The 109,093-nt window shown below is 70.4% G+C and carries 116 protein-coding genes and 2 tRNA genes (2 of these 118 only partly in view); 49 read left to right on the forward strand and 69 right to left on the reverse strand.

Features of this window, described 5'->3' with window-relative positions; genetic code table 11:
- From WFJ36_RS11350 to WFJ36_RS11380, 7 genes are all read right to left on the reverse strand, one after another.
- A protein-coding gene (locus WFJ36_RS11350) for an Lrp/AsnC family transcriptional regulator (RefSeq protein WP_025105602.1) crosses the window boundary here: on the reverse strand, nt 1–298 show its 5' portion. It extends 182 nt beyond the left edge of the window; only the first 298 of its 480 coding nucleotides appear in the window; its start codon is at nt 296–298; the stop codon falls past the left edge of the window.
- A gap of 1 nt (nt 299) precedes the next feature.
- Entirely contained in the window at nt 300–1,691 is a 1,392-nt protein-coding gene (locus WFJ36_RS11355; RefSeq protein WP_292790072.1) for an amino acid permease, read from the reverse strand.
- Nucleotides 1,688–2,779, reverse strand: coding sequence for a histidinol-phosphate transaminase (gene hisC / locus WFJ36_RS11360; RefSeq protein ID WP_071330035.1), 1,092 nt, complete (start codon nt 2,777–2,779; stop codon nt 1,688–1,690). Before hisC ends, WFJ36_RS11355 begins: the two co-directional genes overlap by 4 nt.
- A 165-nt stretch (nt 2,780–2,944) precedes the next feature.
- Nucleotides 2,945–4,747 carry a thioredoxin domain-containing protein gene (locus WFJ36_RS11365; protein ID WP_292790076.1) on the reverse strand — a complete coding sequence of 601 codons (1,803 nt, stop codon included), beginning with the start codon at nt 4,745–4,747 and terminating at the stop codon, nt 2,945–2,947.
- Between the two features lie 119 nt (nt 4,748–4,866).
- A complete protein-coding gene (gene msuE / locus WFJ36_RS11370) occupies nt 4,867–5,436 on the reverse strand; it encodes an FMN reductase (RefSeq protein ID WP_071330033.1) in 570 nt (189 codons plus the stop codon).
- Between the two features lie 149 nt (nt 5,437–5,585).
- The gene (locus WFJ36_RS11375; protein WP_071330032.1) at nt 5,586–6,422 is read right to left on the reverse strand and encodes an aldo/keto reductase; all 837 of its coding nucleotides are present in this window, start codon (nt 6,420–6,422) and stop codon (nt 5,586–5,588) included.
- 55 nt (nt 6,423–6,477) lie between these two features.
- Complete coding sequence (locus WFJ36_RS11380) at nt 6,478–7,725, reverse strand: heparan-alpha-glucosaminide N-acetyltransferase domain-containing protein (protein ID WP_292790079.1); 1,248 nt, start codon at nt 7,723–7,725, stop codon at nt 6,478–6,480.
- A 66-nt stretch (nt 7,726–7,791) separates the two neighbouring features.
- Here WFJ36_RS11380 and hrpA point away from each other — a divergent pair, with 66 nt between their 5' ends.
- Together hrpA and WFJ36_RS11390 are read left to right on the forward strand one after the other, a co-directional pair.
- Nucleotides 7,792–11,733 carry an ATP-dependent RNA helicase HrpA gene (gene hrpA, locus WFJ36_RS11385; RefSeq protein WP_292790081.1) on the forward strand — a complete coding sequence of 1,314 codons (3,942 nt, stop codon included), beginning with the start codon at nt 7,792–7,794 and terminating at the stop codon, nt 11,731–11,733.
- Nucleotides 11,734–11,756: 23 nt separating this feature from the next.
- A complete protein-coding gene (locus tag WFJ36_RS11390; RefSeq protein ID WP_071330029.1) occupies nt 11,757–12,701 on the forward strand; it encodes a quinone oxidoreductase family protein in 945 nt (314 codons plus the stop codon).
- Nucleotides 12,702–12,758: 57 nt separating this feature from the next.
- Here WFJ36_RS11390 and WFJ36_RS11395 read toward each other — a convergent pair whose 3' ends face one another.
- The 9 genes from WFJ36_RS11395 to WFJ36_RS11435 form a co-directional block, all read right to left on the reverse strand.
- Complete coding sequence (locus WFJ36_RS11395; RefSeq protein ID WP_143049341.1) at nt 12,759–13,325, reverse strand: hypothetical protein; 567 nt, start codon at nt 13,323–13,325, stop codon at nt 12,759–12,761.
- 40 nt (nt 13,326–13,365) lie between these two features.
- Nucleotides 13,366–13,974, reverse strand: coding sequence for an alkylhydroperoxidase domain protein (locus WFJ36_RS11400; RefSeq protein ID WP_071330027.1), 609 nt, complete (start codon nt 13,972–13,974; stop codon nt 13,366–13,368).
- On the reverse strand, nt 13,971–14,615 hold the full coding sequence (locus WFJ36_RS11405) for a CMD domain protein (protein ID WP_336643313.1): 645 nt from the start codon (nt 14,613–14,615) through the stop codon (nt 13,971–13,973). The genes WFJ36_RS11400 and WFJ36_RS11405 overlap by 4 nt, the downstream gene beginning before the upstream one ends.
- Nucleotides 14,612–15,682, reverse strand: coding sequence for a putative FMN-dependent luciferase-like monooxygenase (locus tag WFJ36_RS11410; protein ID WP_336643314.1), 1,071 nt, complete (start codon nt 15,680–15,682; stop codon nt 14,612–14,614). The genes WFJ36_RS11405 and WFJ36_RS11410 overlap by 4 nt, the downstream gene beginning before the upstream one ends.
- Nucleotides 15,679–17,325 (reverse strand): ABC transporter ATP-binding protein, encoded by a 1,647-nt coding sequence (locus tag WFJ36_RS11415; RefSeq protein WP_336643315.1) that lies wholly within the window; start codon nt 17,323–17,325, stop codon nt 15,679–15,681. The genes WFJ36_RS11410 and WFJ36_RS11415 overlap by 4 nt, the downstream gene beginning before the upstream one ends.
- Entirely contained in the window at nt 17,322–18,215 is an 894-nt protein-coding gene (locus WFJ36_RS11420) for an ABC transporter permease (protein WP_071330023.1), read from the reverse strand. Before WFJ36_RS11420 ends, WFJ36_RS11415 begins: the two co-directional genes overlap by 4 nt.
- Nucleotides 18,212–19,192 carry an ABC transporter permease gene (locus tag WFJ36_RS11425; protein ID WP_071330022.1) on the reverse strand — a complete coding sequence of 327 codons (981 nt, stop codon included), beginning with the start codon at nt 19,190–19,192 and terminating at the stop codon, nt 18,212–18,214. Before WFJ36_RS11425 ends, WFJ36_RS11420 begins: the two co-directional genes overlap by 4 nt.
- A 16-nt stretch (nt 19,193–19,208) precedes the next feature.
- Nucleotides 19,209–20,843 carry a TIGR04028 family ABC transporter substrate-binding protein gene (locus tag WFJ36_RS11430; protein ID WP_336643316.1) on the reverse strand — a complete coding sequence of 545 codons (1,635 nt, stop codon included), beginning with the start codon at nt 20,841–20,843 and terminating at the stop codon, nt 19,209–19,211.
- 403 nt (nt 20,844–21,246) lie between these two features.
- Complete coding sequence (locus WFJ36_RS11435) at nt 21,247–21,840, reverse strand: hypothetical protein (RefSeq protein WP_143049340.1); 594 nt, start codon at nt 21,838–21,840, stop codon at nt 21,247–21,249.
- 162 nt (nt 21,841–22,002) lie between these two features.
- Between WFJ36_RS11435 and WFJ36_RS11440 the strand changes: the two genes are divergently transcribed.
- The gene (locus WFJ36_RS11440) at nt 22,003–22,884 is read left to right on the forward strand and encodes a DUF2599 domain-containing protein (RefSeq protein WP_336643317.1); all 882 of its coding nucleotides are present in this window, start codon (nt 22,003–22,005) and stop codon (nt 22,882–22,884) included.
- A 12-nt stretch (nt 22,885–22,896) separates the two neighbouring features.
- On the opposite strand, the gene WFJ36_RS17150 is transcribed toward WFJ36_RS11440, so the two are convergent.
- The gene (locus WFJ36_RS17150) at nt 22,897–23,400 is read right to left on the reverse strand and encodes a helix-turn-helix domain-containing protein (protein WP_396654699.1); all 504 of its coding nucleotides are present in this window, start codon (nt 23,398–23,400) and stop codon (nt 22,897–22,899) included.
- Nucleotides 23,316–23,675: a hypothetical protein gene (locus WFJ36_RS11445; protein WP_177173816.1), complete on the reverse strand. Its 360-nt coding sequence runs from the start codon at nt 23,673–23,675 to the stop codon at nt 23,316–23,318. Before WFJ36_RS11445 ends, WFJ36_RS17150 begins: the two co-directional genes overlap by 85 nt.
- Nucleotides 23,676–23,784: 109 nt before the next feature.
- Between WFJ36_RS11445 and WFJ36_RS11450 the strand changes: the two genes are divergently transcribed.
- Nucleotides 23,785–24,780: a Gfo/Idh/MocA family protein gene (locus WFJ36_RS11450; RefSeq protein WP_071328783.1), complete on the forward strand. Its 996-nt coding sequence runs from the start codon at nt 23,785–23,787 to the stop codon at nt 24,778–24,780.
- Nucleotides 24,773–25,753 carry an NYN domain-containing protein gene (locus tag WFJ36_RS11455; RefSeq protein ID WP_071328784.1) on the forward strand — a complete coding sequence of 327 codons (981 nt, stop codon included), beginning with the start codon at nt 24,773–24,775 and terminating at the stop codon, nt 25,751–25,753. Before WFJ36_RS11450 ends, WFJ36_RS11455 begins: the two co-directional genes overlap by 8 nt.
- Before the next feature lie 24 nt (nt 25,754–25,777).
- Here the strand turns inward: WFJ36_RS11455 and WFJ36_RS11460 are convergent, their stop codons facing one another.
- The 7 genes from WFJ36_RS11460 to WFJ36_RS11490 form a co-directional block, all read right to left on the reverse strand.
- Nucleotides 25,778–26,785 (reverse strand): sugar phosphate isomerase/epimerase family protein, encoded by a 1,008-nt coding sequence (locus WFJ36_RS11460; RefSeq protein WP_071328785.1) that lies wholly within the window; start codon nt 26,783–26,785, stop codon nt 25,778–25,780.
- A 44-nt stretch (nt 26,786–26,829) separates the two neighbouring features.
- Nucleotides 26,830–27,681, reverse strand: coding sequence for a sugar phosphate isomerase/epimerase family protein (locus WFJ36_RS11465; protein WP_071328786.1), 852 nt, complete (start codon nt 27,679–27,681; stop codon nt 26,830–26,832).
- Between the two features lie 78 nt (nt 27,682–27,759).
- On the reverse strand, nt 27,760–28,956 hold the full coding sequence (locus tag WFJ36_RS11470; RefSeq protein ID WP_371259839.1) for a substrate-binding domain-containing protein: 1,197 nt from the start codon (nt 28,954–28,956) through the stop codon (nt 27,760–27,762).
- Between the two features lie 14 nt (nt 28,957–28,970).
- Entirely contained in the window at nt 28,971–30,020 is a 1,050-nt protein-coding gene (locus WFJ36_RS11475) for an ABC transporter permease (protein ID WP_256209421.1), read from the reverse strand.
- Nucleotides 30,017–31,153, reverse strand: coding sequence for an ABC transporter permease (locus tag WFJ36_RS11480; RefSeq protein ID WP_025105580.1), 1,137 nt, complete (start codon nt 31,151–31,153; stop codon nt 30,017–30,019). The genes WFJ36_RS11475 and WFJ36_RS11480 overlap by 4 nt, the downstream gene beginning before the upstream one ends.
- A complete protein-coding gene (locus tag WFJ36_RS11485) occupies nt 31,150–32,670 on the reverse strand; it encodes a sugar ABC transporter ATP-binding protein (protein ID WP_071328787.1) in 1,521 nt (506 codons plus the stop codon). Before WFJ36_RS11485 ends, WFJ36_RS11480 begins: the two co-directional genes overlap by 4 nt.
- Nucleotides 32,667–33,776, reverse strand: coding sequence for a Gfo/Idh/MocA family protein (locus tag WFJ36_RS11490; protein ID WP_071328788.1), 1,110 nt, complete (start codon nt 33,774–33,776; stop codon nt 32,667–32,669). Before WFJ36_RS11490 ends, WFJ36_RS11485 begins: the two co-directional genes overlap by 4 nt.
- Nucleotides 33,777–33,891: 115 nt before the next feature.
- On the opposite strand from WFJ36_RS11490, the gene WFJ36_RS11495 reads away from it, so the two are divergent.
- Entirely contained in the window at nt 33,892–35,109 is a 1,218-nt protein-coding gene (locus tag WFJ36_RS11495) for an ROK family transcriptional regulator (protein WP_292790112.1), read from the forward strand.
- Here WFJ36_RS11495 and WFJ36_RS11500 read toward each other — a convergent pair.
- Nucleotides 35,061–36,197: a Gfo/Idh/MocA family protein gene (locus WFJ36_RS11500; RefSeq protein WP_025105576.1), complete on the reverse strand. Its 1,137-nt coding sequence runs from the start codon at nt 36,195–36,197 to the stop codon at nt 35,061–35,063. The genes WFJ36_RS11495 and WFJ36_RS11500 overlap by 49 nt on opposite strands.
- The gene (locus WFJ36_RS11505) at nt 36,197–37,003 is read right to left on the reverse strand and encodes a sugar phosphate isomerase/epimerase family protein (protein ID WP_292790114.1); all 807 of its coding nucleotides are present in this window, start codon (nt 37,001–37,003) and stop codon (nt 36,197–36,199) included. Before WFJ36_RS11505 ends, WFJ36_RS11500 begins: the two co-directional genes overlap by 1 nt.
- A gap of 106 nt (nt 37,004–37,109) precedes the next feature.
- On the opposite strand from WFJ36_RS11505, the gene WFJ36_RS11510 reads away from it, so the two are divergent.
- The 3 genes from WFJ36_RS11510 to WFJ36_RS11520 are packed head-to-tail and all read left to right on the forward strand — an operon-like array spanning nt 37,110 to nt 39,463.
- Entirely contained in the window at nt 37,110–37,751 is a 642-nt protein-coding gene (locus tag WFJ36_RS11510; protein WP_292790116.1) for a TetR/AcrR family transcriptional regulator, read from the forward strand.
- Between the two features lie 9 nt (nt 37,752–37,760).
- Complete coding sequence (locus WFJ36_RS11515) at nt 37,761–38,393, forward strand: DUF4166 domain-containing protein (RefSeq protein ID WP_292790118.1); 633 nt, start codon at nt 37,761–37,763, stop codon at nt 38,391–38,393.
- Nucleotides 38,390–39,463, forward strand: coding sequence for an epimerase (locus WFJ36_RS11520; protein ID WP_292790120.1), 1,074 nt, complete (start codon nt 38,390–38,392; stop codon nt 39,461–39,463). Before WFJ36_RS11515 ends, WFJ36_RS11520 begins: the two co-directional genes overlap by 4 nt.
- Here WFJ36_RS11520 and WFJ36_RS11525 read toward each other — a convergent pair.
- From WFJ36_RS11525 to WFJ36_RS11540, 4 genes are read right to left on the reverse strand one after another with little or no spacing between them, the layout of a single operon-like run.
- Entirely contained in the window at nt 39,397–40,341 is a 945-nt protein-coding gene (locus WFJ36_RS11525; RefSeq protein ID WP_071328794.1) for a DUF1214 domain-containing protein, read from the reverse strand. The two genes, WFJ36_RS11520 and WFJ36_RS11525, sit on opposite strands and share 67 nt — an antisense overlap.
- A gap of 33 nt (nt 40,342–40,374) precedes the next feature.
- Entirely contained in the window at nt 40,375–40,761 is a 387-nt protein-coding gene (locus WFJ36_RS11530) for a PLDc N-terminal domain-containing protein (protein WP_071328795.1), read from the reverse strand.
- 39 nt (nt 40,762–40,800) lie between these two features.
- Entirely contained in the window at nt 40,801–41,730 is a 930-nt protein-coding gene (locus WFJ36_RS11535) for an aldo/keto reductase (RefSeq protein ID WP_336643318.1), read from the reverse strand.
- A 55-nt stretch (nt 41,731–41,785) separates the two neighbouring features.
- Entirely contained in the window at nt 41,786–42,004 is a 219-nt protein-coding gene (locus WFJ36_RS11540) for a helix-turn-helix domain-containing protein (protein ID WP_256209422.1), read from the reverse strand.
- A 94-nt stretch (nt 42,005–42,098) separates the two neighbouring features.
- On the opposite strand from WFJ36_RS11540, the gene WFJ36_RS11545 reads away from it, so the two are divergent.
- Genes WFJ36_RS11545 through WFJ36_RS11555 form a run of 3 tightly spaced genes read left to right on the forward strand, consistent with a single transcriptional unit; the run spans nt 42,099 to nt 43,531 of the window.
- Nucleotides 42,099–42,470, forward strand: coding sequence for a helix-turn-helix domain-containing protein (locus WFJ36_RS11545; RefSeq protein ID WP_240743011.1), 372 nt, complete (start codon nt 42,099–42,101; stop codon nt 42,468–42,470).
- Between the two features lie 24 nt (nt 42,471–42,494).
- Complete coding sequence (locus WFJ36_RS11550) at nt 42,495–42,890, forward strand: ImmA/IrrE family metallo-endopeptidase (protein ID WP_071328799.1); 396 nt, start codon at nt 42,495–42,497, stop codon at nt 42,888–42,890.
- A gap of 38 nt (nt 42,891–42,928) precedes the next feature.
- Nucleotides 42,929–43,531: a GNAT family N-acetyltransferase gene (locus WFJ36_RS11555; RefSeq protein ID WP_071329112.1), complete on the forward strand. Its 603-nt coding sequence runs from the start codon at nt 42,929–42,931 to the stop codon at nt 43,529–43,531.
- A gap of 24 nt (nt 43,532–43,555) precedes the next feature.
- On the opposite strand, the gene WFJ36_RS11560 is transcribed toward WFJ36_RS11555, so the two are convergent.
- On the reverse strand, nt 43,556–43,762 hold the full coding sequence (locus WFJ36_RS11560) for a hypothetical protein (protein WP_025105563.1): 207 nt from the start codon (nt 43,760–43,762) through the stop codon (nt 43,556–43,558).
- 88 nt (nt 43,763–43,850) lie between these two features.
- Between WFJ36_RS11560 and WFJ36_RS11565 the strand changes: the two genes are divergently transcribed.
- Nucleotides 43,851–44,462 (forward strand): flavodoxin family protein, encoded by a 612-nt coding sequence (locus WFJ36_RS11565; protein ID WP_071328800.1) that lies wholly within the window; start codon nt 43,851–43,853, stop codon nt 44,460–44,462.
- Nucleotides 44,463–44,471: 9 nt separating this feature from the next.
- Here the strand turns inward: WFJ36_RS11565 and WFJ36_RS11570 are convergent, their stop codons facing one another.
- The 4 genes from WFJ36_RS11570 to galU form a co-directional block, all read right to left on the reverse strand.
- Nucleotides 44,472–44,783 carry a DUF7882 family protein gene (locus WFJ36_RS11570; protein ID WP_071328801.1) on the reverse strand — a complete coding sequence of 104 codons (312 nt, stop codon included), beginning with the start codon at nt 44,781–44,783 and terminating at the stop codon, nt 44,472–44,474.
- 148 nt (nt 44,784–44,931) lie between these two features.
- A complete protein-coding gene (locus WFJ36_RS11575; RefSeq protein ID WP_071328802.1) occupies nt 44,932–45,783 on the reverse strand; it encodes a hypothetical protein in 852 nt (283 codons plus the stop codon).
- An 82-nt stretch (nt 45,784–45,865) separates the two neighbouring features.
- Complete coding sequence (locus WFJ36_RS11580) at nt 45,866–46,477, reverse strand: GNAT family N-acetyltransferase (protein WP_060921801.1); 612 nt, start codon at nt 46,475–46,477, stop codon at nt 45,866–45,868.
- A 45-nt stretch (nt 46,478–46,522) separates the two neighbouring features.
- Nucleotides 46,523–47,410, reverse strand: a complete 888-nt coding sequence (gene galU / locus WFJ36_RS11585; RefSeq protein WP_071328803.1) for a UTP--glucose-1-phosphate uridylyltransferase GalU — start codon at nt 47,408–47,410, stop codon at nt 46,523–46,525.
- A gap of 40 nt (nt 47,411–47,450) precedes the next feature.
- On the opposite strand from galU, the gene WFJ36_RS11590 reads away from it, so the two are divergent.
- Genes WFJ36_RS11590 through mscL form a run of 3 tightly spaced genes read left to right on the forward strand, consistent with a single transcriptional unit; the run spans nt 47,451 to nt 48,791 of the window.
- Nucleotides 47,451–48,047: a 5-formyltetrahydrofolate cyclo-ligase gene (locus tag WFJ36_RS11590; RefSeq protein ID WP_071328804.1), complete on the forward strand. Its 597-nt coding sequence runs from the start codon at nt 47,451–47,453 to the stop codon at nt 48,045–48,047.
- A 15-nt stretch (nt 48,048–48,062) separates the two neighbouring features.
- Nucleotides 48,063–48,335 (forward strand): FmdB family zinc ribbon protein, encoded by a 273-nt coding sequence (locus WFJ36_RS11595; protein ID WP_025105556.1) that lies wholly within the window; start codon nt 48,063–48,065, stop codon nt 48,333–48,335.
- Nucleotides 48,336–48,359: 24 nt separating this feature from the next.
- Nucleotides 48,360–48,791, forward strand: coding sequence for a large conductance mechanosensitive channel protein MscL (gene mscL, locus WFJ36_RS11600; RefSeq protein ID WP_062636366.1), 432 nt, complete (start codon nt 48,360–48,362; stop codon nt 48,789–48,791).
- 69 nt (nt 48,792–48,860) lie between these two features.
- On the opposite strand, the gene WFJ36_RS11605 is transcribed toward mscL, so the two are convergent.
- Both WFJ36_RS11605 and WFJ36_RS11610 read right to left on the reverse strand, forming a co-directional pair.
- A complete protein-coding gene (locus WFJ36_RS11605) occupies nt 48,861–49,058 on the reverse strand; it encodes a hypothetical protein (RefSeq protein ID WP_071328805.1) in 198 nt (65 codons plus the stop codon).
- Nucleotides 49,051–52,731 (reverse strand): AAA family ATPase, encoded by a 3,681-nt coding sequence (locus WFJ36_RS11610; protein ID WP_256209423.1) that lies wholly within the window; start codon nt 52,729–52,731, stop codon nt 49,051–49,053. Before WFJ36_RS11610 ends, WFJ36_RS11605 begins: the two co-directional genes overlap by 8 nt.
- Nucleotides 52,732–52,958: 227 nt before the next feature.
- On the opposite strand from WFJ36_RS11610, the gene WFJ36_RS11615 reads away from it, so the two are divergent.
- A complete protein-coding gene (locus WFJ36_RS11615; protein WP_292788558.1) occupies nt 52,959–53,471 on the forward strand; it encodes a methylated-DNA--[protein]-cysteine S-methyltransferase in 513 nt (170 codons plus the stop codon).
- 62 nt (nt 53,472–53,533) lie between these two features.
- Here WFJ36_RS11615 and WFJ36_RS11620 read toward each other — a convergent pair whose 3' ends face one another.
- Nucleotides 53,534–55,171 (reverse strand): solute symporter family protein, encoded by a 1,638-nt coding sequence (locus WFJ36_RS11620; RefSeq protein WP_071328808.1) that lies wholly within the window; start codon nt 55,169–55,171, stop codon nt 53,534–53,536.
- Nucleotides 55,168–55,533, reverse strand: a complete 366-nt coding sequence (locus WFJ36_RS11625) for a DUF485 domain-containing protein (protein WP_396654698.1) — start codon at nt 55,531–55,533, stop codon at nt 55,168–55,170. Before WFJ36_RS11625 ends, WFJ36_RS11620 begins: the two co-directional genes overlap by 4 nt.
- A 91-nt stretch (nt 55,534–55,624) precedes the next feature.
- Between WFJ36_RS11625 and WFJ36_RS11630 the strand changes: the two genes are divergently transcribed.
- Together WFJ36_RS11630 and WFJ36_RS11635 are read left to right on the forward strand one after the other, a co-directional pair.
- Nucleotides 55,625–56,482, forward strand: a complete 858-nt coding sequence (locus tag WFJ36_RS11630; RefSeq protein WP_292788555.1) for a LuxR C-terminal-related transcriptional regulator — start codon at nt 55,625–55,627, stop codon at nt 56,480–56,482.
- 89 nt (nt 56,483–56,571) lie between these two features.
- The gene (locus WFJ36_RS11635; RefSeq protein ID WP_071328811.1) at nt 56,572–56,934 is read left to right on the forward strand and encodes a histone-like nucleoid-structuring protein Lsr2; all 363 of its coding nucleotides are present in this window, start codon (nt 56,572–56,574) and stop codon (nt 56,932–56,934) included.
- A 17-nt stretch (nt 56,935–56,951) separates the two neighbouring features.
- Here the strand turns inward: WFJ36_RS11635 and WFJ36_RS11640 are convergent, their stop codons facing one another.
- Nucleotides 56,952–57,584 carry a MarR family winged helix-turn-helix transcriptional regulator gene (locus tag WFJ36_RS11640; RefSeq protein ID WP_292788553.1) on the reverse strand — a complete coding sequence of 211 codons (633 nt, stop codon included), beginning with the start codon at nt 57,582–57,584 and terminating at the stop codon, nt 56,952–56,954.
- 75 nt (nt 57,585–57,659) lie between these two features.
- Between WFJ36_RS11640 and idi the strand changes: the two genes are divergently transcribed.
- Genes idi through WFJ36_RS11680 form a run of 8 tightly spaced genes read left to right on the forward strand, consistent with a single transcriptional unit; the run spans nt 57,660 to nt 65,558 of the window.
- Nucleotides 57,660–58,181, forward strand: a complete 522-nt coding sequence (idi, locus tag WFJ36_RS11645) for an isopentenyl-diphosphate Delta-isomerase (protein ID WP_292788551.1) — start codon at nt 57,660–57,662, stop codon at nt 58,179–58,181.
- Between the two features lie 3 nt (nt 58,182–58,184).
- Complete coding sequence (locus WFJ36_RS11650; RefSeq protein ID WP_336643319.1) at nt 58,185–59,267, forward strand: polyprenyl synthetase family protein; 1,083 nt, start codon at nt 58,185–58,187, stop codon at nt 59,265–59,267.
- Nucleotides 59,264–60,172 carry a phytoene/squalene synthase family protein gene (locus WFJ36_RS11655; protein WP_292788548.1) on the forward strand — a complete coding sequence of 303 codons (909 nt, stop codon included), beginning with the start codon at nt 59,264–59,266 and terminating at the stop codon, nt 60,170–60,172. The genes WFJ36_RS11650 and WFJ36_RS11655 overlap by 4 nt, the downstream gene beginning before the upstream one ends.
- Nucleotides 60,169–61,761 (forward strand): phytoene desaturase family protein, encoded by a 1,593-nt coding sequence (gene crtI, locus WFJ36_RS11660; RefSeq protein WP_292788546.1) that lies wholly within the window; start codon nt 60,169–60,171, stop codon nt 61,759–61,761. The genes WFJ36_RS11655 and crtI overlap by 4 nt, the downstream gene beginning before the upstream one ends.
- Complete coding sequence (locus tag WFJ36_RS11665; protein WP_071328816.1) at nt 61,761–62,108, forward strand: lycopene cyclase domain-containing protein; 348 nt, start codon at nt 61,761–61,763, stop codon at nt 62,106–62,108. Before crtI ends, WFJ36_RS11665 begins: the two co-directional genes overlap by 1 nt.
- Entirely contained in the window at nt 62,105–62,440 is a 336-nt protein-coding gene (locus WFJ36_RS11670; protein ID WP_071328817.1) for a lycopene cyclase domain-containing protein, read from the forward strand. Before WFJ36_RS11665 ends, WFJ36_RS11670 begins: the two co-directional genes overlap by 4 nt.
- Nucleotides 62,437–63,330, forward strand: a complete 894-nt coding sequence (locus tag WFJ36_RS11675) for a prenyltransferase (protein ID WP_292788544.1) — start codon at nt 62,437–62,439, stop codon at nt 63,328–63,330. Before WFJ36_RS11670 ends, WFJ36_RS11675 begins: the two co-directional genes overlap by 4 nt.
- Nucleotides 63,331–63,371: 41 nt before the next feature.
- Nucleotides 63,372–65,558, forward strand: a complete 2,187-nt coding sequence (locus WFJ36_RS11680) for an MMPL family transporter (RefSeq protein ID WP_292788542.1) — start codon at nt 63,372–63,374, stop codon at nt 65,556–65,558.
- A gap of 18 nt (nt 65,559–65,576) precedes the next feature.
- On the opposite strand, the gene WFJ36_RS11685 is transcribed toward WFJ36_RS11680, so the two are convergent.
- The 4 genes from WFJ36_RS11685 to WFJ36_RS11700 all read right to left on the reverse strand — a co-directional run bounded on the left by WFJ36_RS11685 (nt 65,577) and on the right by WFJ36_RS11700 (nt 68,273).
- A tRNA-Arg gene (locus WFJ36_RS11685) sits at nt 65,577–65,650 on the reverse strand.
- A 48-nt stretch (nt 65,651–65,698) separates the two neighbouring features.
- On the reverse strand, nt 65,699–66,196 hold the full coding sequence (locus tag WFJ36_RS11690) for an HNH endonuclease (protein ID WP_060921795.1): 498 nt from the start codon (nt 66,194–66,196) through the stop codon (nt 65,699–65,701).
- Nucleotides 66,197–66,503: 307 nt separating this feature from the next.
- Nucleotides 66,504–67,229 (reverse strand): M23 family metallopeptidase, encoded by a 726-nt coding sequence (locus WFJ36_RS11695; protein ID WP_256209424.1) that lies wholly within the window; start codon nt 67,227–67,229, stop codon nt 66,504–66,506.
- Between the two features lie 342 nt (nt 67,230–67,571).
- On the reverse strand, nt 67,572–68,273 hold the full coding sequence (locus WFJ36_RS11700; protein WP_025105536.1) for a metal-dependent transcriptional regulator: 702 nt from the start codon (nt 68,271–68,273) through the stop codon (nt 67,572–67,574).
- Between the two features lie 101 nt (nt 68,274–68,374).
- On the opposite strand from WFJ36_RS11700, the gene serC reads away from it, so the two are divergent.
- Nucleotides 68,375–69,487: a phosphoserine transaminase gene (gene serC / locus WFJ36_RS11705; protein WP_071328820.1), complete on the forward strand. Its 1,113-nt coding sequence runs from the start codon at nt 68,375–68,377 to the stop codon at nt 69,485–69,487.
- Between the two features lie 9 nt (nt 69,488–69,496).
- Here the strand turns inward: serC and WFJ36_RS11710 are convergent, their stop codons facing one another.
- Entirely contained in the window at nt 69,497–70,150 is a 654-nt protein-coding gene (locus WFJ36_RS11710; RefSeq protein ID WP_336643320.1) for a DUF3027 domain-containing protein, read from the reverse strand.
- Nucleotides 70,134–70,514, reverse strand: coding sequence for a cold-shock protein (locus WFJ36_RS11715; RefSeq protein WP_025105533.1), 381 nt, complete (start codon nt 70,512–70,514; stop codon nt 70,134–70,136). Before WFJ36_RS11715 ends, WFJ36_RS11710 begins: the two co-directional genes overlap by 17 nt.
- Nucleotides 70,515–70,627: 113 nt before the next feature.
- Between WFJ36_RS11715 and WFJ36_RS11720 the strand changes: the two genes are divergently transcribed.
- From WFJ36_RS11720 to WFJ36_RS11730, 3 genes are read left to right on the forward strand one after another with little or no spacing between them, the layout of a single operon-like run.
- Nucleotides 70,628–70,903 carry a multidrug ABC transporter ATPase gene (locus WFJ36_RS11720; protein ID WP_071328822.1) on the forward strand — a complete coding sequence of 92 codons (276 nt, stop codon included), beginning with the start codon at nt 70,628–70,630 and terminating at the stop codon, nt 70,901–70,903.
- 10 nt (nt 70,904–70,913) lie between these two features.
- Complete coding sequence (locus WFJ36_RS11725; RefSeq protein ID WP_336643321.1) at nt 70,914–72,617, forward strand: helicase-associated domain-containing protein; 1,704 nt, start codon at nt 70,914–70,916, stop codon at nt 72,615–72,617.
- A gap of 36 nt (nt 72,618–72,653) precedes the next feature.
- The gene (locus WFJ36_RS11730) at nt 72,654–74,294 is read left to right on the forward strand and encodes a DNA repair helicase XPB (RefSeq protein WP_071328824.1); all 1,641 of its coding nucleotides are present in this window, start codon (nt 72,654–72,656) and stop codon (nt 74,292–74,294) included.
- Between the two features lie 15 nt (nt 74,295–74,309).
- On the opposite strand, the gene WFJ36_RS11735 is transcribed toward WFJ36_RS11730, so the two are convergent.
- The gene (locus WFJ36_RS11735) at nt 74,310–75,317 is read right to left on the reverse strand and encodes a CPBP family intramembrane glutamic endopeptidase (RefSeq protein ID WP_336643322.1); all 1,008 of its coding nucleotides are present in this window, start codon (nt 75,315–75,317) and stop codon (nt 74,310–74,312) included.
- 118 nt (nt 75,318–75,435) lie between these two features.
- Between WFJ36_RS11735 and WFJ36_RS11740 the strand changes: the two genes are divergently transcribed.
- From WFJ36_RS11740 to WFJ36_RS11750, 3 genes are all read left to right on the forward strand, one after another.
- Nucleotides 75,436–76,128, forward strand: a complete 693-nt coding sequence (locus tag WFJ36_RS11740; RefSeq protein WP_025105529.1) for a response regulator transcription factor — start codon at nt 75,436–75,438, stop codon at nt 76,126–76,128.
- A gap of 61 nt (nt 76,129–76,189) precedes the next feature.
- A complete protein-coding gene (locus WFJ36_RS11745; RefSeq protein WP_071328826.1) occupies nt 76,190–77,878 on the forward strand; it encodes a sensor histidine kinase in 1,689 nt (562 codons plus the stop codon).
- Between the two features lie 121 nt (nt 77,879–77,999).
- Nucleotides 78,000–78,287, forward strand: a complete 288-nt coding sequence (locus WFJ36_RS11750) for a WXG100 family type VII secretion target (protein WP_336643323.1) — start codon at nt 78,000–78,002, stop codon at nt 78,285–78,287.
- 68 nt (nt 78,288–78,355) lie between these two features.
- Here WFJ36_RS11750 and groL read toward each other — a convergent pair whose 3' ends face one another.
- From groL to WFJ36_RS11770, 4 genes are all read right to left on the reverse strand, one after another.
- Nucleotides 78,356–79,975: a chaperonin GroEL gene (gene groL / locus WFJ36_RS11755; RefSeq protein ID WP_071328827.1), complete on the reverse strand. Its 1,620-nt coding sequence runs from the start codon at nt 79,973–79,975 to the stop codon at nt 78,356–78,358.
- A 124-nt stretch (nt 79,976–80,099) separates the two neighbouring features.
- The gene (locus tag WFJ36_RS11760; protein WP_256209425.1) at nt 80,100–80,666 is read right to left on the reverse strand and encodes a LytR C-terminal domain-containing protein; all 567 of its coding nucleotides are present in this window, start codon (nt 80,664–80,666) and stop codon (nt 80,100–80,102) included.
- A 66-nt stretch (nt 80,667–80,732) separates the two neighbouring features.
- On the reverse strand, nt 80,733–80,993 hold the full coding sequence (locus tag WFJ36_RS11765; protein ID WP_071328829.1) for a DUF3263 domain-containing protein: 261 nt from the start codon (nt 80,991–80,993) through the stop codon (nt 80,733–80,735).
- 9 nt (nt 80,994–81,002) lie between these two features.
- Nucleotides 81,003–81,995, reverse strand: coding sequence for a DUF2332 domain-containing protein (locus WFJ36_RS11770; RefSeq protein ID WP_336643324.1), 993 nt, complete (start codon nt 81,993–81,995; stop codon nt 81,003–81,005).
- A 71-nt stretch (nt 81,996–82,066) separates the two neighbouring features.
- Here WFJ36_RS11770 and msrB point away from each other — a divergent pair, with 71 nt between their 5' ends.
- The gene (gene msrB, locus WFJ36_RS11775; RefSeq protein ID WP_136051543.1) at nt 82,067–82,471 is read left to right on the forward strand and encodes a peptide-methionine (R)-S-oxide reductase MsrB; all 405 of its coding nucleotides are present in this window, start codon (nt 82,067–82,069) and stop codon (nt 82,469–82,471) included.
- Nucleotides 82,468–83,151, forward strand: coding sequence for a nitroreductase family protein (locus WFJ36_RS11780; RefSeq protein WP_442927857.1), 684 nt, complete (start codon nt 82,468–82,470; stop codon nt 83,149–83,151). The genes msrB and WFJ36_RS11780 overlap by 4 nt, the downstream gene beginning before the upstream one ends.
- Here WFJ36_RS11780 and WFJ36_RS11785 read toward each other — a convergent pair.
- Nucleotides 83,148–84,062 (reverse strand): DMT family transporter, encoded by a 915-nt coding sequence (locus tag WFJ36_RS11785; RefSeq protein ID WP_071329115.1) that lies wholly within the window; start codon nt 84,060–84,062, stop codon nt 83,148–83,150. The genes WFJ36_RS11780 and WFJ36_RS11785 overlap by 4 nt on opposite strands.
- A gap of 164 nt (nt 84,063–84,226) precedes the next feature.
- Here WFJ36_RS11785 and WFJ36_RS11790 point away from each other — a divergent pair, with 164 nt between their 5' ends.
- From WFJ36_RS11790 to WFJ36_RS11805, 4 genes are read left to right on the forward strand one after another with little or no spacing between them, the layout of a single operon-like run.
- Complete coding sequence (locus WFJ36_RS11790; protein WP_336643325.1) at nt 84,227–85,138, forward strand: ABC transporter ATP-binding protein; 912 nt, start codon at nt 84,227–84,229, stop codon at nt 85,136–85,138.
- The gene (locus tag WFJ36_RS11795) at nt 85,135–85,959 is read left to right on the forward strand and encodes an ABC transporter permease (RefSeq protein ID WP_336643326.1); all 825 of its coding nucleotides are present in this window, start codon (nt 85,135–85,137) and stop codon (nt 85,957–85,959) included. The genes WFJ36_RS11790 and WFJ36_RS11795 overlap by 4 nt, the downstream gene beginning before the upstream one ends.
- An 8-nt stretch (nt 85,960–85,967) precedes the next feature.
- Complete coding sequence (locus WFJ36_RS11800) at nt 85,968–87,236, forward strand: sensor histidine kinase (protein WP_336643327.1); 1,269 nt, start codon at nt 85,968–85,970, stop codon at nt 87,234–87,236.
- Nucleotides 87,233–87,901 carry a response regulator transcription factor gene (locus WFJ36_RS11805; protein WP_336643328.1) on the forward strand — a complete coding sequence of 223 codons (669 nt, stop codon included), beginning with the start codon at nt 87,233–87,235 and terminating at the stop codon, nt 87,899–87,901. The genes WFJ36_RS11800 and WFJ36_RS11805 overlap by 4 nt, the downstream gene beginning before the upstream one ends.
- Nucleotides 87,902–87,908: 7 nt before the next feature.
- Here WFJ36_RS11805 and WFJ36_RS11810 read toward each other — a convergent pair whose 3' ends face one another.
- Both WFJ36_RS11810 and WFJ36_RS11815 read right to left on the reverse strand, forming a co-directional pair.
- Entirely contained in the window at nt 87,909–88,862 is a 954-nt protein-coding gene (locus tag WFJ36_RS11810) for an aldo/keto reductase (protein WP_071329119.1), read from the reverse strand.
- Between the two features lie 146 nt (nt 88,863–89,008).
- Complete coding sequence (locus WFJ36_RS11815; protein WP_071328833.1) at nt 89,009–89,314, reverse strand: hypothetical protein; 306 nt, start codon at nt 89,312–89,314, stop codon at nt 89,009–89,011.
- A gap of 280 nt (nt 89,315–89,594) precedes the next feature.
- On the opposite strand from WFJ36_RS11815, the gene WFJ36_RS11820 reads away from it, so the two are divergent.
- From WFJ36_RS11820 to WFJ36_RS11830, 3 genes are all read left to right on the forward strand, one after another.
- Nucleotides 89,595–90,299 (forward strand): hypothetical protein, encoded by a 705-nt coding sequence (locus WFJ36_RS11820; protein ID WP_336643329.1) that lies wholly within the window; start codon nt 89,595–89,597, stop codon nt 90,297–90,299.
- A 305-nt stretch (nt 90,300–90,604) separates the two neighbouring features.
- A complete protein-coding gene (locus WFJ36_RS11825) occupies nt 90,605–91,711 on the forward strand; it encodes a hypothetical protein (RefSeq protein ID WP_336643330.1) in 1,107 nt (368 codons plus the stop codon).
- Between the two features lie 2 nt (nt 91,712–91,713).
- Nucleotides 91,714–92,232, forward strand: coding sequence for a hypothetical protein (locus WFJ36_RS11830; protein WP_292788508.1), 519 nt, complete (start codon nt 91,714–91,716; stop codon nt 92,230–92,232).
- Between the two features lie 69 nt (nt 92,233–92,301).
- On the opposite strand, the gene WFJ36_RS11835 is transcribed toward WFJ36_RS11830, so the two are convergent.
- The 4 genes from WFJ36_RS11835 to WFJ36_RS11850 all read right to left on the reverse strand — a co-directional run bounded on the left by WFJ36_RS11835 (nt 92,302) and on the right by WFJ36_RS11850 (nt 94,687).
- On the reverse strand, nt 92,302–92,808 hold the full coding sequence (locus WFJ36_RS11835; protein WP_336643331.1) for a holin: 507 nt from the start codon (nt 92,806–92,808) through the stop codon (nt 92,302–92,304).
- Nucleotides 92,805–93,437, reverse strand: a complete 633-nt coding sequence (locus WFJ36_RS11840; RefSeq protein ID WP_336643332.1) for a hypothetical protein — start codon at nt 93,435–93,437, stop codon at nt 92,805–92,807. Before WFJ36_RS11840 ends, WFJ36_RS11835 begins: the two co-directional genes overlap by 4 nt.
- A 122-nt stretch (nt 93,438–93,559) precedes the next feature.
- The gene (locus WFJ36_RS11845; protein ID WP_336643333.1) at nt 93,560–94,012 is read right to left on the reverse strand and encodes a hypothetical protein; all 453 of its coding nucleotides are present in this window, start codon (nt 94,010–94,012) and stop codon (nt 93,560–93,562) included.
- Between the two features lie 135 nt (nt 94,013–94,147).
- Nucleotides 94,148–94,687 (reverse strand): DNA cytosine methyltransferase, encoded by a 540-nt coding sequence (locus WFJ36_RS11850; protein WP_292788564.1) that lies wholly within the window; start codon nt 94,685–94,687, stop codon nt 94,148–94,150.
- Nucleotides 94,688–94,745: 58 nt separating this feature from the next.
- Here WFJ36_RS11850 and WFJ36_RS11855 point away from each other — a divergent pair, with 58 nt between their 5' ends.
- Entirely contained in the window at nt 94,746–95,750 is a 1,005-nt protein-coding gene (locus WFJ36_RS11855) for a tyrosine-type recombinase/integrase (RefSeq protein ID WP_336643334.1), read from the forward strand.
- 54 nt (nt 95,751–95,804) lie between these two features.
- On the opposite strand, the gene WFJ36_RS11860 is transcribed toward WFJ36_RS11855, so the two are convergent.
- Together WFJ36_RS11860 and WFJ36_RS11865 are read right to left on the reverse strand one after the other, a co-directional pair.
- A tRNA-Thr gene (locus tag WFJ36_RS11860) sits at nt 95,805–95,880 on the reverse strand.
- Between the two features lie 42 nt (nt 95,881–95,922).
- Nucleotides 95,923–96,873, reverse strand: a complete 951-nt coding sequence (locus tag WFJ36_RS11865) for a DsbA family protein (protein WP_336643335.1) — start codon at nt 96,871–96,873, stop codon at nt 95,923–95,925.
- Nucleotides 96,874–97,101: 228 nt separating this feature from the next.
- On the opposite strand from WFJ36_RS11865, the gene WFJ36_RS11870 reads away from it, so the two are divergent.
- A complete protein-coding gene (locus WFJ36_RS11870) occupies nt 97,102–98,205 on the forward strand; it encodes an ABC transporter ATP-binding protein (protein WP_060921924.1) in 1,104 nt (367 codons plus the stop codon).
- 78 nt (nt 98,206–98,283) lie between these two features.
- Nucleotides 98,284–99,585 (forward strand): DUF4032 domain-containing protein, encoded by a 1,302-nt coding sequence (locus WFJ36_RS11875; RefSeq protein ID WP_336643336.1) that lies wholly within the window; start codon nt 98,284–98,286, stop codon nt 99,583–99,585.
- A 36-nt stretch (nt 99,586–99,621) separates the two neighbouring features.
- Here WFJ36_RS11875 and WFJ36_RS11880 read toward each other — a convergent pair whose 3' ends face one another.
- The 5 genes from WFJ36_RS11880 to WFJ36_RS11900 form a co-directional block, all read right to left on the reverse strand.
- Nucleotides 99,622–100,263, reverse strand: coding sequence for an NAD(P)-dependent oxidoreductase (locus WFJ36_RS11880; RefSeq protein ID WP_071328836.1), 642 nt, complete (start codon nt 100,261–100,263; stop codon nt 99,622–99,624).
- Nucleotides 100,264–100,278: 15 nt separating this feature from the next.
- On the reverse strand, nt 100,279–101,283 hold the full coding sequence (gene rlmB / locus WFJ36_RS11885; RefSeq protein ID WP_071328837.1) for a 23S rRNA (guanosine(2251)-2'-O)-methyltransferase RlmB: 1,005 nt from the start codon (nt 101,281–101,283) through the stop codon (nt 100,279–100,281).
- Complete coding sequence (cysS, locus tag WFJ36_RS11890; RefSeq protein WP_336643337.1) at nt 101,276–102,682, reverse strand: cysteine--tRNA ligase; 1,407 nt, start codon at nt 102,680–102,682, stop codon at nt 101,276–101,278. Before cysS ends, rlmB begins: the two co-directional genes overlap by 8 nt.
- Nucleotides 102,683–102,691: 9 nt before the next feature.
- Nucleotides 102,692–103,939 (reverse strand): 2-C-methyl-D-erythritol 4-phosphate cytidylyltransferase, encoded by a 1,248-nt coding sequence (gene ispD, locus WFJ36_RS11895; RefSeq protein WP_336643338.1) that lies wholly within the window; start codon nt 103,937–103,939, stop codon nt 102,692–102,694.
- Between the two features lie 68 nt (nt 103,940–104,007).
- The gene (locus WFJ36_RS11900) at nt 104,008–104,490 is read right to left on the reverse strand and encodes a CarD family transcriptional regulator (RefSeq protein WP_045255828.1); all 483 of its coding nucleotides are present in this window, start codon (nt 104,488–104,490) and stop codon (nt 104,008–104,010) included.
- A 134-nt stretch (nt 104,491–104,624) separates the two neighbouring features.
- Between WFJ36_RS11900 and WFJ36_RS11905 the strand changes: the two genes are divergently transcribed.
- On the forward strand, nt 104,625–105,095 hold the full coding sequence (locus WFJ36_RS11905) for a DNA modification methylase (protein ID WP_071328840.1): 471 nt from the start codon (nt 104,625–104,627) through the stop codon (nt 105,093–105,095).
- A gap of 54 nt (nt 105,096–105,149) precedes the next feature.
- Here WFJ36_RS11905 and WFJ36_RS11910 read toward each other — a convergent pair whose 3' ends face one another.
- Nucleotides 105,150–105,833 carry a response regulator transcription factor gene (locus tag WFJ36_RS11910; RefSeq protein WP_071328841.1) on the reverse strand — a complete coding sequence of 228 codons (684 nt, stop codon included), beginning with the start codon at nt 105,831–105,833 and terminating at the stop codon, nt 105,150–105,152.
- Complete coding sequence (locus WFJ36_RS11915; protein WP_071329120.1) at nt 105,830–107,053, reverse strand: sensor histidine kinase; 1,224 nt, start codon at nt 107,051–107,053, stop codon at nt 105,830–105,832. Before WFJ36_RS11915 ends, WFJ36_RS11910 begins: the two co-directional genes overlap by 4 nt.
- A gap of 214 nt (nt 107,054–107,267) precedes the next feature.
- On the opposite strand from WFJ36_RS11915, the gene phoU reads away from it, so the two are divergent.
- Nucleotides 107,268–107,966 carry a phosphate signaling complex protein PhoU gene (phoU, locus tag WFJ36_RS11920; RefSeq protein WP_025104304.1) on the forward strand — a complete coding sequence of 233 codons (699 nt, stop codon included), beginning with the start codon at nt 107,268–107,270 and terminating at the stop codon, nt 107,964–107,966.
- An 80-nt stretch (nt 107,967–108,046) separates the two neighbouring features.
- Here phoU and WFJ36_RS11925 read toward each other — a convergent pair whose 3' ends face one another.
- On the reverse strand, nt 108,047–108,796 hold the full coding sequence (locus WFJ36_RS11925) for a phosphoglyceromutase (protein WP_292788374.1): 750 nt from the start codon (nt 108,794–108,796) through the stop codon (nt 108,047–108,049).
- Between the two features lie 59 nt (nt 108,797–108,855).
- Between WFJ36_RS11925 and WFJ36_RS11930 the strand changes: the two genes are divergently transcribed.
- On the forward strand, nt 108,856–109,093 hold the 5' end (the start) of the coding sequence (locus WFJ36_RS11930; RefSeq protein ID WP_336643339.1) for a class I SAM-dependent methyltransferase. The gene runs 584 nt beyond the window's last position; 238 of the gene's 822 nt are visible here — the first part of the coding sequence; its start codon is at nt 108,856–108,858; its stop codon lies off the right edge, out of view.

Genomic DNA, 109,093 nt, shown 5'->3' on the forward strand with positions numbered 1-109,093 from the left:
TCACGGTGTGCATGTCGACGATCTCCGGCACCGCGTCCGCGAGGGCGGTGGCGACGTCGTCGTGTCCGACCTTCTGATCGATCTCGACGAGGCAGAACGCCACGACGCCGTACCCGAAGCCGGCGGGGTCGATGCGCGGCACGATCGCCTCGATCACCCCGCCCTCGTGCAAGCGCGCGAGACGGCTGGTGGCCGTCCCCCGCGCGATGCCCAGCCGGCGTGCGCACTCGAGCAGGGGCAGCTGCGGCGACTCCGTCAGCAGCCGGATCAGCGCGGCGTCGAGGCGATCGATCCGCACGTCACTCCTTGACGATCCCGGGGCGGGACACACCCCGCGTCAGGCGGGCGACGACCAGCAGCACGGCGGTGAGCCCGAGCGTGAGCAGCAGCTGGATGCGCGCGGCCGGGTCGATCATCGCCAGCGCGATCACGGCCGTGAGCAGCACCAGGCAGAGCCACGAGACCCAGGGGAAGCCCCAGAGCCGCATCGGCATCGCCTCGCCGGCGCGGTCGGCCCGCCGGCGCAGCACGATCTGCGAGATCGCCGTCGCCGTCCAGATCACCAGCAGGGTCGACCCCACGACGTTCAGCAGCGCCGGGAGCACGACATCCGGGAACGCCCAGTTCAACCCGACGGTGACGAAGCCGAACGCCACCGAGGCGAGGACGGCGACGAACGGCACGCCCTTGAGGCTCGTCCGGGTGACGGACAGCGGCGCCAGCCCGCGTTCGCCCAGCGAGTACGCCATCCGGGAGGCGCCGTAGATGTTGGCGTTCATGGCCGAGAGCAGCGCGATCACCACGATGAGGTCCATCACGAGGCCGACGCCCGGCACGTTCAGGGTGTCCAGGACCGCCGAGAACGGACCGGCCTGCACGGCGGGGTCGTCCCACGGGAGCACCGCGACGATGACGAAGATCGAGCCGACGTAGAAGACGAGGATGCGCACCAGCACCTCGCGCACGATCCGGCGGATGTTGCGGGAGGGGTCGTCCGACTCGGCGGCCGCGATCGCGACGACCTCGGTGCCGCCGAACGCGAAGACGACGATGAGGAGCGCCGCCGCGATGCCGGTGATGCCGTGCGGCGCGAAGCCGCCCTCATCCACCAGATTCGAGATGCCGGTCGCCGGCACGCCGGGGATGAGCCCGACGATCGCGCATACGCCGACGACGAGGAAGGCGATGATCGCGGCGACCTTGATCGCCGCGAACCAGAACTCGAAACGGCCGTAGTTGCGCACGCCGAAGAGGTTCACCGCGGTGAGGGCCACGACGAACACGAGCACCCACACCCACGCGGGGATCCCGGGTACCCAGTTCGCCACGATCCCGGCCGCGCCGGTCGCCTCGGCGGCGATCACGACGACGAGCTGAATCCAGTACAGCCAGCCCACCGCGCTGCCGGCGCTGCGCCCCATGGCCTTCTGGGCGTAGGAGCTGAAGGCGCCGGAGCTCGGACGGGCCGCGACCATCTCGGCGAGCATCGCCATCACGAGCACGACGATGCCGCCCGCGACGAGGTACGAGATGAGCACGGCGGGTCCGGCGATGCTGATCGCCTGCCCGGAGCCGACGAACAGCCCCGCGCCGATCGCGCCGCCGAGCCCCATCATGGAGATCTGGCGGCGGGTGAGGCCCGGGTGCAAGCCCTTCGTGGTCGTCGTGGTGACGGGGACCTCGGTGGTCACGCGCCCACCTCCATCAGGTCGGAATCGTGGTCGGAATCGCCGGAGGCCGCGAGGGCCGCTTCCACCCGATCGATGTCGGCGGCGGAGCCGGACGAGATACGGACGCCCTCACCGGGGAAGGCGCGGGCGACCACGCCCCCGGCGTGCAGGACGGCGTCGAGCTCGGCGGTGTGCTCCCCCGCGGGAACCCAGACGAAGTTGGCCTGCGAGCGGACGGCGGGCCAGCCGGCGGCGGTGAGCACGGTGTACAGCCGGTCGCGCTGCGCCACGACCTCGTCGATGCGGACGGCGAGCTCGTCCTCCGCGGCGAGCGAGGCGAGGGCCGCGGCCTGGGCGAGGTCGGTGACCCCGAACGGCACGGCCACCTTGCGCTGCGCCTCGGCGATCGTGGCGGGGGCGATCGCATAGCCGATACGGAGACCGGCGAGGCCGTAGGCCTTGGAGAACGTGTGCAGCACCGCGACGTGCGGGTGGCGACGGAACAGCTCGATGCCGGCGCCGCGGCTGTCCGTGCGGTCGAAGTGCACGTAGGCCTCGTCGATGACGACGAGGACGTCGTGCGGCACCGCGGCGACGAAGCGCTCCAGGGCCTCGGCGTCGACGACCGTGCCGGTCGGGTTGTTGGGGTTGCACACGAAGACGAGGCGCGTGCGCGGGGTGATCGCGGCGAGCATCGCGTCGAGGTCGTGTCCGTGATCGGCATCCAGCGGCACGGCGACGGGCGTCGCCCCGGCGATCCGGACGAGCGAGGGGTAGGCCTCGAAGGACCGCCACGCGAAGACGACCTCGTCCCCCTCGCCGGCGACCGCGTGGATGAGCTGGGCGGCGATCTCCACCGACCCCGCGCCGACGGTCACCTGCGCCGGGTTCACCGCATACCGGGCGGCGAGCGCCTCCCGGACCGCGGAGGCACTCATGTCCGGGTAGCGGTGGATGCCGGCCACCCGGTCCTGCACGGCGCGCACGACGGAGGGCAGCGGCGGATGCGGGGACTCGTTCGAGGAGAGCTTGGAGGCACCGGCCGGGGCGGAGCGCCCCTGTCGGTAGGCGGGCACGGCGTCGAGACCGGCGCGGGCGGAGAGAGTCATCGTCAGAGCATCCTTGCTGTGATCCGAGAGGGGTCGCGTCACCCTAGAACGGATGGCGGGCGCTGGGCAAACCGTGCACTCGAAGCTGCGCATCGCGCGCACTCGACAGGCTGAAGGACGCCGCACGGTAGGCAGAATGCACAGCGCTGCGCCGGAGAAGGGCGCTCACCGTGCGCGCGAGACCGCGGCCGGATCGCTCACCGGCAGGCGGCACACGAAGGCGCGGCAGTCGTAGGCGCGCTCGGCGGTCGCCTCCTTGCCCTCGAACAGCTCGAACCCCGCGGCGGCGAACGCCGCGGCCTGCGCCGGCGTGACGACGGCGACGACATCGGCATCGGCTCCGCGGGCCGCGGCGGCGAGCACGCCACCGGGGTCCTCCGTCACCACGACGAGCTGCCGCGGCGCCGTGGCGAGTCCTGCGGCGACCCGCAGCAGACTGCCGTGGGCGAAGGGCTGGGCGAGTGCCCGGGAGGCAAGGGCCTGCACCCGCTCGGCCGCCGCCGCGCGATAGCGGTCCCCCGCTCCGAGCCGCCAGGCACTGAGCGCGGCCTGCGCGACCGCCGCCGTGTCCGAGGGGAGGTCGCCGTCGGTGTGGTCGGGCGAGGCGGCGATGCCCTGCGTACGGAGCAGCGGGTCCTCCCCCGCGGCGCCGTCCAGCACCCCGTCGAGGAGGTCGCGCCCCGTGACCGCCGGAGCGACGTCACCCGTCGCCGCCGCGAGGGCGAACAGGCCGTCGGCGAGGAGAGCGAGGTCGGCGGCGGTGGCGACCGCGGCGGAGGGTCGGCCGTCCAGGGAGGCCCGTACGAGCGCGCCGTCGGCCCCGCGGTTGGTGCCGAGCACGGCCGCGGCCGCCTCTGCGGCATCGGCGATCCACGCGTCCTCGCCGAGCGCCGCCCCCGCCCGGGCGAGTGCCGCGATCGCGAGGCCGTTCCAGCCCGTGATGACCTTGCCGTCTACCGCGGGCGGCTCCAGCGCCGCGCGCTCCGCGACGGGACGGAGGTAGTAGCCCCCCTCGCTGCGGGCCCCGTCGATCCACGATTCGGAATCCTGCGCAGCGCCGAAGCCGCCGCCCTTCCGCCGCAGCGTGCCGAGCAGGAAGCGGGCTATGCCGCGCGCGGTCTCCTCGTCGCCGGCGTCGAGCGCGACCTCGAGCAGCTGGGCGTTGTCGGTCAGCATGCGCTCGTAGTGCGGCACCGTCCAGTCACGCCGGGTCGCATAGCGGAAGAACCCGCCGTCGGCGTCACGCAGATCCGAGTCCACCATCGCCGCGAGGGCGCGCTCGGCCGCAGCCGCCGCCTCCGGTGCGGCCGCGCGGACGAGGGGCTCCTGGAGGAACCGCAGGGTCGTGGCCACCGGGAACTTCGGAGCTCCGCCGAAGCCGCCGAACTCCGCGTCCTCCCTGGCGGCGAGACCGCGGGCGGCCTCCGCGAGGGCGGCGGCGTCCGGGAGGCTCGACGCCGCGGTCTCCGCCGCCTCGGCGAGCGCCGCGGTCACCGCGTCGGCGGATTCCTCGGCCTGCGCCCGTCGCGTCGTCCACGCCTCGCGCACCGCGGCCAGCACATCGCGGAACGCGGGCATCGGCGGTCGCGCCTCCGGCGGCCAGTACGTCCCCGCGTAGAAGGCGCGTCCGGCGGGCGTGGTGAACACCGTGAGCGGCCAGCCGAGGTTCTGGGTGAACGCGGACGCGGCGGCCATGTACGCCCCGTCGACGTGCGGATGCTCCTCGCGGTCGACCTTCACCGCGACGAACCCCTCGTTGATGCGGGCGGCGGTCTCCGGGTCGGCGAACGACTCGCGCGCCATCACATGGCACCAGTGACAGGTGGAGTAGCCGATCGAAATCAGCATCGGCACGTCCCGGCGGCGAGCCTCCGCGAAGGCCTCCTCCCCCCAGGGGTACCAGTCGACGGGGTTGTCCGCGTGCGCCCGCAGATAGGGGCTGAGAGTGTCGGCGAGCCGGTTCGTCATGCTCCCACGCTACGCCGGGGAGGCCTGCTGGGGGTCGGACCCGGATCAGCCGACGAGCAGCTCCGCGGGGCGAGACAGGCTCAACCGTCGAGCAGCTCCGCGAGACCGGGAGACCCGGATCAGCCGACGAGCAGCTCCGCGGGGCGAGACGCGGTGTAGCCGACGAGCGGAAGGGCGCGCTCGGCTGCGAGCGCGATCCGCGCCCGCAGCACGTCGGTGGCCACCTCGTAGCCGTCGAAGTCGGTCGTGCTCGCGTACACGCCGAGCGGGAGGGTGAGCGCCTGGAAGAACGCGAACAGGGGACGGAGCTGGTGCTCGATCATGAGGGCGTGCCGCTCGCCGCCGCCGGTCGCGGCGAGGAGCACCGGCGTGCCGACGAGGGCGTACTGGTCCACGAAGTCGAACAGGTGCTTGAACAGCCCCGTGAACGAGGCGCGGTACACCGGGCTGCCCGCGATGAGCAGGTCGGCGGTCTCGATCGCCTTCAGCTGCGCCTCCGCCTCCGGCGGGAGCTGGTCACGGGTGAGAGCACCCGCGAGCGAGGGGCCGATCTGCGTGAGCTCGATCAGCTGCGCCTCGACGGGGGCGCGCTCGGCGACCGCGGCGGTGATCGCACGGAGGAGGGCGGTGGTCTTGCTCGGCTCGTGCAGGGAGCCCGAGACGGCGACGACGCGGAGCGGAGCTGTCATGCGCTCGACGGTACCCACGCGGACGCCCCGTGTCGCGCGAAGCGACACGGGGCGTCATGTGCGGTGTCCGTGCTGTGGAGCGCGGCTCCGGTCAGTGCCTGCTCGGTGACGGCGTCAGTGCCGGGCCCGCGGCCGGTATGAGGGCGGGATCAGTTGACCTCGTCCGGGTGCGAGCCCACGCGGCCGGAACCGTCGAGCGGGTCGAGCGCGTCGATCGCGGCGATCTCGGCGTCGGTCAGCTCGAAGCCGAACACATCGAGGTTCTCGCGCAGGCGCTCGGGGCGCACCGACTTCGGGAAGACGATGATGCCCTTCTGCAGGTGCCAGCGCAGGACGGCCTGTGCGGGCGTCACGCCGTGAGCGGCGGCCGCCTCCGCGATCGCCGGGGTGCCGAAGAGGTCGTACTTGCCCTGGCCGAGCGGACCCCAGGCCTCGATGCGGACGCCGTTGGCCTCGGCCCAGGCGACCTCCTCGCGGCGCTGGTACGCCGGGTGCAGCTCGATCTGGTTCACGGCCGGGACGACGCCGGTCTCCTTCACCGTGCGCTCCAGGTGCGGCACGAGGAAGTTCGAGACGCCGATGCTGCGCGTCAGGCCCGCGTCGCGCAGCTCGATGAGCTTCGCGAACGCGTGGACGTAGTCGTCCTTCGCCGGGGTGGGCCAGTGCACGAGGTAGAGGTCGACCTGCTCCAGGCCGAGCTTCTCCAGGCTCTCGCCGATGGCGGCGCGGGGCTCGTCGTCGTGGTGGCGGTCGTTCCACAGCTTCGTGGTGACGAAGAGCTCCTCGCGGGGGATGCCGGAGGACGCGATGGCCGCGCCGACACCCTCCTCGTTGCCGTAGATCGCGGCGGTGTCGATGTGGCGGTACCCGATCTCCAGGGCTTCGCTCACCGCCTTCTCGGTCTCCGCCGGCGGCACCTTGAAGACGCCGTAGCCCAGCTGGGGGATGGAGTTGCCGTCGTTCAGTTCGAGTGCAGGAATGGTCATCCCCCCAGCCTAGGACCTGTGATGACAGGTGCGGCCGTGCGGATGACGAAAAGCGTCAGCGGCGAGGGACGGCCGCCATCGCGACGGCGCCCTTCCCGACAAGTCGCTCCAGGGGGCCACGGCCGACGAACATCGCCCACAGCGTCGTGACCATCAGGAGCGCCAGGGCCGTGAGCGCCCAGAAGGCGTTGTCCGCGATGAAGCCGCCGGGGCCGGCGACGACGACGACGGAGACGACGTGCAGGCTGTATGCCGTGAGCGGCATGGATCCCAGAGCTCCGAGGGGCAGCAGCAGCCAGCGCAGCGGACGGCTCAGCAGCAGGCACAGGGCGACCACCGCGAGGGCGAAGCCGCCGGAGCCCAGGATCTCGGCGGTGCCACCGCTATGCGGGTCGACGGCGAAGACCGCGCGGACCATGGAGCCGAGCGGGTCCGTCGCGGCGAGCGCTTCGGGGTAGCTCTCCCAGCCCGACGGCGGCATCGCGTCGTCCGGGATGAACGACGACGACAGGCTCTCGACAGGGAGGCTGTCCAGGCTCTCGTCGGGAAGGATCTCGATGCTCTCGCTCCCGGAGTATCCGCTCGTCGAGGAGCTGAGTGATCCGGTCCCGCCCAGTCCCGCGCCCGCGCCGAGAGCGCCGAGGCCGTAGCCGATCGCGGCGAGGACCACGCCGACGACGAGGGCGACGACGGCCGTGCGCAGCTCCTGCACCCGGAGCCGGCCCAGAGCCATGCCGCCGAGCACGAGCGCCAGCCACACGGTGATCGGATAGGTGCCGTAGAGCGCGAACCCGATGCCCGCGCCGAACGGCTGCAGCGCCACCGCGCTGAGCAGAGCGAGCAGCGCCGGACCGGCGAGGGCGAGGACGGCGGCGCCGAGGAGCAGCTGCCACGGTCGCCACCGCAGGACCGGGATGACGGCGACGTACAGCAGGCCGTAGAGGGTGAGGATCACGGCGATCGGCGTGTTGAGGAGCTCCAGGGCGAGACCGATCACGAAGATCACCGCGCCGCGGCCGACGAGGTTGAGGCGGATGCTCGGGACGCGCTCCCGCTCCGGCAGCACGTCGCGTCCTGTCATGAGGGCGATGGAGACGCCGGCGAGCAGCGCGAACAGGATCGACGAGCGACCGTGCACGAGGTCGGTCCACGTCGTCGGGTCGCCCCACTCGAACGCCTCCGTCACGCCGACGTGGGCACCGGCCATGCCGAGGATCGCCAGACCCCGGGCGACGTCGAGACCGAGGATGCGCGGCGGCCGCCCGAAATCACGGAACCAGCGCACGGGGCGGAGAGCAGTCATCACCCGATGATCGTATGCGGCGATCGCGGCGACCCCGGCGCGCATCCCGGCATACGATGGAGGGCTATGTCCTCCCCCGTGATCTCCTACCCTCCGGAGCTGCCCGTCAGCGCGGCCAGGGACGAGATCGCCGACGCCATCCGCGACCACCAGGTCGTCATCGTCGCCGGCGCGACCGGATCGGGGAAGACCACCCAGCTCCCGAAGATCGCGCTGGAGCTGGGCCGGGAGCGCATCGCCCATACCCAGCCCCGACGGCTGGCCGCCCGCACGATCGCGGAGCGCGTGGCCGAGGAGCTGCGGGTCGAGCTCGGCACCCTCGTCGGCTACAAGGTGCGCTTCACCGACAAGGTCTCCGACGAGACCCGGATCGCGCTGATGACCGACGGGATCCTCCTCAACGAGATCCACCGGGACCGGCTGCTGACGCGCTACGACACGATCATCATCGACGAGGCCCACGAGCGCTCCCTCAACGTCGACTTCCTGCTGGGCTACCTCGCCCGCATCCTCCCGGAGCGCCCGGACCTGAAGGTGATCATCACCTCCGCCACGATCGACCCGGAGAGCTTCGCCCGCCACTTCGCCGCTGCCGACGGCACCCCCGCGCCCGTCATCGAGGTGTCGGGGCGCACATATCCCGTCGAGATCCGCTATCGCCCGCTCGTCGACGAGGACGCGGAGCAGGACGCCGCCGGCGAGCCGGAGGACGAGGTGAGCGCGATCGTCGCGGCGCTCCGCGAGCTGGACCGGGAGGCACCAGGCGACGTGCTCGTGTTCCTGCCGGGCGAGGCGGAGATCCGGGATGCGGCCGACGCCGTGCGCGCCGCCTACGCCAAGGACCGTTCGCCCACCGAGGTCCTCCCCCTGTTCGGTCGGCTCTCCGCCGCGGAGCAGCACCGGGTGTTCGAGCGCAGCACCGTGGCCGGGGTCCGTCGCCGGGTCGTGCTCGCGACGAACGTGGCCGAGACGAGCCTCACGGTGCCCGGCATCAAGTACGTCATCGACGCGGGCACCGCCCGCATCTCCCGGTACAGCAACCGCTCGAAGGTGCAGCGGCTGCCCATCGAGGCCATCTCCCAGGCCTCGGCGAACCAGCGCTCCGGTCGTGCCGGCCGTACGAGTGACGGCATCGCCATCCGCCTGTACTCCGAGGAGGACTTCGCGCGGCGTCCCGAGTTCACCGAACCCGAGATCCTGCGCACCTCGCTCGCCTCCGTCATCCTGCAGATGCTCGCGCTGGGCTTCGGGGACATCACCGCGTTCCCCTTCCTCACCCCGCCCGACTCCCGGGGCGTGAAGGCGGCGTTCGACCTGCTCACCGAACTCGGCGCCCTCCGCCCGGCGCACGGCCCGGACGACGGCCCCCGGCTCACCCGCATCGGGCGCGACATCGCCCGGATGCCGATGGACCCGCGGTTCGCGCGGATGCTCATCGAGGCGGGCCCTTCGACAGGCCCAGGGACCCAGGGGTCGGTGCTGCGGGACGTGCTCGCGATCGTGGCGGGGCTGTCCATCCAGGACGTGCGGGAGCGACCGGAGGAGCGGCGAGAGGAGGCCGACCGGCTGCACGCGCGCTTCGTGGATCCGACGAGCGACTTCCTCACCCTCCTGAACCTCTGGAACCACCTCCGAGAGCAGCAGCGCGCGCTCGGCTCCAGCGCGTTCCGCCGGCTGTGCCGCAGCGAGCACCTCAACTACGTGCGGGTCCGCGAGTGGTTCGACGTGCATCGCCAGCTGCGGACGCTCGTCAAGACCCCCGACCGCGGGGCGGAGCCGAGCGGTGCCGCCGATCCGGATGCCATCCACCGCGCGCTGCTGTCCGGCCTGCTGTCGCAGATCGGCGTCCTCGACGAGCGCACCGCCCCCGCGGGGAAGGCCCACTCCCCCGCGGGGGACGCCCGCCGCCGGATCACCGAGTACCGGGGCGCGCGGGGCATCCGGTTCTCGATCTTCCCGGGCTCGGGGTTGCGCAAGAAGAGCCCCCGGGCGGTCATGGCCGCCGAGATCGTGGAGACCTCCCGCACCTTCGCCCGCACCGTCGCCGCCATCGACCCCGCCTGGGCCGAGCCCCTCGCCGGCGACCTCGCCAAGCGCCAGGTCACCGAGCCGCACTGGTCCAAGGACGCCGGAGCCGCCGTGGCGTTCGAGAAGGTCACGCTGTTCGGGGTCGAGATCATCCCGCGCCGGCGCGTGCAGTTCGCCCGCATCGACCGGGCCGCCTCGCGCGAGCTCTTCGTGCGTCATGCGCTCGTCGAGGGCGAATGGGATCCGTCCCGCATCGACAAGCGGGTCAGTGCGTTCTGGCGCAGCAACGCCGAGCTCCGCCGCCGCTTGGAGAAGCTCGAGGAGCGCGAGCGGCGCCGCGACATCCTGGCCGGCGACGAGGCCGTCTTCCGCTTCTACGACGAGCGCATCCCCGCCGACGTGTTCGACGTGCGGTCGTTCGAGAAGTGGTGGCGCGAGGCGCTGAGGACGACGCCGAAGCTGCTCGTGATGCGCGAGAGCGACCTCATCGACGACGAGGACCGCGCCGACCAGCGCGAGTTCCCGACCCGGTGGACGCAGGGCGATCAGGTGCTCGGCCTCGCGTACCGGTTCGAGCCGGGTGCCCCCGACGACGGCGTGAGCGTCGTGGTCCCGCTGCCGCTGCTCGCCCAGATCGAGGACCGCGGCTTCGACTGGCAGGTGCCTGGGCTCCGCGCCGAGCTCGTCACCGGACTGCTGCGTGCGCTGCCCAAGGCCATCCGGCGCCACGTCGTCCCCGCCGCCGACTGGGCGGAGAAGTTCGGGGCGGCGCTGGCCGACGAGGGTCCGGAGGTGCACGGCGGTCTCCCCCCGCGCACTCTCAAGGAGGCGCTCGCGCGGCTCGTGCAGCCGCTCGCGAACCAGGTGGTCACGGCCGCCGACTTCGACGACGAACGGGTGCCGGCGCATCTGCGCATGAACTTCCGCGCCGTGGACGAGCGGGGACGGGTGGTCGGGTCCGGGCGCGATCTCCGGGCGCTGCAGGCCGAGCTCTCCGACCGTGCGCGCAGCAGCGTCGCCCGCTCCATCGCCCGACCCGGGCGCGCGGAGGCACCGGGGCCCCGCGGGGCGGAGCGCGTGGCCGCCGCTCCCGTCGAGCAGACCGGGCTGACGGCGTGGACGTTCGGCGACCTCCCGGCGGTCATCGACACGAAGGTCGCGGGCGGGGTCGTCCGCGGGTACCCGGCGATCGTCGATGCCGGCACGAGCGTGTCGGTGCGGGTCGAGGCGACTCCCGACGCCGCGGCCGCCGCCACGCGCGACGGCGTGCTCCGTCTCGTCCTGCTCGCGGTGCCGTCGCCGTCGTCGTACGTGCAGCAGCACCTCACCAGCCAGGAGAAGCTCGCACTCGCCGCCTCGCCGTACCCGTCGGCGGCCGCGCTCATCGAGGACTGCCGGGCCGCCGTCGCCGGTCGTGTGATCGACGCGTCGACCGGTGGCGCCGACGGCCGGGACCGTGGCGTCGTGCGCACCGAGGCCGACTTCGCCCGGGTCCGCGACGCCGTCTCCGCCGTGCTCGTCGACGAGCTCTTCGCCTGCGTCTCCCTGGTCGCCCGCATCCTCACGAAGGCGCGGGAGGTGGAGCGCGGCATCAAGTCGCAGAACGCGCTGGCGCTGCTCGGCCCGCTGAACGACATCCGCACTCAGCTCTCCGGCCTGCTGCACCCCGGCTTCGTCGCGGCAGCGGGAGTCGACCGGCTCGCCCACTTCCCCCGGTACCTCGACGGCATCATCGACCGGCTGAAGACCCTCGCGAACGAGCCGGGCAAGGACCGCGCGCGGATGACGGAGTTCGAGCGGATGGCGGCGCTGTTCGCGGACGCCGGGGGCACCATCCCCCTCGCGCCCGACGCTCCCCCCGCGATCGTCGAGGTGCGCTGGCTCCTGGAGGAGTACCGGGTCAGCGTCTTCGCCCAGCGTCTCGGCACCGCGCAGCCGGTGTCGCCGCAGCGGATCACCAAGGCGCTCGCGGGGAAGTGACCCCCGCCGGGTAGCCTGAGGGCATGGCCCGCGCGATCGTCTACACCGAGTTCGGATCCCCCGCTGTCCTCCACCTCATGGAGGTGCCTGACCCCGTGCCCGTCCGCGGCGAGGCGCTGGTGCGCATCGAGGCGGCCGGCGCCAACCCCATCGACGCCAAGCTCCGCGGCGGCAAGCGCCCGTCCGCGCCGATCACCGAGCCGCGTCCGGTCGGGTTCGACGGCGCGGGAGTCATCGAGGTGCTGGGCGAGGGCGCGGACGGGTTCGAGGTCGGCGACCGCGTCGCGATCCGCGACACGCTCGGGACCTACGCCTCCGCCCTCGCGGTCGAGGCCGACAAGCTCGTGAAGCTGCCGGACGCCGTCACCGCGGCCGAGGGCGCGGCGATCGGCATCCCCGCCGGCACCGCCTATCAGTCCCTCCGCTCGCTCGCCGTGACGGCCGACGACGTGCTCCTCGTGCATGCGGGCTCGGGTGCGGTCGGCCAGGCCGCCGTGCAGTTCGCCGTCGCCTGGGGCGCGACCGTGATCGCCACCGCGAGCCCCGCCCGGCACGATCAGCTCCGCGAGCTCGGCGCGATCCCCGTGGCCTACGGCGACGGCCTGCTCGACCGCGTCCGCGCGGCGGCCCCCTCCCCCGTGACCGTCGTCCTGGACTGCGCAGGCACCGACGAGGCGATCGAGACCTCCCTCGCCCTGGTCGCCGACCGCGACCGCATCGCGACCATCGTCCGCGGTCCCGACGCCGCCGACTTCGGCATCCGGGCGTTCTCCGGCGGCTCCCCCGAGCCGCTCACGCCGCAGGAGCTGGAGTGGCGCGCAGAAGCGCTGCAGAAGACCGTGGACCTCCTGGCCGCGGGCGACTTCACCATCGAGCTCGGCCCGGAGCTGCCCCTCGCCGAGGCGGCCCGGGCCCATGAGCTCATGGAGACCGGCGCCGCCTCGGGGAAGATCATCCTCGTCCCCTGAGGGATCAGGGTGGCACCGGAGCGGAGTTGCTGCGGCGACGGGATCCGACCCGATCGCCTACCCTCCGGGGCAGTCGCACTCACTGCCGCTGTAGCACTGGCACACCGAGTCGGGGTAGTCGGCCTTGGTGGCGGTGAGTCTGACGTCTAGTTCTTCGAGCGGGACGACGTCCTCGATGCCGTCCAGTTCTGGGATGTCCGGGCAGTCCGCGGGGCCGGTCTCCACGACCTCTTCGCCTCGCGGAAAGGTCAGGGTGAAGCACACCGCCCCCTGGCGTTGCTCGTACCACCAGCCACCGCCCGTCTGCGCGCCACCGAATGCGAGGAGTGTCAGGGTGGTGCCCTCGCCCCTCTTGTCGAGGTCGAGGAGCTTGAGGGGGTTGCCGTCGAGCTCGTCGGTTCCGTCCCGGAGGTCGGAGGCGAGGGAGAGTTCGGCGATGGTCACTTCCGGGTCCGTGACGATCTTGCCGCGGTGCTCCCACATGTCTTCCTGCGCGTCTTCGATGGAATCCGCGAGGCTCACCCGCACGAGGCTCTCGATGCTCGGCGCGCACCCGACGAGCATGACGGCCGCAGCGACGAAGCCGACGACAGGGAGGCTTCGGCGCCGCAGACGGCTTGTCATGATGCGACGGTAGCGCATCCGGCGACGGCCTCCCTGTCGGTCAGGCGGGAGCGGTGGGGCGGCCGAGCGAGAGCATCAGCCGGTTCGCCCAGTTGAAGAAGGCCGCGCCGTGCACGACGTCTGCGATCTCGAGATCGTCCAGTCCGGCCGCACGGAGGCGCGCGATGTGCGCGGGACCGAACGCGCGGGGCGTGTCGGTCAGCGCGACCGCGGCGGCGACGATCGCGTTCCAGCGCTCCCCGAGGTCAGCGTCCACGCCCTCGGCGAGGAGCGCGTCGACGGCTTCCGGCCGCTTGCCGTGGTGCGCCGCGAACCGGGAGTGCACGGAGGCGCAGAAGACGCAGCCGTTGCGGCGGGAGGCGGCCGTCGCGGCGAGCTCCCGCTCCGCGCGGGGCAGCCCCTCCGCAGTGTTGTAGAAGATGTCCTTGTCGACGAGGGTGCGCGCGCGAAGCACCTCGGGGTCGCGCGCGAGCAGCCGGAAGTACTCGTTCTTCGCGCGGGCGGCGTCGACGAGGCCGTCGAGGTGCCGCGGAGTGAGATCCTCCTCCGCCAGCGGCGCGAGGTGCGGCGTCCAGCCGACCTCGGCGCGGGTGAAGGCGTCAGGATAGGGGGCATCGTCGTGGCGGAGCACGGTGTCGGCGGCGGTCATGCGGCCTCCTCGTCGGTGTCGGTGTCGTCGGTGTCGGTGTCGGTAGCGGTGGCGGTGAGTCCGGCCTTCTGGAGCACGCGGAGGCCGGTGACGACCCGCTGCTGGAAGGCGAGGAACGACACGAGCTGCGACAGCGTGACGATGCCGTCCGTCGACCAGCCGGCGTCGTGCAGGCGGCCGAGGTCGGTGCCTGATGCCTCGCGGGGGCGGAACACCAGCAGGTGCGTGTGCGCGAGAGCCGCCGCGAGGCGCTCCCCCAGGGCAGCCGATGCCGCCGCGTCCGGCACGTACCGCGCGCCGTCGGTGCTCTCGGCCTCCAGCCCGCGTTCGGTGTAGGCGCCGAACGGTCCGGTGGTCGCGGCGGCCTCGGCCTCTCGGGCGACGATCGCGGCGCGCTCCGGGTCGATCTCGCGGGCCTTCCCGGCGTAGAACTCCGCCGTGGGGTCGTCCTCACCGGCGAGAGCGGTCGCGAACGCCGCGATGAGCGCGCGCTCGGCGAGCGAGACGTGCTCCGCGGAGACCGGGTGGAACAGCGCGTCGAAGCTCGCCTGGAGCTGCTCCCTGGTCACGGGGCGGCGACGACGCAGCGCATCCAGCTCCGGCGTCACCCCCGTCAGCTGGTCGACGATGTCGGCGGTCATGCGTTCTCCTTCACGGTGGGGGTGTTCTCGGCAGTGCGGGTGCTCTCGGGATCCGGCGGGGACAGCGCGTAGCCGAGGGCCGGGGCGACCTCCGTCGCGAACAGCTCGATCGACCGCAGGACGTGGGCGTGCGGTGCGTCGACCGAGTGCACCTGGAACGCCACCTCGGTCGCGCGGTGCAGCGTCGTGTCCGCGGCGAGCGAGGCGGCGACCTCCTCGGGCGTGCCGAGATGCGTATCGAGAGCGACGATGAGGTCGTCGAGGTCGTCTCCGGGGATGGTCTGGCCCTGCCGACGGAAGCCCTCGGCCGCCCGCCGCAACCCGACCTCGGCGAACCGGAGCGCCTCGGCGCGGTCGTCCGCCACGAACACGGTGCGGGAGGCGGTGATGCGCGGGGTCGCCTCGGCGGGCAGCGCGTCGAGGTAGGCGTCGATGATGGGATCCTGCAGCGCGGACAGCGGGGCGTGCAGCCGGTCGTGGGGGCGGGGCTGCGTGCGGGACAGCAGCAGTCCGTGACCGTGGACGCCCGCCCGATGACCGCCGGGTGCCGAGAACGTCGCCTGCCAGATGCGCGCGGCCAGCGACCCCGCGTCCGGATACAGCGTGTTCCCCGCACCGATGTCCCGGCCGGCGAGAGCGTCGAGCAGGAGACTGAGCTTGCGGTCGTAGGTGGGCCCCTTGTCGCGCACGTCCTCCCCGAAGGGCGCGAAGGACGACGGGGTGCCGCCGCTGCCGAGCCCGAGGTCGATCCGCCCGTCCGCGAGCAGGTCGGCCACCACGGCGTCCTCGGCCACGCGGACCGGGTCTTCGAGGGGCAGGGTGATGATCCCGGTGCCGAGGCGGATCCGGGAGGTGCGAGCCGCCGCGTGCGCGAGGAAGACGAGCGGCGAGGGCAGCCCGCCTTCCGCCGCCCGGAAATGGTGCTGCGCCACCCACGCCCTCCCCACGCCGTGCTCCTCGGCGTGCTGGATCTGCGTCAGGGCGAGGCGGTAGCGGTCGGCCGGGGACGCGTCGTCGAGGAGCCGCGTGAAGAACGCGACGGTGGGACGAGGGGTGGTGGCGCTCATGCGAGGATCTCCGTTCGGCCGGGGACCGCGGCCAGCAGCTCCCGGGTGTTCTCGTGCTGCGGGTCGTGGAACAGCTCTTCGGTCGACCCGTCCTCCACCACGCGACCGCGGTGCATGACGGAGACGGTGTGGCTGATGCGACGCACCACGGCGAGGTCGTGCGATATGAAGAGGTAGGTGAGTCCGAGCTCGGCCTGGAGCGCGGAGAGCAGTTCGAGGATGCGCGCCTGCACCGTCACGTCGAGCGCCGACACCGCCTCGTCGAGCACGAGGATCTCGGGGTCGACGGCGAGCGCCCGTGCGATCGCGACCCGCTGCCGCTGCCCGCCGGAGAGCTCACTCGGCGTACGGCGGGCCGCATCCGCCGGCAGCGCCACGCGTTCGAGCAGGGCGACCGCGCGATCCCGACGCTCGGACCGGCCGCCGATGCGGAAGTTGTGCAGCGGCTCGGCCACGATGTCGGCGATCTGCTGCCGCGGATCGAGCGAGGCGAAGGGGTTCTGGTACACGAGCTGGATCCGTCGGCGCAGCGCACGCAGTCGCGCCCCCTCGACGGCCGTCGCGTCCTCCCCCGCGAGCTCCACGGTCCCGGCGTCCGGACGGAGGAAGCGCGTGACCAGGCGCGCGGTCGTGGACTTGCCCGATCCGGACTCGCCGACCAGCGCATGGGTCGTGCCGCGGCGCACCCGGAAGGAGACGTCGTCGACCGCCCGGAAGCGCTCACGACCCGCGACCCGAAACTCCTTCACGAGGCCCGCGGCCACGATCTCGTACGGCCTCTCGGCGGCCACCGCCGCGGCATCCCGGAGGAACGGCGGCGCGTCCGGACGCCGGAAGCCGGTCGTGAAGCCGGGCGCGTCCGCGAGCAGCTGCCGCGTGTACGGGTCTTCCGGCTCCGCGAGCACCTGCGCGCTCGGCCCCTGCTCCACGATCCGACCGTCCTTCAGCACCGCGATCCGCGCCGCCCGGTCCGCGGCGACGCCGAGGTCGTGCGTCACGAGCAGGATGCTCGTGCCGTCCTCGCGCTGCAGCTCGTCCAGCAGGTCCAGCACGCGGCGCTGCACCGTGGCGTCGAGGGCGCTGGTGGGCTCGTCCGCGATGAGCAGTCGAGGCCGGAGGGCGATCGCGGCCGCGATGAGGACCCGCTGCCGCATGCCGCCGGAGAGCTCGTGCGGATACTGTCGGGCGCGCAGATCGGGGTCGTCCAGCCCGACGCGGTCGAGCAGCTCGAGCACGCGGGCGTTCCGGGAACGACGGTCGCGATGCCCGTGCAGGCGCAGCACCTCGGCGACCTGCACGCCGACGGGGCGCACCGGGTCGAGCGACGTCGTCGGATCCTGCGGCACCAGCCCGATCTCCGACCCGCGGATGCCGCGGAACGCCCGATCCGACCATCCGGAGATGTCGAGGTCGCCGAGGCGGACGCGGCCGCCCTCGACCCGTCCGCCCTGCGGCAGCAGGCCGAGGAGGGTGTGCGCCGTGGTGGACTTGCCGGAGCCCGACTCGCCGACCAGGGCGAGCGTCTCCCCCTCGGCGATGGCGAAGGAGACGCCGTGCACGACCTCGCGACCGGCGTACGAGACCCGCAGGTCCGTCGCGGCGAGGACGGGTGAGGCTGGTGACGGAGGGGTCGCCAGTGTCATCGGGGGCTCCTTCCGAGCCGGTGGCTGATGCGGTTGGCGCTGAGCACGACGGCGACCACGACGAGGCCGGGCAGCGCCGTGAGCCACCAGGCGGTCGCGATGTAGTTGCGTCCCTCGGCGATCAGCAGCCCCCACTCGGGGGTGGGCGGCGGGGCTCCGTAGCCGAGGAAGCCGAGGGTGGAGATGGCGAGGATCGCCGTGCCGAACTGCAAGGCGGCGAGCGCGACGATCGGGGTGAGGGCGTTCGGGAGCACATGCCGGCGCAGCACGGCGACGAAGGTGCCGCCGCTGCCGTACGCCGCCTCGACGTACTCGGTGCGGCGCACCCGCGCCACCTCGGCGCGCATGAGCCGGGCGAAGGCGGCGACGCTGCCGAGTCCCACGGCGATCGCCGCGTTCACCGTTCCGAATCCGAGCAGGATGATGACGGAGAGCGACAGCAGCAGCCCGGGGATGGCCAGCAGCACGTCGACGATCCGCATCAGCACGTCGTCCACGATGCCGCCGGTCGCGCCGGCGACGGCCCCGAGGAGCGTGCCGAGCGCGAGGCCGACGGTCACGGCGATGAGCGCCCCTGACAGGGAGTGCACCGCGCCGTGCACGACCCGGCCGAACAGGTCGCGGCCCAGCGCGTCGGTCCCGAACCAGTGCGCGGCGCTCGGGGGCAGGAGCTTGTCGGCGGGTACGCCGGTCAGCGGGTCGCCCGGCGCGAAGACGCCGGGGATCACCGCCCACAGCACCGCCACGGCGACGACCGCGAACGCGAGGTACAGTCCCCAGGCACGCGACCGCCGTCGCGGACGGGATGCGGAGACGGGCGCCGGGGCGGACGGCGCGGTCGGGGCACCCGACGTCTCGACCGACGTCTCGGCGATCACGGGAGCGGTCATGCGGGCACCTCCTGGGCGGCGGGAAGGACGGGGCGGGAACGGGCGGCGCGCGCCGATCGCCGCTGCCGCGGGTCGATCAGGGGCGTGGCGAGGTCGACGGCGAAGCTGATCACCACGAACCCCAGCGCCGACAGCATCACCACTCCCTGCAGCACCGGGATGTCCTGGTTCGCGACGGCCTGCTCCGTGAGGCGTCCGATGCCGGTGCGGCCGAACACCGTCTCGGTGACCACGGCGCCTCCGACGAGCTCTCCGAACAGCACCCCCGCGATGGTGAGCGTCGGGACGGCGGCGTTGCGTGCGACCGAGCGCGTGAGCACCCACGCCGGCGGCGCCCCCTTCGCGCGAACCACGGTCACGAACGGCTGCGCCTGCACCCGGTCGATCGACCGGACCAGCACCTGGGCGAGCGGCGCCGAGATCGGCACGGCGAGCGTGAGGACGGGCAGGATCAGCCCGCTGACAGGATCAGCCCCCACGATCGGCACCCAGCCGAGTCCGAACGAGAACACCTGGATGAGCAGGATCCCGAGCCAGAACACCGGGACCGCGACGAACAGTCCCGGCACCTGGCGCAGGCCGTCCCGCAGCCACGCGAAGGGGGCGAGCGCGGAGAGCGCCGCGATCAGCACCGCGAGCACGACAGCGACCAGGAGTCCGAGCGCCGCGAGCAACAGCGTGGCGGGCAGCGCCTCGGCCAGCATCGTCCGCACCGGGGTGCCGTACTGGGTCGAGTAGCCGAAGTCGCCCGCCAGGAAGCCGAGACCCGCGTGCAGGTACTGCTCCCCCCACGGCACGTCGGCGCCGTAGGTCGCGCGGATGTCGTCGAGCTGCTCCGGCGAGAGCCCCAGGCTCGGGTCGGAGAACTTGATGAGGATGGCGTCTCCCGGCAGCAGCTGCAGCAGGAAGAACGTGGCCGTGAAGGCCGCGATCAGCACGATCGCGGCCTGCCCGGCCCGTCGGAGGACGAAGGTCATGGGGTCACCGTGATCCTCAGTGCTCCGCGAGCCACACGCCGGAGAACGTGGGCCGGCCGACCGACTCGAAGGCGACGCCGTGCACATACGTGGCCGCACCGTAGACCTGCGGCTCCTCGAAGAGCGGGATCACGTACGCCTGCTCCGCGATGTAGTCCTGCACGGCCTGCGAGGCGGCCACCCGCTTCTCGGCGTCCGGCTCAGAGGCGACGGCGAGCAGCAGCTCGTCGAGCGTCGCGTCCTGAGAGATGAGCACGTCGCGGTTCTTCGTGAAGTACTGGCTCTTGATCACGTCGAGGTCGGCACGCCCGACCATCGAGTGGTAGAACCCCGTCTTCAGCGGATCACGCGTGTCCTCCGCGTAGCTGCCCGCATCGCCGGGCTTGACGGTGAGCTCCACACCGACCGCCGCGAGCTGCTGCGCCACGAGCTCCAGGGTCTGCTTCGACAGCGGCTGCGGCTTGGCCTCGTAGACCGTGATCGACAGCCGCTCGCCGTCCTTCTCCCTGATGCCGTCGGCGCCGGGCTCCCAGCCCGCCTCGTCGAGCAGCGCCTCCGCCTTCTCCGGGTCGTGGGCGTAGTGCGCGGACTCGTCCTTGTAGCCCGCGGCCTGGGAGGACAGCACCGACGTGGCCACCGGGTAGTTCTCGGTGAACAGGGTGTCGACGACCTCCTGCGCGTCGACCGCGGCGATGATCGCCTGGCGCACGCGGATGTCGGACAGCAGCGGGTTCTCCGGGCGGAGGGCGATCGAGTTGTTCACGCCGCGGGTCTGCGGGGCGTAGAGCGTGAATCCGGCGCCCTCGACGCGGTCCTCGTCGAACGCCTGGACGTAGCGGACGTAGTCGGCCTGACCCGCGAGCAGCGACCCGATGCGGACGGAGTCCTCGGGCGTGACCAGCACGTGCACGGCGTCGAGGTAGGGACGACCGTCGTTCTCGGCGCTGTCCGGGCCCCAGGCGTAGTCGTCGCGGGCGGTGAGGGTGTACTCGGTGCCGAGCTTCTCGTCCGTGACCGTGAAGGGACCGGAGCCGATGATGTCCTCCGCGTTGCCCGCGCCGAAGTCCTCGATCGTGCCGTCCAGGGTCTCCGGAGACAGCAGTCCCGAGTTGATGGTCGACGTCGCCTGCAGGAATCCGGGCGACGGCGCGCTGAAGCGGAACGTCACGGTGTCCTCGTCGACCACCTCGCTGCCGGCGTAGTTGTTGATGGCCTCGGAGACGGTGAGCCCGCGCTCGGCGTCGCCCAGCCCGTAGGTGTCGAAGTTCTTCGCCACGGCGGCGGTGTCCACGGGTGTGCCGTCCGAGAACGTCACGTCCGGGTTGAGGTCGAAGGTGTACTCCGTGGCGTCGTCGTTCACGGTCCAGTCCACGGCGATCCACGGCTCGATCTCGAGCGTCTCCGGGTTCTGCCAGGTGAGCCGGGCGGCGATGTTGTTGACGATGCCGCCGTTCGGGTAGAAGCCGGCCTGCGGCGGATACAGGTTCGTGTAGGCCTGGTGCTCGAGATACGTCAGGGTGCCGCCGGTGACGGGGTCGCCGCCGGCCGCCGGTGAGACCGCGGGAGCGGGCGTGGACGCGCAGGCGGCGAGGCTCCCCGCGAGCACGAGCGGGAGCGCCACGGCGGCAGCGCGGATCAGACGACGGTTCATGCGGAGGCCTCCTGGCTTCGGGTGGGACGAGGTTTCTTCACGGTAGGAATCGGGGCTGCGACGGCGCGACTCGCGCGACACCACAGGTCACGCGTCGACATACGAGGAAATGCTGTCGAGCGCGCAGGGAGGCCTCGATCGGGATGCCCTGTTCTAGCGCCACCGACTCATGCGGGTCATTTCACTCTCGGAGCCGCGATTCTCCATCACTGCTGCGTCTGCAGTCCGGACCCGCTGCGCCCGCTGGCACCGATGCCTCACGGTCGTGGTGGTGCCACCGAGCGCATCGACGAGTAGAGGTAAAACCCAGAGCCGCCCCGACGACGGTGTCGGGGCGGCTCTTCAATCGCAGTGCGATCTCAGCAGCAGCATGAACGCTGAGGTGCGCGCATGCCACGAGGCATCATCGAATGCTGGAAACGTTCACCTGCTTTCCGGTGACCGTGAAACCAATCTGAATCCACGCCTTGGTTCCGTTGCGAAGAGGCATGCACACAGTACCCGGGTTGAACGGGTTCGTCGGCAGAGGATCGATCCAGCAGAGCTTCGCGTAGTAGTTTCCTGTCCAGAAGTCCTTGCGGGCACCCCAGGTTCCCTTGGTTGTGCCGAGAGTGAACCGATAGTTGATGCTGGGTGTGGCCGCGTGCCAGCACGGCTGTGAGGTGCTCGTGCAGTTTGGCGATGCCGCTCTCGTGCTGATGCTTCCCTGGGGCGGAAGCGAGCCGAAGACCTCCTCATTCAGCTCCGCCTCTGACATGGGAACCACCGACGTGACGTCCCCCGTGTAGGGATCGACGCTGACTCGCTTCAGGTCGTCGCTGGCGAGAAGATCCGCCTCCGCGTTGGTCAACTGCGAGAGGGATCCAACCTCGACCGGGGGCGGTGTCTCTTCGCTGTAGCTTGTCGCACTGTGCGCCGCTGTCCCCCCGGTAGCGACCATGATCACTGACGCAGATACGCCGATGATGGACTGAATCAACCGCTTCACTTTGACCACTCGTAGCTCCTGTTTATCTGTATCGGTACGAGCAGAATCGTGCCGTGCTTCGAAGCCGCACGGAACCGACTGGGGACGTATCGGTCCCGGATTTGAGGTTTCAATCTGGACCAGACACCCGAGACTGAGAAGACATGAACACACGACCTGGAGGGTTGAATAGTGCGTCTCAGATCAATAATCGCCGCATCTCTGGTAGTAGGCATCGCCGTCACGACACCGCATGCCGCTAGCGCCGAGAACGAGGCGGACACGATAGAAGAACTGCGAGCCGCAGCGCCCGAGATCGCAGAGATGATCGCACCATCCACCGTCTCATCGACATCGGTGGGTGATGTTGACGCGACGGTGAAAGGTGACACGATCTCGATCTCGTCCGATAGCGGAACGATTAGTTTGACCGCGGAAGAGACCGGTGCATCGAGCGAGGTCGAGGCTGTGCTTCTCGACGATGCATCCGCACTCTTCGCGATCCGGATCGATGATGCAACGGCGCCACGCACCTACGATTTCGCGCTGGACCTGCCGAGTGACGCCACCGCAGAGCTCCTTGAGGGTGGAGCTATGGCCTATCTCAACAGCAAGGGCGAGTATCTCGGTGGCGTTGCGGAGCCGTGGGCAAAGGATGCGATCGGCCAAGAGATCCCCACGTGGTTCACCTACGCTGACGGGGTGCTCACTCAGCATGTGGACATTGACGCGGTCGAGGATGTCGTCTATCCGCTCGTCGCTGACCCGTACCTGGGTAAGTGGCTTGTCGAGTCCGCGTACGTCACGAACCAGGGTGGCTCGAAGTACGTCGTCCGCGCTGTCCCGACCGCCTTCGGTCGCCAGAACAATGCGTTGGGCACCTACAAGTTCCATACCGCCGACCTGAAGGCCAGACTTGGCACGAATGCGAACAAGGTGACCTCAACGATTCTCAATCAGTTCCATTGTCACGTCGCAGCCAATGGCTCTGGCGGAGGAGCGACCTACGACATGGAGTCGTGGCGCCCAGATGTGTTCTGGTGGGTTCAGGTGGCGCAAGGATGCAACCCCTGATGCCGAGTTAGCTCACTGATCGAGCGTGCCCCGGGGGTCTACCCGGGGCACGCTCCGTCGCTCACACCCGATGTGCACGACCACAGGGACCCAAGAGCGTGTATCTGGCTGTCGCACTCTCGCTTGATATTGACGAGGCAGCAATCCCGTAGCGGCCTTGAACCGGTTTCTGAAAGTGTTCGAATCGTTAAATCCCACCGTTTCGGAAACATGCCGAAGTGGCAGATCCGGTCGCTCGCGAATGATCTTCAATGCGGCACCAATACGCACGTGAGAGATCGTCGACGAAACTCCGATTCTGCCACACGTTCGGAATGCTCTGGAAAGGTGCCTTCTCGAAACATGGAGCTTCTTCGCCAAGTTAATCGGGCAGAGTCGCGGATCGGCGAACTTCAGGTTGATTATTCCTATTGCCCGGGAGCGAAGCCTGATCACACCTGAGGGGTACTTTCCCAGGCGAAGATCGCCGCTGCAAGCATGATGAGGAGTGCGCCTCCAACAAACCACGCACCCCATACGACTCGTTTGCTCGGCTGGCGGACTGCGGCCACAATACCGAGCCCGACCGTCAAGAAAGCCCCGGCAGTGGCGATTCGGTAGGCCATCTCACCGGTTTGCCAAGTGGCCAACTCAGCAGGAGTCGGATCGTATGCCTCAATTTCGCCACCCATGGAGCCGAAATTGATGGCAGTGATGACAATCGGGATGAGAGTCAGGAGCAGGCTAACCGCAAAGGCGAGGAGCCACCATGACCATCTGAAAGTTCTGGTTGTCGGCATGGGTTCAATCACTCCTTCACCCTACGAATTGGTCGAGTCAGCCGCACGAGACTTTCGTCCTGGGAAGCTGACAAAGTTCTGTGAGAGAGCGATCGCCCGCCGCACCCCCTACGCTGAGACCATGACAGGTCTTCGGTGGGGAATCCTCGCGACCGGCGGCATCGCCGGCGCCTTCGCATCCGATCTGCGCACGGCCGGCCTCGACCTCGTCGCGGTGGGCTCGCGCTCGCAGGAGTCGGCCGACGCCTTCGCCGCACGCTTCGACATCGCGCACGCGCATCCGTCGTACGAGGCGCTGGTCTCCGATCCCGACGTCGACATCGTCTACGTCTCCACGCCGCACCCGATGCACCACGAGAACGCCCGGCTCGCCCTGGAGCACGGCAAGCACGTGCTCGTGGAGAAGGCGTTCACCCTGAACCGCACGCAGGCCGAAGACCTCCAGCAGCTCGCCGCCGAGCGCGGGCTGCTCGTGATGGAGGCGATGTGGACGCGCTACCTGCCGCACATGGTCCGCATCCGCGAGCTCCTCGCCGACGGCGCCCTGGGTGAGATCCGCGCCGTGAGCGCCGACCACACGCAGCAGCTGCCCACCGACCCCGCCCACCGTCTGAATGCGCTCGAGCTCGGCGGCGGCGCGCTGCTCGACCTCGGCATCTACCCGATCTCCTTCGTCTGGGACGTCCTCGGGGCACCGACCACCATCCGCGCGGTGGGGCGTCTGGTCGAGACCGGAGCCGATTCCGAGGTCGCCACCGTCATGATCCACGAGAGTGGAGCGGTCTCCACGACTCTCTCCTCCTCGCGCGGCGCCGGCCCCAACGCCGCGAGCATCGTCGGCACCGAGGCCCGCATCGACATCGATCGGGTCTGGTACACGCCCACCACCTTCCGTGTCGTGCGGCCGGACGGCACCGTGCAGGAGGAGTACGTCTCGGAGGTCGAGGGCCGCGGCATGCAGTACCAGGCGCTCGCGGCCGAGCGTCTGGTCCGCGACGGTCTCCTCGAGGGCGACATCCTCCCCATCGCGGAGAGCGTCGCCATCATGGGCGCCCTCGACGAGATCCGCGCGCAGATCGGCGTCCGGTACCCCGGTGAGGAGGACGACCGTGGCTGAGACGACCGACGCCCGCGTGGCGGTGTACCTGGACTTCGACAACATCGTCATCTCCTGGTACGACCGCGTCCACGGCCGCAACTCCTACGGCAAGGATCGCCAGCGCATCACGGAGCACCCGAACGACCCCGAGGTCGCCGAGCGACTGAACCGGGCGATGATCGAGGTCGGCGCCATCATCGACTACGCGGCGTCCTTCGGCACGCTCGTGCTCACGAGGGCCTACGCGGACTGGTCGTCGCCGGTCAACGCCGAGTACCGCTCGCAGCTCGTGGCGCGCGCGGTGGATCTCGTGCAGCTCTTCCCGGCCGCGGCGTACGCGAAGAACGGCGCGGACATCCGGCTGGCGGTCGACGCGGTCGAGGACATGTTCCGCCTGCCGGACCTGACCCACGTCGTCATCGTGGCGGGCGACAGCGACTACGTCCCGCTCGCGCAGCGCTGCAAGCGCCTCGGCCGCTACGTGATCGGCGTGGGCGTCGCCGGGTCCACGGCGAAGTCTCTCGCCGCCGCCTGCGACGAGTTCGAGTCGTACGACTCGCTCCCCGGCGTGGCGCGTCCGACGAAGACCACACAGCCCGCCGCCACCCCCGCGGTCGAGGTTCCGGCGGAGCCGTCCGCCCCGGCCACCTCGGACGCGGGTGCCGCGAAGCCCAAGACCGCGTCGAAGTCGCGCGCGAAGGCCAAGAGCAAGCCCACCGCCGAGGAGCCCAAGGTCGAGGAGAAGATCGACGACCAGGGCGAAGCCACGCGGCTGCTGGAGCGCGCGCTGCGTCTCGGCCACGACAAGGCGGACGCCGACGAATGGCTGCACAGCTCCGCGGTCAAGACGCACATGCGCCGCATGGACCCGTCCTTCAGCGAGAAGGCCCTCGGCTACCGGTCGTTCTCCGACTTCCTCAAGTCGCGCGACGACATCGCCGAGCTCGAGGAGACTGGGCACGAGCGCCTGGTCCGCCTGCGGGAGCCCTGAGCACAGCGGTCGTCCTCCCTGCCGTCACTGGTGGCGGAACGCGGCGTCGAAGGCAGCTTCGGGCTGCGGCCACAGCAGGGAGCGCACGAAGGCCAGAGCCTCGGGCGCTCCGTGCAGGCGGTCCATGCCGGCGTCCTCCCACTCGATCGAGATCGGCCCCTCGTAGCCGACCGCGTCCAGCGCACGGAAGGCGTCCTCCCACGGCACGTCGCCGTGGCCGGTGGAGACGAAGTCCCAGCCGCGCCGGGGGTCGCCCCACGGCAGGTGCGAGCCGAGCACCCCGGCCCGGCCGTTCCGCGGGCGCAGACGGGTGTCCTTGCAGTCGACGTGGTAGATCCGGTCGGCGAAGTCGACGATGAAGCCGACCGGGTCGATGTTCTGCCACATCATGTGCGAGGGGTCCCAGTTGAAGCCGAACGCGTCACGGTGGTCGATCGCATCGAGGGTGCGGACGCTCGACCAGTAGTCGTACGCGATCTCCCCCGGATGCACCTCGTGGGCGAAGCGCACTCCCTCCCCGTCGAACACGTCGAGGATCGGATTCCACCGGTCAGCGAAGTCCTGGAAGCCCTGGGCGATCACCGTCTCCGGCACCGGCGGGAACATCGCGACATAGGGCCAGATCGACGACCCGGTGAAGCCGACGACGGTGTCGACGCCGAGCTTCCTGGCCACCCTGGCCGCCCGCTTCATGTCCTCCGCGGCCCGCTGCCGCACGCCCTCAGCCTCGCCGTCGCCCCAGATATTCGGGCGCAGGATGCCCTCGTGCCGGAAGTCGATCGGGTCGTCGCACACCGCCTGCCCTGCCAGGTGGTTGGAGATCGCGAACACCCGCAGGCCGTGCCGGTCGAGGATCTCGCGCCGGGAGGCGACGTAGGCGTCGTCCTCGTCCGCCCGACGGAGGTCGAGGTGGTCGCCGGACGCGGCGATCTCCAGACCGTCGTAGCCCCACTCCGCGGCGAGGCGGGCCACCTCCTCGAACGGGAGGTCGGCCCACTGGCCGGTGAACAGGGTGACCGGGTGACTGCTCATGGATACTCCTTCGTCTCGCGGGGCTTCGTGTCGCGAGCGGGGGTTCAGGCCCCGAGGGCGCGCAGGTGGGCGATGCTGCGGGCGGCGAGGTCGTCCTGGCTCGCGGCGAGCGGTCTCCACACGGAGGCGGCGACGGCGATCGTCGCGTTCTCGCCCGTGAAGCTCTCCAGTCCCAGGGCGCCGCGGTAGCCGGCATCGTCGAGCGCGCGGAGCATCTCCGGCCAGTCGGTGTGGTCGTCGCCCACGGCACCGCGGTCGCTGCCGCACACCTGCACGTGCGCGATGGCGGCGCCGGCCGCGCGGACCGCGTCGGCCGGCCGCTTCTCCTCGATGTTGAGGTGGTAGGTGTCGAGGGCCAGCCCCACCCCGGCACCGAGCAGCGGCGCCAGCGCATCCAGACTCTGCGCCACGGTGTTCAGCACGCTGGTCTCGTAGCGGTTGAGCGGCTCGACGGCCAGCGTCACGCCGATCGCCGCGGCCTCCCGGGCGAGCGGAGCGAGGTTCTCCCGGAGCTCGCCGACGACCTTCGCCCGTTCCGCCTCGTCCATGCGCCAGGTGACGCCGGTCGGCGCGTAGAAGGGTCCGGCGACGATCGAGGCCCCGAGCACGGCCGCGGCGTCCAGGCACGCACGGAGGTAGTCCTGCGTCGCGGCGACGTCTCCGGCGCGCGCGAGCAGCGAGCGACCAGGACCCATCGCGCCGACCACGACCGCGCCCATGCCGAGGCCGTCCAGCACGGTGCGGGCCCGGAGCGGATCCCAGTCGCCGACGCTCTCCAGCGGCAGCTCCAGGGCGTCGTAGCCCATCCGCGCCGCCGTGCGGGCGAGCGGCTCCAGGGTGTCGTCCGTCAGCGGAGACGTCCAGACCCAGGTGTTGACGGCGATCGTGCGGGGCATCGTTGTCCTTGTGATCGTACGGGTGCTCCCACCCTCCCACTCGGCGCGGGCCGAGCGGAAGGGCGGGAGCACACGGGGTTACGGGATCTGACGCTCCTGCCAGACCGTCGGGTAGCCGGGGAGGTCCTCGCCGCCGAACTTGGCGTAGTGGCCGTCGGGCATCCCCTCGTTCGCCGCGAGGTAGTCGTCCAGCTCGGCCTCGGTGATCGGCTTCTGCGGGAGCACCCACTCCTTCGGCACCTCTTCACCCGCGAAGATCATCTGCGCCGCGAGCAGCGGGGTGCGCCACTGGAAGTTCGAGTACACCGGAGCGAGGCCGGTGAGACCCGTGTCCTTCCACTTGCGGAGGAAGCTCATCTCGTCCTCGCCGGTCATCACCGGGTAGTCGGCTCCGGCATCCTCGAAGGCCTCGATGGCGGCGACGGCACCGTCACCGGCGTCCATCCAGATGCCCTGCACGTCGCCCTTGGCGAGCTCGTCGCTGATGATGCTCTTGATCTCGGCGGGGTCGGCACCGGTGAAGTGGTCGACGGCCTCGATCCCGGCCTCCTCGAACAGCTTCTCGGCGCCGGCCCAGCGGTGCTCCAGCACGTCGACGCCGGGGAGGATCCGGAGAGCCACGACCTTGTCGCCCTCCTCCAGGTTGTCGATGAGGAACTCCGCGGTGTCGATGCCCCAGGCGAAGCCGCCGATCGGGTGGATGAACGTGACGGGGCAGTCGGTGTTCACGCCGCGGTCGAACACGACCACCGGCTTGCCCGTCTCGCACGCCCGCTCGACCGCGGGGGTCATCGCCGCCGTGCTGTTCGGCGAGATGAGGAAGACGTCGCAGTTCCCCTCGGAGATGAAGTAGTCGATGTCGGCGATCTGGGTGTCGTCGGAGTCCTGCGCGTCGCGGGTCTCCATCTCGCTGATCGCGCCCGACTCCTGCAGCACCTTCAGCTGCTCGTTCATCGTGATCCAGCCCGTCTGCCGCCACGGGTTCGAGATCGAGGCGTTCGCGAAGCAGGCCTTCTTGGCGCCGGTGCTGGCGAACTCCGACGTGTCGACCATCTCGGCGTTGATGTGCTGCAGGTAGGGCTGGTCGGCGGGGCCCTGGGGGTCGACGCCGCGCTCCTCGTCCTGCTTGTCGAAGAGCTCCTGGTCGAACCACTCGGTGGTCTCGGCCGACTCCTCGGGGTTCTCCGACTCCGCCGGCGCCACGGACGGGTCGGTCGTGCACCCGGCGAGCGCGATGAGGCCGAAGAGGGCCACCCCTGCGGTGGCGATCTTCATCGATCGTCGCATTGCTAATCTCCTCTGGTTGTAGGGCTTGATGCGGTGGTGCGGTTCTCGGCGTTCTCGGTCCCCGCGGTCGGGACGTCCGTCGGCTGGGGACCGCGCCGGCGGCGGGCTCGGAAGGCGACCCCCGCATAGGCGACGGCCGCGATGATGATGACGCCCTGCACGGCGTCGCGGAGCGTGGAGGGCACGCCCGCGATGTTCAGGAGCAGGAACAGCGCTTCCAGCGCGAACGCTCCGGCCACGGCGCCGACGATCCACCCTCGTCCTCCGCCGAGCACGACGCCGCCGAGCACCACCGCGGTGATCGCGGTGAACTCGTAGCCGCGGCCGACGGACGGGTGCACCCCCGCGTACCCGACGAGCAGGACGGCGGAGAGGGTGGCGGAGAGGGAGGACAGCACGAACGCGCGGGTCGTGACCCAGGCCCGGCGGGCACCGGCGTAGTCCACCGCGCGGGCGTTGTCGCCGATCGCGATGAGGGTCTTGCCCAGCGGGCGCGTGGTGATGACGATGCCGAGGGCGAGCCAGGCGGCGAGCAAAAGGACGGCCCAGGGCAGGAACTCCAGCACGGGGAGGTCGCGGATCCCGCCGCGACCGATCTCCCGGAAGCTGTCGGCCGGGTTCCCCGTGGCCGCGCCGCCCGTCCACCACATCACGCCGCCGAGCAGGGCGAGCATCATGCCCAGCGTCACGATGAACGACGGCACCTTGAGCAGCGTCGTGAGGACGCCGTTCACGAGCCCGACGACCACACCGAACACGATCATGAGCAGCAGGACAGGGAGGGTGCGGGCGTCGTCCTGGCCGACGAGGTTGCCGGCGATGATGACCTGCGCCGTGATGAGCGATCCCTGGGAGAGGTCGAACTCCCCCGCGATGATCACGAAGTACTGCCCGATCGCGACGATCGCGATGGGGGCGACGCGCTGCAGGTACCGCATGAACTGCCCGGGCTCGGCGAAGCTCGGGTTGAGCACGGCGACCGCGACGAGCAGGATCACGAGCAGCAGGAAGACCGCCCCGCGGGGGCTGACGAGCGTGCGCAGCGCGTTCATGAGCGTCCTCCTTCCCGCACGGAGGCGGTATCCCCGGCGCTGTCGACGGCGGCGACCTCGGTGGTCGGATCCGCGAGCTCGGCGGCCGCGACCGCCATGTCGGCTTCGGCCGCCTTCGCGGCGTCGTCTCCCCCGGTGCGCGTGCCGCCGGCGCCGAAGCGGGGACGACGCCGCACGATGGCCCGGCGGCTGTAGACGGCGACCGCGGCGACGATGACGATGCCGCGTACCACGTCCTTGAGGAAGGGATTCACCTGCAGCACGCTCATGACGTTGTCGACGACGGCGAGGATGGCGACGCCGCCGATGGTGCCCCAGATCGAGCCGCGTCCGCCGAGGAGCAGGGTGCCGCCGAGCACGACCGCGGCGATGGAGAGCAGCGCGTAGCCACCCTGCTGACCGACCGTCGGGCTGCCGACGCCGAGACGGCTGGCGAGCAGGAGTCCGGCGAGGCCCGCGAACACGGAGCACAGCACGTGCGCCCAGATCAGCGGGAGGCGGGTGCGCACACCGCTGAGCCGCGCGATCTCGGGGTCGCCGCCGACTGCGTAGAGATGGGCGCCGGTACGGGTGCGGTTCAGCAGCACCCAGACCAGCACGGCGAGCGCGATCATGATGAGCGTGGACACCGGGATCGGTCCGACGCCGGTCGCGCCGATGAGCTGGAACGCCCACGGGACCTCGCCCGCCGAGCCTTCGAAGTTCGTGTTGAGGATGCCCTGGAGGATCAGCCCGACGCCGAGCGTCGCGATGAAGCCGTTGACCTTGAGCACGGTCACGATGAGCCCGTTCACGAGCCCGATCCCCGCGCACACGAGGAGCGTCACGATCACCGCGAGCGGGATGTTCCCCGCGTTCCCGGCCATCATCGTCGCCGCGAGCAGGCTCGACAGGCTGATGACGTAGGTGACCGACAGGTCGAGCGAGGCCCCGAGCACCACGAGCGTCTGCCCGATGGCCACGAGGCCGAGCACGCTCATCCCGGTCAGGATGTCGCGGATGTTCCCCGGGCTGAGGAAGTTGCGACCGACCGTGGCGACGAGGATCGCGCCGACCACGAGCGCGAGCAGCAGGATGCCGAGCACGATGACGGTCGAGTCGATGCGGAGACGGGCTCCGGTGCGGCGGCTCATCGCGCACCCCCGTTCGTCGAAGGACCGCGGTCGGCGCCGGTGGCCGCCGCGAGGATCTCGTGCTCGGCCGCACCGGCCGGCAGCTCGGCGACGAGTTCGCCGTCGTGCATGACGAGGATGCGGTCGCTCATGCCGATGACCTCCGGGAGCTCGCTCGAGACCATGAGCACGGCCTTCCCCTGTGCCGCCAGCTCGCGCATGAGCTGGTAGACGGCGTACTTGGCCCCCACGTCGATGCCCCGGGTCGGCTCGTCGAAGAGCACGATCTGCGGCTGGGTGAGCAACCACTTCGCCAGCACCACCTTCTGCTGGTTGCCGCCGGACAGGAAGCGCACCTCCTGGTCGAGACCGCGCGAGGACACCTCCAGTGTGCGGAGCACCCCCGGCACCTCCCGGCGCGACGCGGCGGTGCGTCCCGCGAACACGTTCCGCACCACGAGCAGGGCGTTGTCGAGGATCGACTGCCCCAGCGCGAGCCCCTGCGCCTTGCGGTCCTCGGAGACGAGGGCGAGTCCGGCGCGCACAGCCGCGCGTGGTCCGCCGATCCGCACCGGCTTCCCGTCGATCCGCACGGCGCCGCGGGTGAAGGCCTGGATGCCGAACACGCCCTCCACCAGCTCGGTGCGCCCCGACCCCTGGAGCCCGGCCACCCCGACGATCTCCCCCGCACGGAGCGTCAGCGACACCCCGTCCACGTAGGCGTTCCCGCAGCCGTCGAGTTCGAGTCGGGGCGCGCCGACTGCGGTGCCGGCCACCGGGTCAGGGAAATACGACTGGATCGACCGCCCCACCATCCGGCGCACGAGCTCGTCGGTGGTCAGCGCCGCGGTCTCGTCCGTGGAGACGAGGGCGCCGTCCTTCAGGATCGTGATGCGGTCGCAGAGGTCGAAGATCTCCTTCAGCCGGTGCGACACGTAGATGACGGCAACCCCTCGGGACGTGAGCCGGCGGATGATCGCGTACAGCAGCTCCACCTCGCGGTCGCTGAGGGCGGCGGTCGGCTCGTCCATCGAGATCACCTGCGCGTCGAACGACAGCGCCTTCACGATCTCGACGATCTGCTGCTCGGCCACCGTCAGCGAGCCCACCCGGGACTGCGGATCGATGAAGGAGACGCCGAGGTCGCTCAGCAGCTCCCCGGTACGCACGTTCATGGCCCGGACGTCGATGAGCCCCGCGCGCCGCGGCTCCCGGCCGAGATAGACGTTCTGCGCGACCGTGCGCTCCGGGAGCAGGGTGAACTCTTGGAACACCGTGACGATGCCGGCGTCCATCGCCTGCCGCGGGTGCGCGTGGCGCACTTCCGCGCCACGGTACGTGATCGTCCCCTCGTCGGCCGGCTGCACGCCCGCGATGATCTTCATGAGGGTGGACTTGCCCGCGCCGTTCTCGCCGACGAGGCCGTGCACCTCCCCGGGCCGCACGTCGAAGTCGATGCCCTTCAGCACCTCGACGCCGAAGAACGCCTTGCGGATCCCCGCCACCTGCAGCACGGGCTGCGTGGTCGTCACGGTCATGCCGGCACCTCCGTCCAGCGGCCCTGGTGGGCGGCGGAATCGAGCACCGCCGCGGTCAGCACGGCGGCGCGGTGGCCGTCGGCGAACGTCGGCAGTCCGTCAGGGACCTCGCCCGCGATCGCGGCGTAGACGTCGGCGACGAAGCCGTTGAAGGCGTCCTGATACCCCATGGCATGCCCGGCCGGGACGCGCTGCAACCGGGCGGACTCCGGGTCGGCCGTGGCGGGGTCGCGCAGCAGCAGCCGCGACTCCTCGCGCATGCCGACCCAGAGCTCCTCCGGCCGTTCCTGCTCGAACCGCAGACTCTGCCGCGTGCCGTGCAGCTCCAGGGTGAGGGCGTTCTTCCGGCCGGCCGCCATCTGGGAGATGAGCAGCGTGCCGAGGGCCCCCGCCGTGGTCTCGACGAGCACGGCGACGATGTCCTCCGTGTCGACGGCCTGCCCGGCCCGCTCGGCGAAGACCCGGCGGGTGCGGGCGCTCAGCGCGCGGATGCGGTCTCCCGTGACGAACTCGAGCAGGTCGCACAGGTGCGAGCCGATGTCGGCGAACGCCCGGGAGGCGCCGCCGGACGAGGATCGCACGCGCCAGTCGTCGTCGGTGGGCCGCAGCATCCAGTCCTGCAGGTAGGAGCAGTCGAGCGTGAGGAGGTCGCCGGCCTCGCCGCGGGCGACGCGGGCCCGGGCCTCGCGCACCATCGGGTGGTAGCGGTAGACGAAGGGGACGGCGGCGACGAGGCCGGTCTCCTCGGCGGCCCGGGCGAGCATCGCGGCGTCCGCGGCGGTGGTCGCGAGCGGTTTCTCGCACACGACGTGCTTGCCGGCACGCAGCGCCCGCAGGGCGAGGTCGGCATGCGTCGCGTTCGGGGTGCAGATGTGGACGACGTCGATGTCATCCGCGGCGAGCAGGTCATCCGCGTCGTGCGCGGCGCGTTCGGCTCCGAGCATCTGCGCGGCGTCCCTGGCTCCCTGGGCGGATCGGGTGGCGACGGCGCGCAGCGCGCCGCCCGCGTCTCGGGCGGCCGTGCGGTGCACGCGGGCCATGAAGCCCCCGCCGAGGATCCCGGTTCGGATCGTCCCGAGACCGGTGTCAGTGACATCCGTTGTCATGCCGGTGAGTCTGACACAGCCGTACCTACTTTTGCTAGCACCTCGTCAAAAGTTGTTTGTAACGAAACCGAAGTCGCACAACCGACTGCGAGAAGTGCTGTGCTTTACTGACGCCATGGTTGACGTGCTGAGACCGCTCGCGGCGCCCTCCCCCGGGACCGGCGAGATCTTCCAGATCCTCCGTGACGGACACGCGCGCACCAAGGCGGAGCTCGCCGCCCTCACCGGCCTCGCCCGCTCCACCGTCGCCTCCCGGGTCGACGCGCTGCTGGCCGCCGACCTCCTCCGCCCCGCCGGTGAAGCGGTGTCGACCGGCGGCCGCCCTCCCGCCCGCGTGGCGTTCAACCCGCGCGCCGGACTCGTCCTCGCCGTCGACCTCGGAGCCACGCACGCGACCGTTGCCGTAGCCGACCTCGCCGGCGTGATCCTCGTCGCGCGCACCCGCACCATCGACATCGGCGACGGCCCCGAGGCCCTGCTCGACGCGATCCTCGCGGAGGGGACGGCCCTGCTCGCCGCGACCGCCGACGGCCTTCCCCTCGTGGGCGTGGGCATCGGCGTGCCCGGCCCCGTCGAGCACTCCACGGGGCGCCCGACGAACCCGCCGATCATGCCGGGCTGGGACCGCTTCGACGTCCCCGGCTACGTGCAGCGCACGTTCGACGTCCCCGTCCTCGTCGACAACGACGTGAACATCCTCGCGCTCGGCGAGCAGGCCACGAGCTGGCCACGGGTGGACGACCTCGTGTTCGTGAAGGTCTCGACCGGCATCGGCGCCGGCATCATCGCCGGCGGTCAGCTCCAGCGCGGTGCCCAGGGGTCGGCGGGCGACATGGGTCATGTCCAGGTGCCGATGAGCGCCGGCTCGGGGCGGGAGCCGGGCGACGAACGGGATCTCGAGGCCCTCGCGAGCGGTTCGGCCCTCGCCGTGGCGCTGCGCGCCGAAGGCCACGACGTGCACAGCGCCTCCGACGTCGTCGACCTCGTCCGCGCCGGCAATGCGGCGGCCATCGAGGCCACCCGCCAGGCGGGTCGCGATGTCGGCGAGGTGCTCGCGACGGTCGTGAACCTGCTCAACCCGTCGATCATCGTGCTCGGCGGCAGCATCGCCCGCGCGGGCGAGCACCTGCTCGCCGGTGTCCGCGAGGTCGTCTACCGCCGCTCGATCCCGCTCGCCACCCAGCACCTCGCGATCGTGCAGTCGCAGGCGGGCGACCGCGCGGCGGTGCTGGGGGCGGCGATCATGGTCGCCCGCGAGGTGCTCTCCCCCGCGAACGTGGACCGCTACGTCGCCGCGAAGGGATCGAAGTCGGCGGGCAGCGCGCCCACCTGATCCAGCGTGCTCGCGACCTCCACGAACGTGCGCCGCGCTGCGGCTTCCTCGATCGAGAGGAGCGTGTCGAGCACGTGGTACCCGAAGTCGCCGGTGGCGACGTGCGGTCGGTCCTCCGCGATCGCGCGCACCATGTCGAGCAGCCCGAGCCCGCGCCCCGCGAGCACCCCCTCCGGCGCGACATCGACGACCTCCTGCACCACCGGCTCCGGCGGCACGAAGTGCCGGGACAGCGGCCGGGTGATCGTGATCGGCCCGCCGAACGTGTTCGGGTCGGGGATGACGAGGGTGCCCTCGGTTCCCGTGATCTCCACGATGCCCTGCCGCACCAGCGGCGAGTCCGTGCTGTAGAGGCTCTGCGCCTGACCGCCGCCTTCGAAGTCCATCAGGACGCTGAGCGTGGACGGGATCTCGACCGGGAACTCCTCCCCGGCGCGGTCGCCGACCTGCACGCGGCGGGTCGGCGACCCCTGCAGCCCGAGGGCGGCCACGGCGGCCACCGGCCCGAAGACGTGGACCAGGGTCGAGACGTAGTACGGCCCCATGTCGAGGAGCGGCCCCGCCCCCTTCGCGTAGAGGAATGCGGGGTTCGGGTGGAAGATCTCCGGCCCCTGCCACTGGAAGGTCGTCTGGCCGAACAGCGGACGGCCGATGTCGCCGCGCGCGATCGCGCGCTTCGCGGTCTGCACACCGGGGCCGAGGACGGTGTCGGGCGCGACGCCGACACGGAGTCCGGCCGCTGCGGCCGTCTCCAGCAGGCGTCGCGCCTCCTCGCGGTCCACGCCGAGCGGCTTCTCGGTCCACACGTGCTTCCCGGCGGCGACGATCGCCTCCGAGACGGCGACGTGCGCGGCGGGGATCGTGAGGTTCACGACGATGTCGATGTCGGGATCGTCGAGCACGACCTCGACGCCCCCGGCCCGCGGTACGCCGTACGCCGCGGCCTGCGCGCGCGCCCGCTCCTCGACGAGGTCGCCGATCGCCCGCACCTCCACGTCCGGGAAGCGCGTGAGGTTCTGCAGGTACTGGTCGCTGATGTTGCCCGCGCCGATGAGGCCGACGCCGACGACTCCGCCCCCGCGCACCATCAGTGCGCCGCCTCGGCGTCGAGGAAGACCCGGCTGCGCTCGATGGCGTCGAACAGATCGCCGTCGTAATGGTCGAACTCCACGATGGCGAGCTCGAGCGCGGACGCGGCGGCGATGGCCTCCCGGAGCGGCACGGCCCCGTCGCCCGCGGGCACCTGATCCGCCGGCGGGTAGGCATCGAGCAGCGCGGGGTCGAGCGTGCCGTCCTTCGCGTGCACCGCGATCACGCGCTCGCCCAGGCGCTCCACGAGGGCCACCGGATCGACGCCGCCGCGGGCGACCCAGTACAGGTCGACCTCCAGCACGACGCGCTCGTCGAGGTGCTCCGCGAGGAACTCCAACCCGGTCACCCCGTCGAACACGGCCTCCAGCTCGTGCGCGTGGTTGTGATAGCCGACCCGCACACCCGCCTCGGTGCCGATCTCCGCCGCTTCGTTGAGCAGCCGCGCGGTCTCGACGATCTGGTCGACCGATTCCCAGCGCGCCGGCTCGGTGTAGGGATCGATCACCGTGTCCATCCCGAGCGTCTTCGCGGCCGCGAAGACCTCGGCGGGCGGCGGGACGGGAGCCGTGGTGCCGGAGCCGTCAGGGCGCACGAAGGTCGGCGTGGCCAGGAACGCGTGCCCGGAGGGGGCGGTCAGTCCCGCGGCCGACACCGCGGCGGCCATGGCCTCCGCGCGCCGCACGAAGTCGTAGGGCTCGACCGCGGTGAACCCACGCGCCGCCACCGCGGCGAGCGTGCCCTCGAGGTCGGCCTCCAGCTGCTCGCGGATCGTGAACAGCTGCAGAGAGGTCTGGATCGTCATCGGTCGTGCTCCTCGGTCGTCGGTGACAGGAGGGCGTCGCGCGCCCTGCAGGCACGCTAGCACCGAATACCTCCAAGTGGAAGTTTCTAGTCGGTAGACTCGGGATATGCCCGCCGCATCCTCCGACGACTCCGGACGCCCGCGTCCCCGCGGGGCGTACGCCAAGGGCATCGCCCGCCGCCAGGAGATCCTGGACCGCGCGATCGAGGTCTTCGCGGCCCGCGGCGCCGACCGCACGAGCCTGCGGGCGATCGCGAAGGAGGTGGGGGTGACGCATGCCGCCCTCACCCACTACTTCGGGTCGCTGGAGGAGCTGCTCGTCGCGGTGTACGTGGAGAGCAACGCCCCGGGACGCAAGACCGAGCCGGAACCCGCGAACCCCGTCGAGGGGATGATCCGGTCGGCCAGGGCCAACCGCGAGGTCCCCGGTCTGGTGCAGCTGTACTCCATGCTTGTCGCCAGCGCGCTCGAGGAGGGCCATCCCGCCGCCCGCGCCTTCGCGACCGAGCGCTTCGCCCGCCTGCGGGCCGACATCGCCGAGACGGTCCGCGAGCAGCAGACGGACGGGCGCATCCGGGCCGACGTCGATCCTCTCGCGGTCGCCGCCCTCGTCGTCGCCGCTTCGGACGGCCTGCAGACCCAGTGGCTCCTGGATGACACGGCTCCGCAGCACGAGGCCCTCGCCCTCCTCGACCGTCTGCTCCGCCCGGCGGACGGCGCGGGTCGGGACAGCGTCCCCGAGGGCTAGGCTCGAACCGTGACGCCCGTGCCGCAGTCCCCGTACGCGAGGGCCCTCGGCGAGCGCCTCGCCGAGCTTCATCCCCGGCTCCGGACCTACTTCCAGGCGGTCCCGGACGGGATGGTCGGCGTCGGCGAAGGCACGTTCCAGCGCGTCGGCACGCCGCGCCGCGTGCTCTGGCCGCTCCTCCGCCGCCTCGAGCGGCGCGGGGTGATCGCCGCCCGCTGGGAGCGCGACGTGCCCTTCCGCATCGAGAACCGGACCATCGCCTCCCGCGCGATCGCCGAGCGCACCTTCCGGTTCGCGAGCGGGCCATGGGTGATGCGCGACGCCGTCGCGCCGACGCGGCACGGCCGCATCGTCGACGAGCTCGGCGAGCCCGGGCTGGTCGTGGCCTGCTTCACCGTGGAGCCCCGCGCGGGCGCCCTGCACCTGACCAGTCTCGCGGTGGGCATCCGCCTCGGGCGCTTCCGGCTCCGCATCCCGCGGATCGTGGCTCCCGTGGTCCGGCTCGTCGAGCGCTGGGACGACGAGGCCGGTCGCCAGCGGGTGCGCCTGACGGTCGACGCCCCGCTCCTCGGCCGCCTCTACGAGTACCGGGGCGATTTCGATTACGCCCTCGAACCCGATCGGAAGGACGACAGCGCATGAGCACGGACCGGGTGGTCATCGGCGGGGCCACAGGATTCATGGGGCGCTTCCTCACGGCCCGTCTCCAGGACGCCGGCCGCGAGGTCGTCACGATCTCCCGTTCGGGAAGCGACCTCACCTGGAGCGATCAGGACGGCATCGACGCCGCCGTCGACGGGGCCTCGCTCGTGATCGGCCTCGCGGGCAAGAGCGTGAACTGCCGCTACACGCCGCGCAACCGTGCCGAGATCTTCCGCTCCCGCCTGGACACGACCGCGGTCCTGAGCCGCGCCATCTCCCGCGCGGCCACCCCGCCGCCGCTGTGGATCAACTCCTCGACGGCCACGATCTACCGGCACGCGGAAGACCGGCCGATGACGGAGTCCTCCGGCGAGATCGGCACGGGCTTCTCGGTCGAGGTCGCCAAGGCGTGGGAGCGTGCCCTCTTCGCCGAGGCGCTCCCCGGCACCCGCCGCGTGGCCCTCCGCACCGCCATCGTCCTCGGCGACGGCGGGGTGCTGGAACCGCTGCGCACCCTCGCACGTCTGGGCCTCGGCGGCCCCCAGTACGACGGGTTCTGGCCGGTCGGTCCCGCGCGCCGCGCCGCCGGCACCGCGCACCTTCCCGGCGCCCGTCGCGGGCGACAGCGCTTCAGCTGGATCCACATCGAGGATGTGGCGCGCATCATCGAGTTCCTCGAAGAGTCCCCCGCTCTGGACGGGCCGGTCAACGCCGCCTCACCGCACCCCGTCGACAACGCCGCCTTCATGGCCACCGTGCGCCGCGTGCTGGGGGCGCAGGTCGGCCCGCCGATGCCGCGCTGGATGCTCGAGCTTGGCGCCATCGGCATCCGCACCGAGACCGAGCTCGTGCTCAAGAGCCGCTGGGTCCTCCCCGAGAAGCTCACCGCCGCCGGCTTCACCTTCCGCTACCCGGACCTCGAGGAGGCCGTCCGCGCCTCCTTCGCCGCCGCCGACGCGAACGCCCGGACGCACGCGGCGCGACCCGGCGGGCGCAGAGCTCGTCAGTCCGATTCCCGGAGCGTCGGGAACGTCCAGGTCCCGTCGAAGACCTCGGGGCGGGGTCGATAGAGGCGGACGAGGTAGTTCCAGCCCTCCGTGATCGGCAGCACGTTCGGCACGCCCTCCGGATGGTCGCCGAAGCGGACGGTGATCGTGCCGTCGTCGTTGCGGACGCCGGTGATGTCGTTGATCGTGTAGGCCTCGCGATCGTTCGGCTCGAAGAAGCCGTCGGCGTTGTACACCGAGATCGACCAGAAGCCGTCGACCGGCACCTCGCCGACCGTGAGCTCGTACCGGCCCACCGGCAGACGCGGATCGACGCCGATGTAACTCGCCTCGGATGACGGCAGCCCGCCCCAGCCCGCCGCCGTGCCGATGAGGTGCCGCACCGGGTCGACCTCGTCCTCGCTGCCGAACATGCGGTCGAAGCCGCGCAGGTTCCGCGCCAGCGCGAGCAGCGCCTGGCGGGTCTCGTCGAGGCTGACGGTGTCGTAGTCCGGCATCGCGAACGGCGTGGCCGACCCGCTGCGCAGCGCGATGCGGTCCTGCAGGGCCCCCACCTCCGCCACGTCCGCCGGGTCCGCCGGGTCCACGAGGATGCGCACGGCCAGCACGACGTACGGCGTCCCGAACTGCGCCACCGTCAGCGTGTGCTCGCCCGCCTCGTGGAAGATCGCATCGACGTAGTGGTTCTCGTCGACGACCATCGCCGAGAGGTAGCGGTCGCCGTGCTCCGGGATGGTGAACGTCGCGCCCTCCCTGATGTCGAGGACCGCGAAGCTGTACAGGGTGTCCCGGTTCAGCCGGATCACGGTCTGCCGGTCGATCGCGGCCGGAGCTCTGTTATGCAGGAACCGATCCACACCCCCGGCCTCCTTCTGGAGGTCGCGCATCATGCGGTGGGTCTCGGCGAGGGCGAAGTTGTCGACGTTCACGAGGATGCTCATGACGGCATCCTGGCAGGCCGGACCGCTCGGCGGCTAGGACGAAGGAAGAGCGTCGTCTCCCCGTTCCCGACGCCGCTTCTCGATCTCCTCGCGGAGCCGCCACTCCTCGATCTCGCGGTCGAGGTCCGCGATCTGCTGCTCGGTGGAGCGGACGTCGACCGGCGGCGCGGGGCGTGCGACCGTGGCCGTCGGGGCGGTCGGGCGCTCGGCGCGCCGCATCCGCGGAAGCCGGACACCACCCTCCCCGTACTCGCGGCCGATCGCGAACCACAGCGCGCTGCCGATCAGCGGCAGGAGGATCACGATGATGATCCAGACCATCTTCGGCAGATACTTCACCTGGGAGTCGTCGCGCGTGATGATGTCGATCAGCGCACCGATCATCAGCGCGATGACCAGAAGCGAGAACAGGAACGGCATGGGTTCAGGGTAGACGACGCGGAGACCGGAACCGCGACCTCACGGCAGCAGGTGTCCGGCGGCGCGGAAGAGCTCGTACCACTCGGCCCGGGTGAGCACGAGGTCCACCCCGGCTGCCGCCTCCTGCACGCGGTGCGGCGTCGTGGTGCCGAGCACGACCTGCATCCCGGCGGGGTGCCGGGTGATCCAGGCGGTGGCGATCGAGGTCGGTGTCACTCCATGGATTCCGGCCAGACGCTCGATCACCGCGTTGAGCTCGGGGTAGTCCGGGTGTCCGAGGAAGACGCCGCCGCCGAAACCGCTCTGGTAGGGCGACCAGGCCTGCATGGTGATGCCGTGGATCCGGCAGTAGTCCACGATGCCACCGCCGTCGCGCCCGATGCTCTGATCGTGCCCGGCCATGTTCGCGGCCACCGGCTGCGCGATGATCGGCGCGTGCGTGAGGGACAGCTGCAGCTGGTTCGCGACCAGGGGCTGCCGCACCGCGGTCTTCAACAGCTCGATCTGCGAGGGCGTGTGGTTCGACACCCCGAACGCCCGGACCTTGCCGGAGGACTCGAGGTGGTCGAAGGCACGAGCCACCTCGTCCGGCTCGACGAGCGCATCCGGCCGGTGCAGCAGGAGCACATCGATGTGGTCGGTGCGGAGGGCTGCGAGCGAGCCTTCCACCTGTCCGACGATGTGGTCGTAGGAGAAGTCGAACATGCCCTGCGCCGGCACGATGCCGCACTTGGTCTGCAGCACGATCTCGTCCCGCTCCGCGCCGCCGAGCTGCAGGGCATCCGCGAAGCGCGCCTCGCAGTGGTGCATCTGGCCGCCGTAGATGTCCGCGTGGTCGAAGAAGTCGATCCCGGCGTCGCGTGCGGTCGTGTACAGCGCGCGGATCTGCTCGTCATCGAGGCTGTCTATGCGCATCATCCCGGCGATCAGGGCCGGAGCGGTCGTCGATCCGAAGGAAACGGTCTTCATGCGCCCACGCTACTTCATCGCGTCCCGGCCGCCCGTGGCACGAACGGGCCTCTCCTCAGGGCGCGCAGGGGAGCAAGCGCGTGACGGGGACGCCGAGGACCATCGCGATCCCCGCGACATCCTCCATCGTGAAATCCGCACGCTCCTCGAGGAGGTCGGCCAGGGTGGCAGGGGCGATCCCGGCCTGCTCGGCGAGCTCCATGAACGACACTCCGGCGTGCAATCGCGCCGCCTCCACCGCTGATGCCATCAGATGACGCAATTCTGTCCCCATGCGCCTACGGTACCGCCACGCACGGACACCCACACTCCCACAACCCGCCAATATGACGGCATCCTGCTCTCGGTGCGCTGCTAAGGTGAGCCGGATGAAGACACCAGCCGAGCAGTTCAACGAGGCGATCGGTCGTCAGATGCGGGCGGAGATCGCGGCGGCACGCAGCAGCATCGCTGCCATGGCGCGCGACGTGGGCATCGCCCGGAGCGCGCTCGACAACTACGTGACGGGCAAGCGCGCCATTCCCGTCCCCGTGGTCTACGCGGTGTGCGCCACGCTCGGGGTCGAGCCACACGTCCTCGTCGCCCGGGCCGAGGAGCGCCTGGCCGCCGACGGCATGTCGGCGATCATCACCCCCTTCCGGCGCCGCACCGATGTCGCCACCCCGCGCGACAATACCCGCGAGGTCGCCTTCGAATCCGGATCCACCCGCGAGACGGACACCGACGACCTCTACGAGTAGACGACATCGACCGGACGGAGGCCCATGCAGCAGCTCCTCCGCCTGGCCGACGAACTCGATCTCCGTGTGATCGAACGCACAGGTCCCACCCCCGGGGGCTTCCAACCCGTCACCCGGACCATCCGGCTCGCTCCCGGGATGAGCAGGCGTACCGCCCGCAGCGTGCTCGCCCACGAGCTCGGCCACGCCCATCTCGGCCATCAGCCCACATGGCAAGCCACCTTCCGCGCGCGACAGGAGCGACAGGCCGATGAGTGGGCCGCGCGATGTCTGATCACGCCGGCGGCGTACGCAGCGGCGGAGCAGCTCCGCGGCACCCACCTGGCCAGCCTGGCGTTCGAGCTCGACGTGACGATCGAGATCGTCCTCGCGTTCCAGCGTGTGCTCCTCCGGAAGCACCCGTCCGAGCCCGCCGCCTGATGATCGGCGACGGCGGGCGACGCTGGTTGAATGACACCATGGCCTTCCTCGTCGCCCCCGCCCCCGTCACTCTCACCGGCGAGCTCGTCGAGCTCCGCCCTCTCGACCGGTCGCACGTCGACGGCCTCGTCGAAGCGGTCACCGAGGGCGACCTGTGGAGGACGGCCTGGTACACGTCGGTTCCGGCGCCCGACGGCGTCGCGGCTGAGGTCGACCGCCGCCTGGGCCTCGTCGCCACCGGCGAGATGGTGCCCTTCACGGCCTTCGACGTCGCGGGACGCGTGCTGGGACTGACGTCGTACTACGACATCGTCGCCGACGTCCCCCGGCTGCACATCGGATACACCTGGAACCGCCCGTCCGCCCATGGCACGGGCACCAACGCGGAATCGAAGCTGCTGCTCCTCCGCCACGCCTTCGAAACGCTGGGGGTCTTCCGAGTCGGACTGACGACCCAGTGGGTGAACTTCCAGTCCCGCGCCGCGATCGAACGGCTGGGAGCGAAGCAGGACGGCGTGATGCGAGCCATGAGCCGCTACCGCAACGGCGCACTCCGCGACAGCGTGGAGTACTCCATCATCGAGCCGGAATGGCCCGCGGTGCGGGCGAACCTCGAAGCGAGGCTCGCCCGGCGACGGTGAGCGCGGGGAGCCACCCCGCGGCGGTCACTCGGTCGGGCTGCCGGTCCAGTTCTTGGAGCGACGCGTGGCGGAACCGCGCTGACGCATCGCGAACCCGAGAGCCAGCGAGACGAGCAGGATGCCGCCGACGAAGGTGAGCGCGGCGAGCGTGTCCGGCATCTCGTGGGCGATCCCCAGCAGCCAGAAGCCTCCGAGGAACATGATCATGAAGAAGAGGAAGCTGAGGATCACGGGATCTCCTGTCGTCGGTGCTCTACCAGGATAGCCCGGACCCGGAAAGGCCCTGTGCCGCCGCCCGGATGTCTGGTGGAGTCGGACCATGGACACCTCCCTCACCGCCCTCGCGATCTCCTGCACCCTCAAGCCCTCCCCCGCATCGTCGAGCTCCGATCTGCTCGCACGTCAGCTGCTCGATGCCCTCGCCGAGCACGGGGTGACGGGTGACCTCGTCCGCGCCGTCGACCTCGACATCCGCCCCGGCGTCGAGAAGGACATGGGCGACGGCGACCAGTGGCCGACCCTGCGTCAGCGCGTCCTCGACGCCGACATCCTCGTGTTCGTCACGCCGACGTGGATGGGGCAGCACTCCAGCGTCGCCCAGCGCGTGCTGGAGCGCCTGGACGCCGAGCTCAGCGAGACGGACGAGCAGGGCCGCCCGATCCTCTTCGACAAGGTCGCGATCGCCGGTGTCCTCGGGAACGAGGACGGCGCGCACCACATCTCCGCGATCCTCTTCCAGGCGCTGAACGACATCGGCTACACGATCCCCGCGCAGACCTCGGTGTACTGGAACGGCGAGGCCATGCAGACCGTGGACTACAAGGACCTCGACGAGACCCCGGAGGCCGTGAGCTCCGCGATCACGACGGCGTCCCGCAACGCCGCGCACCTCGCCCGGCAGCTCGCCCGGCAGGCGTACCCCGCCGAGTAGCGGCTGCGCTCAGTCGGCTGGGCCGTCGACGACCTCGTCCACGAGGCTGATGCCTCCCGACGAGCTCGCCTCCACCATGAGGGCCTGGACCCACTTCACGTTCAGCTCCGGCGTCTCCGGCTCCGCGAAGGTGAAGCGCAGCGGGATCGACGGGTGCAGCCAGATCGTCGAGCGCCCGGGGACGTCGCCGTCCGGGTGCCTCCAGGACAGCGTGAAGCTCTCGTTCCGGCGGAGCTTGGTCGCGATCGCGACCTTCAGATGGGCCAGGGCGCGGTCCTCGATCTGGATCTCGCTGCCGGAGCCGTACTGCATGGTTCCCATCCCACGACTCTACGGGCGGACACGGCGCCGACGCGAGCAGCGACACTCGCGGTCGTCGTCGGCGCGCCGGCACGGACGAGGTGTCGGCATCGCTCTCGCTGAGCGGCACCGAGGCGTCAGCGGTGCAGACCCGCGCTCACCGCGACGGTCATCCGGCGGCCCGACGCTGGAGGAGCTGGCGGACGTGCGCCTCGATCTCGGCGTCGTCGACGAAGCCCATGCGGGCGTACGGGGATTCCGGTGCTGCCGGGAGGCTGACGGGCGCGGCCGGCGCCATCTCCTCGGCGCGGGCACGGAGCGCGGCGACCCGAGCGGCCTTGCGGCGCTCCTCCTGCGCATCGATCTCGGCGCGAGCCGCCTGGGCGCGCGATCCCGTGACCGACACCATCGGCTCCGGCAGCGGACGCGGGGTCCAGGTGGCGGGGCCCTGGTCATGCAGAGCCGGAGCGACCCTCTCCGCGACGGTCTCGACGGCCGCGGGCTGCGGACGCCGTGCAGCGCGCACAGCGACCGCGGCCATCCGCTGCAGGACGATGGTGGCGATGAGGGCTGCCACCCCACCGCTCCAGAGGAGCACCGCTCCCCCGGTGGCCAGGAGCTGCCAGATGCCGAGCCCGACGGCTGCGAGGCCGAGGCCGAGCGCGACGGTCGCCGTCAGCCGCACCCGTCGGCGGGCGCGAGCCCGACGGATCACGGGATCGGCGCGGGTGGCGGCGAGTTCCTGGCGGAGCGCCTCGAGCTCCGCGGCTTCCCGCTGGGCCTGCAGCCGCTTCGCGAGCTTCTGCTGGGCGACGACGGTCCGGGCGTTGAGCTCCATGTGCACCTCGCTGGGCGTCTCGCTCGTCTCGGCGAGGATCCGCAGCGCCTGATTGAGCCGCACGGCGTTCCGCTCGGCCGCGTTGTACTGGAAACGACCGCGCCAGGAGGGCAGCAGGTACAGCATCCACAGGAGCACGGCGACGAGCACGATCACTCCCCCGCTCAGCACCGGCCCGTCCATAGGTCAACGGTAACGGCGGCGGACCGGCCGCGCCGTGCAGTCGGGGCGCGTGTCGCGGCGTGTCCTTCCGCAACGGGCGACGTCAGAGGCTGATGCGGTCCGCCGGCGGGATCGTCGCCGCGTGCGGCGGCACCTGCCCGTGGATCCACCGGGCGAGGACGCCCTGGGGAACCTCCTCCTGCGTGAGGGCGAAGGCGTAGTGGTCGCGCCAGTCCCCGTCGATGTGGATGTACCGACGGCGCAGCCCCTCGTACCGGAAGCCGAGCTTCTGCACGACCCGCAGGCTCGCGGCGTTCTCGGGCCGGATGCAGATCTCCATCCGATGCAACCCGTACTCCGTGAAGCAGGCATCGGTCGCGAGCGCGACCGCGGTCGGGGTGATCCCCCGCCCCGCGAAGCGCTCGCTCACCCAATAGCCGATCGTCGCCGAGCACAGCGAGCCCCGCGCGACGCCCCAGACGTTCAGCTGTCCGGCGACCTCACCGTCGTACTCCATGACGAACGGGTAGCCGCCGCCATCCCGGTACTGCTGGAGCAGCCGGCGAATGCTGACCCGCATGTCGAAGGAGACCGCCCCGTGCGGGATCGTCGCCTCCCACGGCTGCAGCCACGCGCGATTCGCGAGCAGCTCCTGCTGCAGAGGCCGCGCGTCCTTCGTCCGGATCAGACGCAGTTCGACCGGTCCGTGCCGCATCCCCGTCGACAGCTCCACGCCGCACCTCCGCCGACCGCGAGGCGCCTAGAGGCGCTCCGCGAAGTCCTTGAGCCAGGGGCGCAGCTCCGAGCCCAGGTCGTCGCGGTCGGCCGCGAGCTGCACGATCGCCTTGATGTAGTCCACACGGTCGCCGGTGTCGTAGCGGCGGCCCCCGAAGACGACGCCGACCACGCCGGGACCGCCGTCCGCCGTCGCGAGCTCCTGCAGGGCATCGGTGAGCTGGATCTCGCCGCCCTTGCCGGGCTCGGTGCGCTCGAGGATCTCGAAGACGGACGCGGGGAGCACGTAGCGACCGATGATCGCGAGGTTGGACGGGGCGTCCTCCTTCGCGGGCTTCTCGACGAGGCCCGTGACGCGCACGGCGTCGGATCCCTCGATCGCCTCGACGGCGGCGGCGCCGTACATGTGGATGCTGTCCGGGTCGACCTCCATGAGGGCGATGACGGCGGCGCCCGTACGCTCGTGCTCCGCGATCATCTCCGTGAGCAGCGGGTCGCGCTCGTCGATGAGGTCGTCGCCGAGCAGCACGGCGAACGAGCTGTCGCCGACGTGCGTCCTGGCGCGGAGCACGGCGTGGCCGAGACCCTTGGGCTCGCCCTGGCGGACGAAATGGATGTCGGCGAGGTCGCTCGACTTCATCACGCGCTCCAGGCGACCGGTGTCGCCCTTCTCCATGAGCTTCACCTCGAGCTCCGGCACGGAGTCGAAGTGATTGGAGATCGCGTTCTTGTTGCGCCCGATGATCACGAGGATGTCCTCGATCCCGGCGTTCGCCGCCTCCTCGACGACGTACTGGATCGCCGGCTTGTCGACGACGGGGAGCATCTCCTTCGGCATCGCCTTCGTCGCGGGCAGGAATCGTGTCCCCAGTCCGGCGGCGGGAATGACAGCCTTGATCTTCTCGTGAGCCATTCCCACAGCCTACCGGTGGGGGCCGCCCTAGACTCGGACCATGGCTAACGACGTCGAGCACGCCAAGCGAGCCCTCCGCGCGGAGCTGCGCGAGCGGCGTCAGCTGCTGTCCGATCCGCAGCGCGAGGCCGCTGCCGCGGCGATCGGCGAGCGCCTCGACGCCCTCGTCGACGAGCTCGGCGCCCGCTCCGTCTCCTGCTTCCTCTCCACCACCACGGAGCCGGGCACCAGGGAGTTCGTCACCCGCGCGGTCCGCCGCGGGATCCGGGTCCTCCTCCCCGTCACGCGCTCCGACGGACTGCTCGACTGGGCGGTCGCCGACGACACCGACGAGATCGCGGAAGGCCTGTACGGGCTGCCGGAGCCGACCGGCGAGGTGCTGGGACCGATCGCGGTGAACGACGTCGACCTGATGATCGTCCCCGCCGCCGCCGTCGACCGCTCGGGGATGCGCATGGGCTGGGGCCGCGGCTACTTCGACAAGACCATCGGCTCCATGGAGAAATGCCCTCCGGTGTACGCGGTGATCTATGATTCCGAGGTACTCGACGAACTGCCGCGCGAGGTGCACGATCAGCCGGTCGACGGCATCGTGACCCCGTCGCAGACGCTGCATCTGTCGCCTCGGCGACGCTGACCCGCAAGGACCGCCATGCCTACCTACGCCTATGCCTGCACCGCGTGCGGGCACCAGTTCGACGCCGTCCAGAGCTTCTCCGATGACGCGCTCACGGTCTGCCCCGAGTGCGGCGGCGCACTGCGCAAGCAGTACGGCTCGATCGGCGTGACCTTCAACGGCTCCGGCTTCTATCGCACGGACTCGCGCGCCAAATCCGGGGGTTCGAAGGATGCTTCGGCATCATCGAAGTCGGATTCGACGACGAGCGCCAAACCGGCTGCTGCGTCGACTCCCGCCTCGAACTGAGGCCCAGTCGACTTGGGGGTTTCCATGCTCAAAGGTTTCAAGGACTTCCTGCTCCGCGGGAACGTCATCGATCTCGCCGTCGCGGTCGTCATCGGCACCGCCTTCACGGCCGTCGTGACGGCCGTGGTGAACAGCGTCATCAACCCGCTCATCGCGCTCTTCCTCAAGGCCGATGCGGCCGGCAAGTTCGGCATCCAGATCACGAACATCTACGGCGAGAAGGTCACCTTCCCGATCGGCGACCTCATCTCGGCGATCATCAGCTTCCTCGCCGTCGCGGTCGTGGTCTACTTCGTCTTCGTCCTGCCGATGAACACGTTCAAGGCCCACGTCGAGGCGCGCAAGGGCACGCCGGCCGAGGAGCCGGAGGAGGAGCCGGCCGCCGCGACCGAGGCGGAGCTGCTCGTCGAGATCCGCGATCTGCTCAAGACCCAGCAGGGCCCACGCGGCGTCTGACCGCACCGGCCTGACGACCCACGGCTCTCCTCGGAGGGCCGTGGGTCTTCCTCTTTCCGGGGGGCCGCGTCAGTAGTGCGGAGGCACGTCGCGGAGGAGCTGGTCGTCGTTGGGCCCCTTCCGATCGCCGGGGGCGGACCGGCGCGGCGTCTCACCCTCCGGGACCTCCGGCGTCGGGTCGCTGCCCTCGACGGGCGTCAGACGCGCCCGCCGGGAGCCCGGCACCCGGACGACCCGCTGACGCGGCTCGTCACGGCCGTCAGTCATTCCGGTGGTCGCCGAGGTCGAGGGGCTGCGTGTCGTTCTCCGCGCGCGGCGCCGACTCCGAGATGCCGAGCACCGTCGCGATCCGCGACGCCACGGTGCGCGGGTCGCTGTAGAGGTCGAACGCGTGCACGCGGACGTAGTGCCAGCCGAGGCGGCGGAGCACATGAGGGCGCAGTCGGAGCGTCTCGCGCAGCGACTCCCCCCGGGACTCCGGATCGGACTCGATCACGACGGCCTTGCCCTTGTGCTGCGCCACGAGCGGCAGAAGCCCCCGGTAGTCGACGTCGACGGAGGCCCCGAGACGCCGGAGCTCCCTGGCCAGTGCGAGCGTGAGCGGGTCGGCCAGATCCTCCAGCCTCGCATCGCGGGCACGAGCCGCGAGACCGCCGAGGATCGACATGAGCGTGGCCGCGCCGTGCTCGAGACGCCCGTCGTCGAAGGCCGAGGGGCGGATGGACGAGACGATCACCATGGAACGCCGCGCCCGGGTCATCCCGACCGTCAGCAGCCGCTCGCCGTCCGGCGTCGACAGGTCGCCGAAGTCGCTGAGGACCCGGCCGTGCTTGGTGAGCCCGAAGCCGAGCGAGAAGATGACGCGGTCGCGGCTCTCCGCGACGGACTCCTCGAGCGTGAGCACGGCGAACGGCTCCGCGGTGTCGCGCGCGACGAAGTCCGCGACGTCGGAGCGGCCGGCGAAGGCGGCGGTCACAGCGGCGCGCACACGCTCCGCGTGACGGGTGCTGGCGGTGACCACCATGAGCGACTCCGTCGGGCGATGCACCGCGTGCTCGACGACCAGCGTGACGACGCGGGCGACCTCGGCGTCCGGGCTCTCGACGGCGCCGGAGACGGGATCGGGCGTCCCGGTGCCTCCTTCGACGTAGTCGACCGTGAGGCTGCCGCGGCCCAGGTACGATCCGGCCCACGGAAGGGAGACGATCTCACCGCCGTAGAACGCGTCGTTGATGAGCTCCGCGAGATCCTCGCCGCCGGCACGGTAGCTCCGGGTCAGCGTCATCACGGGGAACAGCTCGGACAGGCGCTCGAAGACGGAGACCTCGTCGAACGGGACCTCCTCCTCCCAGTCCTCCACGGGGTCGACCGCGATGCGGAAGGGAGAGGGCCGCTGCGTGACCGGGTCTCCGAAGGCGACGACCTGGCGAGCACGGCGGATGGCCGGGGCCGCCTCGGCGAGGTTGATGGCCGCGGCATCGACGAGGAGCACGGTGTCGAACTCCACCGCGTCCGGGATCTCCGGGACGAGGTAGGGCGACGAGATCCAGACCGGAGCCAGCACGTCGACGAGGGTCGGTGCGGCGCTGACGACCTCGGCCGCCGTCGTGGCGGACTGGGTCAGGGCGCGGCGCAGGTTCTGGGACTGCTCGGGCTCGTCGACGATGGCGATGCGCCACTGGTTCGCGAGCTGCCAGGCGAGCAGCGGTCCGGCCATGGCCGCGTGCGCCTCGTCGACCAGCCGGAAGTCGCGCTCGAGGCGGTCGACCACCGCGGTGTTCGCTCCGAGCAGCGCACGGTTGTCCTGCAGCGCTCGTTCGAGGAGGGACTGCCACCAGGCGTACTCGAGCTCGTCCCCCACCCGCGCTTCGGAGACGTGGCGCACCGAGAGCTCGGTCAGCAGGGGCTCCAGGCCGAGAAGGGCGAGCTTGTCGCGCAGCTGCGCGCGCTCGACGAGGTTCTCGAAGACGTCGGACTTCGCGGCGAGACCCGCGAGCATGCGCACGAGTCGCGCGACCGGCAGCGAGGACAGCGGTTCGCGGCGGCCGAGTGCCGCGTCCAGCTCGGCGAGCTCGGCCTCCACCCGCTGCCAGGCGGCGAACACGTCGGCGAGCCCGAGCGGGATCTCCGGGGCGACGCCCGCGTCCACGTAGCGCTGCCACTGGGTGCGCTGGGTCTGGATGCGCAGCAGCGCCTCGTGCATCTCCGTCACGTGCACGCCGGGGCGGACATACTCCTTGGCGAGGCGGCGGAGCCGACGGCGGTTGGCCCCGGACATGCCGGGCGCGTCCCGTCGCGAGCCGTGCGCCTGGATGAGCTCCCCGAGCGGACGCTCGAACACCGTCGGGCTGAACCGGTCCAGGGTGTCGCGGATCCCCTGCAGCAGCTCGAGGTAATCGCCGAGCTCGTCGATCGTGGAGAACGGCCGCATATGGGTCTGCGCGATGAGCTCGTACCCGCGCTCGAGCAGGGCGGGCACGCTGTCGGCGTGGAGGCGTCCGGCGAGCTCATGGGCGGCGCGGGCCGCTTCGGTGCTGCCGAAGGTGACCCCGTACCAGGGCGAGTCGTTCGGTCCGACGCGGAATTCGCCGAGGCGAGCGGCCTGCGCCAGCGCTGCGGCCGCCTCCGTGCGGTCCTTGGCGAGCCTTCGCAGGGCGTCCACGCTCAATCGAGCCGTGGTCGACGGCGGGATCGACAGGGACGCGAGGCGGGTGAGGTGGCGGGTCGCGTCCAGGACGGAGGCGTCGAGACCGGGGACGGGGACGGTCAGCGCATCACGGTAGTCGCGCAGTACCGTGCGCAGCCGCACGAGCGCGTCGTCGACCTCGCTCACCTTGGGTGCGGTGGCCTTCTCGTTCCTGCCGATCGCACGGACGAGGTCCCGGCGCAGGCTCGCCGGGGACACCGCGAGGCCATCGAGGCCGATGCCGGCGAGGCGGTGGCGCACACCATCGAGCGTCGACCGGCGAGCCGAGACGACGAGCACCTTCTTGCCCGCGCGGACGAGCTCGCCCAGCGCGTTGATGACGGTCTGGGTGCCCCCGGTGCCCGGCAGCGTCGCCACGGTGAGGGAGTGACCGGCGGTGATGCGGGCCAGCACCGCCTCCTGCTCGGCATCCGCGTCGAGGAGCAGCGTGTCCGAGGCGGGCGCGCGGTCGTCCGGACCGACGTGGTGCGGGACGGCGCGCGGTGCCGTGACCTGCTCGCGATCGCCGACGTGGCCGCCGAGCGCGTTGAGGACCGGGTGGTCGAGGGTGCCGCCGTCCTGGGCCATGGCACCCGCGACGTCGGCGAAGGTGGAGACGACGAGTCGCGGCTCGACGGAGAACGTCTCGATGGATCGGGTCAGGCCGCGCAGGCTGTCGATCACGGGCTGCGGCTTGAAGATGCCGCCGTCGTAGGCGAGCGCGGCGAGGGCCGCGGCGTCGAGGGACAGTCCGAAGTGCTCGCGGGCGACGCGGACGAGCTCCGGATTCACCTCGAATGCGCCCTGCAGCTTGAGCTCGAAGTCGGTGTGGTGGCGGCGGATCGCGAGCGGGCGCAGCAGGACGGGAGCGGCGAACGTCGCCCCGCCGATGCGCCATCGGGCGACGCCGACGGCGAGGTGCACCGCCTCGATGCCGCGAACCGTGCGCAGCTCGGTGTTCTTGGCCGTGATCCGCTCCGCGGCCAGTCGCGCGGTGCGCAGGCCCACCTCGTCGCGGAAGAGGTTGGACAGGAGCGTCGACTTGCCGGTGATGAACTGCGGAAGACTGCCCGGGTGCGCCTTGGAGATGTCGATCCCGGATTCAGGCCCGTCGCGGAAGCTGCTCAGCGGCGAAGGACCGCCCAGATCGGCGGCTTCGGCCCGCAGACGCGTGCGCTCGGCCTCGGCGGCGTGCGCGATGCCGACTCCGGTGGACGAGTCGTGCAGGTCACCGAGGGACACAGCGCTGTCCACCGCTGTGTTGTTCGCAGACCTGCTTTCCCGTCGCCACACACTCACACCCTAGGCGCGACACCGTCGGAGATCGGTATCCACGGCGGGTTTCCGGTGAAAAACAGCCGGTACGACGCCCGCTCGGACTGCTCCTCCCCGCGCGGTCGTGCGCTCACGTTGTCCACGGAACGCGCGACCAGGCCGACGACCGGTTCTCTCGGGTCGAACGGGCCGGTCAGGATGGGGACATGACTTTCCGCTACGACTTCGCTCCGACGCCCTTCGGCGACGCCCTCGCGGTCTTCTCCGACGAGGGCATCGTGCGCTTCGATCTCTCCGAGTCCGCAGACCCGCAGGTGCCGTGGCTGCTCGAGAGCGTGTCGCGACAGCTCGGTGCAGTCCCGGAGCCCGACCCCGGCGCCGCCGACGAGCTCGTCCCGCTCCTCGACGCGTACTTCGACGGCGAGCCCGTGCGCTTCGACGAGCACATCCGCCTCGACTGGCGCCTCGTGGACGGGTTCCACCGGACGGCGCTGCACACCGTGAGCGACATCCCCTGGGGCCAGACCCTGAGCTACGGAGAGGTCGCCGTGCTCGCCGGGCATCCGGGAGCGGCCCGCGCCGTCGGGACGGCGTGCCGCCTCACGCCGTTCTCGATCATCGTGCCCGTGCACCGGGTCGTGCGCTCCGACGGTTCGCCGGGGCACTACGGCGGCCACCCGGAGCGGAAGCGCTTCCTGCTGGACCTCGAGTCTCGGTGAGACCGCCCCTGGGGTGCGGGCCCGGCGAGTAGGCCGCCGGGCCCGCACCCGAGGAGGTCGCGTCAGTGGTCGACGGCCTTCTCCGCACCGAAGCCGGTGAGCGAGCGGACCTCCATCTCGGCTGCCAGCTCGGGAGACTCGCGCCGGGTGCTGGTGACGGTTCCGAGCCAGCCGAGGGCGAATCCGAGCGGTATGGACACGATGCCCGGGTTGTTCAACGGCCAGATGGCGATGTCGATCCCGGGGATCATCGACGTGGGCGTGCCGGAGAACACGGGCGACAGGATGATGAGGATGATCGCCGACCCGAGCCCTCCGTACATGCTCCACACCGCGCCCCGCGTCGTGAACCGGCGCCAGAACAGGGAGTAGAGGATCGTCGGCAGGTTGGCCGACGCCGCCACCGCGAAGGCGAGTGCCACGAGGAAGGCGATGTTCTGCCCCTGCGCCCCGATGCCGCCGACGATCGCGAGGATGCCGATGACGATGACCGTCCGGCGAGCGACCCGCACCTCGCCGTTGGGGTCAGCCTCGACCGGCTTGCCCTCCGCGTCTTTCCGTCCCTTCTGGATGACGTTCGCGTAGATGTCGTGCGCGAACGACGCCGCCGCCGTGATGGTGAGTCCGGCGACGACCGCGAGGATCGTGGCGAACGCCACCGCGGAGATGAACCCGAGGAGCACGGGACCGCCGAGCTTCAACGCCAGCAGCGGCGCGGCGGAGTTCACTCCCCCGGGTGCCGCGGCGATCACATCGGCGCCGACGAGCGCACCGGCTCCGTAACCGAGCACCAGCGTGAGCAGGTAGAACCCGCCGATCAGCCAGATCGCCCACACCACCGAACGCCGCGCCTCCTTGGCGGTCGGCACGGTGTAGAAGCGCATGAGCACGTGCGGCAGCCCCGCGGTGCCGAGCACCAGTGCCATGCCCAAGGACAGGAAATCCCACGGGTTGGCGCCGTACTGCAGGCCCGGCGCCAGCACCGCCTCGCCCTTGTCGGAGTTGGCCACGGCAGCCTCCAGCAGGGTGTTCAGGCTGAAGCCGTTGATCGCGAGGACCCAGATCGTCATCGCCAGTGCGCCGCCGATGAGGAGGACCGCCTTGACGATCTGCACCCACGTGGTGCCCTTCATCCCGCCGATCAGCACGTAGACGATCATGAGGATGCCGACGACGGCGATGACGACCGACTGCCCGACGCGCCCGTCGATCCCGAGCAGCAGAGACACGAGACCGCCCGCACCCGCCATCTGCGCGAGGAGGTAGAAGAAGCAGACAGCGAGCGTGGTGATCGCCGCCGCCATCCGCACCGGGCGCTGCTTCAAGCGGAACGAGAGCACGTCCGCCATCGTGAACTTGCCCGTGTTGCGCATGAGCTCCGCCACGAGCAGCAGCGCGACCAGCCAGGCGACGAGGAATCCGATGGAGTAGAGGAATCCGTCGTACCCGTTGATCGCGATGGCACCGCAGATGCCGAGGAACGATGCCGCGGACAGGTAGTCGCCCGCGATCGCGAATCCGTTCTGGGGTCCCGTGAAGGAGCGTCCGGCCGCGTAGTAGTCGGCGGCCGTCTTGTTGTTCCGGCTGGCGCGGATGACGATGAACAATGTCACCGCGACGAAGGCCAGGAAGATCGAGATGTTGAACACCGGGTTGATGTCGAGTGCGACATCCTCGGTGGCCGTGCGGATGATGGTCATGCGTCCGCCTGCGCCTTCTCGAGTTCTTCACGGATCTCCGACGCCAGCGGATCGAGCTTCCTATTCGCGAATGCGACGTACGCCATCGTGATGGCGAATGTCGTCACGAACTGACCGAGCCCGAAGAGCAGCCCGACGGTGATATCGCCCCAGACGCGCTGGGCCATGAAATCGCGGGCGAATGCCGCCAGCAGCACGTAGACGAAATACCACACGAGGAAGAACGCGGCGAGGGGGAAGATGAAGGACCGCTGCGTCCGTTTCAACCGCAGGAATCGGGGGGATTGCTCGACGGCGACATAATTGATCGCACCGTTCTGAGGGGTCGGAATTGGTTCGCTCACGGGGCCTCCTTGCCACATGTCCGCTGCACGCGCGGCCGTCGCCGCCCGAGTGGTAGGGTCGACGCTACGAAACGGGGAACGGTGCCGTCACCCCCGAAAGTAGGTATTCGTGAGCTCTCCGATCACCGTCGAATCCGAGGCGGAGCTCGTCGCCAACGCGGTGCGCGAGCTGGCGCGGCGCACCCGCTTCCCCGTCGCGTTCGGCGGGCTGATCGACGAGGGCGTCGTGAGCGTCACGAGCATCGTCGGGGCCCGCACGCGTGCTCTCGACGGGCTCCGCGTGCGCCCCGAGCGTGGCCTCGGGGGCCGGGCGATGATGGAGCTGCGTCCGCGGATGACGAGCGACTACGGGTCCTCTCGCCAGATCACCCACGACTACGACGTCTTCGTGCTCGGCGAGGGTCTGCGGACGCTGCTCGCCCTGCCGATCGTCGTCCAGGGCCGCCCTCGCGGCGTGCTCTATGCCGGAGCCTGGGCCGAGGAGAGGATCGGCGGCGTGACGACGGCCCCGGCCATGCAGGTCGCGCAGTCCGTCGCCGACGAGCTGCGCATCCGGGACGAGGTGCAGCGCCGCCTCCGCGCTGCATCACCCGCGCCCGCAGCGGTCGCGCCCGCGCAGCGCGAGGAGCTGCGCGAGAGCTTCGCCGAGCTCCGCAGCATCGCCGCCACGGTCGATGACGCCGACGTCCGCGCACGACTGGCGCAGGTCGAGCGCCGGCTGCTGACCCTCGCCGGAGACGACCTCCCGATCACGACCGGGCCGGTCCCTGTTATCCACCTCTCCCCGCGCGAGACGGATGTGCTCGCGTGCGCGGCCCTCGGATCGACGAATGCCGAGATCGCCGCCCATCTCGGTCTGCGCGAAGGCACCGTCAAGGCCTATCTCGGAACCGCGATGTCGAAATTGGACGCGTCGACGCGGCATGCCGCCGTGACCAAAGCGCGTCGCGCGGGCCTGCTCCCCTGAATCGGCATTCTCCGCGGATGCGTCACACGGCGCCATGAAGGAAGCGCCTTTGTTGTGCGCATTCCCGCCGCCGCGATAAAGTCGCTGGCATGGCGAGAAGAATTGTGCACCAGCTGGTCGACGATATCGACGGCACCGTCCTGGAGGTCGGAGAAGGCGAGACCGTGCATTTCTCGCTGAACGGCACCTCCTACGAGATCGATCTGAATTCCGCGCACGCCGAGGAATTGCGCCAGGCACTCGAGCCGTACATCACGGCTGGGCGTCGGGCGGGATCCGGAGCGTCCTCCGGCGGGGGCCGCTCCTCGTCCTCGTCTTCGTCGCGGAAGCGGCCCTCACGTAATCCCGAGGTCGCGGCGATCCGCGCCTGGGCGAAGGAGAACGGGTACACGCTCTCGGAGCGGGGCCGCGTTCCGGCCCCCATCCTCGACGCGTACCGCGCCGCTCATTGATCCGGTCCCGCCCCACCTCATGGTCGGGCGGGATCTTCTTTCGCGCCCTCGATCGCCCAGGCTTCGTCCCGGAGGGTGATCTCCTCCGTCATGTCCTGCAGGAAGCGGATGACCACGTCGCGCTCCGCCGCCGACAGCCGCGCGGCCGCGTAGAAGCGCTTGGCCTGCTGACGCCCGACCGTCTCCATCGCGGCGTGCCTGGTCTCCGGGGTGATGGTGATCGCGAGGGCGCGGCGATCGGTGGGATGCGGCGCCCGCCGGATGTGCCCGCCCTTCTCCAGCCGGTCGAGGAGCTTCGTGGTCGCCGCGGTCGAGACGCCGAGGTGGTGGGCGATCCCGCTGGGCGTCGCCACGACCGAGCGGTTGTCGCACACGATCAGATAGTGCAGCGCCCGCATGTCGGTCTCGTTCAGCTGCATGTACCTCCGCGACGCCTGCGAGAGACGCTGCTCGGCCTCGCGCAACCCGCCCAGCGCCTCCATGAGGCGCCCGATCTGACGCAGGTCCTCCGGAGCGACACCGGAGCGGTCGACGAGCGTGCTGCGGGGGTCGCTGGCGTCGACGTCGTAGATGGAGCCCTGGGCGAGCTCGTCGGGCCCTGCGGTCGATGAAGCCTCGGCGACCGGGGTGGTGCGGGGCTCGGAGGGCATGCGATCATGTTACACACCAACAGCTTCATGCTAAGTTGATATTTCGCCAGGTTAGCTAAATGACGAGAGGGAGCCATGGACAACGTCACACTCCTCGCCGAAGACGGGACTGCCGTCGGCATCCTGCCGAAGAGCGAAGTCCACACGACCGACACCCCCCTCCACCTCGCCTTCTCCTGCTACGTGCAGGATCGAGAGGGACGCCTGCTCGTCACGCGTCGCGCCCTCGGCAAGCGCACGTGGCCGGGCGTCTGGACTAACAGCTTCTGCGGTCACCCGCAGCCCGGCGAGGACATGATCGAGGCGGTGCGCCGACGCGGCTCCGAGGAACTGGGGATCCAGGTCACCGACGTTCGGCTCGCCCTCCCCGACTACCGCTACCGCGCCGTGGACGCGAGCGGCATCGTCGAGAACGAGATCTGCCCGGTACACATCGCGGTGGTCGACGGGCAGCCCGTCGCGAACCCCGACGAGGTGGCGGAGTGGGAATGGGTCGACGTGGACGACCTGCTCGCCGCGGTCACCCGCACCCCCTTCGCCTTCAGCCCCTGGCTCGCGGAGCAGCTCCCGCTCCTCCGGCGACACGGAGAGGTCTGAACCATGGTCGTCACGCTGACAGAGGAAGACCTCGGCACCCGCATCGAGGCGGTGCTGCGGCAGCGGTTCACCGAGCGCACCGCCGCCGCCGAGCACTACGGGTCAGAGTTCGCAGCACTGTGGCATACCGCCGCAGAGCACGCCCTCGGCGGGAAGCTCCTGCGTCCGCGCATGCTCATGGACCTGCTCACCGCACTCACCGCGGCTCCGCTCACGGAGAAGGACACCGCACGGGCGATCGATGTGGCCGCTCATGTCGAGCTGCTGCACTTCGCGTTCCTCCTGCACGACGACGTCATCGACGGCGACCTCACGCGCCGCCGTCGTCCCAATCTCATCGGCTCTCTCGTCTCCCGTCGTCCCGACGAGTCCGGCGACGCGGCTCTGCACTGGGGCCGCTCGAGCGCCATCCTCCTCGGAGACCTCCTGCTGTCCAGCGCCGTGCTCGGCTTCGCGCGCGCCGACCTCCCCACCGCGCGAAGGGAGCGACTGCTCGCCCTCCTCGAGACGACCGTGTTCGAGACCGTCGCCGGCGAGCACTCCGACGTGGCCCTCAGCGATGGCATCATCGCGGCGGACCTCCGCACCATCCTCGCCACGAGCGCGTCGAAGACCGCCGCCTATTCCTTCGTCCTCCCGCTCCGCGCGGCGGCGATCCTGTCCGGGGCGCCGACGGCAGCCGAGGAGCAGCTGACCGAGATCGGCGGCCACCTCGGGCTCGCCTACCAGCTCCAGGACGACCTTCTTTCCGTGTTCGGAGACCCGGACCTCCACGGCAAGGACCCCTATTCCGACCTCCGCGAGGGCAAGGAGACCGCGATCATCGCCTATGCACGGATGACCAGCCACTGGCCCGGCATCGAGCTGCGGTTCGGCGAGACCGACCTCAGCATCGACGACGCGGCGGAGATGCGCGACCGCCTCCGCGAGTGCGGCGCGGAGGGCTTCGTCCGCGGACTCGTGGAGGAGCAGCTCGCCGCCGTCTCGACCGTCCTCGCGGAAGCCGAGGAGGCGGGCACGCTCTCGGCCGACGCCGGACGCGTCGTCCTCGCGCTGGCCGACCGGATCGAGGGCCGCAGCCGATGACCGCGACCCCCGCCGAGCACCGCGACGACGCGGCGCTGCGCCGCTTCAGCCGCACCGCCGAGATCGCGACCTCCGACGTGATCCGCACCTACTCGACGTCGTTCGGCCTGGCCACCCGCCTCCTCGGGCGACGCCACCGTCAGCACGTCCGCAACATCTACGCCATGGTGCGCATCGCGGACGAGATCGTCGACGGAGTCGCCGCCGAGGCCGGGCTCGACGCGGGCGCCCAGGCCGCCGCCCTGGACTCGTACATCGCGGAGACCCATCGGTCGATGCGGACCGGCTACAGCAGCGACCTCATCCTGCACGCGTTCGCGCGGACAGCGCGCGAGTGTGGGATCGGCGAAGACCTCACCCAGCCGTTCTTCGACTCGATGCGCGCCGACATCGCCGGCCCCTCCGGCTTCACGGCCTACGACGCCGACGCGCACGCCGCGTACGTCTACGGGTCGGCGGAGGTCGTCGGCCTCATGTGCCTGCGGGTCTTCCTCCGCGATGCCACGCGCACGCCGGCCGAACTCGAGATCCTCGACCGCGGGGCGCGACGGCTGGGAGCCGCGTTCCAGAACGTGAATTTCCTCCGCGACCTCGCCGACGACACCGACCGCCTGCAGCGCGGCTACCTCGGCGGCTCGGAACGTCTCACCGACGCGGACCGCGACGCCTGGGTCGACACCGTCCACCGTCAGCTCGCCGACGCGAGAGCCGCGATCCCGCTGCTCCCGAAGGACGCCCGTGCCGCTGTCCGGAGCGCCCTCGCCCTCTTCGCCGCCCTGACCCAACGCGTCGCGCGGACCCCTGCAGCCGAGCTGTACCGCCGCCGGGTCCGCGTGCCGGATCCGATCAAGGCGCTGCTCGCCGCGCGCGCCGTCGTCGTCACGAGCCTGGAGCGGGACCGATGAGCCGCATCGTTGTCATCGGCGCCGGTGTGGCCGGTCTGGCCACGGCCGGGCTGCTCGCGCGCGACGGGCACGACGTCGTGGTGCTGGAGAAGAACGACCGCGTCGGCGGACGGGCGGGCACCATCGAGCGCGACGGCTTCCGGTTCGACTCCGGCCCCTCGTGGTACCTCATGCCCGAGGTGTTCGACCACTACTTCGCGATGATGGGGACCAGCACCGCGGAGCAGCTCGACCTGACGCTGCTCGATCCGGGCTATCGCGTCTTCCGCTCCCCCGAGTCCGGCGACGATCCGGTGACGGTCCCCGCCGGACGGGGCGCCGTCGCGGAGCTGTTCGAGTCGATGGAACCGGGGTCCGCCGCCGCCCTCGACACCTACCTCACCTCCGCGCACGACGCCGGCGCCATGGCACGGAGCTACTTCCTCTACAACCCGTTCACCCGGACCAGGACGCTCGCCGCGGCCGAGGTGGTGCGCGCGCTGCCTCGGCTCTTCTCGCTGCTCGGCACGCGCCTCCAGGCCTTCGCCGCCCGGCGCTTCCGGCACCCGGTGCTGCGGCAGATCCTCGGCTACCCCGCCGTCTTCCTGGGCACCGACCCGCGGACGGCGCCGGCGATGTACCACCTGATGAGCGCGCTCGACCTCGACCAGGGCGTGCTGTATCCGCAGGGCGGCTTCTGGCGTGTCGTCGAGCGGTTGGCGGCGCTGGCCCAGGATGCCGGCGCGCGGATCGTCACCGGGGCGGAGGTCACCGGGATCCGCACCCAGGACGCGGACGGCGCGACGTACGCGACCGGCGTCGGCTGGACGGACCGCGACGGCCACCAGCACGTGGAGGACGCGGACATCGTGGTCTCCGGCGCCGATCTGCACCACACCGAGACGACGCTGCTGCCCCCCACCCTGCAGTCCTACCCCGAGTCCTGGTGGGCGCGGCGCACGAGCGGCCCCGGCGGCGTGCTCGTGATGCTCGGCGTCCGCGGTGCGCTGCCCCAGCTCCCGCACCACTCGCTCTTCTTCACCGACGACTGGGACGCGAACTTCGACGCGATCTTCGGTCGCACCCCTGCCGTGCCGACCCCGGCGTCCACCTACGTCTGCCGCCCCAGCGCCACCGACGCCGAGGTCGCGCCCGACGGGTATGAGAACCTCTTCGTGCTGGTCCCGGTGCCGGCGGACGTCGAGCTCGGGCACGGGGGAAGCGACGGCGCCGGTTCCCCGGCCGTCGAGGAGGCCGCGGACGCCGCGATCGAGATGATCGCTATGTGGGCGGGGATCCCCGATCTGCGGGAACGGATCGTCGTCCGGGAGACGGTGGGGCCGGCCGACTTCCGCGACGACTACCACTCCTGGCGGGGCGGCATGCTCGGCCCCGCGCACATCCTCTCGCAGAGCGCCATGTTCCGCGCGCAGAACGCCTCCCGCCGGGTGCAGGGGCTGTATTACGCCGGGGCGACCACCGCACCGGGCGTCGGGGTGCCGATGTGCCTCATCAGTGCCGAGATCGTGCTCAAGCGCATCCGGGGCGACCACTCCCCCGGTCCGCTGCCGGAGCCGGCCCCACGACCGGCGAGCGCGGAGCGGGCATGATGGGCGCGATCTACCTGACGGCGCTCCTCGTGTCCCTCGGCTGCATGCTGCTGCTGGACTGGCGGTTCCGCCTCTTCTTCTGGCGCGACGCCGTGGCGGCGGCCGTCGTCACCGCCGTCGGCCTCGCCTTCTTCCTCGTCTGGGATGTGGCCGGCATCGCGGCGGGGATCTTCTTCCGAGGTGAGGCGGCGATCGCCACGGGCATCGTCCTGGCCCCCGAACTCCCCCTCGAAGAGCCGATCTTCCTGGTCTTCCTCGTCGTCTGCACCATGGTGCTCTACGGCGGCGCCGTGCGCCTCCTCGACGGCCGCCGTGGCCGTACTGACGCGGAAGGAGCGTCGGCATGAGCTACCTCCAGCTGTCGGCGGTCTTCCTCGCCGTCGCCGCCGTGGCCGCGGTCGCGCTCTGCGTCGGCGCGCGGCGGACCCCGCACCTCGGCGCCCTCACGCTCACGGCCCTCGCCCTCCTCGTGCTGACCGCCGTGTTCGACACCGTCATGATCGCCACCGGGCTCTTCCACTACGCCCCCGGCCCACTCGCCGGCGTGCACATCGGGCTCGCCCCAATCGAGGACTTCGCCTACCCGCTGGCCGGGGTGCTGCTGCTCCCTGCACTGTGGACCGCCCTCCGCGGGCGCCGCTCCCGGACGCGCGCCGCCGCCCGACAGGAGCAGGCATGACCGATCAGACGTCCCGCACCGGGGGCCTCGGCCGCGACATCGCCCAGATCGTGCTGTCCTCCCGACCGATCAGCTGGATCAACACGGCTTTCCCCTTCGCCGCCGCCTACCTGTTGAGCACCAGGGAGATCGACGCGACGTTCGTGATCGGCACGCTGTACTTCCTCATCCCGTACAACCTCGCCATGTACGGCATCAACGACGTCTTCGACTACGCCTCCGATCTGGCCAATCCGCGCAAGGGCGGGATCGAGGGCGCGCTGCTGTCCCCGCGGATCCATCGCGCGACGCTGTGGGCGGCCGCGGCGACGAACGTGCCGTTCCTCGTCTACCTGTTCGCGGTCGGCACCCCGGCGTCGTGGCTGTGGCTCGCCGTCAGCGTCTTCGCCGTCCTCGCCTACTCCGCGCCGGTGCTGCGGTTCAAGGAGCGCCCCTTCCTGGACTCCGTGACCTCGAGCACGCACTTCGTCAGCCCCGCCCTCGTCGGACTCTCGCTCGCCGGAGCCCCCGTCACCACGACCGCCGTCCTCGTCCTCGTCGCCTTCTTCCTCTGGGGTATGGCCGCCCACGCCTTCGGCGCGGTGCAGGACATCGGGCCCGACCGCGAGGGCGGGATCTCGTCCATCGCGACCGTGATCGGAGCCAGGGCCACCGTCCGGCTCTCCCTCGCGCTGTGGGCGATCGCGGGCGGCGCAATGCTGCTGACCCCGTGGCCCGGCCCGCTCGCCGCCGTTCTCGCCGTGCCCTACATCATCAACGCCGCGCCGTGGTGGAACGTCACCGACGAGACCTCGGCCGGCACGAACCGCGCCTGGCGCCGGTTCATCGCGCTGAACTACATCGCGGGCTTCCTCGCCACGATGATCCTCATCCTCGCCTGGGTCTCCTGACCCGTCGCACCCTCCCCGACCGCCCGCCTGAAAGGACCCCGATGTCTCGCCCCGCCCCCGCACCGACGCCGCCGACCCGCGAGCGCACCCGACGCCATTCGTGGCTGCGGGTGTTCCTGCCCGTCGCCCTCATCCTGGTGTGGCTGGCGGGTGCGTCCCTCGGCGGTCCGCTGTTCGGGAAGGTCGACGAGGTGTCGTCGAACGACCAGACCACCTACCTCCCGGAGTCTGCGGACGCGACGACCGTCCAGCAGCTCCTCGGCGAGTTCACCGACAGCGACGCGATCCCGGCGATCGCGGTGTTCACCTCGGAGGAGGAGCTGACGCCGTCCGAACTCGAGGCGATCTCCGACGCGGTGGCCGACGCGCCGGACGTGGAGGGCGTCGCGGACGACGTCTCCCCCGCGATCCCGTCCGAGGACGGCCGAGCCGTGCAGGCCTTCATCCCGATCGACGGCGACGCCGAGCTCAGCGATGCCACCACCGCTCTCGGCGACGAGCTGCGCGCCGCGGTGCCGGACAGCATCACGGTCTCCATCACCGGACCTGCAGGCTTCACGGCCGACCTCGCCGCCGGCTTCGCCGGGATCGACGGCCTCCTTCTCGGCGTCGCGCTGCTCGCCGTGCTCGTGATCCTCGTCCTCGTCTACCGCTCGTTCCTGCTGCCCCTCGTCGTGCTCTCCACAAGCCTGTTCGCGCTCTGCGTCGCGCTGCTCGTCGTGTGGTGGCTGGCGAAGTGGGAGATCCTGCTGCTCAGCGGGCAGACCCAGGGCATCCTCTTCATCCTCGTGATCGGCGCCGCCACCGATTATGCGCTGCTGTTCGTCGCGCGGTTCCGGGAGGAGCTGCGGGTCGCGCAGGACAAGGGCGTCGCCCTTCTCGCCGCGTGGAAGGGATCGGTCGAGCCGATCGTCGCCTCCGGCGGCACGGTGATCGCGGGACTCCTGTGCCTGCTGCTCAGCGATCTGAAGTCGAACAGCACCCTCGGCCCGGTCGCGGCGATCGGCATCGTGTTCGCGATGCTGTCCGCGCTCACGCTCCTGCCTTCGTTGCTGCTGCTGTTCGGGCGCGCCGTCTTCTGGCCCCGTCGCCCCCGGTTCGAGCCGGAGGTCGTGGCCGAGGAGCACGGCATGCGCACCACCGGCCTCTGGGCGCGGCTGTCCGGCCTCATCAAGAAGCGCCCCCGCGTGATCTGGATCGCGACCACACTCGTCCTCCTCGCGGGCGCGGCCGGGGTGACCCAGCTGGACGCGCAGGGTGTTCCGCAGTCCGACCTCGTCCTCGGGGCGTCGGAGGCGCGCGACGGCCAGGTCGCGCTCGGCGAGCACTTCCCCGGAGGCTCGGGGAGCCCGGTCTCCGTGATCGTGGACGAGGACCGCCTGCAGGATGCCGCCGACGTGCTCCTCGCGAACGACGGGATCGACGGGGTGACCGTCACCGCAGCCGATTCCCCGAGCGGCTCCGCTCCGGTGACGGCCGACGGGATCACGGCCGTCGGCCCTCCCGGGACCCCGGCTCCCGAGCCGACGACGGTCGACGGTCAGGTGCTCCTGCAGGGGACGCTGACGGACGCCGCCGACTCCGCTGCGGCGGCCTCCACCGTGCGCGAGCTGCGGGGAGAGCTCGACGACCTCGGCGCCGTGGTCGGCGGGGTGACGGCCACCTCGATCGACACGAACGACGCGTCCATCCACGACCGCAACCTCATCATCCCCGTGATCCTCGTCGTCATCATGATCATCCTCATGCTCCTGCTGCGCTCGATCCTCGCGCCGGTCCTGCTGATCCTCACGACGGTGCTGTCCTTCGGCACGGCCATGGGCGTCTCGGCACTCGTGTTCAACGGCATCTTCGACTTCCCCGGCGCCGATCCCGCCGTCCCGCTTTACGGCTTCGTGTTCCTCGTCGCCCTGGGCATCGACTACAACATCTTCCTCATGACGCGGGTGCGGGAGGAGTCGACGCAGCACGGGACGAGGGAGGGCATCCTCCGCGGGCTCTCGATCACCGGTGGTGTCATCACGTCCGCGGGCCTGGTGCTGGCGTCGACCTTCGCGGCGCTGTCGGTGATCCCGATCCTCTTCCTCGTGCAACTCGCCTTCATCGTCGCGTTCGGAGTGCTGCTGGACACCTTCGTGGTGCGCTCGCTGCTCGTGCCGGCGCTGGCCTACGACATCGGCAAGGCCATCTGGTGGCCGTCGAAGCTCTGGCGGCGCGGTCGGCCCTGACGCGCGCGGAAGCGGGAGTGCCCTCGACAGGATTCGAACCTGCGACCTGCCCTTTAGGAGAGGGCTGCTCTATCCTGCTGAGCTACGAGGGCGCGCAGCCCAGTCTACGGGACCACGGCTGCGCGCCCTCGCGCTGTCCGTCACGCGGCGAGGGCGAGGTAGGGCTCCCAGCGGGGATCGCTGCGCTCCACCCCGCGCACCGTCCACGCCGTGCCGTGCGGCGGGCGCGGCGTGAACCGCAGCTGCCACCGCATCTCCTGCGGGGTGCGGTTGCTCTTGAGGTTGTTGCAGCGCAGGCAGCACGCGACGAGGTTCTCCCAGGAATCCGCGCCGCCGCGCGACCGTGGCAGGACGTGGTCGATGGTCGCAGCAGCCTTGCCGCAGTATCCGCAGCGATGCCCGTCACGCCGCAGCACGCCACGTCGGGTGACCGGCACGCGACGGCTGAGGGGGACGCGCACGTAGCGGGAGAGGATGATCACCGCCGGGCGATCGTAGACGCCGTGGGTACCCCAGACAGGGTCGTCCTCGACTCTCTCGATGACCGTCGCCTTGTCGTTCATCACCAGGACGAGGGCTCTCTTGAAGGACACGATCGCCAACGGCTCGTATCCGGCGTTTAGGACCAGTGTGCGCATTCGTCATCCTCTCGATCCGCCGGGACGGCTTCCCGGCACTCTCGACTCACACGACGTCGTGCAGGAGGAAGAGTGTTCGCAGGGACGAGAAAAGGCGCCGTCTACAGACGGCGCCTCTCGCGCGCGGCAGCACCGCGGCTTCCCTGCGGGCAATGCCGAAGGACGTGACGACCGAGAGCGTCCATGGTTCGGATGCTCGGTGTTCGCTCCATCAGCCTCTCCCGTCTGTATGACGACGGGTTCAGGCTAACCCATCCCGCGAGGACCGAGGCGAAACGGGAGATGAATGCTCGAGAACGTGTCCCGCTCAGCCGGCGTTGACGGAAAGCCAGGACATCGGCTCGACCAGACCGCCGTTGATCCAGACCTCGAAGTGGAGGTGGTTCGCGGTCGACCGGCCCGTGCTGCCCACGTAGCCGATCAGCTGCCCGGCGGCGACGGTCTGGCCTGCCTGCACCTGGCGCGACCCGTAGAGCATGTGGCCGTACGTGGTCTGGACCTGCTGTCCGCCCACGACGCTGTCGAGCATGACGGCGACGCCGTAGCCGCCGATGCTCTCCGCGGAGGCGCGCACGACGCCGGCGGCGGCGGCATAGATCGGTGTACCGGCCGGCGCGAGCATGTCGGCACCGTTGTGCCCGCCGCCGACGGTACGGCTCACGTTCCACGAACCGAGCGGCAGGGGGTAGCGGACCTGGCCGGAGCCGGGGGCGACGAGCGCGTAGCCGGACGTGTTGAAGGTGCCGGAGGACGGCGCGGACGCGGATGCGGACGCGGCAGCAGCGGCAGCACGGGCCGCGGCGGCGGCCGCTTCTTCTGCCTTCTTCTTCTCGATCTCCTCCGGCGTGGTCGCGCTGAAGGCCCCACGGACGAGCGGAGCCGCCGTGGCCTCCGATGCGACGACGAGCGACTGTGCGTCGACTGCGGCGAGCTGCTGCACGGTCTGCGCCGTGGCGTCCGTCGGCTTCGAGGCCGCGTAGGCGGGCAACGCGACGGCCGCGACGAGAGCACCGACGGCACCGAAGATCGCCACCGACCGGAGAGGGGCTGCGATCTTCCGAGCACTGACCCTGGCACCGGTGCGCCGGGCGGGTACTCGATCTTCAGATGTCTTCGCGGTCGGTTCGATGTCTGCGGCCAAAACGTGGTCCTCCTGAGCCTTCGCACCTCGGGTGGCGCTGGCTCGTCGGCCTCTGCCCGAGGGCAGAGATGCACTGCTCGGGTTCGAGCGCATCCCTCTCGGGAAGACGACGAGCCGGAAGGCGGATCTTCGCGGTTCGCCCCCAGCGGGCTTCTTCGCTGAGGACCTGACCGAGGTTACCGGAAGATAACGATCATGTCACCCTGGGAAACTGACAATCCTCGGTGAGGGTTCTCAGGCCGGTTCGCCGACGAGGAAGATGTGCGAGGCCAGCTCCACCGGAAGCTCCAGGCCCTCCTCCTTGCCGTCCATCTGGATGAGCACGTAGCCCTCGTTGAAGCGGAAGTCTCCGCGCGCACCCGGGACGACGCCCGCGTCGCGCAGCTGCTCCAGGAGCTCGGGGTCGACCTGGGCCGGCTCGGCGAGACGGCGGACCGTCCCCTCGACAGGCTCGCCTGCTGCATTCAGCCGCTGCACGAGACCGATCACACCCTCGTCGAAAGTGCGGGCGGGAAGGTCGCCGAGCTGGTCGAGGCCCGGGATCGGGTTGCCGTACGGTGACTCGGTGGGGTGACCGAGCAGCTCGACGAGACGGCGCTCGACCTGCTCGCTCATGACGTGCTCCCAGCGACAGGCCTCCTCGTGCACGAACGCCCAGTCCAGCCCGATCACGTCGGACAGCAGGCGCTCGGCGAGGCGGTGCTTGCGCATGACGTCGACGGCCTTGCGGCGTCCGGCGTCGGTGAGCTCGAGCGTGCGGTCTTCGGACACCACGACGAGGCCGTCGCGCTCCATGCGCCCCACAGTCTGCGAGACGGTGGGACCGGAGTGGCCGAGGCGCTCCGAGATGCGCGCCCGCAGCGGCACGATGTTCTCCTCCTCGAGCTCGAGGATGGTGCGGAGATACATCTCCGTGGTGTCGATCAGATCCGTCATGTGGCCCTCCGAAAGTTCTTAGGCAAGCCTACATTCCCCCGGCGACATCGGACGGGGCGGGGGCGGGAGGAACGGCGGCGTGATCCCCCTAGAATCTAGCCATGGCGATCGAGATTCCCCGTGACCTCCTGCCCACAGACGGCCGCTTCGGCTGCGGTCCCTCGAAGGTGCGCGGCGCGCAGCTCGAGGCGCTCGTCACGACGGGAGCCTCGATCCTGGGCACATCGCATCGCCAAGCGCCCGTGAAGAACCTCGTCGGCAGCGTCCGCGAGCAGCTGGCCGCCCTCTTCCGTCTCCCGGAGGGATACGAGATCATCCTCGGCAACGGCGGCTCGACGGCGTTCTGGGACGCCGCGGCCTTCGGTCTGATCGAGCGCCGCAGCCAGAACCTCGTGTTCGGCGAGTTCGGCGGGAAGTTCGCCAAAGCCGCAGGCGCCCCCTGGCTGGAGGCTCCCGACGTCCGTTCCGCCGACCCCGGCTCGCGCAGCACCGCAGAGCTCGTCGAGGGTGTGGACGTGTACGCCTGGCCGCACAACGAGACCTCCACCGGCGTGGCCGCGCCGATCGAGCGCGTCCACGCGGAAGGAGCGCTCACCGTGATCGACGCGACGAGCGCCGCGGGCGGCATCGACCTCGACATGGCGCAGGCCGACGTCTACTACTTCGCCCCGCAGAAGAACCTCGGCTCCGACGGCGGACTCTGGTTCGCCGCGGTCTCCCCCGCCGCGATCGACCGCATCGAGCGGATCGCCGCCTCGGGGCGGTACATCCCGGAGTTCCTGAGCCTGAAGCACGCGGTGGACAACTCGCGGCTCAACCAGACGCTCAACACCCCCGCTCTGACGACGCTGCTCCTCCTGGACGACCAGCTGCGCTGGATCCTCGACAACGGCGGGCTCGCCTGGGCTGCGGCACGGACGGCGGAGTCGTCGTCGGTGCTCTACGACTGGGCGGAGGCGTCCGCCGTGGCGACCCCGTTCGTGGCGGACCCGGCGCACCGCTCGCCCGTGGTCGCGACCATCGACTTCGACGAGAGCGTCGACGCCGCGGCGATCGCGAAGGCGCTGCGCGCCAACGGCATCGTCGACACCGAGCCATACCGCAAGCTCGGCCGCAACCAGCTGCGGGTGGCGACCTTCGTCTCGATCGAGCCGGACGACGTTCGTCAGCTCATCCGGGCCATCGACTTCGTACAGGAGAACCTGGGCGGCTGACCGCCCGGCTCACTCCTCGTCGTCGCCGGCGTCCGCATCGCGGGCGTCGGCGTCGTGGTCTTCGGAGTCCTCCGCCTCGTCGTCTTCGGCTTCGTCTTCTGCCTCGTCGTCGGCGTCGTCTTCCTCGGCGTCGTCGTCGATGTCTTCAGCCTCGGACGCATCGTCGTCGTCGGAGTCGTCGAGCTCGTCGATGTCCACGCCGTCGAGATCGCCGGCGTGGAGGATGTCGGAGCCATCCTCATCGAGCTCGTCATCGTCGACGCCGTCGTCGAGGTCGCCGTCGGTGTCGTCCCCGTCGGCGTCTTCGTCCTCACCGCCGGCTGCCGCAGCCTCGGCCAGCTCCGCCTGGTGCGCACGGTACTCGGCAAGGCGCTCCGCCCACGGGACCCATTCCGGGGCCAGGAGCGCTCCGTCGCCGGGGAGCAGCTCGACCTCGAGGACGGTCGGCTCCTCGTCGTCGACCCGAGCGACCGTCACGGTCCAGTACCAGCCCGGGTAACCGGGGAGACGGTTCTCGAACCGCAGCGAGACGGATCCGTCGTCCTCCGACGTGAAACCCGCAGCCGGCCCGATCGTGGCGGCGGGAGTGATCTCACGCAGAGCGGAGAGCGCGAGGTCATGCGCCTCGACGAGACGCGCGTCGGCGTCAGGCTTCGAGGTCATCGGCGACCTTGCGCAGGACGGCCGCGATCTTGCGGCCATGGCTGGAGGAAGGGTAGCGGCCGCGGCGCAGATCGCCGCCGATGCCGTCGAGGAGCTTCACGAGGTCCTCGATGATGATGGCCATGTCGTCGGCGGGCTTGCGCTTCGCCTTCGCCAGGCTGGGCGGCGCTTCGAGCACGCGGACCGACAGGGCCTGGAGGCCGCGCTTGCCGTCGGCCACGCCGAACTCCACGCGTGCACCGGCCTTCACGGCGGTGCCGGCCGGCATCGCGGAGGCGTGCAGGAAGACATCCTGGCCGTCATCGCTGGCGATGAAGCCGAAACCCTTGTCTTCGTCGTAGAACCTGACCTTGCCGGTGGGCATGGGAGAACCTCGCTGGATCGAATGCTGACGGAACGCGCTCGTGCGCGTGCTCCCAGCCTACCGGTCACGGGCGGAACGGAACCGCTACCGCGCGTGCGAGTAGGCTGGGGCCGATGAGTACGCAGAGTCCCGGACCGGAGGTCCCCATCCGTCGGATCGACCGCATCCTGGCGTTCACCGCGCTCGGCATCGCGGCCGCGTCGGTGATCTGCTTCTTCGTCATCATCATCGGCACGGCACTGGGCATGGACCGGGCCGCGTTCGGCGAAGGCCTCTGGCCGGTGATCGCGGCGATCCCGTACTGGGGACTGCCTCTCGCCTTCGTCATGATCATCGTGCTGCTGGTGATGAGCTTCGTGCGGAAGGGCCGCGCCGAGTCGCGTCGTTGAGGCCGCATCGATGAGCACGCACGCACGCCCGTTGGCCGACGACCTGGCTGCGGCGAGCGATGACGAGCTGGCGGCGCTGCTGACCGCGCGCGGCGTGCGTCCTGACGCCGCCTGGCAGGATCTCTTCGACGCCGCGGAGGCTCTGCTGGAGCCCTCGTCGATCGGCCGCGTGCTCCCGACCCTCACCGCCGGGGAGGCCGCCGCGCTCGTCGATGCTGCGACGGGAGGCGACGCCGGCACCGGGCGTGAGCGCCTGACCGCACTCGCCCTGCTCCGCCGCGACGGCACGCTGCATCCCCCGGTCGCCGACGCCGTCGCCGGGAGACCACGGCCTGCTCCGCTCGATGAGACGCCCGCACCGGCCGCGGAGGAGTCCGCGGCCGCGCACGCCGCCGAGCGCGCGTTCACCACTGTCGGCGTGCTCGCCGACATCCTCCTGCTCGCCAGAGAGCAGCCGTTCGCACTCCTCATGGGCGGGGCGGTGAGCGCAGGACAGAAGCGCCAGCTCGCCGAGGCGGGTCTCGCCGTCGAGAGCGTGGACCCGCTGGTAGCTCTCGCCGTGCGAGCCGGCCTGGCCACCCCCGTCGAGCGGCTGCTGCGCACCACACCGGCAGCAGAGGACTGGCTCCGCTCCCCCGCTCCCGCCCGCTGGGGCCTCCTGGCCACGGCCTTCCGCGACACCCTCCCTCACGGGATCCGCACCGCGACGGGCGGCTGGCTGCCACCCAGCCAATGGCCTCTGGCCCACCCGTGGGATCCGGCCTGGCCGGAAGAGGCAGCCCGACAGCTCGAGGCCGCCCGTCTGCTCGGCCTCATCGCCGAGGACGGCTCCGAGCCCCCGTGGTCCCCGCCGTTGCGAAGCGGCGAGGCTGCGGACCCGTCACCCCTGGCGACGCTCCTGCCCGCAGAAGTGGATCGGATCTTCCTCCAGAACGACCTCACCGCGATCGCCCCCGGTCCGCTGCAGCCCGCACTGGACGTGCGCCTGCGCACCATGGCCCGCCGAGAGTCCGCCTCCCAGGCCTCGTCGTACCGGTTCACGGCGGAGTCCATCGCGCACGCCTTCGCCGCAGGAGAGGACGAGGCGTCGGTCCTGGAGTTCCTCGGTGGGATCTCGCTCACGGGCATCCCGCAGCCCCTGGGCTACCTCGTCGCGCAGACCGCGCAGCGTCACGGGCTCGTACGGGTCTCGGTCGATGACGAGACCGGACGCACACGGGTGGAGAGCGCTGATGCGCACCTCCTCGAGGCCATGGCGGTCGACCAGTCGCTGCGCCCCCTCGGGCTCGCCGTGCACGTGGGATCATTGACGACCAAAGTCGGGCAGGACACCGTCTACTGGGCGCTGACCGACGCCCGGTATCCGGCGACGCTCGTCGAGCGCGACGGGACCGTCGCGGTGCGCACACGCCACCCGGCCGCCGTGCCGGATCCCGACTCCGACCCCGGCTACGGACCGCTGATCGCCCGACTGCGCGAACGTCAGGGTCCTGACGCGGACGCCGCGTGGCTGGACAGGGAGCTGGAGGCGGCCGTGCGCGCGAAGGCCGTGCTGCGGGTGACGGTCGGCATGCCGGACGGTTCCACCAGGGATCTCCTGCTCGAAGCCACCGGGATCGGCGGTGGACGACTGCGCGGGAGGGACAGGGCGGCTGACGTCGAGCGCACCCTGCCCGTGTCGAGCATCCGCGCCGCGACCGTCGTCCCGTCCTAGGCCCCGTACAGCCAGGGGCCGGTAGACTGGTCAGCTATGTCTGATGGCCCCCTGATCGTCCAGAGCGACCGCACCGTGCTCCTCGAGGTCGCCCACGCCGACGCCGAGAGCGCCCGCCACGAGCTCGCGATCTTCGCCGAGCTGGAGCGCGCGCCCGAGCACATCCACACGTACCGGATCACGCGGCTCGGTCTGTGGAACGCCCGCGCGGCCGGGCACACCGCCGAGGACATGCTGGAGACGCTCGACCGCTGGTCGCGCTTCCCCGTGCCGCCCTCCGTCGCGGTCGACCTGCGCGAGACGGTCAACCGGTACGGGCGCCTGGTCATCGAGCGCGACGACGAGGGCGTGCTCATCCTGCGCTCGACCGACCCCGCCGTGCTGGCCCAGGTCGCGAACAACAAGCGCATCCAACCGCTGCTCATCGGGCACCCGACGCCGGAGACGTTCGTCGTGGACGCCTGGGCACGCGGTCAGATCAAGCAGGAGCTCCTGAAGATCGGCTGGCCCGCGGAGGACCTCGCCGGCTATACGCCGGGCACCCCCCACGAGATCGAGCTGGCCGAGGACGGGTGGGCCATCCGCCCTTATCAGCAGGACGCCGTCGACGCGTTCTCGAAGGACGGCTCGGGCGTGGTCGTGCTCCCCTGCGGCGCAGGCAAGACGATCGTGGGCGCCGGGGCCATGGCGGCGACCAAGACGACGACGCTCATCCTCGTGACGAACACGGTGTCCGCACGGCAGTGGCGGGACGAGCTTCTCAAGCGCACCAGCCTCACCCCTGAGGAGATCGGCGAGTACTCCGGCCAGGCCAAGGAGGTCAAGCCCGTCACGATCGCGACCTACCAGATCCTCACGGCGAAACGGAAGGGCGAGTACGCACACCTCGCGCTCCTCGACGCGCTGGACTGGGGTCTCATCGTGTACGACGAGGTACACCTGCTCCCGGCGCCGGTGTTCAAGCTCACCGCCGACCTGCAGGCGCGGCGTCGGATCGGCCTGACCGCGACCCTGGTCCGGGAGGACGGCCGTGAGGGCGACGTGTTCAGCCTCATCGGCCCGAAGCGCTTCGACGCCCCCTGGAAGCAGATCGAGGCACAGGGGTTCATCTCCCCCGCCGCCTGCTTCGAGGTGCGGGTCGACCTTCCCCCGGCGGATCGCCTGGAGTACGCGGCGGCCACCGACGACGAGCGCTACCGGCTCGCGGCCTCCGCCCCGGCGAAGATCGACGCGGTGCGCGAGCTGATCGCGGCGCACGAGGGCGAGCAGATCCTCGTCATCGGACAGTACCTCGACCAGCTCGACGCCCTCTCGCAGGCGCTCGACGCTCCGCAGATCACCGGGTCCACCCCGGTCGAGGAGCGTGAGGAGCTCTACCGGGCGTTCCGCGAGGGCGACATCTCGCTGCTCGTGGTGTCGAAGGTCGCGAACTTCTCCATCGACCTCCCCGAGGCGTCGGTCGCCATCCAGGTGTCCGGCTCGTTCGGTTCGCGCCAGGAGGAGGCCCAGCGTCTCGGACGACTCCTCCGCCCCAAGCAGTCCGGCCACACCGCGAGCTTCTACACGCTCGTGGCCCGCGACACGATCGATCAGGACTACGCGCAGAACCGGCAGCGGTTCCTCGCGGAGCAGGGCTACAGCTATACGATCATGGACGCCGAGGCGATCGCCGCCTGACCGGCGTGCGGGCGCTCAGCCGCGCAGCATCCGCGGGAGCTGATGCGTCCCCGCCGCGCCGTCGCTGATCGCCGCGGTCCGAGTGATCCCTCGTCGGCGCGCCCACCGATCTGCGACGGCGGCGAAGACGACCATCGCCGCCGCCGAGCCCAGCAGATCGACGGGCGTCCCCGAGGTCGCGTTCGCATCGACCACGGCGACGGAGCCGAGCAGGAAGATCATCAGATTGTTGACGATGTGCAGCGCGATGGCCGCCTCCAGCCCACCGGTGCGCCACGTGAGCCACGCGGCGACGACGGCGAAGAGGCCGACGCTCGCCGCGCCCCAGACGTCATACCCGTGTCCCAGCACGAACAGCGGCACCGGCAGCAGGATGGCGAAGGCGGGGTGCCGGAGCCAGCTTCCGACGAGCTGCATCAGGTAGCCACGGAACACGTACTCCTCCGCGGCGGCCTGGAACGGGATCAGCACGAGCAGGAGCACCACCATGAGCAGGAGCCCCGGATGGGAGAAGTCCGGCGTCACGGCATCGCCCGCGGCCGCCGACCAGCCGAGCACCACCGCGAAGTAGACGACGAACACCGCGAGCGCCAGCGCGAGGGTCCGGCCGAGCCAGCCCATCCGCAACCGCCCGGTGACCGACGACAGCAGGCCGACGCCTCGTCCCTGGACGACCCGCGAGGCCAGCAGCAGCGCCGGGATCATGAGGATGAGCGGGAGCACGAGCGCCACCAGGAGCCACGGACGGTCGAGCTGGAAGAAGGCGGTGGTGCGGAAGAGCATCTGCAGCTCCGCTCCCCATTCCGGGACGAGGGCCGCCACGATCACGAGCGGCACGATCACGAGCACGAGGATCGCGAGGTAGAAGGCGATGCCGAGGAGGCCGGTGAGCAGCGGCTTCCACCAGCGGGGGCGCGGGCGGAGGAGCGCCAGACGGTGGTACTCGATCCCGCGAGCGGACACCTCCGGCGAGGGGGCGGACGGGGAGACGGGGGCGGCGGTGGCGTCCTCGATCGAGCTCATGCCTCGATCCTCCCCCGGACGGCTATGCAACACATCCACCGGCCGGCGGATGGACCGCATCCACGCCGTTCCGCAGGATAATCAGCCCGCGCATGGCCGAAGTCACCATAATGGGGTCATGACTGCTGCGCGCATCCTGGTCGTCGACGACGAGCCCAACATCCGCGACCTGCTTTCCACGGGTCTCAGCTTCGCCGGGTTCCAGGTGAAGACGGTGGCCAACGGCGCCGCCACGATCTCCGCCGTCCTCGAGGAGGAGCCGGACCTCATCATCCTCGACGTCATGCTCCCCGACATGAACGGGTTCAGCGTGACCAAGCGCCTCCGCGGCGCCGGCTTCACCGCACCCATCCTCTTCCTCACCGCCAAGGACGGCACGGAGGACAAGATCGAGGGCCTGAACGCGGGCGGTGACGACTACGTCACGAAGCCGTTCAGCCTGGACGAGATCGTCGCCAGGGCCCAGGCCATCCTGCGCCGCACCATGCAGGCCGACGAGGAGTCGATCATCCGCGCCGGCGAGCTCTCCATGGACCAGGACACGCACGACGTGCACGTCGGCAAGGAGCCGATCGACCTCAGCCCTACCGAGTTCAAGCTCCTGCGTTACCTCATGCTGAATCCGAATCGGGTGCTGTCGAAGGCGCAGATCCTCGACCACGTCTGGGAGTACGACTTCAACGGCGATGCCGGCATCGTGGAGAGCTACATCTCGTACCTCCGGCGCAAGATCGACCCGCACACGGAGGAGTCGCTGATCCAGACGAAGCGCGGCTTCGGTTACATGCTGAAGGTGGGCAAGACGGTCTGACACCGTCGACCCCGTACCCGCCGTCCGTCGACGGCACCGCCGTCGCAGCAGGGAGGACCGCATGGCGCACAAGCCGGATGCGGTCACCGCGTGGTGGCGACGGATCAGCCTTCGCGCCAAGGTCACCGGTGTCACCGTGGCCGTCCTCGCGCTGGGCCTGCTCGTCGCGGGTATCGGCACGGTGCCGCTGCTGCGCAACGCCCTCGTGGAGAACATCAATGCGCAGCTCCCTGCACTGGTGACCAGCGACCTCGTCAACCGCTATTTCGACACGACGACGATCGACGGCGTCACCACCTATACGCCGAGAGACGAGAAGCCCCGTGACTTCTCGTTCGCCATCTACGACGCGGAGGGCGCCCTGCGCGCGACCGCGCCCAGTGCCTCCGGCCGGGCTCCGGTCTTCCCCGCCGAGTACTCCCTGTCCGACGCCCAGGCGAACGAGGACCAGGTGCTCGCTCTCGAGGACACGGACGGCCGGGTCTACCACGCCGCCGCGGCCGTCGTGCAGCAGGAGGGCGACCCGCTCAGCATCCAGATGGTGGCACTCCCCCTCGCCGAAGCCGACCGCATCATCAGCCAGTACTTCGGGATCTACATCACCATCGCCCTGATCACGATCCTCGTCGCGGCGCTGCTCACCCGCGGTCTCGTGACCCTGACCTTCCGACGACTCGGACAGGTGGAGCAGACCGCCATGTCGATCGCCGCCGGCGACTTCCGACAGCGGCTCACCGACCTGGAGCCGACCACGGAGGTTGGCCGCCTCAATGCGGCCATCAACACCATGCTCGACCGCGTGGATCGCTCCCTCGCGCAGCGCGACCGCACGGTGCAGCACATGCGCCGATTCATCGGAGATGCCAGTCACGAGCTGCGGACGCCGCTGGTCAGCGTCCGCGGGTACGCAGAGCTGTACCGCATGGGCGCGATCAAGGGCGAGGAGGACACCGCCCGGGCGATGGAGCGCATCGAGAAGGAAGCCATTCGCATGGGCGTCCTCGTGGAGGACCTGCTGGCGCTCGCCCGTCTGGATGAGGAGCGGGAGCCGCAGATCGTTCCTCTCGACCTCCGTCCCATCGCCCGCGACGCCGCCTTGGACGTGCGCGCCGCCGCCCCTGGCCGGGTGATCTCCGTGATCGACCGCACGGTCGAGAACGTGCCGACAGCTCCCATCCGCACGCCTGTGGTGCCCATCGCCCCCGAACCCGCCCCCAAGACGCGCCCCCGGGCCACCCTGTCGCGGCTGCGCCGTCGTCCGCGGACGCCCGAGCAGCCCCCGGCCATCGATTTCACCGAGGTGGCGGACATCCCGGTCCGGACGCCGCCGATCGTGCTCGGCGAGGAGAACAAGGTCCGACAGGTGGTGACGAACCTCCTGGGCAATGCGCGCCGATTCTCGCCGGAAGACAGCCCGATCGAGATCGTCGTGGACTCGGATCGCGTCGCCGGGACCGCGAGCATCTCGATCGTCGACCACGGCGAGGGCGTGCCACCGCAGATCCGCGAGCAGATCTTCGAGCGGTTCTGGCGCGCCGACACGTCGCGGGCGCGCGAGACCGGAGGATCCGGTCTCGGGCTCGCCATCGTCGCCTCGATCCTCAAGGCGCTTAATGGCGACATCGCCGTCTCCGAGAGTCCAGGAGGCGGAGCCACCTTCACCGTGACCCTGCCGCTGGCTCCGGCGCGTTCGACACCGGAGCATCTTCTGGAGGACACGCAGCCGTTGGACCGCCTCGACCAGCCGTAGCGGCCGCTTCTGCACAGACGGCCCTCATGGCGCGTTCTCCCGCCTCCGGCGCGGTGATCCGACCCCCGACTCGTCGTCGCTGCCGTCGGCGTATCGTCGGGCTTCCTCGAAGGGAGTTCCCATGACCGTCTTCACCGTCGACACCGACGCCGTCCATGCGGCGGAAGCCGCGACCCGCGCCACCATCGAGCGCCTGCGCAGCGAATCCGCCACCCTCATGTCTCAGCTCAGGCAGCTGCAGACCGCATGGGTCGGCACCGCCGCCACGGCGTTCCAAGGCTGCGCCGAAGAGTGGCAGGGCGCTCAGCAGCACGTCGAGCTCGTCCTGGACGGGATCGGGACGTCGCTCGGCGCCGTGGCCACCCAGTACGCCGAAGCGGATCAATACTCGGCGAGCCTGTTCCGCTGAGACGCAGAAAGCCCCCGGCCGGAGCCGGGGGCTTTCTGTGAGACGGAGTCTCTGAACCTCTCAGAGGATCAGAAGTCCATGCCGCCCGTGGGGTCACCCGCGGGAGCAGCGACCTTCTCCGGCTTGTCGGCGACGACGGCCTCGGTCGTCAGGAACAGACCGGCGATCGACGCGGCATTCTGCAGCGCAGAGCGCGTGACCTTCGCCGGGTCGATGATGCCCTGTGCGAACATGTCGCCGTACTCGCCGCTGGCGGCGTTGAGGCCCTGGCCCGCGGGGAGCTCGGACACCTTGTTGGCGACGACACCCGGCTCGAGACCGGCGTTCAGCGCAATCTGCTTCAGCGGAGCCTCGATCGCCACGCGGACGATGTTCGCACCGGTCGCCTCGTCACCCTCGAGCGAGAGAGCGTCGAGAGCCTTCGTGCCGGACTGGATGAGGGCGACACCACCACCGGGGACGATGCCCTCCTCGACGGCAGCCTTCGCGTTGCGGACGGCGTCCTCGATGCGGTGCTTGCGCTCCTTGAGCTCGACCTCGGTCGCAGCGCCGGCCTTGATGACGGCCACGCCACCGGCGAGCTTCGCCAGACGCTCCTGCAGCTTCTCACGGTCGTAGTCGCTATCGGTGTTCTCGATCTCGCGACGGATCTGCGTGACGCGACCCTCGATCTGGTCGGCCTCGCCGGCACCCTCGACGATCGTGGTCTCGTCCTTGGTGACGATGACCTTGCGCGCACGACCCAGCAGGTCGAGCGTGGCGTTCTCGAGCTTCAGGCCCACCTCTTCGGTGATGACCTGGCCACCCGTGAGGATCGCGATGTCCTGCAGCTGCGCCTTGCGACGGTCGCCGAAGCCGGGAGCCTTGACGGCGACCGACTTGAAGATGCCCTTGAGCTTGTTCAGCACGAGGGTCGCGAGGGCCTCACCCTCGACGTCCTCGGCGATGATGACGAGCTCCTTGCCGTCCTGGATCACCTTGTCGACGATGGGCAGGAGGTCCTTGATGTTGGAGACCTTCTGGTTCGCGATCAGGATGTACGGGTCTTCGAAGACAGCTTCCTGGCGCTCCGGGTCCGTGACGAAGTACGGGTTCAGGTAGCCCTTGTCGAAGCGCATGCCCTCGGTGAGCTCGAGTTCGGTGCCGAAGGTCTGCGACTCCTCGACCGTGACGACGCCTTCCTTGCCCACCTTGTCGATGGCCTCGGCGATGAGCTCGCCGATCGCGGGGTCGGCGGCGGAGATGGAGGCGGTCGCGGCGATCTGCTCCTTGGAGTCGATCTCCTTCGCCGAGCTCAGCAGCTCCTCGGTGATGGCGGCGACGGCCTTCTCGATGCCGCGCTTGAGAGAGATGGGGTCGGCGCCGGCCGCGACGTTGCGCAGGCCTTCGCGGACCAGGGCCTGGGCGAGGACCGTGGCGGTCGTCGTGCCGTCGCCGGCGACGTCGTCGGTCTTCTTGGCGACCTCCTTGACGAGCTCCGCGCCGATCTTCTCGTACGGGTCGTCCAGCTCGATCTCCTTGGCGATGGAGACACCGTCGTTCGTGATCGTGGGGGCGCCCCACTTCTTCTCGAGCACGACGTTGCGACCACGCGGGCCGAGGGTCACCTTGACCGCGTCGGCGAGGATGTTGAGGCCACGCTCGAGGCCGCGGCGGGCCTCCTCATCGAAGGCGATGATCTTTGCCATGAGTTTTGTCGTCCCTCCTGGACGTAGACGGTGGGTTTAGCACTCAGAGTGAGAGAGTGCTAACGCCATTCTGGCACTCGACACCATCGAGTGCAAGCCGCGTCGTCCGGGAGTCGGGCGAGGGTCAGGGCGCGGGAGTCTCGGGCACCGATGCCGCCCGGTCGACGCCGATCACGATGGTGAGCTGCTTCTGCCCGTCCTCCGTCTGGCCCGCGTAGTAGTCGCTCTGCTGCACCTCGGCGCCGCCGATGACGCCGGCGAGGCCCTTCGCCGCCTCCTCGTCCTCGGCGCTGACGTAATAGACGGTCGTGGTCTCGAAGTCGTCGCTGGCGCTGTCGCTGGCGAGCACGGTCGCCGCCGCCCAGCCGGCGTTGATGAGGGTGTCGCGCATCTGGTCGTCCAGCCCGCTGTCGGGGGTCGCGTTGAGGATGAGCACCGAGTAGGTCGGGTCGATCACCCCGGTCTGCTCGGGCGTGGGAGCCACGGACGACGTCGGCTCCGGAAAGAGGTCGATCCGTCCCATGACGACCAGAGCGCCGAAGATGCCGGCGATGATGAGCACGAGAGCGGCGACGAACGACCACAGGAGCACGACCCAGCCGTTCATCCCCGGAGCTTCGGCACGGTGTGCTCCCACACGTCCGGTGGAACGGGGGACCTCGTCGAAACGGTCACGGGGGGGCTTGGACACCCCTCGATGCTAGCGGCACGTCGCTGGTAAACCGTTCCATGACGAGCACGACCCCGCAGGATCAGGTCATCCGGTGAACCCGGGGATCCGGGACGTGCGCCGGGCGCTTCTGGCGTCCCGCAGTCGACGCAGTCGGCCGACGAGGATCGGATCGAAGGCGAGGGCCGCCTCGGAGTCGATGAGACGGGCGAGCAGCTGGTAGTAACGCGCCGCGCTCATGCCCAGTCGCGCACGGATCGCTTCCTCCTTCATACCGCCGTGGCGCGGCCAGGCGGCCTCCAGGGCGAGGATCGCGCGATCGCGTTCCGTGAGGTGGTCAGCGGGCATGCCCTCAGATTAGGTCGTGGTCGACGGATCGCCCGCGCGCCACTCCCACCAGGCGCCGAGCGGGTCGGCAGCGGCGCGCACCCGCCCGTCGAGCGCGACGACGAATCCGCGCCAGGCCTCCGCGACGACCGGTGGGTCCCAGACGTCGAGGAGAGCGGGCGGGTCGATCGTGACCCAGCGCGCGGGCAGCGTCGCGATCGTCTCGATCAGCGCCTCCCGCTGCTCCCGGGGGATGTGCACGAGAACCCCGGGGGTCGTGATCACCAGCGTGGCATGCGCCGGCGCGGATCCTGCCAGCTCCTCCAGATGGGCGGCTGCGTCTCCGGCGACGAGAAGCGGCGGCTCGGCGGCCGCGATGTCGAGCGCGGCGGTGATGCGCTGCTCCCTCCCCTCCTCTCCCGGCCACACGAGCGCCCGCAGCCAGCGCCGATCCTCTTCGTTGGCGGCGTCCAGCGGGGCGAGGTCGATCCCGGCGCGCCACACCACCTCCGGCATGCGCAGCGGGGGGAGGTCGCCGGTGACGGTGCTCTCCAGCACCACGGTGGAGGGACCGTCGAGGGGGTCGAGCGCGCGACGAACGGACCCGCCGTCGTCGATGAAACGGTATGAGTAGCGATCGGGATAGAGGCAGAGGCCGGCGGAGGCGCCGACCTCCAGCAGCGCGATCGGGCCCTCGATCTCGGAGAGCACCGGCAGCAGTGCCGCGGTGCGGAGGGGCTCGTTGGTCTGCAGGGCGCGGCTCGTGCATTCCTCGACGAGTCGAGAGGCATTGGTCAGGACGAACCGACGCCACTCGCGGTACGTACCGGGACCGGCACCGAGCAGGCGGGACACGGCGAACACGAGCGGAGGCTGGCGACGGGTGGCGGGAATCCGCAGCAGAACCTCGCTGATCTCGTCGTCTTCGGCGACCCCGGCCGCCCACTCCCCGTACAGGGCACTGCGCCCCGGAGCCTCCACGGCCGCGAATCGGGCATAGCGCTCCTGCACGGCATCCTTCATGCGTCCATTCTGACGGGGAGCGCCATGAGGGCCCTGCACAAGGGAGAATGGAGAGGACTCAGGAGGACACGATGCCCTACAGCGTGAACAAGACCGAAGACGAGTGGCGCGACGAGCTCGGCGAAGAGCAGTACGCCGTGCTGCGCCAGGCGGCGACCGAGCGGGCGTGGACCGGTGAGCTGCTCGATGAGGAGCGCGCCGGACTCTACACCTGCGGCGCCTGCGGCGCCGAGCTCTTCAAGAGCGGCACGAAGTTCGATTCCGGCTGCGGCTGGCCGAGCTTCTACGAGTCAGTCCGGCCGGACGCCGTCGAGCTGCTCGAGGACGACAGCCTCGGCATGGTCCGCACCGAGGTCCGCTGCGCATCCTGCGGTTCGCACCTCGGCCACGTCTTCCCGGACGGCTTCGGCACCCCCACCGGTGACCGCTACTGCATGAACTCGATCGCGCTGAACTTCACGCCCGACGAGTCGTGAGCGCCCTCGACGCGGTCCGCGCACGGCAGTCCTGGTCGAAGGTCGGGGACACCGCCCCGGGACGCGAGGAGCTGGTGACGCTCATCGGCGCCGCCGGTCGCGTCGCCGATCACTCGTCCCTGCGCCCCTGGCGGCTGATCGAGCTGCGCGGCCAGGACCGCGAGGCGCTCGGCGCCGCGATCGCGGAGGCGCAGGGGGACGCCGAGCCGTCGGCGAAACCGCTGCGGGCCCCGCTCCTCATCGCCGTGGTCGCGAGCTACCGGGCGAGCGAGAAGGTGCCACGCTGGGAACAGGAGGCGGTGGCCTCCGGCGTCGCCCACGTCCTGAGCCTGCTGCTCGACGAGGCGGGATGGGGCGTCATCTGGCGCACCGGCCAGTACACGCGCTCGGAACCGGTCGCGCGCATGCACGGGCTGGGGCCGGACGAGGAGCTTCTCGGTTGGCTCTACGTCGGGGCGAAACCCGAGGGCAAGAGCCCGGGCCGCCGCAAGACCGTCGACGCCCGCGCGCTCCTGACCCGACCGCCGAGACTCTCGCCGGAGGCGCGGGCCGCTGCTGAGGCGGCCGCACGGGAGGCCGAGAAGCAGAAGGCCGAGAAGGCCGAGAAGAAGGCCCGCAAGAGGGCGAAGAAGAAAGAGAAGAAGAAGGCCAAGAAGGCCGCCAAGAAGACCCGCTCCTAGAGCCGGCGGCGTCGCCAGGGCACCGCGACCAGCACCGAGCCGACCGCCACGATCACCATCGCGACCACCTGCCACAGCGCCGGTCCCGCCTGCGCCGGCCAGAGCAGGTCGATCACGACGGACGTGACGAGCTGCCCGAGCACCGAACCCAACCCCATCAGCAGCACGCCGGTGTGCGCGACGATGAACGCGCCGAGCAGGATGTAGCCCGCCCCCAGGAAGCCGCCGAGGTAGAGCCAGGGCTCGGTCGGCAGCGCGGCCGGCCATCCCCGCACGGCGACGCTGATGCCGGCGGCGACCGCGAGCACCAGGGTGCCGGCGATGAAGCTCATGAGCGTGGCGGCGATCGGCGACTGCACGCGTTGAGCCAGCCGCCCGTTCGTCGCCGCCTGCCAGGCGATGCCGACACCCGCGGCGAAGGGCAGCAGGAGCATCCACAGCGGCGCGGTCGCCAGCACGTCGCCCGAGAGGGAGATCCCGACCGCGGCGAGCGCCAGCACCCCGCCCATCACCCGACCGGGGGTGACGGCCACGACACCGGCCGGCCCGAAGCCGATGCGGTCGAGGACGAGGCCGTGCAGGGTCTGCCCTGCCACGACACCCACCGTGAAGAGGGAGACGCCGAGGATCCCCGCCGTCAGACCCTGGGTGGACACGGTGAGAGCGCCGCAGGCTCCCCCGAGGAGCATCCAGAACGGGATGCTCCGATCGCGGATGCCGCGCCCGAGGCGCAGGGCACCACGGCGCGCCGAAGGCAGGAAGGAGATGACCACGGCGAGGGCCACGAGTCCTACCGCGAAGGACAGGAAGCCGGCGACGATGCCGTTGTCGACGCGCACGCCCAGGACCCCGTTGATGCGCGCCTGGATCGCGGTCATGACTCCGATCGCGACGGCTCCCCCGAGCGCCAGAGGAGCAGGGATGCGGCGGGCGGGGGTCACCTGTCGACACTATCGGAGCCTCCGCGCGCACCTGTCCTCCACGGTGCCGTCCTCCTGGAGGACGAGCGCACCGCATCAGGGAATCGTCCTGCAGGAGGACGCGCGCCGGCCCGATGATCCGTAGCGTGGTGCCCATGATCACCGCAGAAGGCCTCACCAAGAGATTCGGGGACAAGACCGCCGTCGACGGCGTGTCCTTCACCGTGCAGCCAGGGAGCGTCACCGGCTTCCTCGGACCGAACGGCGCAGGGAAGTCGACGACCATGCGCATGATCGTCGGGCTGGACCGTCCGACGGCGGGCCGGGCCACCGTGGCCGGCCAGGAGTATCGCAAGCTCCGCGCCCCGCTGACCGAGGTCGGCGTGCTCCTCGATGCCAAGGCCGTGCACACCGGTCGGACAGCGCGGGATCACCTCCGCGCGATGGCAGCCACGCACGGCATCCCGACCTCCCGTGTCGACGAGGTCATCGAGCTCGCCGGCATCGGCGCGGTCGCCCGCAAGCGCGCCGGGAAGTTCTCGCTCGGCATGGGGCAGCGACTGGGGATCGCCTCCGCGCTGCTCGGCGATCCGCACACCCTCATCCTCGACGAGCCGGTCAACGGCCTCGACCCGGAGGGCGTCCGCTGGGTGCGGCAGTTCGTCCGGCATGCCGCCTCCGAGGGACGGACGGTCCTGCTCTCCAGCCACCTCATGAGCGAGATGGCGCAGACGGCGGACCACGTCATCGTGATGGGACGGGGCAAGGTCCTCGCCGACGCCCCGCTCGCGGAGCTCGTCCGCTCCTGGACGACCAACCGCGTCCGCGTGCGGACACCCCGCCCGACCGACCTCGTGGCCGCTGTGGGCGGTCCGGACGTGGAGATCGTCAGCGCGGCTCCCGATCTGCTCGACGTCGCAGGGCTCCCGGCAGCCCGCATCGGCGACCTCGCCGCGGAGCGCGGCATTCCGCTGCACGAACTCACCCCGACCACCGGATCCCTCGAAGAGGCCTACCTCGCCCTCACCGGCGACGCCGTCGAGTACCGCACGAAGGAGCTCTCATGACCGCCGCCCCCGCCGTGACGACCCCGGCCGTCGCGCCCCCCGCCACCGACTCGGGCCGGCGCCTCACCTTCCCGCGCGCCGTGCGCGGTGAGGCGATCAAGCTCATCACCCTCCGGTCCACCTGGTGGTCCATCGCGATCGCCGCCGCGCTCACGATCGGCATCGCCGTCCTCATCGCTCAAGCGATCGACGCCCCCGGCTTCGACCCGATCCAGGCCGTCGTCATGCCGATCCAGTTCACGATGCTGCTCGCCGGCATCATCGGAGCGATCTCGGTGACCGGCGAGTACTCCACGGGCATGATCCGCTCGACGCTGACGGCCGACCCGATCCGCGGGTCCGTACTGCTGGCGAAGTCGCTCGTGCTCGCGGCCTTCCTCTTCCTGTCGTCGCTGGTCATCTTCGGCGTCGCCGCGGTCGCCGTGTCCGCCGTGGTCGCAGGACGGGAGCAGGGCATCGACTGGACTGACCCCGCGACCTCCGTCCTGCCGATCGTCGTCGCCTCGCTCGCCATGGCCGTCTTCGCGCTGATCGGCGTGGCCTTCGGCTTCATCCTGCGCTCGGGTGCCGGAGCGATCGCAGCGACCGTCGGTCTGCTGTTCGTCCTGCCGATCGTCGCGAGCTTCTTCGCGATGGCGGGAGAGGCCTGGGCCTGGGTGATCGACGCCTCCGCCTACCTCCCCGTGGCCGCCGCGCAGAGCGCGATCCTGCCCGGTGACACGGCGACGCTGGATGCGCCGGTCGCCTTCCTCACCCTCGGCTGCTGGGTGGTCGGCGGTCTGCTGGCCGCGTGGGCCGTCCTCCGCACGCGGGACGCGTAGGAGACCGGGTGCCGGCGAAGCGACGCGGAACGGACACGGTCCGGGAGGACGAGGGGCTGCGGCTCCCTCGTCCTCCCGGCTTGTTCCGGCGTTTCTGGGCGCGCCATCCCGTCCTCGCCGACGTCCTGCTCGCCCTGCTCTGCATCGTCCTCACGATCACACCCGCCGCGCGCATCGACGATGCCGACCGCGGCCCCGTCGGGCTCGCGCTCGCCGCCCTGCTGCCGCTCTGCGTGGTCGTGGCCTCCGCCACCCTGCTCTGGCGCCGACGGAAGCCCTGGCTCCCCGCGATCGCGGCGATCCTGCTCGACGTCTTCCTCCTGTTCACCGCGCTGCCGGGGAGCAGCCCGCTGCTGCTGTTCGCCGGCTACTCCCTCGCCGTCTACCGCTCCACCCGTGCCGCGTGGACCGCTTTCGGCATCGGCGTCGCAGCCAGCGCCTCGGGAGCCGGGCTTCTCCTCTGGGCGGGCATCTTCACATTGCAAGAGGCGGTCAACGCCCTGCTCGGCACGGTCGTGCTCGGTCTCATCGGCACTCTGATCGGCGCGAACGTCGGGAGTCGGAAGCGGTATCTCGACGCTGTCATCGACCGCTCGCGACAGCTCCTCGTGGAGCGGGACCAGCAGGCGCAGCTCGCCGCGGCGGCGGAGCGGGCACGGATCGCGCGGGAGATGCACGACATCGTGTCGCACTCCCTGACCGTGGTCGTGGCACTGTCCGAGGGCGCGGCCGCCACTCCGGACCGCGAACAGGCACGCGCGGCGGCCACCTCTGCGGCGGATACCGCCCGCAGCGCGCTCACCCAGATGCGGGCGATGCTCGGCGTGCTGCGGGATGACGACGCCCCGCTCCTGCTCGCGCCGGTCTCGCCCGCCTCTCCGCAGGAGACGGTCGCGGCGGCGCAGCGGACCGGGTATCCGGTCACCCTCGCCACAGCGGGCCAGGCGGAGGTGTCGTCCGATGTCGCCCATGCGCTCGGCCGGATCGTGCAGGAGGGACTGACGAACGCGATGCGGCATGCGCCGACCGCTTCGACCGTGTCCGTGCTTCTGGAGTACGCGCCCGGTACCGTGGTCATCGAGATCGTCAACGACGGTGTCGCGGGCACTCCCGGAGAAGGGGGCTTCGGCCTCCGGGGTCTCCTGGAACGCGCCGCTCACGTCCGCGGCACACTGGAGTCACGGCCGGACGGTGCGGGCCGCTGGCTCCTGCGCGCCGTCCTGCCGACATCGTCCGAGGCGCCGGCCGTGTCGCCGCGCGGGGAGGGGAACACATGACATCGCCCATCCGTGTGCTCCTGGTCGACGATCAGGAGCTGATCCGTCTGGGGTTCCGCATGGTCCTGGAGGCGGAGCCCGACATCGTCGTGATCGGAGAGGCGGGGGACGGGAAGGCGGCGATCGCGCAGAGCGCCGCGCTCGCCCCCGACCTCGTGCTCATGGACATCCGCATGCCGGAGCTCGACGGGATCGCGGCGACGACGGCCATCGTCGGCGCCCACCCCGAGACGAAAGTGCTCGTCCTCACGACCTTCGATCTCGACGAGTATGCCTTCGGTGCGATCCGCGCCGGAGCCAGCGGGTTCCTGCTCAAGGATGCGCAGCGCCAGGAGATGCTCTCCGCCGTCCGTGCCGTGCATCGCGGGGACGCCGCCTTGGCGCCGAGGATCACCCGCGTGCTGCTGGAGCACGTCGGCACGCAGCTCTGGACCGTCGCTGTCGACGAGGTCGCGGATGCCGGGTACCGGTCCCTGACGGAACGCGAGCGCGAGGTGTTCGTCGCGATCGGCCGGGGGCTCACCAACGCCGAGATCGCGACGACTCTCTACGTCGGCGAGTCCACCGTCAAGACGCACGTCGGGCGGATCCTGGCGAAGCTCGGGGCACGCGACCGGATCCACGCCGTGATCCTCGCGCACCGGCTCGGCCTCGTCGGTCGGTGAGAGCGGGTCAGCCCTGCGGCGGTGTCCAGGCCGAGACGCGATTCAGGCGCTCGACCTCTTCGGGCGAAAGCTCCAGCCGCGCACCGGCGAGCAGATCCGGCACCTGATCCACCGTCCGGGCACTCGCGATGGGCGCGACCACGGTCGGCTGCGCACGCAGCCAGGCCAGGGCCGTCGCGGCGACCGAGGCGCCGTGCGCTCCGCCGATCTCGTCGAGGGCGTCGATGATCCGCAGCCCTGCCTCGGTGGCGTACTTCGCGGCGCCGGCGGCCCGCGGAGATCCCTCTCCCCCGGCGTCCGTCGAGCGGTACTTGCCCGTGAGGAAGCCGCTCGCCAGCGCGTAGTACGGCACGAGGCTCAGCCCGAACTCCTCGGCGACGGGGATGATGGTGTCCTCGACGTCGTTGCGGTGCACGAGGTTGTAGTGCGGCTGAATGGCGACGGGACGCGCGACGCCGAGTCGGTCCGCGATGTCGATCCACTGACGGATGCGGTCGGCCGTGTAGTTCGACACCGCCACGTGCCGCACGAGCCCGTCCGTGACGAGGGCGCCGAACGCCTCGACCGTCTCCTCCAGCGGCACGGACTCGTCGTCGAAGTGCGCGTAGTAGAGGTCGATCTCGTCCACTCCGAGGCGAGCGAGCGACGCTTCGGCCGCCCGACGGACGTTGCCGGCCGACAGACCGCGGAAGGCCGGATGCTGGCTGACCTTGGTCGCGACGACGACCCCCTGGGGCCGCCGCGACGCGAGCCACGCACCGATGATCGTCTCGCTCTCGCCGCCCTCGTTGCCGGCAACCCATGCGCTGTAGGAGTCCGCCGTGTCGATGAAGTCGCCACCCCCATCGACGAAGGCGTCGAGGACGGCGAAGGAGGCGTCACGGTCGGCCGTCCAGCCGAACACGTTGCCGCCGAGGGCGAGGGGGAAGACGTCGAGGTCACTGGAGCCGATGCGGGTCATGTTCGAGACAACCGCGACGAGCGGCGCGAACATTCCCGGAAGCGGAACACGAAGATGCGCAGGTGGCCGGGGCGGGGTGCCGACCACCTGCACCCCAGTAACATAACACCCTCCGAAGTTATACGCGATATGCGAGCGGTCGGACGTCACGGAGCACCCGCCAACCACTGGCGGCCCGCGTCCGCTCCGTGTCGCGCTTCGAAGTCTCGGATGTCCCGCAGCGCGCGCCTCACCGTGAGCACGTACGCGATCGCCAACACCATGCTCACCGTCCCGACGGCCACTCGCATCACATCGAGGGCGCGCGCGTCCGTCAGAAGACCAGAGCTCAGCCACCAGGCGGCGCTCACCGTCCAGAACACGGCGAGCACGATCGCCCACGTCCTCCGTCGCTGCAGTGCGAGCCGCTGCTGGATCAGCGACGGGCCGGGCTCGTCCGCGGGTTCGCTCATGCGCAGAGCCTAGCGCTGGGGCCGTGGGTGCCGGTGAAGTGGGCAGCGCTCCTGGCCTAGACACGAGAAAGGCCCGCATCTCCCGTGTTTCCAAGGGGATGCGGGCCTTCATGTGTGGATCCGACTACGGGACTCGAACTCTACTTTGCGCTGCGCTGTATCGTATTCCCCGCATAATCTCTGGCGCCGTCAACCACCTTCGACCACTGTTGACCCCCTTCGGATACGTGCATCTGTGGGCAAAGGGTGGGCACGAGCACGCGTCGGTATAGTCGGCGTCATGAGCACCGTGATCGAGCACAAGAGCGTCGACGGCAGAGCCGTCATCACCGACACGCACTTGATCTTCGAGTACAACTTGCTCGGTCGAGTCGGGCGCATGACGAAGCGGTCGGAGATTCCGCTCGACAAGATCTCGGCGTATGACATCGTCACCGGTCCAATCATGTATCTCCGCGTCTCCGCCGATGGGTGGTCGGCAACGCCCGACCCCTCCAAGTCGGCACTGGCGTTCGCTCTCCACCCACGCAAGTCCTATGCAGAGTTCGTGTACGAGCTGCGCATGGCATCGGGAGCAGAGATGCGTCGGATCGACGTTCCTACTACCCCGTCCGCTTCCGCTCCTAGCGCGCCGACGCGCGCCGCCCGACTTCCGTCGGCGGAGTTCGGTGGCTACAAGCTCCGTGACGGCGTACTGAAGAGCGGCGGCAAGTCGGTCAGCGTGCAGGGCGCGGAGGCGGAGGCGACGCAGGGCGCACCCTCTCAGCGCTCCACTCTCACTCGGATGGGAGCAGGCGCACTCATCGCGGGTCCGATCGGCTTCGTCGTTGGGGCCGTCGCGCGGAAGAACACGTCGAAGTGCTATGTGACGATCGGCGTTCCCGATGGTGTGGTCGTCATCGAGAGCAAGGCGAAGGAGTTCCCCGACGCCGTGCGCTTCACCGACGTGGTGAATCGCACTGCGCAGCAGCTCGCCGCGGAGTAGGCCCGCCGCGCGTTAGAGTCACGTTTTCGACGGGGGAAGGAACACCCCGCCAATGCCATCGCGATCCCTGCACCTCGACGTCGCGCTCAGTGTGAGGTTGTCCGCCGCGATGTCTGTGCGCTGGGCGCGTCCAGTTGCGCCATGTCGTCGCGTTGCCTTCGATCGCTCGACACCAACGGGATGACGGTCGACAGTCGATCTGACCTGACCTGTCCCCCATACGGCCTACAGACGGTAGCGGTGGCCGCAAATAACCTCTCCATGTAAGCGCCTCCAACGGGGATGGCGATCGATCGGAGGAAGCAGTGTTCGAGAGATCTGCTGCAGCTGCTGCGGTGATGGGATTGGTCGGGGCGATGGTCGCTTCCCCGGCGATGGCGGACAACGCCAATCCGGTGACCCCAGAGTTCTCTGGGGTGGTCGAGAGTTCGAACGGCGTGTCATTGGACGGAGCGACCGTGCAGATCTCGGCCTGGCCGAGCAACGAGGTCCTCGCCGCCCTGAACGAAGGCGATCCCGTACCTATGACCCCAGTCGGCGTCGGAACGACGGGGAGGGACGGCCGCTTCTCCGTCCCGGTCGATACGGCATTGGCCGCACGAAACGTCCGGGCGGACGGAGCGGTCAACTATCAGGCGTTGGTGTACGGCCCGGACGGGTCCCTGATCTCGGACTATTCGTTCGCCCAAGAAGAGAACCTGCGGGCGGGCGTCCGGTCCCTCGACATCGAAGCGTCTGTTTCTTCGCAGGAGTTCAATGCGCAGGCGACAGCGGCGAAGCAATCATCGTCATCTTCGATCGCAGCTGCGGCGGCGGCCTGCGGACAGATAGACGGGGGCGTTGCAGGCAACTACTGGGTGCAGGTGGGCAGGGTCGGGTCATCGGCGACTAGTGGATTCTCCGCCTCATTCTCATATTCGTCGTCGCAGAGTTCGACACTTGGCGTTGCAGTGAAGACGCCGAGCGGATCCTGGGGCGCGAGCGGGAGCGTCAGCGTGAGCAGGGCAAGCTCCACGTCAACGACGTGGCCCGCGCTCACGGGATCGGGCGGTCGCGCCTTTAAGACACAGTTCCAGTACAAGGTCTTCAAAACCGTTTGCACGGGCACCGGGGAACAGTCACGTTCGCTGCGTCCCGTTGCTCACGTGGGAGGAACCTCCACGAGCACCGCGTCTGTCAGCGCTTCATATTGCACGAGCTATGTGTCCGGATCCACATTCACTCGTTCGAGTTCCACGGCACAGACCATCTCGGGCGGCGCCGACGTTTCGGCCTACGTCGGATTCGATCTGAGCGCAAAGACGGGGTACTCCACCACGAGCAAGGTGACGATCAAGTTCACTGCAGCCAAGTCACTGTGCGGATCCCAGGGATACCCAGGAGCGACGCCCGGAACTCTAGTAGTGAAGTAGACATGACTTCACGGAACCCGAACCGTGTGGCTGCCGCCGCGATGGCGGCGGCCACACTGGTGCTCACCGCGTGCACCCCCTCAGGACCCGCGTACCTTGCCATGGGGGGCGACGTGGGAACGCTCTGCATACCCGCTGCCAACAACGAGGACATTGCTCTAGGAGAGACCGTGAAGGCCGAGTCAGACGTCACCGTCTCGTCCGTGGAGCTGCTCGACTCAGCGGGCTTGAAGACCGTAGGCTCCGCATCGGTGATAGCGCTCAGAGACGGAGCAACAGCGATTGGCGCTCAGCCGGTCGCGGCCCTCAGCGATGAGGTAGGGGGCCTGTGGGACGAGAGAATCCCCGCCGAATCCGCTCGACTGGAAGCAGGACAGCACTACTCGGTTGTCGTAGTGGTGAAGCTCGAGGGACAGACCGGCATAGCCCAACGGATGCGAGTGAATTACGAGACGCCCGGGGGTCTCAAAAGCACAGCAGAAGGAACCACGGCATACGAACTCGCGCCGAATTGCAACTAAGCTGTCGGCCCAACGACGAAAGACCCCCACCCGCCGGAGGCTGGGTGGGGGTCTACTCGACTCTGGCACTCAGGAGAACATGCTCTCCTGGTGGTCTCGGACGAGGGCACCGAGGTCGGGCTCAGCCTTCGGTATGTCCGCCCAGGTGCCGTCTTCGGTCCGCTCGGGCGTGATCTTCGGCGCGCGCGTCGGATCTGCCGGGAGGGTTGCAAGGACTAGTCGGAGCAGCGAGATGAACGCGGCTCCGAGAGCGGCTTGCAGCACGACCGGCCAGTCGACGTCCGAGAGAAGGACCGCTCCGGTGAGTCCGGCGGCGAGGGACTGGCCGAAGGTCTTCGCGACGCGTTCGAGCGCGGCGAGCCACCAGGGCAGGTCGACGCCCTCGTACTCGGGCAGGCCGAAGAGCGATGTCGCGAACGAGAGGATCGCTCCGACCGTGGCGGCCGATGCGGCCATGAGCCACGGGACGAAGGCGAACTGCGCGGCGGCGATGTACGGGACCGCGATGGCAATCGCGGTGTAGACGGCGCGCAGGACTGCGGCCTTCCACCAGGCAGGGTCGGTGAGCTTGCTCATGGTGCGGGTTCTCCTTCAGTGGGTGTGGGTATGTAGATCACGGCCTGTCGGATGGCCGGGATCTCGGTTTCGCTCTCGGCGGCGGCGAGCCACACGGGCGTCGCCGTGAAGCCGGACGGTCCCGCCGGACCTGCTGGCCCGGCGGGACCGGTCGGCCCGGGGGTGGTGCTGTCTGCCCCGTCATTGCCGTCGGCTCCGGGTGCCCCTTGGTCGCCCTTGTCGCCGGCCGGTGCGGTGCATGCCCCGGTGGTGAAGCACTCCGCGACCGCGGCCTGCAGCTGCGCCGCGGTCGGCGGCGGCGCGTCCGCCCCGTCCTTCCCGTCGCGGCCGTTTAGGACGACGGGAGCGGTCGGCCTCGGTGCGGGCGCGGGGTCGACGACGGGTGTCTCGCCCAGACTGATCTGGTCCGCGAGCGCCTGGCCCTGCGTCTCGGACTGGGCGAGCCGGTCCTTGACGTAGGCGAGTTCCTCGCGGTTCGCGGTGCTCGCAATCGACGAGAACACCGCGAAGCCGATCGAAGCGAGGATGAGGAGCCCGAACAGGATCCTCGAGAACCACGTCCACCGGTTCGCGCTGCGCGCGACTCGGTCGACAGTCGACGAGGGCTCAGTGTCGGTGTGTTCGGTCATGGCAACCCCATCCGTCACGGATGAATGAGCCGAAGATCGAGAAAGACGACAGCGACACCAGCGAGGCCGATCGACGCCCGCGGTCGGCCACCCACTCCGGCTTGTCGTTGTCGTCGGCCATGTCAGCCTGCCGATCGCAGATAGAGCGCGTGCACGCGGGCGGTGCCGTCGGCGACGGCCTTCCAGAGCAGGTAGTCGTCGCCGTAGATCTCGAGCATCGTGTCGAGCGCGACGATCGCGGACATCGGCGTGCGCGTCTCTCCGACGAGGGCGTACCAGGTGAGCTCGGCGGCGAAGTAGACGGGAACGTCGGCGACGTCCTTCACCCAGAGCGGCACCTTGACGCCCCAGGCGAGAGCGTGCGCCGCCCACTCGGCGTCGGACTCGAGAAAGCCGTTCAGGATCGAGTCAAGCCAGACGAGGTTGATCAGCTGGTGCTTGTCGGCGCGGCCGCCCATGCCGCCCTGGCGGTGCTGCGGGACGATGCGCGCGGTCTGGGTGCCGGTCATCACGCACGCGCGACCGTGCTCGGCGTCGAGCTTCGCGAGCACCCTCCTGGGAACGTGAACACCCATGCGATTCCTCCATCGAGTGGCATTGACAGGCGCGGCTCTTCGCGCACATGTAGGGGGTCTTGCAGGGCAGGCAGACGTAGCGGCGCTCGCGCGGGAGCGGCGTCGGCTGGGCGCTGAGCGGCAGGATCTTGCCCATCAGAAAACCCCCAGCGTCTCGGCCGTCATCTCGGCTCGGGCGGTGGCGAGCGCGGCTCGCTTGGACTCGTGGAACTTCCGCGCGAGCACGGCCTCTCGGCGCGCGACGATGTAGGACTCCGGGAAGAATCCGTCACCGCGCTTCTCGTGAGCGGCGACCTCACGGTCGTAGCCCTTGAGGGCCTGCGCGAGGCGCTCCTCGGCGCGAGCGAAGGCACGTTCGGCCTTCTCCGCGGCCCGCGCCTTCAGCTGTGCGAAAGCGGCGACGGTGGGATCCGCCTCGACGACGATGCGCTCGATGACGGGTTCCTGCTTGCGCGTCTCGACCGGGGCGATCAGCGCCTGGAGGATGGCGAAGGCGAGCAGGGGCGGGACAGCGTTGCCGATCTGCAGGAACTGCTTTCCGCGCGACCCCTGGAAGGGGAACGGTGCCGGGTATGTCTGCAGCGTCGCAGCCTCGGACACGTCCATGCGGTAGGCACCGCTTCCGGCGCGGTCTCCGTACTTTTCGCGCGCGGCTTCCTCCCCGAGTCGGGCGATGTCGCTGGCGTTGACCTAGACGAAGAAGGAGGCCGAGCTCTTCCTCGCATCGGTCACCATGTCGAAGGCCCGTGGCGAGTACCTCGACCCCTCACACGCGCGCACCATGATCGCCGAGCTCTACCCGACGTGGCTCGCAGGGAAGGCGAGCCTGAAACCCTCGGCGTACGCTCAACTCCCGATCGCGTGGCGCCTGCACGTCGAACCGCGATGGGGCGGCCGAGAGGTCGGCGGCATCCTGCCCTCCGAAGTGAAGGCGTGGGCGATCGAGCTCACCCAGGACAGGCCCGACGGCACGAAGGGACGAAGCGCGACCGTCGCACTCCGCGCGCTAGGCGTCCTCGCCGGGATCCTCGACACAGCCGTCGATGATCGCCGCATCTCACGCAATCCCGCGCGCGGCCTCAAGAACCTCCCCCGCAAACCGAAGCGAAAGGCCGGCCGGGTCTATCTCAGCCACGACCAGGTGCACCGCCTGTCCGCCGAGTCGTCGCGGCCAGAGCTCGTGCTCACCCTCGCGTACACCGGACTCCGATGGGGCGCGGCCGCCGCGCTCCGGGTCCGCAACGTCAACCTCCTTCGCCACAGGCTGCACGTCGAGGAGAACGCCGTGCAGGTCAACGGTGTGATCCGCGTCGGCACGCCGAAGACGTGGCAGCTGCGATCGGTGCCGTTCCCGAAGTTCCTAGTCCCGCTGCTCGAGCGGTGCGCACTTGGCAAGGGACCAGACGATTTACTGTTCGGTGACGGCATTGCCCATCTGCGCCCGCCCCGGTTCGGAAACGGCTGGTTCGACGGCGCAATCTCCCGCCTGCAAGCCGTCGATGCGACCTTCCCTCGCATCACGGCGCACGACCTCCGACACACCGCCGCCTCCCTCGCGGTCGCCGCCGGTGCCAATATCAAGGCGCTGCAGCGGATGCTCGGCCGCGAGTCGGCGAGCATCACCCTCGACGTCTACGCCGACCTCTTCGACGACGACCTCGACGCCGTTGCAGAGAGCCTCGCCACCGCTGCGAAGAAGCAGAGTGTGGGCAAATCGTGGGCAGGGCTTCTCGCTTAGCAACGACGAAGGCCCGCATCCCCTGTGTTTTCTAGGGACGCGGGCCTTCGTGTGTGGAGCCGACTACGGGACTCGAACCCGTAACCCCCGTATTACAAGTACGGTGCGCTACCAATTGCGCCAAGTCGGCGGATGCCATCACAGCTTAGCGATGGCGGGGACACGCGGCGGACTACTCCGCGGGTGCCGAGATGGCCGTCGGGGTCGGCGTCGGAGTCGCCGACTCGTAGTAGGCCTCGCTGGCGACCGACATGACGAACGTCGACAGCTCCTGCGGGTCGTCCAGCGCGCCGACGTAGGCCTCGCCGTTGACGACGATCATCGGGGCGGCGGTGAGCACGAGGTCGTCGGAGCCGGGGAGCGGCCCCTCGAGCGCGCGGGTCGTCGCCTCCTTCGCCCAGCTGACGTAGTCGCCGTCCTGGATGCAGGAGCGCACGGTCTTGGCGTTGTCCACGCCGACGGCGCCCGCGAGATTGGCGAGCTCCTCGTCGGACATCCCGTCGCTGCCCACATCGGGCTGGTCGTCGAGGAGGTCGTGGTTGAACGCGTAGAACTGGTCCGGCGAGTGCGTCGCCACGCAGGCGGCGGCCGCGGCGGAACGCAGCGAGTACTTGGTGCCGTTGGAGCTGGCGGTGAGGAGAGCGACCGGGTGGTAGCTGACGGTCGCGGCACCGTCCTCGATCCACTGCGCGAGCAGCCGGGCGTTGGCGCGCTCGAACTTGCCCGCGTCGGGCGAGAGGTAGTCGACGTACACGTGGACCTCGACAGCACCTGCCGCCGACGGCTCGGGCGACGGCGTCTCGCTGGTGCCGGCCTCGCTGGGCTCGGGGTCCGGCGTGGGGGAAGCGGTACCGGCGATCGCCGCGGACGCGATGTCGGTCACCACGACGCCGTCGGCCTCCATGCCGGTCGGGCTGAGCTGCGGCTTGGACGTCTGCGAGGTCACGGCGAGCGTCACGGCGGTCCCGATCGCGCCGACCGCGATGATCGCGACCGCACCGATGATGATCCGTCGCATGAGACGCGCCCGCGACTGCTGGGCGTGCACCTTCTGTGCCTTCTCCCGCACGGCCTCGCGCGAAGTGCGAGGGGCGGGGACGTTCGGCGTTTCGTCGCTCGACATCGTTCCTCTTGAGTCTCAGGGGGTCCGGGTTGGCCCCGACCACCGTCGGGCGGTGATCGCCGCTGCGCACGGCCGGGTTCGATGCTAACCAGTGAGGCTGAGAAATACCCAGGTGCGAGGGTTCGTGCCATACTGATTCCGACCCGATGAAGGGTCACGGCGGGTCGCTCCGCCGCTTCATTCACTACGGATCGTCCGGCACGTACCTGCCGGTGAAGGAGAAACACGATGGCATCTGTGACTTTCGACGAGGCCACCCGCCTGTACCCCGGCGGCACCCGTCCGGCTGTCGACAAGCTCAACCTCGAGGTGGGAGACGGCGAGTTCCTCGTCCTGGTCGGTCCCTCCGGTTGCGGTAAGTCCACCTCCCTCCGCATGCTCGCCGGCCTCGAAGAGGTCAACTCCGGCCGCATCCTCATCGGCGACCGCGACGTCACCGACGTGCCGCCGAAGGACCGCGACATCGCGATGGTGTTCCAGAACTACGCGCTGTACCCGCACATGACCGTCGCCGAGAACATGGGCTTCGCGCTCAAGATCGCCGGCGTCGGCAAGGAGGAGCGCGCCGCGCGGGTCCTCGAGGCCGCGAAGCTCCTCGACCTGGAGCAGTACCTCACCCGCAAGCCGAAGGCCCTCTCCGGTGGTCAGCGTCAGCGTGTCGCCATGGGTCGCGCGATCGTCCGTCAGCCCCAGGTCTTCCTCATGGACGAGCCGCTGTCGAACCTCGACGCGAAGCTCCGTGTCCAGACCCGCACGCAGATCGCCTCGCTGCAGCGTCGTCTCGGCGTCACCACGGTCTACGTCACGCACGACCAGACCGAGGCGCTCACCATGGGCGACCGCATCGCCGTGCTCAAGGACGGTCTGCTCCAGCAGGTCGGCTCGCCGCGCGACCTGTACGAGAAGCCGGAGAACGTCTTCGTCGCCGGCTTCATCGGCTCGCCCGCGATGAACCTGTTCTCGGCCGACCTGGCCGACGGCGGCGTGCGCTTCGGCACCGAGATCGTCCCGCTCGACCGCGACACCGTGGGCCGCGCCAACGGTTCGCAGGTCACGGTCGGCGTCCGCCCCGAGGACATCACCGTCGGCCCGGCCGACGGCCAGGGCCTGTCGGTCGTCGTCGACCTCGTCGAGGAGCTCGGCGCCGACGGCTACCTGTACGGCCACACGGAGATCAACGGCAAGCGCACCGACCTGGTCGCCCGCGTCGACGGCCGCAACCACCCGAACGCCGGGGAGACCGTCACCCTCGCCGCGAACCCGGGCCACGTGCACGCCTTCGACCTCGAGTCCGGCGACCGCCTGAACGACAAGCCGGTCGTCTCGGCCTGATCGGACACCTCCACCGCGGCGCGGGCTGACTTCGGTCGCCCGCGCCGCGTCGTTTCCCCGGCACCCTCAGGAGCCCCCATGCAGGAATCCCTCCGGATCACGGCCAAGACGGTCGACCCCGGTCTGCTCGCTCTGCCCTGGTCGACGCCTCTGGAGAAGTGGCCGTCCGAGCACATCGTCTCCCTCCCCAAGGGCCTCTCGCGCCACCTCGTCCGCTTCGCCGACCTCTCGGGTCGCGTCGTGGCCGTCAAGGAGACGACGACCGAGATGGCGCGGCGTGAGTATGAGATGCTCGGCAACCTCGCGCGCCTCGACGTACCGTGCGTGGAACGTGTCGCGGTCATCGCGGGGCGCACCGACGCGTCGGGGGCGCCGCTCCCCGCGGCACTGGTCACCTCGCATCTGCGCTTCTCGATGCCCTATCGGGCGCTGTTCACCCGGGTGCTCCGTCCGGACACGGCCACCCGCCTCGTCGACGCGCTGGCGCTGCTGCTCGTGCGCCTGCACAACGTCGGCTTCTACTGGGGCGACGTCTCGCTCTCCAACACCCTGTTCCGCCGGGATGCCGGAGCCTTCGCGGCGTACCTCGTCGACGCGGAGACCGGAGAGCTGCACGAGGAGGGCCTGACGGACGGACAGCGCGCCTACGACCTGGACCTCGCGCGCACGAACATCGCCGGCGAGATCATGGACCTCGCCGCGGGCGGTCGCCTGGAGCACGGCGTCGACGCCGTCGCCATCGCGGACGGCATCGTGTCGTCCTACCGGTCGCTGTGGGCCGAGCTCACCGCGCAGGAATCGTTCTCCGCCGCCGAGACCTGGCGCATCACGGAACGCGTCGAGCGGCTCAACGCCCTCGGCTTCGACATCGACGAGATGTCGATGTCGACGACCGCCGACGGCACCGTGGTGGAGATCCAGCCGAAGGTCGTCGATGCCGGGCACCACCAGCGCCGGCTCATCCGTCTCACTGGTCTCGACGTCGAGGAGAACCAGGCCCGGCGGCTCCTCAACGACCTCGACGAGTTCCGTGCCCGCTCCACCAAGCAGTGGGCGGACGAGGAGATGTACGCGCACGAGTGGCTCACGCGCGTCTTCGAGCCCGTCGTGCGAGCCATCCCCTACGACCTGCGCGCCAAGCTGGAGCCGGCCGAGGTGTTCCACCAGGTGCTGGAGCACCGCTGGTACCTGTCGCAGGCGCAGGGACGCTCTGTGGCCCTCGCGGAGGTGCTGACGAGCTACATCAACGACGTGCTCCGCCACCGGCGCGACGAGGCCACCATCATGGGGCCGCCGACCGAGACGATGGGCCTCCCCGTCGTCACCGGCACGCTGGCGCTCAGCGACGACGACGAGGTGGACTGGCGCGACCTCGTCTGAGACCGTGCCCGCACGTCGGCGCCGCGCCCGACGGCGTCAGTACCCGACGGTGAACCGCTCGCGGTGGTGGTTGGCTTGCTCGATCTCGTCGACGATGGCGACGGCGAAGTCCGCCCCGGAGATGTACGACTTCCCGTCCTCGTCGCGGACGAGCACGTCACCACCGTCCCGGTAGTGGCCGGTGCGCTCGCCCTCCGCCCACGGCCCGAAGACCTCGGCCGGGTGGACGAAGAACCAGTCCAGGCTGTCCGCGGTGCGCTCCAGGAGCGCGAGGGAGTCGATGCCGACCTGCGCCTCGTGCTTGTACTCCTCCGGGAACCCCTGATCGAACAGTCGGGGGCCACCGGGCGCGACGAGGCTGCCGCCCGCGCCGCCCACGACGCCGAGCCGGGTCTCGGTGCCGTCGAGCAGCCCGACCACGTTCGTCAGCGCCTCCAGGACACGGTCCTCCATGTCGCCGCGCGGGGAGAGCGCGGAGACCACGGCATCGGCACCCGCGAACGCCTCGGTCAGCGTCGCGGGGTCGAGCGCGGACCCCTGCACGTAGGCGGCACCCGCGACCGGATCCGCCGGAGTCGAACGCGAGATGGCGACGACCGCGTGATCACGACTCACCGCCTCCGCGACGATGTGGCGTCCGGCGTAGCCGGTTCCTCCCAGGACGATGATGCGGGCCATGCGTATTCCTCTCGGTCAGTCCGCGGCGCGGACGGTCGCGACCTGGTACAGCGCGACCGAGGCCGCGATTCCCGCGTTCAGCGACTCGGTCGCCGCGGAGATGGGGATGGAGACGATCTGGTCGCAGGTGTCGGTCACGAGGCGAGACAGGCCCTTGCCCTCCGAGCCCACGACGATGACGACGGGGCGGTCCGCCAGCTCCAGCGCCGGCAGCGAGACGTCGCCGTCGCCGTCGAGTCCGAGCACGAACACGCCCTGCTTCTTGAACTCCTTGAGCTGCGTGGTGAGGTTCGAGGCCAGCGCGACCGGGATGCGCGCAGCCGCGCCCGCACTGGTCTTCCACGCCGCCGAGTTCACCCCGGCGGAACGGCGCTGCGGCAGGATGATGCCGTGGCCCCCGAACGCCGCCGTCGAGCGGATGATCGCACCGAGGTTGCGAGGGTCGGTGATCCCGTCGAGGGCGACGAACAGCGGCGTCTCGCCGCGATCGATGACCTGCTCCAGGAGGTCCTGCGGGTGCGCGTACTCGTACGGCGGCACCTTGAGGGCCACGCCCTGGTGCACGCCGTCGAAGCCGGCCATGCGGTCGAGCTCCTGACGCGTGACCTCGAGCACCGGGATGTCGCGGTGGGTCGCGATCGACAGCATCTCCTTGACGCGGTCGTCCATCTCGACGCGCTGCGCGATGTACATCGCCGTCGCCGGGATCTTCGCGCGCAGCGCCTCGAGCACGGAGTTGCGGCCGGTCACCGTCTCGGTGTCGGTGGTGTTGTCCTTCGACCGGGCGCTGCGGTTCGGGTTGCCTCCGGAGGCGGGACGCCCTCCGGGCTTGCCCTTGCCGCCCGCAGCCGCGTAGCGCTCGGCCGCGGCCTTGCGCTTACCGGCGGGGTGCCACGCGCGGTCCTCCGCCTTCGGCGTGGGGCCACGCCCCTCGAGCGCCTTGCGCCCGAGACCGCCGGTGCCCTTGGTGGGGCCCTTCTTGTTTCCCTTGCTCGCGCCGGGGCGCCCTGGCTTAGCCATCGATACTCCAATGAGTTCCGGCCGGAGTGTCCTCCAGCGTGATTCCTGCGGCGGCGATCGCGTCTCGGATGCGATCCGCCGCCGCCCAGTCCTTCTCCGCGCGCGCGGTGGCGCGCTGCGCGATCATCTCCTGCACCAGCGCGTCGAGCGCCGCTGCCTGCGCATCCCCGGCCTTCCGGGAGCCTGCGTCCTCCACGAGGCCGAGCACACCGGTCATGGCGAGCACCGCCTGCGCCGCGTCCAGAGCCGCCGCGGTGTCACCTGCGTCGAGAGCCGAGTTCCCGGCCCGCACGCTCTCATGGACGACGGCCAATGCCTGGGGCACGCCGAGGTCGTCGTCCATCGCCTCGACGAAAGCGGCGGGCAGGCTCTGCGCGTCACCGCCAGCGAACCCTTCTTCGGCCCCCCGGAATGCGCGATCGAGGAACGAGCGGATGCGGCCGAGCGCCGCCTCCGCCTCGGTCCAGGACGATTCCGACAGGTCGAGGCTCGACCGGTAGTGCGCGGCGGCGAGGGCGTAGCGCACGACCAGCGGGTCTCGCTCCGCGAGCACGTCCCGCGCGAGCGTGAAGTTGCCGAGCGACTTCGACATCTTCTGGCCGTCGACGGTCACGAGGCCGTTGTGCACCCAGTAGCGGGCGAAGCCGTCTCCTGCTGCGGTCGACTGCGCCAGTTCGTTCTCGTGATGAGGGAACCGCAGATCCAGACCGCCGCCGTGGATGTCGAACTCCGCGCCGAGGTATCGCTTCGCCATGGCCGAGCACTCGATGTGCCAGCCCGGGCGCCCCGGCCCCCACGGCGACGCCCACGTCGCGTCGGTGGGCTCGTCGGACTTGGCGCCCTTCCACAGAGCGAAGTCCTGGGGGTTGCGCTTGCCCCGCGGGTCGGCGTCCTGCGCCGCCTCCATCGCGTCCACGGACTGATGGGTGAGATCGCCGTAGGACGGCCAGGAGCGCACATCGAAGTACACGTCGCCCGACCCGTCAGGAGCGGGGTACGCGTGGCCCCGGTCGATGAGCAGCGCGATGAGCTCCTGCATCTGCGGGACGGAGGCCGTCGCCCGCGGCTCGTACGTGGGCGGCAGGATGCCGATGCCGGCGTAGGCCGTGGCGAACTCCTGCTCCATCCGATAGGCGAGCGCCCACCACGGCTCGGCTTCCGTGGCGTTGGCGAGCACCTTGTCGTCGATGTCGGTGACGTTGCGCACGAAGGTCACGCGGCCGTGACGGTGCGTCAGCCAGCGGCGCAGGAGATCGAAGCTCAGGGCCGCCCGGACGTGGCCGATGTGCGGGCCGGACTGCACGGTGGGTCCGCACACGTACATCGTGATGTTCTCGGGATCGAGAGGCACGAAGTCGCGCAGCAGCTGTGCGCGGGTGTCGTAGAGGCGGAGAGTCACCGCTCAAGCCTACTCGGCGGGCGCTGAGAGACCCCGCTCCGGTCGCGGGATGACGACCGCGACGGCCGTGACCGCGATTCCCTCGCCCCGCCCGGGGAAGCCGAGGCCGTCCGTCGTGGTGGCCGTCACAGCCACCGGAGCACCCCAGAGCGCCGCCGACAGAACCGCCTCGGCCTCCTTTCGACGTGCGCTGAAGCGCGGACGATTGCCCTGGAACTGGACCGACACGTTGCCGATCGCGAAGCCCGCCTCCGCCAGGAGCTCCGCGGTACGGGAGAGGAAGACGTCGGCGTGGGCCCCCGCATACTCCGGATGGGCGGTGCCGAAGTGCTCGCCGATGTCGCCGAGCCCGGCGGCGCCGAGCAGGGCATCGACGATCGCGTGGGCGACCGCGTCCCCGTCCGAATGCCCGGAGAGCGCGGGCTCCCCCGGCCATTCCAGCCCGGCCAGCCACAGCGGTCCGTCGCCGCCGAACGCATGCACGTCCGTGCCGATGCCCACGCGGGGCGCGCCCCCGACGACGGCCGACGTCCGAGGCGCAACGGAAGGCGTGGCGGGCGCGGTCGCGACGAGCAGGCGGGCGCGCTCCAGATCGGCAGGGGTGGTGATCTTGAACGAACGCTCGGAGCCGGGCACCAGCCGCACCGCGTGCCCCGCCGCGGCGAAGAGCGCCGCGTCATCCGTGTACTCGACACGCTGAGCCGTCGCCTCCGCGTACGCCGCTTCCAGCGGGCCACGAGGGAACCCCTGCGGCGTCTGCGCGGCCGCGAGCTCCGCACGATCCAGGGTGCCCACGACGAGACCGTCCGCGACCCGCTTGAGCGTGTCCACGACCGGCAGGCTCGGCACGGCGCCGGCGTCGCCGATCACGGCCTCCGCCACGGCGTCGATCACCTCGGGCGGGGTCAGCGCGCGCGCAGCGTCGTGCACGAGCACTGTGCGCACGTCCCCCCACAGCGCCGCGAGTCCGGCGGCGACGGATTCCTGCCTCGTCGCGCCTCCGGTGACCACGCGGCCCAGGTCGGCACGATCGCCGGCGGCCGCGAGCAGCTCGGTCTGCGCGTCGCCCTCGTAGCCTGCGGGCGCGACGACGACGACCTGCAGGGGTGCCGCCGCGAACACGCCGTCGAGGGCGTGCCGCAGGATGGTGCGGCCGTCGATGCCGACGAACGCCTTGGGCGCTCCGGCCTCGAGACGGGTGCCGGAACCGGCGGCGACGACGATGATCGCGGTATGCGGGACGGGGAGGATGCTCACAGCTTCACGTTACCCGCGGAGACGACAGAAGGCGGGTGCCGCAGCACCCGCCTTCCGTGAAGGACGTCTCAGGACGCGAGGACCTCGTCGAGCAGTGCGCCCGCCTTGTCCTCGTCGATCTTCTCGGCCAGGGCCAGCTCCGAGATGAGGATCTGCCGGGCCTTGGCCAGCATCCGCTTCTCGCCCGCGGACAGGCCGCGGTCCTGGTCGCGGCGCCAGAGGTCGCGCACGACCTCGCTCACCTTGATGACATCGCCGGACGCGAGCTTCTCCAGGTTCGCCTTGTACCGGCGCGACCAGTTGGTGGGCTCCTCGGTGAACGGCGCGCGTAGCACCTCGAACACGTGATCGAGGCCCTCCTTGCCGATCACGTCGCGGACGCCGACGAGGTCGACGTTCTCGGCCGGGACCTCGATGATGAGATCGCCCTGCGTGACGTTGAGCTTCAGGTACTTCTTCGCCTCGCCCTTGATGATGCGCTCCTTGACCTCGATGATGGTCGCAGCGCCATGGTGCGGATAGACGACGGTCTCGCCAACCTCAAAAAGCATAAAAACATGTCCTTTCGGCAACCTCAAGGATACCACAGGGGATATGCGCTAAGGTTCGCGCTCCCCGTTCCCTGCGCGCTCCCGACTTACCCATAGAATGGGGAGGGATATCCCGTCGGACCTCAGGAGGACCCGTGAAATCGCGCCTTGTCGCGTCTGCCGCCATCAGCGCCCTCGTTCTGCTCGGCGCGACCGGGTGCACGTTCATCACGCCGCAGTCGACGAAGATCGAGTACGCGGCCTCCGACGGCGTGAACGTCTCCGATCAGGACGGCCCCATCGCCGTGCGCAACGCCCTGATCATCGCGAACGAGGACGGCACGGTCGGCAACTTCGTCGGCGCCGTCGTCAACCCGTCGCAGGACCGCGCCACCCTCACTGTCTCGCTGGAGGGCGGCGATCCCTTCATGATCACCGTGCCGGCCGGCGGGACCGTCAGCTTCGGCGCCGACGAGGAGCCCGTGGAGATCACGGGGCTCGACACCATGCCCGGTGCCACCGTCGCGATGCACTTCCAGTCCGGCGACTCCGCCGGCGTCACGACCGAGATCCCGGTCCTCGACGGCACACTGCCGTACTACTCGGACCTCGCTCCTCAGGACTGAGTCCCCGGGGACGCGAGAGGCCGGCACCCGTGGGTGCCGGCCTCTCGCGTCTCCTCAGCCTTCGAAGCGGTAGCCCAGCCCTCGGACCGTGACCAGCATCACCGGCTCGCTGGGGTTCTCCTCGATCCGCGAGCGGATGCGCTTGATGTGCACGTCGAGCGTCTTGGTGTCGCCGAAGTAGTCGCTCCCCCACACGCGGTCGATGAGCTGGCCGCGCGTGAGCACGCGTCCCGAGTTGCGCATGAGCACCTCGAGGAGTTCGAACTCCTTCAAGGGCATGTTGATCTGCTCGCCGGCGACCGACACCGTGTGCCGATCGATGTCGAGCGAGACGCGCCCGCCTTCCAGCACCCGCTCGTCCAACTCACCCTCGGCCTGCACGACCCGTCGCAGCACCGCCCGCATCCGGGCGAGGAGCTCCCGCGACGAGTAGGGCTTGGTGATGTAGTCGTCCGCTCCGAGTTCGAGCCCCACGACGATGTCGACCTCGGAGTCCTTCGCCGTCAGCATGATGATCGGCACGGCCGAGGTGGAGCGGATCTGACGGCACACCTCCGTCCCGGGCATCCCCGGGAGCATGAGGTCGAGCAGCACGATGTCGGCGCCGCGCTCCCGGAACGCCGTGAGGGCACCGGGGCCGTCCTCGGCGATCTCCACCTCGTAGCCTTCGCGACGGAGCAGATACGCGAGCGGGTCGGCGAGGTCGGGTTCGTCTTCGACGAGAAGGATGCGGGTCATGCGGTCTCTCCGTTTCGGACGCGCGTCGCCCCGGTCGCGGGGGCGGCCTTGCGCGCGCGCTTCTTCTTGCTCTTCTTGCCCTGTCCGGCGTTCGCGGGAGCATCGATCCGGGGCAGGCGGATGGTGAACGTGGACCCGCGGCCGGGGCGCGACCACAGCCGCACCTCTCCCCCGTGCCGCTGGGTGGCGTGCTTGACGATGGACAGCCCGAGGCCGGTGCCGCCGGTGCGCCGGGAGCGGGCCTCATCCGCGCGATAGAACCGCTCGAAGATGCGCTCGCGATCGGCCTCGGCGATCCCGATGCCCTGGTCGGACACGGCGATCTCCACGACGTCGTCGTCGGCCTTCACCCCGACGCCCACGCGGGAGCCGCGGGGCGAGTAGACGATGGCGTTGGCGATCAGGTTGCCGACCGCCTCGATGAGGATCTGCGCGTCGCCGCGGACCCACACCCCGCGATCGCCGCCGCGGGCGAGCTCCACACCCGCGGAGTCGGCCTGCACGACGTGGGCTTCGATCGAGGAGGCGATGACCTCGTCGATCGAGACCGGGGCGACCTCGGTCAGCCCGTCCTCCGCCTGCAGCCGGGACAGGCTCATGATGCGTCCGGTGAGCTGACCGAGGCGGCCCGCCTCCGCCGAGATCCGGGACGCGAACGCCCGCACCTGGGCAGGGTCGTCGGCGGCGGATTCGATGGCCTCCGCGAGCAGACTCACGGCCCCGACCGGCGTCTTGAGCTCGTGGCTGGTGTTGGCCACGAAGTCCCGGCGCATCTGGTCCAGGCGCTCCTGCTCGGTCACGTCGCGGATGATGAGGAGCACCAGGCGCGTGCCGATCGCGCTCGCCCTGGCCGACACCAGGCGAGGGTCGAGGCTGAGACCGCCGCGGGTGATGCGCAGGGACTCGGTCGCCGTCTCCCCCGTCGAGCGGACGCCCCGCACGAGCTGCCGGAGCTCCGGGTTCTCGAGCGTCGATCCGACCTCGATCCCGAACCGCGCGGCGGCTTTCGACGTGGCGAGCACGAGGCCGGAGACGTCGACCACGCACGCTGCGTCATCCATGCTGCGCAGCACGTCGGTGATCCCGGTCGGGATCGTCATCGACGTCTCCTCCTCCGCCCGCGCCCGCGCCCGATAGGCCCAGACGACCAGGAGGGAGAGGCCCACCCCGATCGCCAACCCGATGGCGAGGGAGGACAGCGCGAGCTGCGGCAGGGTCATGACTCCAGCGTAGAGCGCGTTCACCGTCGATCCGGCGGGTTCCCGCGCCATCCCGGGGAGCGGAGACGTACTATTCACTCGCCGGGCACCGTTCGTTAACCTTCGGAGCAGACAATCGCTTCAGGCCTGCGCGCGCGCAGCCCTCCCCCTGCGGACGCCCCGCCGCCCCGCGCTGGACCGTCAGCCGGGATCCGAACGAAAGGTTGCGCCCACCATGCGCGAAGTCTTCCACCAGTCCCTCGAGGACCTGCAGTCCCGCCTCGTCGAGATCGCCGAGCTCGTCACGGTCTCCATCGACAAGGCCACCCGCGCGTTCGCCACGAGCGACGTCGCGCTGGCCGAGGAGGTCATCGCCGACGACGCGAAGATCGACGAGCTCGCTGTCGCGCTGGACGAGCAGGCCATCGAGATCCTCGCCCGCCAGCAGCCGGTCGCGCGCGACCTCCGGATCGTCGTCACGGCGCTCCGCGTCAGCGCGTCCCTGGAGCGGATGGGCGACATGTCCGAGCACATCGCCCAGCTCGCCCGCCTGCGCTTCCCGGAGCGCGCGATCCCGAAGGGCCTCAAGGGCACGTTCGTGAAGATGGGCGAGCTCGACGTGGAGATCTCCCGCACGCTCACGGAGCTCCTCCGTACCCAGGACCTGAAGTTCGCGGACGCGATCCGCAACGCCGATGACGACGTCGACGAGCTGCACGCCAGCGTCTTCGAGAAGGTGCTCAGCGACAACTGGAAGGGCGAGGCCGTCGCCACGGTCGATGCGACGCTCGCCAGCCGGTACCACGAGCGCTTCGCGGACCACGCGGTCGCCGTCGCCAAGAAGGTGGTCTACCTCGCGACGGGCGACTGGCACGTCGAGGAGGAAGACATCGCCCTCGCGGTGGAGCAGCAGGAGCAGCTCGGCCACGCCTGACCGAAACCCCGCCTTATCGCCGAGACCCCCTGCTGCAGTCGCCTGCAGCAGGGGGTCTCGGCGTGAAACCGGGGTCTCGGTTACTTCTTGCCCTGGGCGGCGACGGCCGCGGCACCGGCGGCGGCGGCCTCCGGGTCGAGGTAGCGACCGGGACCGGTCGGCGCGTTGTTCTCGTCGAGCTCGTACACGAGCGGAATGCCGGTCGGGATGTTGAGGCCGGCGATGTCGTCGTCGCTGATGCCCTCGAGGTGCTTGACGAGGCCGCGCAGCGAGTTGCCGTGCGCCGTCACGAGCACGGTCTTGCCGGCGTCGAGGTCGGGAACGATCTCCGCGTCCCAGTAGGGAAGGAGGCGGTCGATGACGAGCTTCAGCGACTCCGTGCGCGGCACCTCGCCGTCGATGCCCTCGTAGCGGGCGTCGCCTACCTGGCTGAACTCGCTGGCGTCGTCCAGAGGGGGCGGCGGCACATCGAACGAGCGTCGCCACAGCTGGAACTGCTCAGGACCGAACTCTTCGAGCGTCTGCGCCTTGTCCTTGCCCTGCAGAGCCCCGTAGTGGCGCTCGTTGAGCCGCCACGAGCGCTTCACCGGGATCCACAGCCGGTCGGCGGCATCCAGCGCGATGTCGGCGGTCTGGATCGCCCGGCTCAGCAGCGACGTGTGCAGCACGTCGGGCAGGATGCCGGACTCGGCGAGGAGCTCACCGCCGCGACGGGCCTCGCTCTTGCCCTGCTCGGTCAGGCGGACATCCACCCAGCCGGTGAAGAGGTTCAGCTCGTTCCACTCGCTCTGGCCGTGGCGGAGCAGGATCAGGGTGCGCTTCGCAGTCATGTCGTCAGTTTATCCGGGGTACGGAGCGGGCACGGCGGCGAAGGAGGGAGGATGGACGTATGGCGTCATCTCCCCTCGGTCGGCCGACCCGCGGCACGACCGGGACGAACCGGCTGCGTCGGAACGACCGCTGGATCGCCGCCTCCCCCGCCTTCCGTCGTGCGGCGGACCCGCTCGTCGTCGACCTCGGTTTCGGAGCGAGCGGGGTCACCGCGTTCGAGCTGGCCGCACGGCTGCGACGCGTACGGCCGGATGCGGAGGTGCGCGGTCTCGAGCTCGATCCGGACCGGGTGGCGA

It is taken from the genome of Microbacterium sp. MMO-113, assembly GCF_037148555.1.
GTDB lineage: Bacteria > Actinomycetota > Actinomycetes > Actinomycetales > Microbacteriaceae > Microbacterium.

Bases quoted from the DNA above. Each gene is read 5' to 3' on its own strand.
- hisC (WP_071330035.1), bottom strand. From the start codon at position 2,779: ATGACTCTCTCCGCCCGCGCCGGTCTCGACGCCGTGCCCGCCTACCGA.
- WFJ36_RS11365 (WP_292790076.1), bottom strand. From the start codon at position 4,747: ATGACGAACCGGCTCGCCGACACTCTCAGCCCCTATCTGCGGGCGCAC.
- msuE (WP_071330033.1), bottom strand. From the start codon at position 5,436: ATGACAGCTCCGCTCCGCGTCGTCGCCGTCTCGGGCTCCCTGCACGAG.
- WFJ36_RS11375 (WP_071330032.1), bottom strand. From the start codon at position 6,422: ATGACCATTCCTGCACTCGAACTGAACGACGGCAACTCCATCCCCCAG.
- WFJ36_RS11380 (WP_292790079.1), bottom strand. From the start codon at position 7,725: ATGACTGCTCTCCGCCCCGTGCGCTGGTTCCGTGATTTCGGGCGGCCG.
- hrpA (WP_292790081.1), top strand. From the start codon at position 7,792: ATGTCCTCCCCCGTGATCTCCTACCCTCCGGAGCTGCCCGTCAGCGCG.
- WFJ36_RS11390 (WP_071330029.1), top strand. From the start codon at position 11,757: ATGGCCCGCGCGATCGTCTACACCGAGTTCGGATCCCCCGCTGTCCTC.
- WFJ36_RS11395 (WP_143049341.1), bottom strand. From the start codon at position 13,325: ATGACAAGCCGTCTGCGGCGCCGAAGCCTCCCTGTCGTCGGCTTCGTC.
- WFJ36_RS11400 (WP_071330027.1), bottom strand. From the start codon at position 13,974: ATGACCGCCGCCGACACCGTGCTCCGCCACGACGATGCCCCCTATCCT.
- WFJ36_RS11405 (WP_336643313.1), bottom strand. From the start codon at position 14,615: ATGACCGCCGACATCGTCGACCAGCTGACGGGGGTGACGCCGGAGCTG.
- WFJ36_RS11410 (WP_336643314.1), bottom strand. From the start codon at position 15,682: ATGAGCGCCACCACCCCTCGTCCCACCGTCGCGTTCTTCACGCGGCTC.
- WFJ36_RS11415 (WP_336643315.1), bottom strand. From the start codon at position 17,325: ATGACACTGGCGACCCCTCCGTCACCAGCCTCACCCGTCCTCGCCGCG.
- WFJ36_RS11420 (WP_071330023.1), bottom strand. From the start codon at position 18,215: ATGACCGCTCCCGTGATCGCCGAGACGTCGGTCGAGACGTCGGGTGCC.
- WFJ36_RS11425 (WP_071330022.1), bottom strand. From the start codon at position 19,192: ATGACCTTCGTCCTCCGACGGGCCGGGCAGGCCGCGATCGTGCTGATC.
- WFJ36_RS11430 (WP_336643316.1), bottom strand. From the start codon at position 20,843: ATGAACCGTCGTCTGATCCGCGCTGCCGCCGTGGCGCTCCCGCTCGTG.
- WFJ36_RS17150 (WP_396654699.1), bottom strand. From the start codon at position 23,400: ATGGGGTGCGTGGTTTGTTGGAGGCGCACTCCTCATCATGCTTGCAGC.
- WFJ36_RS11450 (WP_071328783.1), top strand. From the start codon at position 23,785: ATGACAGGTCTTCGGTGGGGAATCCTCGCGACCGGCGGCATCGCCGGC.
- WFJ36_RS11460 (WP_071328785.1), bottom strand. From the start codon at position 26,785: ATGAGCAGTCACCCGGTCACCCTGTTCACCGGCCAGTGGGCCGACCTC.
- WFJ36_RS11465 (WP_071328786.1), bottom strand. From the start codon at position 27,681: ATGCCCCGCACGATCGCCGTCAACACCTGGGTCTGGACGTCTCCGCTG.
- WFJ36_RS11470 (WP_371259839.1), bottom strand. From the start codon at position 28,956: ATGAAGATCGCCACCGCAGGGGTGGCCCTCTTCGGCCTCATCGCGCTC.
- WFJ36_RS11475 (WP_256209421.1), bottom strand. From the start codon at position 30,020: ATGAACGCGCTGCGCACGCTCGTCAGCCCCCGCGGGGCGGTCTTCCTG.
- WFJ36_RS11480 (WP_025105580.1), bottom strand. From the start codon at position 31,153: ATGAGCCGCCGCACCGGAGCCCGTCTCCGCATCGACTCGACCGTCATC.
- WFJ36_RS11485 (WP_071328787.1), bottom strand. From the start codon at position 32,670: ATGACCGTGACGACCACGCAGCCCGTGCTGCAGGTGGCGGGGATCCGC.
- WFJ36_RS11490 (WP_071328788.1), bottom strand. From the start codon at position 33,776: ATGACAACGGATGTCACTGACACCGGTCTCGGGACGATCCGAACCGGG.
- WFJ36_RS11495 (WP_292790112.1), top strand. From the start codon at position 33,892: ATGGTTGACGTGCTGAGACCGCTCGCGGCGCCCTCCCCCGGGACCGGC.
- WFJ36_RS11500 (WP_025105576.1), bottom strand. From the start codon at position 36,197: ATGGTGCGCGGGGGCGGAGTCGTCGGCGTCGGCCTCATCGGCGCGGGC.
- WFJ36_RS11505 (WP_292790114.1), bottom strand. From the start codon at position 37,003: ATGACGATCCAGACCTCTCTGCAGCTGTTCACGATCCGCGAGCAGCTG.
- WFJ36_RS11510 (WP_292790116.1), top strand. From the start codon at position 37,110: ATGCCCGCCGCATCCTCCGACGACTCCGGACGCCCGCGTCCCCGCGGG.
- WFJ36_RS11520 (WP_292790120.1), top strand. From the start codon at position 38,390: ATGAGCACGGACCGGGTGGTCATCGGCGGGGCCACAGGATTCATGGGG.
- WFJ36_RS11525 (WP_071328794.1), bottom strand. From the start codon at position 40,341: ATGAGCATCCTCGTGAACGTCGACAACTTCGCCCTCGCCGAGACCCAC.
- WFJ36_RS11530 (WP_071328795.1), bottom strand. From the start codon at position 40,761: ATGCCGTTCCTGTTCTCGCTTCTGGTCATCGCGCTGATGATCGGTGCG.
- WFJ36_RS11535 (WP_336643318.1), bottom strand. From the start codon at position 41,730: ATGAAGACCGTTTCCTTCGGATCGACGACCGCTCCGGCCCTGATCGCC.
- WFJ36_RS11540 (WP_256209422.1), bottom strand. From the start codon at position 42,004: ATGGGGACAGAATTGCGTCATCTGATGGCATCAGCGGTGGAGGCGGCG.
- WFJ36_RS11545 (WP_240743011.1), top strand. From the start codon at position 42,099: ATGAAGACACCAGCCGAGCAGTTCAACGAGGCGATCGGTCGTCAGATG.
- WFJ36_RS11550 (WP_071328799.1), top strand. From the start codon at position 42,495: ATGCAGCAGCTCCTCCGCCTGGCCGACGAACTCGATCTCCGTGTGATC.
- WFJ36_RS11555 (WP_071329112.1), top strand. From the start codon at position 42,929: ATGGCCTTCCTCGTCGCCCCCGCCCCCGTCACTCTCACCGGCGAGCTC.
- WFJ36_RS11565 (WP_071328800.1), top strand. From the start codon at position 43,851: ATGGACACCTCCCTCACCGCCCTCGCGATCTCCTGCACCCTCAAGCCC.
- WFJ36_RS11570 (WP_071328801.1), bottom strand. From the start codon at position 44,783: ATGGGAACCATGCAGTACGGCTCCGGCAGCGAGATCCAGATCGAGGAC.
- WFJ36_RS11575 (WP_071328802.1), bottom strand. From the start codon at position 45,783: ATGGACGGGCCGGTGCTGAGCGGGGGAGTGATCGTGCTCGTCGCCGTG.
- WFJ36_RS11580 (WP_060921801.1), bottom strand. From the start codon at position 46,477: ATGCGGCACGGACCGGTCGAACTGCGTCTGATCCGGACGAAGGACGCG.
- galU (WP_071328803.1), bottom strand. From the start codon at position 47,410: ATGGCTCACGAGAAGATCAAGGCTGTCATTCCCGCCGCCGGACTGGGG.
- WFJ36_RS11590 (WP_071328804.1), top strand. From the start codon at position 47,451: ATGGCTAACGACGTCGAGCACGCCAAGCGAGCCCTCCGCGCGGAGCTG.
- WFJ36_RS11595 (WP_025105556.1), top strand. From the start codon at position 48,063: ATGCCTACCTACGCCTATGCCTGCACCGCGTGCGGGCACCAGTTCGAC.
- mscL (WP_062636366.1), top strand. From the start codon at position 48,360: ATGCTCAAAGGTTTCAAGGACTTCCTGCTCCGCGGGAACGTCATCGAT.
- WFJ36_RS11605 (WP_071328805.1), bottom strand. From the start codon at position 49,058: ATGACTGACGGCCGTGACGAGCCGCGTCAGCGGGTCGTCCGGGTGCCG.
- WFJ36_RS11615 (WP_292788558.1), top strand. From the start codon at position 52,959: ATGACTTTCCGCTACGACTTCGCTCCGACGCCCTTCGGCGACGCCCTC.
- WFJ36_RS11620 (WP_071328808.1), bottom strand. From the start codon at position 55,171: ATGACCATCATCCGCACGGCCACCGAGGATGTCGCACTCGACATCAAC.
- WFJ36_RS11625 (WP_396654698.1), bottom strand. From the start codon at position 55,533: ATGTGGCAAGGAGGCCCCGTGAGCGAACCAATTCCGACCCCTCAGAAC.
- WFJ36_RS11635 (WP_071328811.1), top strand. From the start codon at position 56,572: ATGGCGAGAAGAATTGTGCACCAGCTGGTCGACGATATCGACGGCACC.
- WFJ36_RS11640 (WP_292788553.1), bottom strand. From the start codon at position 57,584: ATGCCCTCCGAGCCCCGCACCACCCCGGTCGCCGAGGCTTCATCGACC.
- idi (WP_292788551.1), top strand. From the start codon at position 57,660: ATGGACAACGTCACACTCCTCGCCGAAGACGGGACTGCCGTCGGCATC.
- WFJ36_RS11650 (WP_336643319.1), top strand. From the start codon at position 58,185: ATGGTCGTCACGCTGACAGAGGAAGACCTCGGCACCCGCATCGAGGCG.
- WFJ36_RS11655 (WP_292788548.1), top strand. From the start codon at position 59,264: ATGACCGCGACCCCCGCCGAGCACCGCGACGACGCGGCGCTGCGCCGC.
- crtI (WP_292788546.1), top strand. From the start codon at position 60,169: ATGAGCCGCATCGTTGTCATCGGCGCCGGTGTGGCCGGTCTGGCCACG.
- WFJ36_RS11665 (WP_071328816.1), top strand. From the start codon at position 61,761: ATGGGCGCGATCTACCTGACGGCGCTCCTCGTGTCCCTCGGCTGCATG.
- WFJ36_RS11670 (WP_071328817.1), top strand. From the start codon at position 62,105: ATGAGCTACCTCCAGCTGTCGGCGGTCTTCCTCGCCGTCGCCGCCGTG.
- WFJ36_RS11675 (WP_292788544.1), top strand. From the start codon at position 62,437: ATGACCGATCAGACGTCCCGCACCGGGGGCCTCGGCCGCGACATCGCC.
- WFJ36_RS11680 (WP_292788542.1), top strand. From the start codon at position 63,372: ATGTCTCGCCCCGCCCCCGCACCGACGCCGCCGACCCGCGAGCGCACC.
- WFJ36_RS11690 (WP_060921795.1), bottom strand. From the start codon at position 66,196: ATGCGCACACTGGTCCTAAACGCCGGATACGAGCCGTTGGCGATCGTG.
- WFJ36_RS11700 (WP_025105536.1), bottom strand. From the start codon at position 68,273: ATGACGGATCTGATCGACACCACGGAGATGTATCTCCGCACCATCCTC.
- serC (WP_071328820.1), top strand. From the start codon at position 68,375: ATGGCGATCGAGATTCCCCGTGACCTCCTGCCCACAGACGGCCGCTTC.
- WFJ36_RS11710 (WP_336643320.1), bottom strand. From the start codon at position 70,150: ATGACCTCGAAGCCTGACGCCGACGCGCGTCTCGTCGAGGCGCATGAC.
- WFJ36_RS11715 (WP_025105533.1), bottom strand. From the start codon at position 70,514: ATGCCCACCGGCAAGGTCAGGTTCTACGACGAAGACAAGGGTTTCGGC.
- WFJ36_RS11720 (WP_071328822.1), top strand. From the start codon at position 70,628: ATGAGTACGCAGAGTCCCGGACCGGAGGTCCCCATCCGTCGGATCGAC.
- WFJ36_RS11725 (WP_336643321.1), top strand. From the start codon at position 70,914: ATGAGCACGCACGCACGCCCGTTGGCCGACGACCTGGCTGCGGCGAGC.
- WFJ36_RS11730 (WP_071328824.1), top strand. From the start codon at position 72,654: ATGTCTGATGGCCCCCTGATCGTCCAGAGCGACCGCACCGTGCTCCTC.
- WFJ36_RS11735 (WP_336643322.1), bottom strand. From the start codon at position 75,317: ATGAGCTCGATCGAGGACGCCACCGCCGCCCCCGTCTCCCCGTCCGCC.
- WFJ36_RS11740 (WP_025105529.1), top strand. From the start codon at position 75,436: ATGACTGCTGCGCGCATCCTGGTCGTCGACGACGAGCCCAACATCCGC.
- WFJ36_RS11745 (WP_071328826.1), top strand. From the start codon at position 76,190: ATGGCGCACAAGCCGGATGCGGTCACCGCGTGGTGGCGACGGATCAGC.
- WFJ36_RS11750 (WP_336643323.1), top strand. From the start codon at position 78,000: ATGACCGTCTTCACCGTCGACACCGACGCCGTCCATGCGGCGGAAGCC.
- groL (WP_071328827.1), bottom strand. From the start codon at position 79,975: ATGGCAAAGATCATCGCCTTCGATGAGGAGGCCCGCCGCGGCCTCGAG.
- WFJ36_RS11765 (WP_071328829.1), bottom strand. From the start codon at position 80,993: ATGCCCGCTGACCACCTCACGGAACGCGATCGCGCGATCCTCGCCCTG.
- WFJ36_RS11770 (WP_336643324.1), bottom strand. From the start codon at position 81,995: ATGAAGGATGCCGTGCAGGAGCGCTATGCCCGATTCGCGGCCGTGGAG.
- msrB (WP_136051543.1), top strand. From the start codon at position 82,067: ATGCCCTACAGCGTGAACAAGACCGAAGACGAGTGGCGCGACGAGCTC.
- WFJ36_RS11790 (WP_336643325.1), top strand. From the start codon at position 84,227: ATGATCACCGCAGAAGGCCTCACCAAGAGATTCGGGGACAAGACCGCC.
- WFJ36_RS11795 (WP_336643326.1), top strand. From the start codon at position 85,135: ATGACCGCCGCCCCCGCCGTGACGACCCCGGCCGTCGCGCCCCCCGCC.
- WFJ36_RS11805 (WP_336643328.1), top strand. From the start codon at position 87,233: ATGACATCGCCCATCCGTGTGCTCCTGGTCGACGATCAGGAGCTGATC.
- WFJ36_RS11810 (WP_071329119.1), bottom strand. From the start codon at position 88,862: ATGACCCGCATCGGCTCCAGTGACCTCGACGTCTTCCCCCTCGCCCTC.
- WFJ36_RS11815 (WP_071328833.1), bottom strand. From the start codon at position 89,314: ATGAGCGAACCCGCGGACGAGCCCGGCCCGTCGCTGATCCAGCAGCGG.
- WFJ36_RS11820 (WP_336643329.1), top strand. From the start codon at position 89,595: ATGAGCACCGTGATCGAGCACAAGAGCGTCGACGGCAGAGCCGTCATC.
- WFJ36_RS11830 (WP_292788508.1), top strand. From the start codon at position 91,714: ATGACTTCACGGAACCCGAACCGTGTGGCTGCCGCCGCGATGGCGGCG.
- WFJ36_RS11835 (WP_336643331.1), bottom strand. From the start codon at position 92,808: ATGAGCAAGCTCACCGACCCTGCCTGGTGGAAGGCCGCAGTCCTGCGC.
- WFJ36_RS11840 (WP_336643332.1), bottom strand. From the start codon at position 93,437: ATGACCGAACACACCGACACTGAGCCCTCGTCGACTGTCGACCGAGTC.
- WFJ36_RS11845 (WP_336643333.1), bottom strand. From the start codon at position 94,012: ATGGGTGTTCACGTTCCCAGGAGGGTGCTCGCGAAGCTCGACGCCGAG.
- WFJ36_RS11855 (WP_336643334.1), top strand. From the start codon at position 94,746: ATGTCGAAGGCCCGTGGCGAGTACCTCGACCCCTCACACGCGCGCACC.
- WFJ36_RS11865 (WP_336643335.1), bottom strand. From the start codon at position 96,873: ATGTCGAGCGACGAAACGCCGAACGTCCCCGCCCCTCGCACTTCGCGC.
- WFJ36_RS11870 (WP_060921924.1), top strand. From the start codon at position 97,102: ATGGCATCTGTGACTTTCGACGAGGCCACCCGCCTGTACCCCGGCGGC.
- WFJ36_RS11875 (WP_336643336.1), top strand. From the start codon at position 98,284: ATGCAGGAATCCCTCCGGATCACGGCCAAGACGGTCGACCCCGGTCTG.
- WFJ36_RS11880 (WP_071328836.1), bottom strand. From the start codon at position 100,263: ATGGCCCGCATCATCGTCCTGGGAGGAACCGGCTACGCCGGACGCCAC.
- rlmB (WP_071328837.1), bottom strand. From the start codon at position 101,283: ATGGCTAAGCCAGGGCGCCCCGGCGCGAGCAAGGGAAACAAGAAGGGC.
- WFJ36_RS11900 (WP_045255828.1), bottom strand. From the start codon at position 104,490: ATGCTTTTTGAGGTTGGCGAGACCGTCGTCTATCCGCACCATGGCGCT.
- WFJ36_RS11910 (WP_071328841.1), bottom strand. From the start codon at position 105,833: ATGACCCGCATCCTTCTCGTCGAAGACGAACCCGACCTCGCCGACCCG.
- WFJ36_RS11915 (WP_071329120.1), bottom strand. From the start codon at position 107,053: ATGACCCTGCCGCAGCTCGCGCTGTCCTCCCTCGCCATCGGGTTGGCG.
- phoU (WP_025104304.1), top strand. From the start codon at position 107,268: ATGCGCGAAGTCTTCCACCAGTCCCTCGAGGACCTGCAGTCCCGCCTC.
- WFJ36_RS11925 (WP_292788374.1), bottom strand. From the start codon at position 108,796: ATGACTGCGAAGCGCACCCTGATCCTGCTCCGCCACGGCCAGAGCGAG.